This window comes from Mycobacterium sp. WUMAC-067 (genome assembly GCF_020217485.1).
Lineage (GTDB): Bacteria > Actinomycetota > Actinomycetes > Mycobacteriales > Mycobacteriaceae > Mycobacterium.
The window spans coordinates 1-96,770 of sequence record NZ_JAEKMI010000021.1 but is presented as its reverse complement, the minus strand read 5'-3'; the positions used below and the strand labels follow the sequence as shown (position 1 = coordinate 96,770).

Below are 96,770 nucleotides of genomic sequence, written 5' to 3'. Positions count from 1 at the left end.
GCCTCGCGAAACTCGTCGCTAACTGCACTCTCGCGGCAAGACAGATTCACTCGAAGATGTCGCGGCGCAGCGTCCCCGTGGGCAACGCCGGATCCACGAACCACTCGTGGCTGAACAGCGCGCCGAACACCTGCGGCGGCAACCGCATCAGGAGCCCGAACAGGCGCGCCGCCAGTCCCGAACTGCCGATCTGGGAGCGGTGGGCGGCAAAAGCGTCCCGCTTTTGGCGCGCGAACCGAAAGACGTTGACCCGGTGCGTGATCGTCGCGCGTGGGGCATACGCTCCCCGGACGATGTCGCGTTCGTAGGGCCCGGGAAGCCGCAGCAGGTGTGCGAGATCGCTGACGCGAAGCAGCATTTCGCGCGGCATCGTCACCTCGAGGACCCGGGGAATCGCGGCGAGCTCGGCGGCTCGCTTGCCGACGCGATGCACCTGCACATGATCGCGGTGGCCGTAGCCGCCGTTGGGCTGGTAGCTCAGCAGCAGATCGGCGTCCTCGTCGCGAAGGATGGTGGCCAGCCGCCCCGCGGCCTCGTCGAGATCCGCCCGTCCGAATCGGGTGCGCCCGGGCGGATCCGGGTAGAACAGCGGGCCGTAGCCGCTGTCGGCGTAGCCGAGACACTCCACCCGCTGCGCCCCGAGAATGCTTGCGCTCGACCGCAGTTCACCCAGCCGGTTGTCGTCCTCGTTGTGCACCCGCCCGTCGGTCGCCGTGACCACGACGACGCGATGTCCGGCCGCGGACGCGCGCGCAAGGGTGCCGCCGGTGAGCACCACCTCATCGTCGGGGTGCGCGTGGAACGCGACGACGGTGGCCATGCCAAACAGTATGCCCGCGCGTCACGACGTGGCCGCCCGGTAGAAATGAGCCATGGCCGAACTATGGGTGGAGCGCACCGGGACTCGCCGCTACACGGGATACAGCTCGCGGGGAGCGCAGGTACTCGTCGGCTCCGAGGACGTCGACGGCGTGTTCACGCCCGGCGAGCTGCTCAAGATCGCGCTCGCGGCCTGTAGCGGGATGTCCAGCGACCTGCCGCTGGCCCGTCGGCTGGGCGACGACTACAAGGCGGTCATCAGGGTTTCCGGCGCCGCCGACCGCGAGCAGGAGCGCTATCCGCTGCTCGAGGAGACGCTGGAGCTGGACCTGTCGGCCTTGTCCGAAGACGAGAAGGAGCGCCTGCTGGTCGTGGTCAACCGGGCCATCGACCAGGTGTGCACCGTCGGGCGCACCCTGAAGTCCGGCACCACCGTCGACGTCGAGGTCACCGATGTCGGATCCTGACGCCCGGCTGACCGCCTGGGTGCACGGGAACGTCCAGGGGGTCGGTTTCCGCTGGTGGACGCGCTGCCGGGCGCTGGAGCTGGGACTGACCGGGTACGCGGCCAACCAGGCCGACGGCCGCGTGCTGGTGGTCGCCCAGGGGCCGCGGGAGGCCGGCGAAAAGCTGCTGGAGCTGCTGCGCGGCGGCGCGACGTGGCCCGCCCAGCCCGGACGCGTCGACAACGTGGTCGCCGATTGGTCGGAGCCCCAGGAGCGCTTCGAGGGATTCGTCGAGCGGTGACGCGGGCGCGCGCCGTCGCGGGGCGTGGCAGCGTTCTCTCGTGGCTGATGTGACCACTGTGACCAGTGCGTCGCCCGGCGACACCGCCGGCATATTTCGGGCCGGCCGACACCCCTCGGTGAGCCTGCCCGGGGTGCTTTGAGCGGTAGTCTGGCTCGCCGTGTACCTCAAGAGTCTGACGCTGAAGGGCTTCAAGTCCTTTGCCTCGCCGACGACTCTGCGTTTCGAGCCGGGCATCACCGCGGTGGTCGGGCCCAACGGCTCGGGCAAATCCAACGTCGTCGACGCCCTGGCCTGGGTCATGGGGGAGCAGGGGGCCAAGACCCTGCGCGGCGGCAAGATGGAGGACGTCATCTTCGCCGGGACCTCGTCGCGCGCCCCGCTGGGCCGCGCCGAAGTCACCGTCACCATCGACAACTCCGACAACGCGCTGCCCATCGAGTACTCCGAGGTCTCGATCACCCGGCGGATGTTCCGCGACGGCGCCAGCGAATACGAAATCAACGGCAGCAGTTGCCGTTTGATGGATGTCCAGGAACTGCTGAGCGACTCCGGGATCGGCCGGGAGATGCACGTCATCGTCGGGCAGGGCAAGCTCGACGAGATTCTGCAATCGCGGCCCGAGGACCGTCGCGCGTTCATCGAAGAAGCCGCCGGCGTGCTCAAGCACCGCAAGCGCAAGGAAAAGGCCCTGCGCAAACTCGACGCGATGTCGGCGAACCTGGCCCGGCTCACCGACCTGACCACCGAGCTGCGCCGTCAGCTCAAACCGTTGGGCCGCCAGGCCGAGGTGGCCCGTCGCGCCCAGACGATCCAGGCCGACCTGCGCGACGCGCGGCTGCGGCTGGCCGCCGACGACCTGGTCAACCGCAAGGGCGAGCGCGAGGCCATCTTCGAGGCCGAGGCCGCCATGCGGCGCGAGCACGACGAGGCCTCCGCGCGACTGGCCGTGGCGTCCGAGGAGCTCACCGCGCACGAAACCGCGGTCGGGGAGCTCTCCAGCCGCGCCGAATCGGTGCAGCACATCTGGTTCGCGCTGTCCGCGCTGGCCGAGCGGGTGGCCGCGACCGTGCGGATCGCCAGCGAGCGGGCCCAGCACCTCGACGTGGAGCCGGTGGCGACCAGCGACACCGACCCCGACGCATTGGAAGCCGAGGCCGAGCAGGTCGCGGTCGCCGAGCAGCGGCTGCTGGCGGAATTGACCGCGGCGCGCGCCCGGCTCGATGGCGCCCGCGCCGAGTTGGCCGAGCGCGAGCGTGAGGCCGCCGAGGCCGACCGCGCCCACATGGCGGCGGTGCGCGCCGAGGCGGATCGGCGTGAAGGTCTGGCGCGCCTGGCCGGTCAGGTGGAGACGATGCGGGCGCGCGTCGAGTCGATCGACGACAGCGTCGCGCGGCTGTCCGAACGCATCGAAGCCGCCGCCGCCCGCGCCCAGCAGGCCAAGGCCGAATTCGAAACCGTGCAGGGGCGCGTCGGGGAACTCGATCAGGGCGAGATGGGCCTCGACGAGCACCACGAACGCACCGTGGCCGCGCTGCGGTTGGCCGACGCGCGGGTGGCCGAACTGCAGTCCGCCGAGCGGGACGCCGAACGCCAGGTCGCGTCGCTGCGGGCCCGCATCGACGCGCTCGCCGTCGGCCTCGAACGCAAGGACGGCGCCGCCTGGCTCACCCAAAACCATTCCGGCACAGGACTTTTGGGTCCGATGGCCAAGCTGGTGAAGGTTCGCTCCGGCTACGAGGCGGCGCTGGCCGCGGTGCTGGGATCGGCGGCCGACGCGCTGGCCGCCGAAAGCTTCGGCGCGGCCCGGTCCGCGGTCGCCGCGCTCAAACAGGCCGACGGCGGCCGGGCCGCGCTGGTGCTCGGGGACTGGCCCGCCGATCACCCCGCGCCGCAGGCCGCCCCGGCGGGGGCGCTGTGGGCGCTCGACTTGATCGACACTCCCGCGCGGCTGCGCGGGGCGATCACGGCGATGCTCTCGGGCGTGGCGGTGGTCGACGACCTGGACCGGGCGCTGGCCCTGGTGGCGGAGCATCCCCGGTTGCGCGCGGTCACCCTCGACGGCGACCTGGTGGGTGCCGGCTGGGTGAGCGGCGGCTCCGACCGCAAGCTGTCCACGCTCGAGGTGACGTCCGAGATCGACAAGGCCAGCGACGAACTGACCGCCGCGGAGGCCCGGGTTGCCCAGCTGAGCGCGGCGCTGTCCGGCGCGCTGACCGAGCAGGCCGCCCGTCAGGACTCCGCCGAGCAGGCGCTGGCCGCCCTCAACGAATCCGACAGCGCCATCTCGGGGATGTACGAACAGCTGGGCCGGCTCGGCCAGGAAGCCCGCATGTCCGAGGACGAGTGGAGCCGGTTGCTGCGGCAACGCGAGGAGCTCGAGGCGGGCCGGACCCAGACCGTCGCCGAAGTCACCGAACTGGAAACCCGGCTGCGCAACGCCCAGGAGACCCAGCACGCACCGGCGGAAGAACCCGTGAACCGGCAGCAGATCGCCGCCGCCACCGACAACGCGCGCAGCGTCGAAGTGGAGGCCCGGCTCGCGGTGCGCACCGCCGAAGAACGCGCGAACGCGGTGCGCGGGCGGGCGGATTCGCTGCGCCGCGCGGCCGCCGCCGAGCGCGAAGCCCGGGTGCGGGCCCAGCAAGCACGTGAGGCGCGGCTGCGCGCCGCCGCGGTGGCGGCCGCGGTGGCCGACTCCGGCCGGCTGCTGGCGCAGCGGCTGAACGGGGTCGTCGACTCGGCGTCCAAGATCCGCGATGCCCTGGCGGCCGAACGCCAGCAGCGCGCGACCGCGATGGCGGCGGTGCGCGACGAGGTGAACGCGCTGGGCGCCCGGGTGGCCGCCCTGACCGACTCGCTGCACCGCGACGAGGTGGCCAACGCCCAGGCGGCGATGCGGATCGAGCAGCTCGAGCAGATGGTGCTCGAGCAGTTCGGCATGGCGCCCGCCGATTTGATCGCCGAGTACGGCCCGCAAAACGAGCTGCCGCCGAGCGACCTGGAGATGGCCGAATACGAGCAGGCCAAGGAGCGCGGCGAGCAGGTGTTCGCGCCGGCCCCCATTCCCTACGACCGCGCCACCCAGGAGCGGCGGGCCAAGCGGGCCGAGCGCGAACTGGCCGAACTGGGCAGGGTCAACCCGCTGGCGCTGGAGGAGTTCGCCGCGCTCGAGGAGCGCTACAACTTCCTGTCCACCCAGCTCGAGGACGTCAAGGCCGCCCGCAAGGACCTGCTCGGTGTGGTCGACGAGGTCGACGCCCGCATCCTGCAGGTGTTCAGCGAGGCCTACACCGACGTGGAGCGCGAATTCACCGAGGTCTTCACCGTGCTGTTCCCCGGCGGCGAGGGCCGGCTGCGGCTGACCGATCCGGGCGACATGCTCACCACCGGCATCGAGGTGGAGGCCCGCCCGCCGGGCAAGAAGGTCACCCGGCTCTCCCTGCTGTCCGGCGGCGAGAAGGCGCTGACGGCGGTGGCGATGCTGGTGGCGATCTTCCGGGCCCGCCCGTCGCCGTTCTACATCATGGACGAGGTCGAGGCCGCCCTCGACGACACCAACCTGCGCCGCCTGATCTCGCTCTTCGAGCTGCTGCGGGCGCGCTCGCAGCTCATCATCATCACCCACCAGAAGCCGACGATGGAGGTCGCCGACGCGCTCTACGGCGTGACCATGCAGGGCGACGGCATCACCGCGGTGATCTCCCAGCGGATGCGCGGCCAGCAGGTGGAGCAGCTGGTCGCGACCTGATCAGCGGGTCGGCCGCCCCGGTGACCGACCGGCACCGGCCCGCTTGAAACAATGTCAGCGTGTCCCAAGGTCTTTGGATCGCGCTCGCGGTCCTGATAGTTCTCGTCGTCCTGGTCGCGCTGGTCCTCGGCCTGCTGCGGTACCGCCGGCGCCGGATCAGCTTCTCGACCCGGACCGAACCCGGGGCGATCGACCGCTCCGGCGGATACACCGCGTCCTCGGGCATCACCTTCAGCCAGACACCGACCGTGGCGCCGGGCGAGCGCCTCGACACCACCGGGCTGCCCGGGGTGGGCGACGACGCCACCATCCCGCGCGACGCGCCGCGGCGCACCATCTCCGACGTCGACCTCCCCGAACCCGAGACCGTCACACCGCCGGCGCCGGCGCCGGAGCCCGAGCCCGAACCCGAACCCGAACCCCCCGCGGCCCCGGCGGCCCCTGAAGCCCCGGCCGCCCCCGCGATCGAGGAGATCGCGCCGCCCGAGGGCCGCCTGGAGCGGCTGCGCGGCCGGCTGGCCCGCTCGCAGAGCGCCTTCGGCCGCAGCATGCTGGGCCTGATCGGCGGCGGCGACCTGGACGAGGACGCCTGGCAGGACGTCGAGGACACCCTGCTCGTCGCCGACCTGGGCCCCGTCGTCGCCGAATCGGTCATCACCCAGTTGCGCGCCCGGCTGGCCGGCAGCGACGTGCGCACCGAGGCCGACGCGAAGGCCGTGCTGCGCGACGTGCTGATCACCGAGCTGCAGCCCGGCATGGACCGCTCGATTCGGGCGCTGCCGCACGCCGACCATCCGTCGGTACTGCTGGTCGTCGGCGTGAACGGCACCGGGAAAACCACCACCGTCGGCAAGCTGGCCCGTGTCCTGGTCGCCGACGGGCGGCGCGTCGTCCTGGGCGCCGCCGACACCTTCCGGGCCGCGGCCGCCGATCAGCTGCAAACCTGGGCGTCGCGGGTGGGCGCGGAGGTGGTGCGCGGGGCCGAGGGCGCCGACCCGGCGTCGGTGGCGTTCGACGCCGTCGACAAGGGCATCGCCGCCGGCGTCGACGTGGTGCTCATCGACACCGCGGGCCGGCTGCACACGAAGGTCGGGCTGATGGACGAGCTCGACAAGGTCAAGCGGGTGGTGACCCGGCGCGCCGCGGTCGACGAGGTGCTGTTGGTGCTCGACGCCACCATCGGGCAGAACGGCCTGGCCCAGGCCCGGGTGTTCGCCGAGGTCGTCGAGATCACCGGCGCCGTCCTGACCAAGCTGGACGGAACGGCCAAGGGCGGCATCGTCTTTAGGGTCCAGCAGGAGCTCGGGGTGCCGGTCAAGCTGGTCGGGCTCGGCGAGGGCCCCGACGACCTCGCGCCGTTCGAACCGGCCGCCTTCGTCGACGCGCTGCTCGGCTGACACCGCCGCGGCGGCGCGCGGGACGTTAATCCCGCCGAAACACGACGGCACCATCGCCGAAACAACCATTGCGCAATCTTCTGGATCAGGTCACCAGACGCGTGTCTGACGTCCCATTGCGGCCCGACCGGAGGAGATTGCGAGTGACATACCCGATGCTGGGCCAGCCCAACACCGGCGATACCGCCTGGATGCTGGCCAGTTCCGCGCTGGTGCTGTTGATGACGCCGGGCCTGGCGTTCTTCTACGGCGGTATGGTGCGCGCCAGAAGCGTGCTGAACATGCTCATGATGAGCATCAGCGCGATGGGCGTGGTCACCGTGTTGTGGGTGCTCTACGGCTATTCGGTCGCCTTCGGCGACGACGTCGGCAACTTCATGGGCAAGCCGACGTCCTACTGGGGCCTGAAGGGCCTCATCGGTGTCAACGCGGTGGCCGCCGACCCGAGCAAAGGCACTGCGGCAACGGACATTCCGCTCGCCGGCACCCTGCCCGCCACGGTGTTCGTGGCGTTCCAGCTGATGTTCGCGATCATCACGGTCGCGCTGATCTCCGGCGCGGTGTCCGACCGCCTGAAGTTCGGCGCCTGGCTGGTGTTCGCCGGGCTGTGGGCGACGTTCGTCTACTTCCCGGTCGCCCATTGGGTTTTCGCGTTCGACGGCTTCGCCTCCGAGCACGGCGGCTGGATCGCCAACAAGCTGCACGCGATCGACTTCGCCGGCGGCACCGCGGTCCACATCAATTCCGGTGTGGCGGGCCTGATGCTGGCCATCGTGCTCGGCAAGCGGCGCGGCTGGCCCACCACGCTGTTCCGCCCGCACAACCTGCCGTTCGTGATGCTCGGCGCCGGATTGCTGTGGTTCGGGTGGTACGGGTTCAACGCCGGATCGGCCACCAGCTCCAACGGCGTCGCCGGGACGACCTTCATCACCACCACGGTCGCGACGGCCACCGCGATGCTCGGCTGGATGCTCACCGAACGCATCCGCGACGGCAAGGCGACGACGCTGGGGGCGGCGTCGGGCATCGTCGCGGGCCTGGTCGCCATCACGCCGTCCTGCTCGTCGGTCAACGTCCTGGGCGCGCTGGTCGTGGGCCTGGTCGCCGGGGTGGTGTGCGCGCTGGCCGTCGGCCTGAAATTCAAGTTCGGCTTCGATGACTCGCTCGACGTGGTCGGGGTGCACCTGGTCGGTGGCCTGGCCGGCACGCTGCTGGTGGGCCTGCTCGCCGCCCCGGAGAGCCCGGCGATCAACGGCGTGGTCGGGGTGTCGAAGGGATTGTTCTACGGCGGCGGCTGGGCCCAGCTCGAGCGGCAGGCGATCGGCGCGTTCAGCGTCCTCATCTACTCTGGGGTGATTACGCTGATCCTGGCTTTGATCCTGAAGTACACCATCGGGCTTCGCCTCAACCCAGAAGCGGAAGCCACGGGTATCGACGAGGCCGAGCACGCCGAGAGTGGTTACGATTTCGCGGTGGCTACCGGCTCGGTGCTCCCGCCCCGGGTCGCTGTCGCGGACACCCGCAACGGCGTGAAGGAGGACCGAGTGGGCGACAAAGTGGAGGCAGAGCAGTCATGAAGCTGATCACCGCGATCGTAAAGCCGTTCACGCTCGATGACGTGAAGACCAGCCTCGAGGACGCGGGCGTCCTGGGGATGACGGTCAGCGAAATCCAGGGCTACGGACGGCAGAAGGGTCACACCGAGGTCTACCGCGGTGCCGAATACTCCGTCGACTTCGTGCCCAAGGTGCGGATCGAGGTCGTCGTCGACGACTCCATCGTCGACAAGGTCGTGGACAGCATCGTGCGGGCGGCGCGCACCGGCAAGATCGGTGACGGCAAAGTGTGGGTCAGTCCCGTGGAAACCATTGTGCGCGTGCGCACCGGCGAGCGTGGAACCGATGCGCTATGACACTTTTCGTCAATTGCTGATTCGACCCGGGCGGGCCGCGCGGGCATGACCCCGAACTGCTCCGATCCGCCCGGGCACCTAGCGGTGACAGGAAGTGCCGGCGGGGCAGACGATTTGGCTGCCGCGCGGCGCCAACTGCTGTCCGAGGGCGGCGCGCTGCACGCCGCCGAACTGCGGCACGCCTGGCTGGATCTGCACGAATCGTGGCTGATGGCCAAGGCGGCCGAGATCGAGATCGACGACGAGAGCGGCTTCGCGATCGTCGGCATCGGCGGGCTGGGCCGCCACGAGCTGTTGCCGTATTCGGATCTGGATCTGATGTTGTTGCACGACAACAAGTCCGACGACGTGCTGGTGAAGATCGCCGACCAGCTGTGGTATCCGCTGTGGGACGCCAACGTTCGGCTCGACCACAGCGTGCGGACCGTCTCCGGGGCCCTGGGTGTGGCCAATGGCGACATGATCGCGGCCTTGGGCATGCTGGATGCGCGCCACATCGCGGGCGACGCGCGGCTGTCCGACGAATTGATCGCCGGCGCAAGGCGCCAGTGGCGCAGCGCGATTCGCTCCCGGATGAACGAGCTCGTCGAGATGACCAACGCCCGCTGGCAGCGTTGCGGCCGGATCGCGCAGCGGGCCGAACCGGACCTGAAGTCGGGCCGCGGCGGCCTTCGCGATGTGCAGTTGCTGGACGCGCTCGGCGTGGCCCAGCTCATCGACCGCCACGGCATGGCCCGCCCGGAATCGCCGGGCGGCTCGCTGGACGATGCCCACCTGACGCTGCTCGACGTGCGCACCGAGCTGCACCGGGTGTCGGGGCGCGGTCGCGATCAGCTGCTGGCCCAATACGGCGACGAACTCAGCGCCGCGTTACACATCGGCGACCGATTCGACTTGGCCCGCAAGCTGTCCGACGCCGGTCGCACCATCGCCTACCACGCCGAGACCGGTCTGCGCACCGCCGAGAACGCGCTGCCGCGCCGCGGCGTCTCGGCGTTGGTGCGCCGGCCCAAACGCCGCCCGCTCGACGAGGGTGTCGTCGAATACGCCGGAGAGATCGTGCTCGCCCGCGACGCGCGGCCCGACACCGACGTGGGCCTGGTGCTGCGGGTAGCCGCCGCGTCGGCCGACACCGGGCTGCCGATCGGCGCCGCCACGCTGAGCCGCCTCGCCTCCGGCGCGCCCGAGATGCCGGTGCCCTGGCCGCAGGAAGCGTTGGACGACTTACTGGTTGTGCTGTCCGCCGGCCCGACGACGGTGGCCACCGTCGAGGCGCTCGACCGCACCGGCCTGTGGGGCCGGCTGCTGCCCGAGTGGGACGCGATCCGCGACCTGCCGCCGCGCGACGTCGCCCACAAATGGACGGTGGACCGCCACGTCATCGAGACGGCCGTCAACGCCGCGCCGCTGGCGACCCGCGTGGCGCGGCCCGACCTGCTCGCGCTCGGCGCGCTACTGCACGACATCGGCAAGGGCCGCGGCGTCGACCACAGCGTGCTCGGCGCGGGGCTGGCCCTGGATATCGGGCCCCGGCTGGGGCTTTCGCCCGCCGACGCCGAGACGCTCGCGCAGCTGGTCCGCCACCACCTGCTGCTGCCGGTGGTGGCGACCCGCAGTGACCTGAACGACCCCAAAACCATTGAGCGCGTGTCGAAATCGCTGAGCGGCGATCCGCTGCTGCTCGAAGTGCTGCACGCGCTGACCGAAGCCGACTCCAAGGCCACCGGGCCGGGGGTGTGGAGCGAATGGAAGGCGTCCCTGGTCGAGGAGCTCGTTCGGCGCTGCCGGCTGGTGATGGCGGGGGAGCCACTTCCCGAGGCCGAACCGACTGCGCCCCAATACCTTTCGCTTGCCGCCGAACGCGCGGTCCACGTGGAGATCAAGCCCAGCGGCGGCGAGCGGCTGGACGTGGTGATGGCCGCCCCGGATCAGCGGGGGCTGGTCTCCAAGGCCGCCGCGGTGCTGGCGCTGAACTCGCTGCGCATCCATTCGGCATCGGCCAGCACCGACGCGGGCTTCGCGGTCGTCGAGTTCGTGGTGTCGCCGCTGTTCGGCGCGCCGCCGGAGGCGGGCCTGCTGCGCCAGCAGTTCACCGGCGCGCTCGCCGGTGATGTCGACGTGCTGGGCACACTGGAGAAGCGCGACAGCGACGCCGCCGGCGCGGCGGCCACGCGGGCCGGTGAGGTCCAGGTCGGGGTGCCCGTGACGCGCTCGACCGCCCCGCCCCGCATCCTGTGGGTCGATACGGCCACCGCCGGCCAGTTGATCGTCGAGGTGCGCGCCATGGACCGCCTTGGGCTGCTCGCCCTGCTGACCCGGGCGCTGGAGCGGGCGGGAACCGACATCGTCTGGGCGAAGGTCAACACGTTCGGGTCGACGGCGGCCGACGTCTTCTGCGTGACGGCCGCCTCGGGCGGGCAAGCCGCGCGAGACGCGGTCGAGCAGAGCCTGCTCGCCGCGCTCGGCAGCCCGGCGGTCGAGGTGCTCGAGGAACCCGTCGGCGATTAGTCCCGATTACGACGGCGCCCCCAAACGACGGCCCGGTGATCAGCGCAACTTCTGGGCGAACTCGATGATGTTGCCGTCCGGGTCGGCGATGTGCAGCGTCCTTTCCCGCCATGGCCGGTCCACCGGTCCGGTGAGGATCTCGACACCGAGGGCCCTCAACCGTTCGGCCTCCTTGTCCACGTCGTCGGTCAGGAACCCGATCTCGCCGCACGGCGGGGCGCCGCCCTCGCGGCCGATGAGCGACGGAAGCTTCGACCGTTCGAACAGCGAGAACTTGGTGTTCGCCATCTCGAACTCGACGTAGCCGTCGCCTTCGATGCGCACCTCGAGCCCGATCACGTCGCGGTAGAACGCCACCGAGCTGCTGAGCGATTCGACATACTGGATGACGTAGTCCACGCGACGCATGAAATACACCCACGCGCCGGCTCAGCGGTCGCCGTCGGCCCCGGCCGTATCGAGGCGAACGACCCGCATTTTGCCGTGCGCGAGGCAGGCGGCATAGCCGTGGTACTTGCTATACAGCTCCCACGCGGTGACGTTGTCGTTCGACGGCACGTCGATCCGGTGACCGTCGGAGAACTCGAGATGGAGATCTCCGGCGTCGTTCCAGACGGCACCGGTGCAGGTTGACCCGGAGAAATCGAAGAGCGGACGCAGTTGGTTCGCCGGGTCGTTCGGGTCGATCGCGATCACTTCGGCGGGCGAGGTTTCGATGGCCGGCAGGGTCAGACGCATCGGTGCCGTAATCACAAGTTCGTTGTAGTCCTCGAAATTCAGTACCAGACCGTCGCGGAACATGATCCGCTGCACCGCACAGCCTTCGAGCCACTGCTCGATCACTTTCTGTTCGGTCATAGATTCCACTCTGGCCCCAATTTGTCACATGCACAAGCGTGCCGGGCACGCCCCGGCTCAGGACTGCTCGGCGTTGAGCCGGCGCACGGCGTCGATGCGCGCCCGCAGCTGTTCGCGGCTCGCCGCCGCGATCGGGGGACCGCCGCAGCGGCGCCGCAATTCGTTGTGAATCCAGCCGTGCGGCTTGCCGGTGCGGTGATGGGCGATCGAGACCAGGGCGTTGAGCTCGCGGCGCAGCTCCCGAAGCTGGCCGTGCACCGTCACCGACGGGGGTTCGACGGACCCCGGCGATCCGGCCTCCTGGTGCAGTCGGGCCCGCTTCTGCAGCTGTTCGTCCTGGCGCTGGTGCAGCAGCGCGCGCATCTGCTCGGCGTCGAGCAGGCCGGGGATGCCGAGGTAGTCGGCCTCCTCGTCGCTGCCGGCCGGAGCGGCGGTGCCGAACGACGATCCGTCGAAGATGAGCTGATCGAGCTCCGCGTCGGCGCCCAGCGAGGTGAATCCCTTGTCGAGGTCGGTCTTCTCGTCCTGCGCCTTGGTGGCCGGATCGCCGTCGAGGGGGTCGCCCTCGGATTCCCGGTGCGGCTCGCCGAGCACGTGGTTGCGCTGGGTTTCCAGCTCGCTGGCCAGCTGCAGCAGGTTGGGCACCGACGGCACGAAGATGCTGGCGATCTCGCCCTGGCGCCGTGACCGCACGAAGCGGCCGATGGCCTGGGCGAAGAACAGTGGGGTCGAGGCGCTGGTGGCGTAGATGCCGACCGACAGCCGCGGCACGTCGACGCCCTCGGAGACCATGCGCACCGCGACCAGCCAGCGGCTGGTGCTGGCCGCGAATTCGCTGATGCGCGCGGAGGATCCGGGGTCGTCGGAGAGCACCAGCGTCGGCGCCTCGCCGGTCAGCTTCGTCAGCAGGGTGGCATAGGCGCGGGCCGCGGTCTGATCCGAGGCGATGATCATGCCGCCGGCGTCGGGCACATGCGTGCGCAGCTGGCGCAGCCGCAGATCCGCGGCGGTGATCACCGCGGGCATCCACTCGCCAGCGGGATCCAGCGCCGTGCGCCACGCCCGCGCGGTCTGCTCGGCGGACAGCGGCTCGCCCAGTCGGGCCGCGTGCTCCTCGCCGGCGCTGTCGCGCCATCGCGCCTCCCCGGAGTACGCGAGGAAGACCACGGGCCGGACCACGCCGTCGGCCAGGGCGTCGGTGTAGCCGTACGTGTGATCGGCCTGCGACCGCCGTATGCCGTCGGGACCGGCCTCGTAGGTCACGAACGGGATGGGGCTGTCGTCGCTGCGAAAGGGCGTGCCCGTCAGCGCGAGCCGGCGGGTGGCGTCGTCGAAGGCCTCGCGGATGGCGTCGCCCCAGGTCTTGGCGTCCCCGCCGTGATGGATCTCGTCGAAGATGACCAGCGTCTTGCGCTGCTCGGTGCGGACGCGGTGCAGCGTGGGGTGCGCGGCGACCTGAGCGTAGGTGACCATGACGCCGTGATACTCCGGCGCGATCCGCGGGTTGCTGTTGGAGAATCTCGGGTCCAGGGCGATGCCGTGCCGCGCCGCGGCCTGCGCCCACTGCACCTTGAGGTGTTCGGTGGGGACCACGACGGTGACCTGCTCGACGGCGCGCTGGGCGAGCAGTTCGGCCGCCACCCGCAGCGCGAACGTCGTCTTGCCGGATCCGGGGGTGGCCACCGCCAGGAAGTCGCGCGGCTGGCCGGCGAGGTATTTGACGAGCGCCCTGCGCTGCCAGCCGCGCAGCACGGTGGTGCCGCTGTGGTCGCTGTGGTCGGTGTCGGTCCGCGCTTGGATGCTGCTGGCCGGCATCGACACAGGCCCCCCAATCGTTGCTGTTCGACACGGCCAGCTCGGTTGAGTGGCGGCTGTGAAATCTAGCACGCCAACGCTTTTCGGTGTTGGAGCGACTCGACTCGCTATCGCGCGTGGGTCACCGCTTCGTGGGCTTGCAGCCAGTCGCGGATGCGTTCGGCGACGTCGGCCCAGCCCGGTTCGAGCATCATGTTGTGGCCCATGGGGAAGAATTCCGGCTCGGTTCCGTAGGCGCGCGCCGTGTTACGCACCTCGCGGACGCTAACGAAGCCGTCGTACTCGGCGCCCAGGACCAGGATCGGCGTCGTCACCCGCTTGGTTTTGACGCGGCGGATGATCGGATCGGTCATGGCGGCCCGAACGCTCTCGGCCCCGGCCTGTTGCCGGCAGGCCTCGACGACGTCCTCGGGCGTGTCGGGGCAGAACAGGTACTCGCGGGCCAGCGCCGGGGTGGCGAGGAATTTCAGCAGCGTGGGATCGCTCCACGATTCCATCGTCATCGACGGCCGGCGGCGCCAGACCCGCAACGCCAAGGTGAGCACGCCCTGCGGCGGCACGGAGCCCACCAGCACCGCGGCCGGGGCGCTGCGGTCTTCGAGGTAGCGCTGGATCACGAAGCCGCCCAGCGAGTGTCCGATCAGGATCGGCCCGCCGCCCAGGTCGTCGGCCACCGAACGGACGTCCTCGATGTAGTCGGCGATGGACACCTTGCGCAACGGCTTCGCCGTGGGGCTGGTGCCGTGCCCGCGCAGGCTCACCGCGACCGTGCGGTAGCCGGCGTCGGCGAAGAAGTCCTGGAAGTGTTCCCAGCACCATGCGCCGTGCCACCCGCCGTGGACGAAGAGCAGCGGCACTGGATGCGCTTCGGTGCAGGACCCTTTGTCGATCACCTCGAGCACTCGACCATTCAAACCCGCTCGCCGTCCCCGCGTGACTGAAATTACGAACATCGTTCGCGGCGTGTCGTGTGCGTGGTTGCAGTGTCGCGTCGAGGGGCGACGACGAGTCCGCCCCACCGGGCTCACTCGGCCCGATGAGTGGTGACCCGCTGCGCCCCGCGGCGCGGGGCTGGCGATCACCACTAGGCTGGCGGGGTGTTTGAATCGCTGTCCGACCGATTGACCGGCGCCCTTGCCGGGCTACGCGGCAAGGGTCGACTGACCGACGCCGATATCGAGGCCACCACCCGCGAAATCCGGTTGGCGCTGCTGGAAGCCGACGTGTCGTTGCCCGTGGTGCGCGCCTTCGTCACCCGGATCAAGGACCGCGCCAAAGGCGCCGAGGTCTCCGGTGCCCTCAACCCGGCGCAGCAGGTCGTCAAGATCGTCAACGAAGAACTCGTCGGCATCCTGGGCGGACAGACCCGGCAGCTGGCGTTCGCGAAGACGCCGCCGACCGTCGTGATGCTCGCCGGTCTGCAGGGTTCCGGTAAGACGTCGCTGGCCGGCAAGCTGGCCGCCTGGCTGCGGGGGCAGGGCCACACCCCGCTGCTGGTGGCCTGCGACCTGCAGCGCCCGGCCGCGGTGAACCAGCTGCAGGTCGTCGGTGAGCGCGCCGGCGTGCCGGTGTTCGCGCCGCACCCCGGTGAGTCTCCGGAATCCGGGCCGGGCGACCCGGTCGCGGTCGCCGCGGCGGGGATCGCCGAAGCCAACGCCAAGCATTTCGACGTCGTCATCGTCGACACCGCCGGCCGGCTGGGCATCGACGACGAGCTGATGGCCCAGGCCGCGGCCATCCGCGACGCCGTCGACCCCGACGAGGTCCTGTTCGTCCTGGACGCGATGATCGGCCAGGACGCCGTCACCACCGCGGAGGCCTTCCGCGAGGGCGTCGGCTTCACCGGTGTGGTGCTGACCAAGCTCGACGGCGACGCCCGCGGTGGGGCGGCGCTGTCGGTGCGCGAGGTCACCGGTGTGCCAATCCTTTTCGCCTCCACCGGCGAGAAGCTGGAGGACTTCGACGTCTTCCACCCGGACCGGATGTCCAGCCGCATCCTGGGCATGGGCGACGTGCTCAGCCTGATCGAGCAGGCCGAGCAGGTCTTCGACGCCGAGCAGGCCGAGGCCGCCGCGGTCAAGATCGGCAGCGGCGAGCTCACGCTCGAGGACTTCCTGGAACAGATGCTCGCCATCCGCAAGATGGGGCCGATCGGCAACCTGCTGGGCATGCTGCCCGGGGCCGGGCAGATGAAGGACGCGCTGGCCCAGGTCGACGACCGTCAACTCGACCGCCTACAGGCCATCATCCGCGGCATGACGCCCGCCGAGCGCGCCGATCCGAAGATCATCAACGCGTCGCGCCGGCTGCGCATCGCCAACGGTTCGGGCGTCACGGTGTCCGAGGTCAACCAGCTGGTCGACCGCTTCTTCGAGGCCCGCAAGATGATGTCGTCGATGCTCGGCGGCATGGGCATCCCCGGGATGGGCCGCAAGTCGGCGACGCGCAAAGCCAAATCGGGCAAGGGCAAGGCGGGCAAAAAAGCCAAGAAGGGCGGACGCGGCCCGACCCCGCCCAAGGTGCGCAACCCGCTGGGCGCCGGGATGCCGGGCATGCCGGCCGGGTTCCCCGACCTGTCGCAGATGCCCGAGGGTCTCAACGAGCTGCCGCCCGGGCTGGCCGACTTCGACCTGTCCAAGCTGAAGTTCCCGGGCAAGTCGTGACGATCGCGAGCGCGGCGGAGCCGGGCGAAGCGGGTCGTCACCATTGGACCGGAACGATCGCGAGCGCGGCGGCGGGGGCACCTCCCGCTTGCGGGGGACCGGGCGAAGCGGGTCGTCACCATTGGACCGGAAGCAGGTAGCCGCCGCCGTGCGCATGCACGTGCGGGGCGTGGCACTGCCCGACGAGACCGAGATCCAACTGTGGATCGTCGACGGGCGGATCAGCACCGAACCGGTCGCCGGCGCCGACACCGTCTTTGACGGCGGGTGGATCGTGCCCGGGCTGGTCGACGCCCACTGCCACGTCGGCCTCGGCCAGCACGGCGAGATCCCCCTCGGCGAGGCGGTCGCCCAGGCCGAGATCGAACGCGACGTCGGCGCGCTGCTGTTGCGGGACTGCGGTTCGCCCACCGACACGCGCAGCCTCGACGAGCGCGACGACATGCCCCGCATCATCCGCGCCGGCAGGCATCTGGCCAGACCCAAGCGTTACGCGGCGGGCTTCTCGCGCGAGCTGGAAGACGAGTGGCAACTGCCGGAGGCGGTGGCCGAGGAGGCGCGCCGCGGTGACGGCTGGATCAAGCTGGTCGGCGACTGGATCGATCGCGGCGTCGGCGACCTCGCGCCGCTGTGGTCCGACGACGTGCTCAAGGCCGCGATCGAAACCGCCCACGCCCACGGCGCCCGGGTCACCGCGCACGTCTTCAGCGAGGACGCGCTGCCCGGCCTGATCAACGCCGGCATCGACTGCATCGAGCACGGCACCGGGCTGACCGACGACACCATCGAGCTGATGGTCGAGCGCGGCACCGTGTTGGTGCCCACGCTGGTCAACGTCATCGAGAATTTCCCCGGGATCGCCGAGGCCGCCGCCAAGTATCCGGCCTACGCCGCCCACATGCGCGACCTGCATGCGCGCGGCCTGTCGCGGATCGCGGCGGCCCGGGAAGCGGGCGTGCCGATCTACGCCGGAAGTGACGCCGGCACCATGGTCGCCCCCGGTCGCATCGCCGACGAGGTCGAAGCGCTCAAGGGCATCGGGATGAGCCCGACGCAGGCGCTGGGCGCGGCGTGTTGGGACGCGCGGGGCTGGCTCGGACGCCCGGGGCTCGATCACGGCGCGTCGGCCGACCTGCTGTGCTTTGCCCGCGATCCCCGGTCGGGGCCCGCCGTGCTGAACAATCCCGATCTGATCATGTTGCGCGGCAAGATTTTCCGTTCACCGGCGTAGCCGGGCGCGTCGCCGTCGTCGCCGCGTCTCGGTGACGCAGACTTACCAGCAGGCGTGGACGCCGCCGCTGCCGTGCACCCAAAAAAGATTGCGAGTACTTGCTATCTATGTTAGCGTTCGGGCAACCGCGACTTGGAGGAAGCCAATGGCCTACGACGTGATCGTTCGCGACGGATTGTGGTTCGACGGCACCGGCAGCGCGCCGCTGACCCGCACGCTCGGCATCCGCGACGGCGTCGTGGCCGCGGTATCGGCCGAGCCGCTGGACGAGACCGGCTGCCCCGAGGTGATCGACGCGGCCGGCAAGTGGGTCGTGCCCGGCTTCCTCGACGTGCACACCCACTACGACGCCGAGGTGCTGCTGGACCCCGGCCTGCGCGAGTCGGTGCGCCACGGCGTCACCACCGTGCTGCTCGGCAACTGCTCGTTGTCGACGGTCTACGCCGATTCCGAGGACGCCGCCGATCTGTTCAGCCGGGTGGAAGCGGTGCCCCGCGAATACGTGTTCGGCGCGCTGAGTTCGGGCAGGACCTGGTCGACGGCGGCGGAATACGTCAAGGCGATCGATGCCCTGCCGCTCGGCCCGAATGTCGGTTCGCTGCTTGGTCATTCGGACCTGCGCACCTCGGTGCTCGGACTGGAACGGGCCACCGACCCCACGGTCCGGCCCACCGACGAGGAGCTGGAGAAGATGGCGGCGCTGCTCGACGAGGCGCTCGACGCCGGGGTGCTCGGCATGTCCGGGATGGACGCGGCCATCGACAAACTCGACGGCGAGCGCTTCCGGTCCCGCGCCCTGCCGTCCACGTTCGCGACCTGGCGGGAACGACGCAGACTGATCAAGGTCCTGCGCAGGCGCGGCCGGATTCTGCAGAGCGCGCCGAACCTGGAGAACCCGATCCTGTCGCTGATGTTCTTCTTGACCAGCAGCCGAATCTTCGGTCGCGGCAAGGGAGTCCGGATGAGCATGCTGGTCTCCGCGGACGCCAAGTCGATGCCGCTCGCCGTGCACACGTTCGGGTTCGGCACCCGGGTCCTCAACAAGCTGCTGCGGTCCAGCGTGCGATTCCAGCACCTGCCGGTGCCGTTCGAATTGTATTCCGACGGAATCGATCTGCCGGTATTCGAGGAGTTCGGCGCGGGCACCGCCGCGCTGCATCTGCGTGATCAGTTGCAGCGCAACGAACTCCTGGCCGACGAGGCCTATCGCCGTCGATTCCGCCGCGAGTTCGACCGCGTCAAGCTCGGGCCGTCGCTGTGGCACCGCGACTTCCACGACGCGGTGATCGTCGAATGCCCCGATAAGTCGTTGATCGGCAAGAGCTTTGGCGCGATCGCCGACGAGCGGGGCCTGCACCCGCTGGACGCGTTCCTCGATGTGCTCGTCGAGAACGGCGAGCGCAACGTCCGGTGGACCACCACCGTGGCCAACCACCGGCCCAAGCAGCTCGACAAGCTCGCCGCCGACCCCAGCATCCACATGGGCTTCTCCGACGCCGGCGCGCACCTGCGCAACATGGCCTTCTACAACTTCGGACTGCGCATGCTCAAGCGCACCAAGGACGCGCAGGCGGCCGGCGCGCCCTTCCTCTCGACCCAGCGCGCGGTGCACCGGCTCACCGGCGAACTGGCCGAGTGGTTCGGCATCGACGCCGGCACGCTGCGGCAAGGCGATCGTGCGGACTTCGTCGTGATCGACCCGGCCGGTCTCGACGAGTCCGTCGACGGCTACCACGAGGAAGCGGTGCCGTTCTACGGCGGCCTGCGCCGCATGGTCAACCGCAACGACCACGCCGTCGTCGCCACCGGCGTGGGTGGTGTCGTCGTGTTCGGCGGGGGCCAATTCCGCGACGGCTACGGGCAAACGGTCAAGTCGGGCCGTTACCTGCGGGCCGGCGAGCGCACCTGTCGGCCGCAGGGCGCCGCGAGGCGAAGCGCCTGACATGGCGAGGACTCAGCAACAGCGCCGGGAAGAAACGGTCGCGCGACTCCTCGACGCCTGCATCGCCACCATCATCGAGGTCGGCTACGCCCGGGCATCCGCCGCGGTGATCACCAAGCGGGCCGGCGTGTCGGTCGGCGCGCTGTTCCGGCACTTCGACACCATGGGCGATTTCATGGCGGCCACGGCCTCCGAGGTGCTGCGTCGCCAGGTGGAAGGGTTCACCAAGCGAGTCGCCGAAATACCCGCCGACCAGCCGTCACTCGAGGCGGCGCTGGTGATCCTGCGCGACATCACCAGCGGTGCCACCAATGCCGTCATCTACGAACTCCTGGTGGCCGCCCGCACCGACGAAAAGCTCAGGGAGACTTTGCAACACGAGCTGGGGCAGTATGCGGCGAAGATCCACGACGCCGCCCGGGCGCTGCCGGGAGCCGAGCACTTTCCGGACGACACCTTCCCGGTGTTCGTGGCGCTGATGACCAACGTGTTCGACGGCGCCGCCGTGGTGGAAGGGGTGCTGCCCCAACCGGAGATCGCGGCCCAGCGGATCCCGGTCTTGATGACGCTACTGACCGCGGCGCTGCCGAATTAAGTTGCGCGAGCGGCAATTACAGCGAGCCGATGCCGGCCTGCGGGCTTTGCTCGAATCCCCAGTCGAACAGCGTCGCCGCCTGATCCCAATACGACGGCCCGCCCTCTTTCACCAGCCCGTACATCATGGCGATCACCAGCCGGCGGCCACCGCGCGCGGCGGCGCCGACGAAGGTCTTGCGGGCGGCGTTGGTGAACCCCGTCTTGCCGCCGATCGCGCCGGGGTAGCGCTGCAGCAACTCGTCCTGGTTGGTGATGGGGTGGTCGCCGTTCTCGCCGGGGAACATCGCCGACGGCTCGGCGGTGATCTGCGCGACACCGGGTTGGCCATCGCGGCGCGGAAGATGACCGCCAGGTCGTGCGCCGTCGACGAACCGGACCCGCCGGGGCCGTCCAGACCGGACGGCGTCGCCGCATGGGTGTTGGTGGCGCCCAGGGAGGCCGCCTTGGCGTTCATCTTGGCGACCGTGACCTCCGGGCCGCCCAGCATGTGGGCCAACGTGTTGGCGGCGTCGTTGCCCGAGACCAGCAGCAGGCCGTCGAGGAGTTGGCGCGCGGTGTACGTGCGGCCCGGTTTGACGCCGACGCAGTTGCATTCGACCTGGGTGTCCGCGACGTCGGCGACCACCGTGGAATCCAGGCTCACCGAATCCAGGACCACCTGGGCCAACAGCGTCTTGATGGTGCTCGCCGGGGGGTGGGCCACGTTCTGGTCGCGGCCGGCCAGCACCTGACCGCTGTCCAGGTCGGCGATGATCCACGTCTGCGCCGGGCCGTCGGGGATGGGAATCGAGCCGACCGGTTGGCTGCTGTCGGCCCAGGACGTGGGCGCGATAGCACCGCACGCCCCGGCGACGACCAGCGCCGCGGCCATCCTGGACACCGAGGCCATGAGCTTGCGCATGGGCCGAAAGTCTAACTTCCGGCCCTTTTCGGCGCGGATTTTCGTCTACTGTCCGATGCATGTTGAGCCTGGCCGAGATATCCGACCGCCTGGAGATCCAGCAGCTTCTGGTGGATTACTCCACCGCGATCGACAACCGCCGCTTCGACGACCTGGACCGGGTGTTCACCCCTGACGCCTATATCGATTACACGGCCTTAGGGGGCATCGAGGGCCACTATCCCGAGGTCAAGAAGTGGCTGGCCGAGGTGCTGCCCAACTTCCCGGTGTATGCGCACATGCTCGGCAACTTCTCGGTGCGCATCGACGGGGACACGGCGTCGTCGCGGGTGATCTGCTTCAACCCGATGGTGCTCGGCGGCGAACAGGATCAGGTGCTGTTCTGCGGCCTTTGGTACGACGACGAGTTCGCGCGCACCCCCAAGGGCTGGCGGATGACGCGGCGGGTGGAGACCAAGGTCTTCCAGAAGGTGATGTGAGATTTCTGATCGCCGCCACTGGTCTGGCACAATAGGCGGCTGTCCGCCGAGCGATCACGCATCGCTTCGTGGTCAGACACGCGAGGCAAAACCGGATCCGGGCATTCCCGCCCCGATCGCTGAATTGCAGCGTGACACACACAGGAGAAGTCGCTTAACCATGGCTGTCAAGATCAAGCTCACCCGGCTTGGCAAGATCCGCAATCCCCAGTACCGCATCGCCGTCGCCGACGCACGGACCCGGCGCGACGGTCGCTCCATCGAGGTCATCGGCCGGTATCACCCGAAGGAAGACCCGAGCCTCATCGAGATCGACTCCGAGCGCGCCCAGTACTGGCTGTCCGTGGGCGCCCAGCCCACCGAGCCCGTCCTCAAGCTGCTGAAGATCACCGGCGACTGGCAGAAGTTCAAGGGCCTGCCCGGCGCCGAGGGCCGCTTGAAGGTCAAGCCCGCCAAGCCCAGCAAGCTCGAGCTGTTCAACGCCGCGCTGGCCGAGGCCGAAGGCGGACCGACCACCGAGGCCGCGAAGCCGAAGAAGAAGTCACCGGCCAAGAAGGCCGCCAAGGCCGCCGAGGGCGAGTCCGAGCCCGCCGCCGAGCCTGCCGCCGAGACCGCCGAGACCAAGCCGGCTGAGGCGCCCGCCGAGGGCGGCGAGCAGGCCGAGTCGACCACCGAAAGCTGACCGCGGCGATGAGCACGGTTGTCGTTGACGCAGTTGAGCACCTGGTTCGCGGGATTGTCGACAACCCCGACGACGTCCGGGTGGACATGGTGACCAGTCGCCGGGGGCGCACGGTCGAGGTCCACGTCCATCCCGACGACCTGGGCAAGGTGATCGGCCGCGGCGGTCGCACGGCGACCGCGTTGCGCACGCTGGTCGCCGGCATCGGCGGTCGCGGCATCCGCGTCGACGTGGTGGACACCGACCAGTAGGCCGGCGCTCTCATGGAACTCCCTTGGAGTTGACCGTCGGGCGCGTGGTGAAAGCGCACGGCATCAGCGGTGAGCTGGTGGTCGAAATCCGCACCGACGATCCCGCCGCCCGGTTCTCGCCGGGTAACACGTTGCGGGCCAAGCCCTCCCGTGGGGGTGCGGAACGCAGCTGCGTGATCGAGACCGCGCGCGAGCACGGCGGGCGGCTGCTGGTGCGGCTGGCCGGCGTCACGGACCGCGACGCCGCCGACGCGCTGCGCGGCACCCTGTTCGTCGTCGATTCCGAGGACCTGCCCGAGATCGACGAGCCGGACACCTATTACGACCATCAGCTCGAAGGCCTACACGTGCGGACGATCACGGGCGAGGACGTCGGTGTCGTCGCCGAGGTCCTGCATACCGCCGCGGGGGAGTTGTTGGCGGTCCGGCGCGAATCCGGCGAGGTGTTGGTGCCCTTCGTGACCGCGATCGTCACCTCGGTGTCGCTGCGCGACGGCACCATCGAGATCGATCCGCCCGAAGGCCTACTGGATCTATAGGCCCGCGAGATGAGAATCGACGTCATCACGATCTTTCCGGACTACCTGGACCCGCTGCGGCAATCGTTGCCCGGCAAGGCGATCCAGTCCGGGCTGGTCGATCTGGCCGTGCACGACCTGCGCCGGTGGACGCATGACGTGCACCGCTCGGTCGACGATGCGCCCTACGGCGGTGGCCCGGGGATGGTGATGAAGGCGCCGGTGTGGGGCGAGGCGCTCGATGAAATCTGCTCCGGCGAAACACTTTTGGTCGTCCCGACACCGGCCGGCACCCTGTTCACCCAGGCCACCGCCGCGCGCTGGAGCACCGAGAAGCACCTGGCGTTCGCGTGCGGTCGCTACGAGGGCATCGACCAGCGGGTCATCGAGGACGCCGGGCGGCGGATGCGGGTGGAAGAGGTCTCGATCGGCGATTACGTGTTGCCGGGCGGGGAGTCGGCGGCGGTGGTGATGATCGAGGCCGTGCTGCGGCTCCTCGACGGCGTCCTCGGCAATCCCGCGTCGCGCCTTGATGATTCGCACTCGCCCGCCCTGGACCGCCGCCTCGAGGGCCCCAGCTATACCCGGCCGCCGAGTTGGCGGGGGCTAGACGTCCCCGAGGTGCTGCTCTCCGGTGACCATGCGCGAATCGCCGCGTGGCGCCGGGAGATCTCCCTGCAGCGCACCCGCGAACGCCGCCCCGAGCTGCTCGAGCCGGGCCGTCGGCTTGAGCCCGGCGGCGAACCGCTCCGCTAAAGGCCGCGCGCCGGCACGTCGATGCGGCCCTCGGGAAATATCGCCTTGACCGCCCGGGTGATGGTGTCTCGCGCCGTGGCGTCGTCGGAGGGCTGCAAAGACTGCACCACCATGATGTAGCGGTGGTCGGCCCCGATCACGCCCGTCGACAGATGCATCCAGTCGCTGCCGATGCAGCACATCCAGCCCTGCTTGACCGCGACCGGCTCGGCGTACAGGCCGTCGGGGATGCCGAACCGCTGCGGGTAGCCGTCGAGGCCGTTGGGAGTGGACTGGGCGAGGTCGCTCACGATGATCTTGGCCCGGTCGGCGGGCAGGCCACCGGACCCGTCCAGCAGCATCTCGTAATAGCGGATCAAGTCGGTCACCGAGCTCATGGTGTTCCACCAGCGCCCGTCGCTGGGCGGGGTGGTGGACGCCAGGCCGTAACGGGCCGCCACCTCGGAGATGATGGCGGACCCGCCGCCCTGCCCCCAGAACCGCTCGGCCGCGCCGTCGTCGGAGGACTGCAGCATGATGTCGAGCGCCTGGCGGTCGTCGGTGCTCAGGGCGGCCTTGCCCTCGGCCTCGTGCAGCAACAGGTCGTCGGCGATGAACAGCTTCGCCACCGACGCGGTGCCCACGACCTGGCCGTTGCCGTTGGAAACCAGCTGGTGGGTGCGGCGATCGAGGATGGCGACCGACAGCGCGGCGCCGCTGGCGGCGGCCTCGTCGGTGGCCTGCTGGACGCGGGCCTGCAGCTGGGCGAACCCCGCGCCCGGCAGCGCCAGGGGCGGTGGCGGCTCCTGCGGCGGTGTGGCGGCCTCGAGCATCAGCGCCGCCGACTGCGGTGGTGGCGCCGGTGCCGGCCGCTGGGGGATGACCCGCACGGGCGCGTTGATCGGCAAGCTGTAGACCTTGGCCTGAACCAGCGCCTCGGACCCGGCGGCGACCAGCAACGTCACCGCCGCGGTGGCGGTGAGCAGCGTCAGCGGCCGTACCCGCATGCGACTCCTCCGGCGTGACTTCGACTTGACTTCGACTTGACGTGGACACGGTGCAACGGCGGGACCACTCGCGCCACCTGTCCCGGCCATCACGCAACGGTGCGGGCAGCGCGTTCTGACCCCAGTCATATGTACCATTCACCAGCGCGTTCGGCTCGCCGCGAACCGCCGACTTCGTGTGATTTTCGCGGCACGCGCACCGTCTGGCACAATTGACCAGTTGTCTCCAGCGGCTGCAGGCCGGTCGGGCCTTTTCCCGCCTGCTGCGAGATACGCCAGAAAGCCCATCGGCTCGGCGGCCGCCCCACACCCGCGTGTGGGTAGCTGCCGTCGGCCGCGACCTCAAGGAAGTGTCTCTCAGATGAACCGGCTGGACTTCGTCGATCAGGCGTCGCTGCGCGACGACATCCCGGTTTTCGGCCCGGGCGACACCATCAACGTGCACGTCAAGGTCATCGAGGGCGCCAAGGAGCGCATCCAGGTGTTCAAGGGCGTGGTGATCCGCCGCCAGGGCGGTGGCATCCGCGAGACCTTCACCGTCCGCAAGGAAAGCTATGGCGTCGGCGTCGAGCGGACCTTCCCGGTGCACTCGCCCAACATCGACCACATCCAGGTCGTCACCCGTGGCGATGTCCGCCGCGCCAAGCTGTACTACCTGCGCGAGCTGCGCGGCAAGAAGGCCAAGATCAAGGAGAAGCGCTGAGCCGGGACGCCTTGGCGGCGCTGGTGATTCGGTTTCCGACGCGGATCACTCGCCGGCTTGCCGGGCCACATCCCGCGCTGGCTACGCTGATCTCGTGACCGACACCGCGGATTCATCCAACCCCCAGTCCCGCGCTGGCGAAGCAGATCCGAAGGTCTCTACGCGCAATCCGGAGACGCGCCCCGACGACGCCGGTACGGCCGACGGGCCGGTCCCCGAACCAGGCCCCGCGGACCCGGCGCCCGAGCCGGGCGAGGCCGAAGCCTCCAAGCACTCCACGCTGCGCGAATTCGCCCTGCTGGCGGTGATCGCGATCGTGCTCTACTACGTCATGTTGACGTTCGTGGCGCGGCCCTACCTGATCCCGTCGGAATCCATGGAGCCCACGTTGCACGGCTGCACGGGCTGCGTCGGCGACCGGATCATGGTGGACAAGGTCAGCTATCGGTTCAGCGCGCCGAGCCCCGGCGACGTCATCGTCTTCAAGGGGCCGCCGCCATGGAACCTCGGCTACAAGTCGATCCGGTCGAACAACACGGTGCTGCGCTGGATGCAGAATGCGCTGTCCTTCATCGGCTTCGTGCCCCCCGACGAAAACGACCTGGTCAAGCGGGTTATCGCGGTCGGGGGACAGACGGTGGCGTGCCGCGCCGAGACCGGGCTGACGGTCGACGGCAAGCCGCTGAAGGAGCCGTACCTGGATCGCAACACCATGGCGGCCGACCCGTCGGTCTACCCGTGCCTGGGCAGTGAGTTCGGGCCGGTCGCCGTTCCGGCCGGGCGGCTGTGGGTGATGGGCGACAACCGGACGCACTCGGCGGATTCGCGCGCCCACTGCAACAGCGTGCCGGCCGAGGCGCTCAAGGGTGTGCTGTGCACGGGCGATCCCACCTCGGGGACCGTGCCGGTGTCCAACGTGATCGGCAAGGCCAGGTTCATCGTGTGGCCGCCGTCCCGATGGGGTGGCGTGGAGTCGGTGAACCCGCAGCAGACCCGGTAGTCATGGCCACGACGTGGCCGCCGCGGACGGTGATCCGGAAGTCGTCAGGGTTGCGCACCCTGGAGTCGGCGCTCTACCGCAGCGGGTTGGGCCCGGTGGCCGGCGTCGACGAGGTCGGGCGCGGCGCCTGCGCCGGCCCGCTGGTGGTCGCCGCCTGCGTGCTCGGTCCGGGGCGAATGGAAAGCCTTGCCGCGCTTGACGATTCCAAGAAGCTCACCGAGGCCGCTCGGGAGAAGTTGTTCCCCCTGATTCGCCGCTATGCGTTGGCCTACCACGTGGTGTTCATCCCGCCGGCCGAGGTGGACCGGCGCGGCGTGCACGTCGCCAACATCGAGGGGATGCGCCGCGCCGTCGCCGGGCTGTCCGTGCGGCCGGGGTATGTGCTGAGCGACGGTTTCCGCGTCCCCGGTTTGGCGGTCCCGTCGCTGCCGGTCATCGGCGGCGATGCCGTCGCGGCGTGCATCGCGGCGGCCAGCGTGCTGGCGAAGGTCAGCCGGGACCGGCTGATGGTGGCCATGGAGGCCGATCACCCCGGTTACGGCTTCGCCCTGCACAAGGGCTACGGCACGCCGGCGCACAGCGCGGCGCTCGCGCAGCTGGGCCCCTGCCCGGAGCATCGTTATTCGTTCATCAACGTGCGGCGCGTCGCGAACTCCTCGGGTGCCAAGCTGGTGGCGGACTGCGCCCCGGACCCACCGCTGCAGCGCGACGGATATCGGTGAGGAAAGATGGGACCAGGGTCCCGGGGACAGCATGTGGGAGAAGGACGTCTGAGCGGATGAGTGACAGATGAGCGCAGAAGATCTCGAAAAGTATGAAACCGAGATGGAGCTCTCGCTGTACCGCGAATACAAGGACATCGTCGGCCAGTTCAGCTACGTCGTGGAAACCGAGCGGCGCTTCTACCTGGCCAACAGCGTGGAGATGACGCCGCGCAACGCCGACGGCGAGGTCTACTTCGAATTGCGGTTGTCCGACGCCTGGGTGTGGGACATGTACCGGCCGGCGCGGTTCGTCAAGCAGGTGCGCGTCGTCACGTTCAAGGACGTCAACATCGAAGAGGTCGAGAAGCCCGAGCTGCGGCTCCCCGAATAGCCGCCGTCAGCCGTTCGGTGGGGGCTGCGTGTCGGCGAGGGCGGGCAGCTGACCGCGCTGCTCGATGACCGCACGCGCGACCTCGGCCAGCTTGATGTTCAGCGCCTGGGAGTGGCGGCGCAGCAGGTCGAAGGCGTCGTCCTCGCTCATGTCGTGCAGCAGCATCAGCATGCCGACCGCCTTGCCGATCTCCCGGTTGCTGAGCAGTCCCCGTCGCAGGCTCGCGGCGTCTTCCCCCTTGGCGACCGCGTTGATGGCGACGCTGGCGAACGCGGCCAGCACCGCCGCCCGCCCGGCGGACTCGGCGTCGAACATGTTCGGGGTGTCGCTGAACAGATTGAGCGCGGCCCCTTTGCGTTTGTCCACCAGGAGGCGAAATCCCATCGCGCCCCGTACCGGTGTCTCCGCGACCAGGACCGCCGCCAGCTTGGGCCACAGCGACGGCGTGGTCAGGTCGGGCTCGATCTGGGGCGTCTCCTCCTCGATCGCGTCGATGCACGGGCCGTCGCCGGCGCGCCGTTCCAGCTCGTCGACGTGCTGCGCCAGCCGGTCACTGGCGCCGACGGTGATGTATCGGTCGTTCTCGCGCACCATCAGGCTGGCGTGGTCGCAGCCGCGGATGGCCAGGGTGGCGGCGACGCAGATGGCGGCGTACATCTCGTTGGCGTCCGAGCCCCGATAGATGATTTCGGCCAGAGCTGCGAAAACGGTCGAGGGGTCGGCCTTCTCCCCACCCGTCGGGGGCGCGACCGCGCGGGCTTTCGCGTTGTCCGCCATGCTGTGCCTCGTTTCCTGCGATGTTGGCGCTGTGACCTTACGGTCGCCGTAGATTATCGGTCGCCGGCCCCACCCTTACACGCGGTTTGGTCCGGTCGCAGCGAATCGGTGAGCGTCCCGTCGGTCCCCTTTGACCGCGTCGGCGTTTCCGCGCAAAGTTTCGGCTGAGAACGGGAGGGAAGGACGTCTACATGGGTGTGACCGTCGCGGTGACCGGGCCCACCGGGGAGATCGGCATCTCCGCGGTGACGGCGCTGGAGCGCGAACCTGCCGTCGACGCCATCATCGGGATGGCGCGTCGCCCGTTTGACCCGTCGTCACGCGGCTGGCTCAAGACTACCTATCAGCGGGGCGACATCTTGGACCGCGAGGCCGTCGACGCCGTCGTCGCGCAGGCCGACGTGGTGATCCACCTGGCCTTCATCATCATGGGTTCGCGCGACGAGAGCGCCCGCGTCAACCTGCAAGGCACCCGCAACGTGTTCGAGGCGACGGTGGCCGCCGAGCGGCCGCGGCGCCTGGTGTACACCTCGTCGGTGGCGGCCTACGGCTACCACTCCGACAACCCCGTCCCGCTGACCGAGGATGCGCCGGTGCGGGGGTCCGACGAGCATTACTACTCCGCGCAGAAGGCCGCGTGCGAGGCGATGCTCGCCGACATCACCGAGGATTCGCCGCTGGAGGTCTTCGTCCTGCGGCCGTGCGTGGTCGCCGGGCCCAGCGCGACCGCCCTGGCCGACGCCATGCCCTGGAATCAGCTGCCCGGCCCGATCCGCGCCATCGTCAAGGCGCTCAAGGCCGTTCCCCTGCTGAAACCGGTGGTGCCGGATCCGGGTTTCCCGCTGCAGCTGGTTCATCACGACGACGTCGCGTCCGCGATCGCGCTGGCGGCGACCGCCCCGGCGCCGCCGGGCGCGTACAACATCGCCGGTGACGGTGTGGTGGCGGTCGCCGACGTGGCCAAGGCGCTGGGCGCGCGGTCGGTCCGGGTTCCCGCCGTCGCGGCCTCGGCGGCCTCGGCGGCGATTTCGCGCGTTCCGCTGATGCCGGCGATGCTGGAATGGCTGCACACCGCGCGCACGTCGATGGTCATGGACACCACCAAGGCCAAGACCCAGCTGGGCTGGCGGCCGGTCTACACCTCGGCGCAGGCGCTGGCGGCGTTGGCTGCAGCGGTCTGAAACCGGAGAGCGCGCGGCCCGCCCGCGAAGCGGTAATTTGATGCTGTGAGGTCCCACCGTTCGGCCGTGTCCGGCCCCGCCGCCGCCGACTACGACGAACACGCGGTCACGGTCACCCCCCGCAAGCGCGAGGCGGCGGGCGTTCGGGCGGTGATGGTCTCGCTGCAGCGTGGGTTCGAGCAGATGGGCGCGTTGCGCACCGCGGCGGCGCTGGCCCGGCTCAATCAGCGCAATGGCTTCGACTGTCCCGGGTGCGCGTGGCCCGAGGAGCACGGCCGGCGCAAGTTGGCCGAATTCTGCGAGAACGGCGCGAAGGCCGTCGCCGAAGAGGCCACGAAACGCACCGTCACACCGGAATTCTTCGCCCGGCATTCGGTCGCCGAGCTGTCGGCGAAGCCCGAGTACTGGCTGTCCCAGCAGGGCAGGCTGACCCACCCCATGGTGTTGCGTCCCGGTGACGACCACTACCGCCCGATCGGCTGGGACGCCGCCTACCGGATGATCGCCGACCAGCTGGGCGCCCTGGACAGCCCCGATGAGGCGGTGTTCTACACGTCGGGCCGCACCAGCAACGAGGCCGCGTTCTGCTACCAGCTGCTGGTCCGGTCTTTCGGCACCAACAACCTGCCGGACTGCTCCAACATGTGCCACGAGTCGTCGGGTTCGGCGCTCACCGAGTCGATCGGCATCGGAAAGGGTTCGGTCACCGTCGAGGACGTCGAGCTCGCCGACCTGATCGTGATCGCCGGACAAAACCCGGGCACCAACCACCCCCGGATGCTCTCGGTGTTGGAGAACGCAAAGGCCAACGGCGCCAACATCATTGCGGTGAACCCGCTGCCCGAGGCCGGGCTGATCCGGTTCAAGGACCCGCAGAAGGTGCACGGCGTCGTCGGCCACGGCATCCCGATCGCGGACGAATTCGTGCAGATCCGCCTGGGCGGTGACATGGCGCTGTTCGCCGGGCTGGGCAGACTGCTGCTGGAGGCCGAAGAGCGCGCCCCCGGCACCGTCGTCGACACCGCGTTCGTCGAGGCACACTGCTCCGGGTTCGACGAATACCGGCGCCGGACGCTCGACATCGACCTCGACGACGTGTTCGCCGCCACCGGCATCGAACGGCCGCAGCTCGACCGCGTCGCCGACATGCTGATGGCGTCGCGGCGGACGGTGGTGTGCTGGGCGATGGGCCTGACCCAGCACGCCCACGCGGTCGCCACCATCGGCGAGATCACCAACCTGCTGCTGCTGCGGGGCATGATCGGCAAGCCGGGCGCCGGGGTGTGCCCGGTGCGCGGACATTCGAACGTGCAGGGCGACCGCACAATGGGCATCTGGGAGCAGATGCCCGAGGAGTTTCTCGCCGCCCTGGACGGCCGGTTCGGTATCGCCAGTCCCCGCAAGCACGGGTATGACACCGTGGCCGCGATCCGGGCCATGCGCGACGGGCGGGCGAAGGTGTTCATGGGCATGGGCGGCAACTTCGCGTCGGCCACCCCCGACACCGTCGTCACCGAGGCCGCCCTGCGCAATTGCGCGCTCACCGTGCAGATCTCGACCAAACTCAACCGCAGCCATCTCGTGCACGGGAATACCGCGCTGATCCTGCCCACCCTCGGCCGCACCGACCGTGACATTCGCGGGGGACGGAAACAGGTTGTCTCGGTGGAGGATTCGATGTCGATGGTGCACCTGTCCCGCGGCAGCTTGCACCCGCCCAGCGACCAGGTGCGCAGCGAGGTGGAAATCGTCTGCCAGCTGGCCCGCACGCTTCTCGGTGCGGCGCACCCGGTCCCGTGGGAGAGCTTCGCCGCGGACTACGACACCATCCGCGACGCGATCGCCGCGGTGGTCCCCGGGTGCGCCGATTACAACCGCAAGGTGCGCCAGCCCGACGGATTCCAGCTTCCGCACCCGCCGCGTGACACACGCGAATTCCACACCAGCACAGGGCGGGCCAACTTCGCCGTCAACCCGCTGCAGTGGGTGCCGGTGCCCCCGGGCCGGCTGGTGCTGCAGACCATGCGCAGCCACGACCAGTACAACACCACGATCTACGGCCTCGATGACCGTTATCGCGGGGTGAAGGGCGGGCGCCGCGTGGTGTTCATCAACCCCGCCGACATCGACGCGCTCGGCCTGACCGCGGGCGGGCGCGTCGACCTGGTGTCGGAGTGGACGGACGCCGACGGCCGGCTTCAGGAACGGCGCGCGAAAGACTTTCTCGTGGTTGCGTATTCGACTCCGGTCGGCAACGCCGCGTCCTACTATCCCGAGACCAACTCGCTTGTCCCGCTGGATCACACGGCGGCGAAATCGAACACCCCGGTGTCGAAGGCCGTCGTCATCCGCGTGGAGCCCGCAGCCGGCGGTGAAGCCGCGTAGTGGGGCACGTAACGTCGCGCCGGCGGGTCACGCATCTGACCGCCGAGGAGGCGATCACCCGACCGGAAACCCTGGTCGTCGAGGAGCCGTTGGAGATCCGGGTCGACGGGGCGGCGGTCACCGTGACGATGCGCACGCCGGGATCGGATTTCGAACTCGCCCAAGGCTTTCTGCTCACCGAAGGGGTCATCGGCGGCCGCGACGATGTGCACAGCATCCGTTACTGCGCGGGCCGCGACGACGGCGGCGCCAACACGTACAACGTGCTGGACGTGACGCTGACCGCCGGCGTGGCCAAACCCGACCTCGATGTCACCCGCAACTTCTACACCACCTCGTCGTGCGGGGTCTGCGGCAAGGCGTCGCTGGACGCGGTGCGGCTGAGCAGCCGGTTCACCCCGGGTGCCGATCCCGCCACCCTCGCGGCGGCCACACTGAAGGCGATGCCCCACCAACTACGTTCCGCGCAAAAGGTTTTCGACAGCACCGGGGGCCTGCACGCGGCGGCGCTGTTCGGGGTCGACGGCACGATGCTGGTGGTGCGTGAGGACGTCGGCAGGCACAACGCCGTCGACAAGGTGATCGGCTGGGCGCTCGAGCACCGGCGGGTGCCGCTGGAAGCCTCGGTGTTGCTGGTCAGCGGGCGGGCCTCGTTCGAGCTGACCCAGAAGGCCGTGATGGCCGGGATTCCGGTGCTGGCGGCCGTGTCCGCGCCGTCGTCGCTGGCGGTTTCGCTGGCCGAGGAGGCCGGCCTGACGCTGGTGGCGTTCTTGCGGGAGGACTCGATGAACATCTACACCAGGGCCGACCGGATCACCTAGGGTTCTCCGCCGCCTGTGGATGGACGCCGCACTGGGGATAACCCGCGGGCGCGGGCGGCCGCAGCCCGCGACGGCGGCCCGACCCGTCGGCCCCGGCGGGCACCGTGGCCCGCATGACAACCGAAACGACGATGACCCGGATCCAACTGGGGGCGATGGGCGAGGCGCTCGCCGTGGATCACCTGAGGCGCACGGGATTGCGGATCCTGCACCGCAACTGGCGCTGCCGCTACGGCGAACTCGACATCATCGCCTGCGACCGCGCCGGCACGGTGGTGTTCGTCGAGGTCAAGACCCGCACCGGCGATGGTTACGGGGGACTGGCGCATGCGGTCACCCCGCGCAAGGTCCGGCGGCTGCGCAGGCTGGCCGGGCTGTGGCTGGCCGGCCAGGACCGGCGGTGGGCGGCGATCCGCATCGACGTGATCGGCGTGCGGGTCGGACGCCGGCGTACCCCGGAGATCACCCACCTGCAAGGCGTCGGCTGATGGCGCTGGGGCGCGCGTTCTCCGTCGCGGTGCGCGGTGTGGACGGCGAGATCGTCGAGATCGAAGCCGACATCACGTCCGGACTGCCGGGCGTGCACCTGGTGGGTCTGCCCGACGCCGCGCTGCAGGAGTCGCGTGACCGCGTCCGGGCCGCGGTCACCAACTGCGGCAACGACTGGCCGCAGGCGCGGCTCACGCTGGCGTTGTCGCCGGCGACGCTCCCGAAAATGGGCAGCGTGTACGACATCGCCCTGGCCGCGGCGGTGCTCACGGCGCAGCGAAGGAACCCATGGGACCGGCTGGAGAAAACCGTGTTGCTGGGCGAGCTGTCGCTGGACGGAAGGGTGCGGCCGGTGCGCGGGGTGCTGCCCGCCGTGCTCGCCGCCAAACGCGACGGGTGGCCGGCCGCGGTGGTCCCGGCGGACAACCTGGCCGAGGCCAGCCTGGTGGACGGCATCGACGTGTGGGGCGTGCGGACCCTGGGGCAGCTGAAGAAGTGGCTCGGCGGCAGCGGCGCCCTGGACCACAGGATCGATCCGGACCGCACACCCGAGGAGCCGGTGGTCGACCTGGTCGACGTGGTCGGGCAGACGCAGGCGCGGTTCGCGGTGGAGGTGGCCGCCGCCGGGGCGCACCACCTCATGCTCACCGGCCCGCCGGGAGTGGGCAAAACGATGCTCGCCCAACGTCTTCCGGGCCTACTGCCGCCGCTTTCGGAGAGCGAGTCGCTGGAGGTCACCGCGATCCACTCGGTGGCCGGGTTGCTGTCTGGGGACACGCCGTTGATCACCCGGGCGCCGTTCGTGGCGCCCCATCACAGTTCCAGCGTCGCGGCGCTGGTCGGCGGGGGCTCCGGGATGGCGCGCCCGGGCGCCGTCAGCCGGGCCCATCGCGGGGTGCTGTTCCTCGACGAGTGTGCCGAGATCCGGGTCAGCGCCCTGGAGGCCTTGCGAACACCGTTGGAGGACGGCGAGATTCGTCTTGCCCGCCGCGACGGCGTGGCGTGTTATCCGGCCCGGTTCCAGCTGGTGCTCGCCGCCAACCTGTGCCCGTGCGCGCCGGCCAATCCGCAGGACTGCATGTGCCCGGCGGCGACCAAACGCCGCTACCTGGGCAAGTTGTCCGGGCCGCTGCTGGACCGCGTGGACCTGCGGGTGCAGATGGATCCCGTGCGGGCAACGGCGTTCTCGGCTCGCGACGGCGAATCCACCGCACAGGTGCGTGAGCGGGTGGCGGCCGCGCGTGCGGCCGCCGCGCAGCGCTGGCTGCCGCACGGCTTTCGCACCAATGCCGAAGTCAGCGGGACCCTGCTGCGCCGAAAATTCCGTCCCAGCAGCGCGGCGATGGAGCCGCTGCAACGAGCGCTGGACCGTGGACTGCTCAGCATCCGCGGCCTCGATCGCACGTTGCGGGTCGCGTGGAGCTTGGCCGACCTGGCCGGCCACACCTCGCCCGGGCTCGACGAGGTCGCCACCGCACTGAGCTTCCGGCAGGCGGGGGCGCAGCGGTGAGCGCCGCGACCGCCCGGCCGCCCCGGTCACCGGCGCACCATCGTCAGCCAATCCGTGTGCCCGCCGCGCAACGCGATCGCGACGCTCACCAGGATCGCGAACGCGCGGGCGAATTGCGCCATGGCGCGCCCGCTTTCGCCCCGCTGTTCCATCTCCCGCAACGCGATGCAGGCGAGACCGATGCTGATGACGGGGGTGGGAAAGCCGATCCAGCTGACCAGGCTCAGCACGAACGCCGCGACCGCCCAGGGGTTTATGGGGCGCTCGGATGCCGGGTGCGCCATCGGCAGGATCATGGTGCGCTCCGTTCGGTGCGGGTGAGTGTGCGGCGCCCGGTGGCTGACGACATCACGTTCGCGCGCGCGGCTGGTCGGATTCTTGGCGGATCCTTGGCGCCGGGAACCCGGCGATGACCGCGGTCGACGGTGCCGCGCAGGGGGCGTGGGCCTATCTGTCCCGGGTGGCCGAACCGCCCTGCGCCGCGCTCGCCGCCCTGGTGCGCCGGGTCGGCCCCGTCGAGGCGGCCGAGCGAGTCCGGCGCGGAGCGGTCGACGACGATGTGGCCCGGCACACCGAGGCCAGGCGTGACATCGACACGTCGGCAACCGATCTCGAGACGATCGCCCGGCGGGGCGGGCGGTTGATCACCCCCGACGACGACGAGTGGCCGCTGCTGGCGTTCGCCGCATTCCGCGGCGCCGAACCACGACGGCGCGGCGGCCCGCCGATGGTTGCGCCGATGGTGTTGTGGGCGCAGGGCCCCGCCCGGCTCGACGAGGTCGCGCACCGGGCGGCCGCCGTGGTGGGGACGCGGGCCGCGACGGCGTATGGCGAGCAGATGGCCGGAGAACTGGCGGGCGACCTCGCGCAACGCGACGTCGCCGTCGTCTCGGGCGGCGCCTACGGCATCGACGGCGCCGCCCACCGGGCCGTGCTCGACGGCGACGGGATCACCGTGGCGGTCCTCGCGGGCGGGCTCGACGTCCCCTACCCGAGCGGTCACACCGCGCTGCTGCACCGCGTCGGCCAGCACGGGCTGTTGTTCACCGAATACGCCCCCGGTGTCCGCCCGGCCCGTCACCGGTTCCTGACCCGCAACCGCCTGGTGGCCGCCGTCGCCGGGGCGGCGGTGGTGGTCGAAGCGGGTCTGCGCAGCGGGGCGGCGAACACCGCCGCCTGGGCGCGGGCGCTGGGGCGGGTGGTGGCCGCGGTGCCCGGACCCGTGACGTCGTCGGCGTCGGCGGGTTGCCATGCGCTGCTGCGCGACGGCGCCGAGCTGGTCACCCGCGCCGAGCACATCGTCGAGCTCATCGGCCACATCGGCGAGTTGGCCTCCGACGAGCCGCGCCCGGTCACGCCGTTGGACGGCCTGAGCGACGCCGAGCGCCTGGTCTACGAGGCGTTGCCGGGCCGCGGCGCCGCCTCGGTCGACGAGATCGCGGTCGCGTCGGGGTTGATGCCCGAGCAGGTGCTGGGGCCCCTGGCGATGCTCGAGCTGGCCGGGTTGGTGCAGCGCCAGGACGGGCGCTGGCGAATCGTCCGGGCCGCCGCAGGCCACGCTGCATCAACGCCGCGACTCGTATAGTCGAGGCGAGTCGGGCATCGGACAGGAGGACACGTGGCAGGTCGACCACTGCAATGCTTCGAGGTTGTCGGTACCGAGCAACTCACCCCGCACATGGTGCGGGTGGTGCTGCGGGGCAAGAATTTTGACGCCTTCGTGCCCAGCAAGTTCACCGACTCCTACGTCAAGCTGGCGTTCGTCGCCGACGACGTGGACGTGGCCGGTTTGCCCGAGCCGCTGACCCTCGACAGCTTCGCCGGCCTGCCCCCGGAGAAACGGCCGTCCGTGCGCACCCTCACCGTCCGGCACGTCGACGTCGAGGCCCGCCAAATCGCCCTGGACATCGTCGTGCACGGCGAGCACGGGACGGCCGGCCAGTGGGCGTCGACGGCCCAACCCGGCCAGCCGATCTACCTGATGGGCCCCGGCGGCGCGTACACGCCCGACCCAGCCGCCGACTGGCACCTGCTGGCCGGCGACGAATCGGCGCTGCCGGCCATCGCCGCGGCTCTGGAAGCGTTGCCGCCCAGCGCGGTCGGGAAGGCGTTCATCGAGGTGGCGGGACAGGAGGACGAGATCCCGCTGACCGCCCCGGAAGGCGTCGAGGTGCATTGGGTGTACCGCGGCGGGCGCGCCGACCTGGTGCCCGAGGATCGCGCCGGCGATCACGCGCCGCTGATCGAGGCCGTCACCAGCTCCCCCTGGCTGCCCGGGCAGGTGCACGTCTTCATCCACGGTGAGGCGCAGGCCGTCATGCACAATCTGCGGCCCTACATCCGCAAGGAGCGGGGCGTGGACGCGAAATGGGCGTCGTCCATCTCGGGTTACTGGCGCCGCGGCCGCACCGAAGAGACGTTCCGCCAGTGGAAGAAGGAACTGGCCCAGTCAGAGTCCGAGGCGGAGTCGGCGAACTCGTCCGCCTGACGGCTCGACTGGCATTCTCTTTCCATGGCATTCGCGGACTACCAGAACGAGATCTACTTCAAGGGCCTCGGCGGGGTGGCGCCCGCGCTGCCGATGGCCTTCGCGGAGTTGGAGGCCCGCGCCGAGCGGGCCATGTCGCCGTCGGTGTGGTCGTACGTCGCCGGCGGCGCCGGCGACGAACGCACGCAGCGGGCCAACCGGGAGGCGTTCGACCGCTGGGGCCTGATCCCGCGCATGTTCGTCGGCGCCGCCGACCGCGACCTGTCGGTGGAGATGTTCGGCCTGACCTTGCCGTCTCCGGTGTTCATGGCGCCGATCGGCGTCATCGGCATCTGCGCCCAAGACGGCCACGGCGACCTGGCCACCGCCCGCGCGGCCGCGGCCACAGGTGTCCCGATGGTCGTTTCCACCCTGACCGCCGACCCGATGGAAGACGTCGCCGCACAGTTCGGCGCAACCCCCGGCTTCTTCCAGCTCTACACGCCGAAGGATCGCGACCTGGCCGCCAGCCTCGTGCAGCGGGCCGAGGCCGCCGGTTTTGCGGCCATCGTCGTCACCCTCGACACCTGGATTCCCGGGTGGCGCCCGCGCGATTTGTCCACCGCCAACTTCCCCCAGCTGCGGGGTCTCTGCCTGAGCAACTACACCAGCGATCCGGTCTTCCGCGCCGGCCTGCAGCGCCCGCCCGAGGAGGACCCGCAAGCCGCCGTGCTGCAGTGGATCACAACGTTCGGGAACCCGTTGACCTGGGACGACCTCGAATGGCTGCGGTCGCTGACCGACCTGCCGCTGATCATCAAGGGCATCTGCCACCCCGACGACGCCCGGCGGGCCAAGGACGGCGGCGTCGACGGCATCTACTGCTCCACGCACGGTGGGCGCCAGGCCAACGGCGGCCTGCCCGCGCTCGAGTGCCTGCCGGGCGTCGTCGAGGCGGCCGACGGGCTGCCCGTGCTGTTCGACTCCGGTGTGCGCAGCGGGGCCGACGTCATCAAGGCGCTCGCGCTGGGCGCGACGGCAGTCGGAATCGGCCGGCCGTACGCCTACGGCCTGGCGCTCGGCGGCGACGACGGCATCGTGCACGTGCTGCGCTCGATCCTCGCCGAGGCGGACCTCATCATGGCGGTGGACGGCTATCCGACGCTCAAAGATCTCACCCCGGACACGCTTCGGCGCGTCGGCTGAGGCAGGCCGGCCGGTTTCTGCGAGCGTGGGGGAGTGCGGGAGATCCTCGACGAGTTCGACGAGTACCTGGATTTGCAGTGCGGGCGTTCGGCGCACACCCGGCGCGCCTACCTCGGCGACCTGCGCTCGCTGCTCGCGTTCGCGGGCGAGCGCGAGGCCGGCCTGGACGGATTGAGCCTGCCGCTGCTGCGCGCGTGGTTGTCCGCCGCGGCCGCCGCCGGCGTCGCCCGCACGACCCTGGCCCGACGCACCTCGGCGGTCAAGGCGTTCACCGCCTGGGCCAGCCGGCGCGGCCTGCTGGCCGGGGATCCGGCCGCGCGCCTCCAGGTCCCCAAGGCGCATCGCAACCTGCCCGCGGTGCTGCGCCAGGATCAGGCCCGCGACGCCATGGCCGCCGCCAAATCCGGTGCGCAACAAGGTGATCCGATGGCGCTGCGGGACCGGCTGATCGTCGAGATGCTCTATGCCACCGGGATCCGCGTCAGCGAGCTGTGTGGCCTGGACATCGACGACGTGGACACCCGGCATCGCCTGGTGCGCGTCCTCGGCAAGGGCAACAAGCAGCGCAGCGTGCCGTTCGGGGCGCCGGCCGCCGAAGCGCTCGACGCGTGGCTGGCCGACGGGCGCCCCGCCCTGGCGACCGCCGAATCGGGCCCGGCGCTGCTGCTGGGCGCGCGGGGGCGCCGCATCGACGTCCGCCAGGCCCGCACGGTGGTGCACCAGACCGTCGCCGCGGTGGACGGCGCACCGGACATGGGCCCGCACGGCCTGCGGCACAGCGCGGCCACGCACCTCCTCGAAGGCGGGGCTGACCTGCGCGTGGTCCAGGAATTGCTCGGCCATTCCAGCCTGGCGACCACGCAGCTCTACACGCACGTCGCCGTGTCCCGGCTGCGCGCGGTGCACGATCAGGCCCATCCCCGGGCCTGAAGCGCCGCCCGGCGGCTGTAGCGGTTTGAGTCGGATCGGGGTCGACTTCAGCAGGCCCAGCGGATCGACATAGCGCGCCCCCGACGCCGGACCCCACATCGCGCCCCAGTGCAAACACGCCGCGGCCCGACACCCCGGATGGCCGGGCACCAACGCGCCGATCACGGTCCCGGCCGTTACCGACTGCCCGGCCCGCACGGCCGCCCGGACCGGCTCGTAGCTGGTGCGCAAACCCCCGGGATGAGCCAGCGACACCACCGGCCGTCCGGCCAGCAACCCGGCGAACACCACGGTGGCCCCGCCCGCGGCGTACACCGGCTGGCCGGCGGCGCCGGCCAGGTCCACACCGCGGTGGCCGGGATGCCAATCCTGCACCGGGGCGTCGAAGGAACGGGTGACGGCCGGCGGCGGGCGCAGCGGCCAGTCCAGGCGATCGTCGTCGGCGGCCGCCGGCACCGCGCTGACCAGGGCCGCACTCAACGCCAGCGCGATCCACCGCATCCAGGCAGTTCACCGCGGCGCGCCGGGCGCGGCCACCCGGCCCGGCCGTCTCTGTGGACGACGCCCCCGCTTGGGGAAGCGTGGCAAAAGCACCCGCCGAACCGGTGTAAACTGCTGGTCGCAGCTCGTCCGCGGGCTGACTTCGCGCGTCCGCATCGCGTCTCCGGTTCCACGAGGAGAACGCAATCGCATGCCGGGCGGTCTCGGCCGGGTTTCCCGGCCGGGTCCGGCATCGCAGCAGGCGCCAGGGCCCGGCTTCACCCGATGCCAGGCGACAACCGACACACGTAAGGCACAACCATGGCCGTCGTAACCATGAAGCAGCTGCTTGACAGCGGCACCCACTTCGGGCACCAGACCCGTCGCTGGAATCCCAAGATGAAGCGGTTCATCTTCACCGACCGCAACGGCATCTACATCATCGACCTGCAGCAGACGCTGACCTTCATCGACCAGGCATACGAATTCGTCAAGGAAACCGTCGCCCACGGCGGCAGCGTGCTGTTCGTCGGCACCAAGAAGCAGGCTCAGGAGTCCGTCGCCGCCGAGGCGACCCGCGTCGGCATGCCGTACGTGAACCAGCGCTGGCTGGGCGGCATGCTGACAAACTTCTCCACCGTGCACAAGCGGCTGCAGCGCCTCAAGGAGCTCGAGGCGATGGAGCAGACCGGTGGCTTCGAGGGCCGCACCAAGAAGGAAATCTTGATGCTGACCCGCGAGAAGAACAAGCTGGACCGCAGCCTCGGCGGTATCCGCGACATGGCCAAGGTGCCGTCGGCGATCTGGGTCGTCGACACCAACAAGGAGCACATCGCGGTCGGTGAGGCCCGCAAGCTCGGCATCCCGGTCATCGCGATCCTGGACACCAACTGCGACCCCGACGAGGTCGACTACCCGATTCCGGGCAACGACGACGCGATCCGTTCGGCCGCGTTGCTGACCAAGGTCATCGCCTCGGCGGTCGCCGAGGGCCTGCAAGCGCGCGCCGGGGTCGGCCGCGGCGACGGCAAGCCCGAGGCAGAGGCCGCCGAGCCGCTGCCCGAATGGGAGCAGGAACTGCTGGCCTCGGCCGCTGCGACCGCTCCATCGGCTGCCCCCACCGAAGCCGCTGCGGGCACCTCCGAACCAACTACTGAATCCTCCTAGGAAGGCTGAACATTGGCGAACTTCACCGCTGCCGACGTCAAGCGGCTTCGGGAACTCACCGGTGCCGGCATGCTCGACTGCAAGAACGCGCTTGCCGAAAGCGACGGCGACTTCGACAAGGCGGTCGAGGCGCTCCGGATCAAGGGCGCCAAGGACGTCGGCAAGCGTGCCGAGCGGGCCACGGCCGAGGGCCTGGTCGCAACCCAGGGCGGCGCGCTCATCGAGCTGAACAGCGAGACCGACTTCGTCGCCAAGAACGCGGAGTTCCAGGCGCTGGCCGACCAGATCGTGGCCGCGGCCGTGTCGTCGAAGGCCAAGGACCTCGACGAACTCAAGGCCGCCGCGATCGGTGACAAGACCGTCGAGCAGGCGATCGCCGAGCTGTCGGCCAAGATCGGTGAGAAGTTGGAGTTGCGCCGCGTGGCGAACTTCGACGGCACCGTCGAGGCGTACCTGCACCGGCGGGCCGCGGATCTGCCGCCGGCGGTGGGCGTGCTGGTCGAGTACCAAGGATCGGACAAAGAGGCCGCCCACGCCGTCGCCCTGCAGATCGCCGCGCTCAAGGCCCGCTACCTGTCTCGCGACGACGTGCCCGAGGACGTGGTGACCAGCGAGCGCCGCATCGCCGAGGAAACCGCCAAGGCGGAGGGCAAGCCGGAGCAGGCCCTGCCCAAGATCGTCGAGGGACGGTTGAACGGCTTCTTCAAGGACGCCGTGCTGCTCGAGCAGCCGTCGGTGTCCGACAGCAAGAAGACGGTCAAGGCCCTGCTCGACGACGCGGGTGTGACGGTGACGCGGTTCGTGCGCTTCGAGGTGGGTCAGGCCTAACGGCCACCCGCCGCCGAACAAGCCGGGAAACCTCCCGGCGGTCGCGTGGGCGCGTTAGCGTCACTGCTATGCGACACGTGCACGCCTTCGGCGACGACGCGCTCGGCGATCTCGACGCGGTCGGCCTCGCCGAGGCCATCCGCTCCGGGCGGGTCGGCCGGGCCGAGGCGGTGGAGGCGGCGATCGCCCGCACCGAAGCCGTCGACCCGGCCCTAAACGGGTTGGCGTACGCGGGATTTCAGCAAGCGCGGGCCGCCGTGTCGGACGCTGCGAGCGGCTACTTCTGCGGCGTCCCGACGTTCATCAAGGACAACGTCGACGTCGCGGGCCAGCCCACGATGCACGGCACCGATGCGTGGACGCGCCGGGACGCCGTCACCGACAGCGTGTTCACCCAGCTGTACCTGGCCACCGGGTTGACCTCGCTGGGCAAGACACAGTTGTCGGAATTCGGTTTCAGCGCGTCGGCCGAACACCCGCGGCTGGGCCCGGTCCGCAACCCGTGGGACACCGAATACAGTGCCGGCGCATCATCATCGGGGTCGGGGGCGTTCGTCGCCGCCGGTGTGGTGCCCATCGCGCACGCCAACGACGGCGGCGGCTCCATCCGCATCCCGGCTTCCTGCAACGGGCTGGTCGGGCTCAAACCGTCGCGCGGCCGACTACCGCTGGACGCGACGCTGCGCCGGATGCCGGTCGGCGTCGTCGTCAACGGCGTGGTGACGCGTTCGGTGCGCGACACCGCCGCGTTCTACCGGGAGGCCGAGCGGATCTGGCGCAACCCCAAGCTGGCCCCGGTCGGGGACGTCACCGGCCCCGGCCGGCAGCGGTTGCGGATCGCGGTGGTGACCCGCTCGATACAGCGCGAGTGCAGTCCCGCGCTGCGGGAGCTGACGCTGAAGTCGGCCGGCCTGCTCGAGGAGCAGGGCCACCGGGTCGAACACGTCGACCAACCGCCGGTGGCGGCCAGCTTCGTCGACGATTTCGTGCTGTATTGGGGCTTTTTGGCGCTGGCCCAGGTGCGCAGCGGACGACATATGTTCGGCGCGACGTTCGACCGCGCCAAGCTGGATTGCCTGACGCTGGGCCTTGCCCGACACACCAGCCGCCACCTGCACCGGCTCCCGTCGGCGATCATGCGCCTGCGGGGGGCGCGGCGGCGCACCGCGCGGTTCTTCGGCACCTACGACGCGGTGCTCACGCCGACCCTTGCCGACGAGACACCCCGCATCGGGGTCCTGGCGCCGACCGATTATCAGCAGGTCATCACCCGGCTGATCGAGTGGGTGTCGTTCACCCCGCTGCACAACGTCACCGGTGAACCTGCGATCTCGCTGCCGTTGGCCCAGTCCGCGCACGGCATGCCGGTGGGCATGATGCTGTCGACCGGTATGGGGCAGGAGTCGCTGCTGCTCGAACTGGCCTACGAGCTCGAGGAGGCGCGGCCCTGGGCGCCCATCCAGGACGCCGGGTGATGGGGCCCGCTAATCGGTCCCGAGTTTTTCGAGCATCCTTTTGAATTCGCGCTGCTGCGTGTCGGTGAGCTTGCTCAGGATCCGCGCGTCGGCGCCGCGGACCGCCGCCTCGGCGCGCTTGAGCAGGGCGCGGCCCTGGCCGGTCAGGTTGGCCGGTAGCGCGCGCCCGGACGACACCGACGAGGGCCGCGCCACCGCGCCGACGTCTTCCAGTTTGCGCAGCACCGTGTTCATCGCCTGCGGGGTGACGCCCGCGTGGCGGGACAACTCGGCGCTCGACATTCCCGGGTACATCGAAAGGATGCGCAGGCAAACGAATTCGGGCAGGGCCAGGCCCAGCGGACTCAACACGGCGGCAACCTCTGGCCGCAGCACCGTCGCCACCCGGTAGAGCAAATAACCCAGCGGGGCGTCGTCCTGATTCATGTCAACCATGTTGACATATTTCCGCCGGCCGACGCGCACATTTCCCGGACGGCGATTGCCCGGCCCGCAACGGGGTAACCGACTGCGGTAACACGTTTCCTGCACCGCTTGTGGCGCACGAGGAGGTTCGATGCCGAAGACGACGAAAGGCGGAGCGCCCAAAAAGAGTGAATTGCCCAGCACTTTGCGGCGTTCCAACGCCAAAGCCCAACGCACGTTCGCGAAATCCCACGATGCGGCCGCAGATCAGTACGGCAGCGAGGAGCGGGCCCACCGAGTGGCTTACGCCGCCGTCAAGCACAGTTTCGAAAAGGTCGGGGACCACTGGGAACCCAAGGAGCAGAAGGGCCCGTCCGACGAGCGCGCCGAGCGTGGTGGGCTACGACCGTCCGGCGAGTCGGCCGAGGGCGTCGACGCCAACGCGAGCAAAAAGCATCTGCTCGACGTGGCCCGCCGGCTCGACGTTCCGGGCCGGTCGACGATGAACAAGTCGGAGCTGGTCGACGCGATCAAGAAGCACAATCGCCGGGTCCGCGGCCGCTGAGCGGGAATCGTCCGGCGACGCAGGCCTTGAGTTCGCTCGTAAGCCGACCGCGGGGCCGGAACACCAAATTGCCGGCGCGCCTTGTTGTTTGGCGGCGAGCAGCGATACGGGTGGAGTAGGTGAAGCCGACGCATCAGATCCACCCGAGCGCCGTGCCCACCCCGCTAGGCGCCGAACCAAACACTCAATGTTCGGCGCCGCGAACCGGGCGCGAACCGCCGCGACTCGCAGCCCGTTTGCCGCCCGGGAGCGGGGGTACGCGGCCGACGTGGCTCCGAAGCGCTCGGTGCGCGTCGAGCCCTATGGCCACGACAAAGGAGCAGTGATATGAGCGAGCCGGACACCGTCATCAAGGCGCTTCGCGACGTCCTCGACAAGGAACAGGGCCTGGCCGATCGGCTCGAGCGGTCGCTGCAGACCGCGCGCGAGCGGGCCGGGTCCGAACTGAACCCGGACCTGTATGCGGCGCTCGAGTGGCCGCGCGACGTCGGCGAGTACGAGGCCTACCTGAAGCGCTTCATCCGATGGGTGCCGCAGGAGTCGGACGCCGACGCCTGGAAGAACGAAAACCGGCAGGCGCAAGAGGTCAGCGATCGCATGGCGCACTTCTACTTCCTCGTCGACCAGGGCGACGAGCCCGCGCAGGGGTCCGGTGACTTCCGGGAATGGCTGACCGAGTTCGCCCGGCAGTGGGGGAGTTTTTTGGACACGCCGGAGTCGTTCAGCCCCGAAGCCCTGCAGTCGTTCATCGACAATGCGCCGGAGTACCGCATCCATGAGTCACTGGTCGACGGTGCGCCGAACGCGCCCAGCGGATGGCTGACCGCCAACCAGTTCATCGCGCGGGAGATCAACGGGGGGCTGCGCCCGATCGTCGAGCCGACCACCAATCTGGTGGTGACCTCACCGGCCGACTGCAAATACCAGCACGCCTACGACATCGACGCCGACTCGAGCATCCCGGCCACCACCGTCAAGAACGAAAAGTACGGCAATATCAAGCAACTCATCGAAGGCAGCCAATACAGCGAGAGCTTCGCGCGCGGCACCTTCGTCCATTACATGCTGCCGGTGCACGCCTATCACCGCTACCACCTGCCGGTCGCGGGACTGGTCAGGGAGTCCTTCCGAATCAACGGGAAAGTCTTCATGCGGGTCGGCCTAAAAGATCACGAGTTCGCCTCCAGCGACAGCGCCAGCAGCGGCTACGAGTTCTCCCAGACCCGCGGCGTGGTCACCATCGACACCTCGCAGTCGGACTGCGGCGATATCGGCATCGTGGCGGTCATTCCGGTCGGCATGGCCCACGTGTCGTCGGTGGTCCTCACCGCGGTGCCCGGCAAACACATGGCAAAAGGGGAGGAGTTCGGCTACTTCCAGTTCGGTGGCTCGGACATCATCATCCTCTTCCAGGAGGGGGTCGATCCCCAGCTCGACAAGAGCGAGGAATTCCGGCTGGTCGGTTCGCCGGTCGCGCGCTGCGCCGCGGCACGAAAAGCGCAGTGAGGGTGATTATCACGCCACCGATCGGGTAAGGCCCCGCCCGCGGGGGCAGTGGGCTTCGCCCGCGCCGCGCAGTGAGCCGGTCGCGGTCGCGTTGTCGCCGTTTGTGCGCCGATCAGGCGGGGTAGTCAGCCGCAATGGCCGGTCTTTTGGGGCGACTGGGGCTCAAAGCGTGGCACAAGGTGCTGTCCTCGCCCCTGCTCACGCTCAACGGCTACGTCGCCTTCGATTTGCCGCGCGCGGTAACCGGGTTGGGCGCATCGCTGCTCATCGGCCTGGTGGCGGTGCATGCCTACGTGGCGGCGACCCGGCCGGGTTTGCCGCTCTATTTCTGGGTGTATGTGGCCGTGCTGATCGCCGCCTGCCTGGGCGCGGTCGCCGCGATGGTGTTTGCCGTCAAACCCCTTGTGCCGCAAGCGGGTTGGTTCGCCGGCAGCCTGGTGTGCGCGGCGTTTCTGGTGATCTATCTGGTCAGCCGGTTTGTCAGCCTGCCGGGCCTGGTGGCGGTGACCGGCCGCTGGGACCTCGCGCCGGGGACGTTTGCCATGGCGTTCGCCGGGGGCTTCATCGCCGTACACACCACGGTGCTGTCCGGCATCAACGTGGCATACCCGCAACGACAGAACTGGCACGACTGAACGGTGACGACATGACAGTGCTCGACTATCCGGCGTGGCTGCGCATCGACCACTGGCTCAATGTCCTGTTTTTGACGCTGGTGATCCGCAGCGGCATCGAGATCTTGTCCACGCACCCGAAGTTGTACTGGCACGACGACAGCAAGCCGGGCACCGAGTGGGCGCGCTTCACGGTCAAGGAAATGCCGATCAACAAGCTCTACGACACCCTCGACGAGGAGGAGGACTACAACTCGCTGTTTTCGTTGCCCGGCCACAAGAAACTGGGCATGGGTCGGCACTGGCACTTCTTCTCGGTGATCGGCTGGGTCCTCGTCGGGCTGTCGTATTACATCCTGTTGTTCGCCACCGGCCAGTGGCACCGGTACTGGCCGGCGTCGTGGTCGATCTTCGGTGAGGCGTGGAACGACATCGTCACCTACATGAGTTTCAATTTGCCGCCGCTGCTGCCGGGCGAACCGCTGGATGCCATCCAGAAGCTGACCTACGCCGGGGTCATCTTCGTGCTGGCGCCGTTCCAGATCCTGACCGGCGCCGCCCAGTCACCGGCCATCGAGGCCGCATTTCCCTGGTATGTGCGCATGTGGGGCGGCCGGCAATGGGCGCGGAGCCTGCATTTCCTCGGCCTGATCGCCTTTGTGGTTTTCATCGTCATCCACCTGTCGATGATCTTCTTCTGGAGTTGGGGCCAGCTCACGGCGTCGATGATCTTCGGTTCCGTGCGCAACATCGGTTGGGCCACAGCGCTTTCGCTGGTGATCATCGCGGCCATCGTCGCCGTCCACGTCGCGGCGACGGTGTGGAGTCTGCGGCGGCCCGTTCAGGTCCGCCGCGTGCTCGGCGCCGTCGTCACCCGCGTCCGCAAAATCCTGTTGCGGCCGCTGAATTCGAAGCAGAACTACCCCGAGCGGATGACCTCCAAGGAACACCGGGTCAACGGCAAGCCGCCGACGAGCGCCGAGTACAAGGTGATGGCCGTGCACAACTTCGTCGACTGGCGCGTGCGGGTGGGCGGCCTGGTGGAAAACCCGGTGACGCTGGACCTGGACGCGTTGCGCGGCCTGGCCGACCAGCAATCGCAACGCGTGATGCACAACTGCGTGCAGGGTTGGACCAGCATCGGCCAGTGGAGCGGAGTTCCGCTGGCCCAACTCGCCGACCATGTTCGTCCCCTCCCGCAGGCGAAATACATCTGCTTTCTGACCATGCAGGACACGGGCCGCGACGAGCCCAGCGCGGAAGGGGAGGGCCAGTTCTACGAGGTGATCGATCTCGAACTCGCCTACAAGCCACAGACATTGCTCGCCTACGAGATGAACGGAATGCCACTGCCCATCAAGCACGGCGCGCCGCTGCGGTTGCGGGTGGAGACCCAGGTCGGCTTCAAGATGGCGAAGTGGATCAACCAGATCGAATTCATCGACGATTATTCCGGCATCGGCCACGGTCTGGGCGGGTGGCGCGAGGACAACGTCCACTACGACAAGGACGTGGAGATCTGATATGACCGACATGACCCGCACCGACGGCGTGCGGCCCGAGCTGATCGACCTGCAAAGTGTTGAGCGCGAACGGGTTTCAGAGCTGGTGGCCGTCAAGGGTGGGCACTGTGCCGGGTGCGGCGCGAAGGATTTCGCCGTCGGGCGCGCGCTGTACCTTGGGTTTCTGTTCCTCGACGAGGATGACGACTCCTTCATGGTGGCGTTGACCTGCCGCAACGCCGAATGTCCCGCGCCGCGCACCGGAATCGTGTTGCCGGCCAACGAGTTTCTCTCCGACTACCGAGAGATCTCCGATATCGAGGACATCGCGAGCCGCGCCAGGGCGAGACAAGCTAGCGCAACCTGGGGTGGCTCGGGGTATCGGTGAAGCGGGGCCGGGCGAGATCGAATCTCTCGATCGAATCCGACACCGAACGCAGGTCGTCGCACAGGGATTGGAACCGTCGTTCGTCGGCGTCGTCGAGCACGCCCAGGCAGCTGTAGTGCACCAACCGCCGGAACCTCCCGGCGAGCGCTGCCCCCCAACGGATTCCGAAGTCGTAGGCCTGCCCTTCGGGAACGTCGTCGAGCCGCGCGAGCTCTCTGAGCGCCGCGACTTGCTCGGTGAGCAGCTCGAGATCGTCATCGACACCCACCGGCTCGGGTTTGTGCGCTGTGGTGCTCATCGGCCCTCCCCTCACAGGCGTGGCTTCGCCACGCTGATCACGTAGGGCTGGCCGCGCAGGGTCAGATACACCCGCTTGGGACCGATCGCCATCCCGGACAGCGGCGCCGAGGCGATCGGGCCCGACGGCAGCCCCGCCCGGTAGTCGATCGTGCGGATCACCCGGATGGTCCCGTTCGGAAAGCCGGTGAAGCTCGCCGTTTCCAGCACCGCCACGTCGCGGTCGGTGGCCGCGTAGATGCGGGTGTCGTCGGTGCCCACATAGCGAATCGGCGACGAGAGCTCGGTTCGGGCAAGGACTTCGAGCCCGTCTCCGCCGCGACGCGAGTCGACCGCGTACAGCACCTTGTCGTCGCGGCCGGCCACATAGCTGCGCGTGACCTGAGTGCCGTCGCCGGCCCACACGGCGACGGCCATCGGCAGCGAGCCGCGCTTTTCGGGTGGCGACGTGGGCCCCTTGTAATAGCGGATCCCCGAAGCTCCGTAGAGGTGGTACTCGATTTCCCGCCCGCGGTTGGACCCGTCGATGGTGTCGGCGGCCTCGCCGGTGTAGGTCGCCGTCGGGAGCTTGCGGAAGCCGTACTGGTCCACCGGCGTCACCGACGAGCCGTCCGCGGCCAGCGCCAGCAGCACCCGCATGCCGGCGTCTTCGGCGAGGTAGGACGGTGCGGGGCCGGCGTCGAATTCGGCGACCGGTTGCAGGGTCGCGATGTCGACGACGGCGACCTTGCCGCGCTCCGGCTGCGGCACGAAGACGTGGCGGTCGTCCTTCTGGCTGATCTGCAGGTTGCGCCCAGACCCCATCGGGGCCGACAGCCGGGTGTGGGCGGTGCCCGGGCCGGCGTAGGTGACCGCGGCCAGGCGGTGATCATCGGTCAGGCCCAGCAGGTCGTTGTCGTGATACGACCACACCGGGTCATGCATGGCGGCGCCGACGGCCGCCATACTGACCGCCGGCGCGCTTTCCAGCGACGATCCGGGCGCCGAACATCCTGCCACCGCCATGATTCCGGCGGCCGCGGCGACCGACCACCGCCGTCGCAGCTTTCGCCGCTGACCGTTTCCGATGGCCACGATCGGTGCCATCCTTTCCCGTTCGCCCGTCCGGGCTGTACCCCGGTGAGCGCCCCGTTACACCTGCCCGATGACGCGCGAGGATCGCCGCCTACAAAATCGGTCGACCGCCCGTGACGGCCACCCGCGCCCCCGAGATGTAGCTCGCGTCATCGGAGGCCAGCAGCACGTAGATCGGCGCGAGTTCGGCGGGCTGGCCGGCTCGCCCGAGGGGCACGTTGTCGCCGAAGGACTCCACGCTGTCCGGTGGCATGGTGGCCGGGATCAGCGGTGTCCAGATCGGGCCGGGAGCCACGCTGTTGACGCGAATTCCCTTCTCGCCCAACAACTGCGCCAGGCTGGCGGAGAAATTGGCGATCGCCGCCTTGGTCGCCGCGTAGGGCGCCAGGGTCGGATTGGGGCTATCGGAGTTGACCGATGAGCTGCCGATGATCGACGAGCCGGCGTTCATGTACGGCAGGGCCGCCTTGGCGAGGTAGAAATACGCGCCCACGTTGAGCCGGAAGGTGTAATCCCACTCCTCGTCGCTGATCTCGTCGAGGCTTTTGCGCATCATCTGATACGCGGCGTTGTTGACCAGGATGTCGACGCCGCCCAATTCCTGCACCGCCCGGTCCACGACGGCGCGGCAGTGGGCGGCATCGGAGAGGTCACCGGGCACCAGCACGCATTTGCGTCCGGCGTTGGTGACGTAGCGGGCCACGTCGCGCGCGTCGTCGTCCTCGTTGAGGTACGCGATCAGCACGTCGGCGCCCTCCCGCGCGAAGGCGATGGCGACGGCGCGCCCGATGCCGCTGTCGCCGCCGGTGATGATCGCCTTTTTGCCGAGGAGTTTTCCCGAGCCCTGGTAAGTGTTTTCACCACAATCGGGAATTGGATCCATCTGGGACTGCACGCCCGGGACGGATTGTTGTTGCGGGGTAAAACCCATGTGATTTCCTTTGCCTCGCTCGAAAGTTCGCCTTGCCATTCAGAAGCCGGCGGGCAAACGCGCGCCCGCGCCGTGACGGATTCCGCTTTTACGATTCGCGGCGGGTCGGGCCGGCGGTCGGGACGTCCGGATCGTCGTCGGCCGGCGGCTCCGGGTCCCGCCACTCCTCGCTGCGGCTGGAACGATTGCCGCGAACCGTGCCTTCCAATTCGTGCTTGAGTTCGTCGTCTTCCCGTGAGCTGTGCTTGGAGTTACCACGTTGCACCTCATCGCCCCCTTCGCGGATATCTCGGCCAGCGTTGCCCGCTGCGCCGGGAACGCCTTAGCGCATCGACTACCCGGCGGCGCAAGGCCTAATCGGCGGGCAGCGCTGTTAGGGATGATGCAGGTGTTATGCCTGTTGCCAAAGGTGTTGTCCGCGAAAACAACCTATTTCGGCAGCTAACTGACCGGGTATTGGCATGCGGCGGAATACACATGTTTAAAGCCGTAGCCGGATGGCTATTTCGCTGCGTATATCTGCATGCCCTTGACGGGGGGCGATTGTGTGCGACGAAAGGAATGAAGAATGAAGGTCACCAAGACGGCCATTAAGACACTTGCCGCCGCCGGGATTGCGGCCGCGGGCGTTTTCGCCGCGGCGCCGGCTCTGGCTTCGCCGCCGCCCAATATTCAGGGATTCGGCACCAGCGAACAGCTCGTGGACGGCGCCCTGATCACCAATTACACCGTGAGCAACCTGCAGCCGAGCAATGTCACCATCCCGGGCTACGCGCCCAAAGGCACGCTCTACCAGGCGGACATCAGTGCCCGGTCGGAGGCCGGCCTGGTGACCCCGATGGTCAACGACTTCATCGCCCGCGGACCCAATGGGCAGAACTACCGGGTGATCGACAAGGTCGGGACGCCGAACGGGCTCAGCCCCGCGCCGATCCCGCAGGGCAGTGAGTCCACCGGCACGCTGTATTTCGACGTGACCGGCGCACCCCCCAACGGCGTCGTCTACAACGACGGAATGCAAGACGTTCTGATCTGGACGTCGAACATGGAGGGCGGCTCGGCGTCCGGGACGATCAACAGCCCGGCGCCCGGCGCGCCGAACAGCCCGGCACCCGGTGCGCCGCCGGCCCCGGCGCCGGCGCCCAGCGCCTGATCGCCTGATCCGGCCGTAAAAACTCCCCGCGCCCGAAACGGTGCGGGAAGTTTTTCGGCTGGGGGAATCGCGCGCGCCCGAACCGGGTATCCGGCATCCATGAGTAACCCGGACCACAGACCGGCGAGCGTGCGCAAACAAGCGCAACGCAACGCCGAGCAAACGCGCGCGGCGATGGAAGAGCGGCGCAGCGAACACAACGGGGGGCTCAGCGGCTGGGTTGCCGAGCGCGCCGGCCGCTGGGATCTCTCCGGCCAGGACGAGGCCACCCTGCAGCGACAGAAATATCTGTGGAATGTGCTGGTGGACTACTGGTTTCGGATGGAGATCGACGGGTGGGAGAACATTCCGGAATCACCGCCGGCGCTGCTGGTCGGGATCCACTCCGGGGCCCCGTTCGTGTGGGACGCCTGGACGGTCGGTCTGCAATGGTGGCGACGGTTCGGCCAGGACCGCACACTGCATGGCACCGCCCATGACGCGTTGATGGCAATCCCGTTGTTCGGGCGCTACTTCCGATCGATGGGGGTCCTCCCAGCCGCGCCGGACGCCATCGCCACCGCCTTGGCCGAAGGGCGTGACGTCGCGCTGTGGCCCGGTGGGGAAGTGGATTCGCTGCGCCCGTGGACCGAGCGCGATCGCGCCAACCTCGCGGGCCGGACGGGCTTCGTCAAGATGGCGATCCGGGCCGGGGTGCCGATCGTGCCCATCGCGACCGTCGGCGGGGCCGATGCGATGCCCGTGCTGATCCGCGGCGACCGGCTGTCAAAAGCCTTGCAACTGGACCGTTTACTGCGGCTCAAGGTATTCCCCCTCGCGATCTCGTTGCCGTGGGGGATCGCGCCGGCGGCGCTTCCCCAGCTGCCGCTACCGGCCAAGATCAGGACGCGCTTCATGCCCGCGGTGGAACTCGACCACGATCCCGCGCGGGTGGACGACGAGGAATACATCGACCGCAAATACCACGAGGTGCAGGATTCCATCCAGGAAGGCATGGATGCGCTCGCGCGCAAGCGCGCCTTCCCGTTCTTCGGGTGACGTACCGCGAAAGCTGTTGCGGCCGCGGGTATCAGCGCGGGGGCGTCAGCGCTGGATCGCCGACGATCCACTCCGGTTGCGGGGGCGTCGCCGCTCGGTAACCGACCCCGCGGACGGTGTCGACCATGGATTCGTGCCGGGCTCCGAGTTTGGCGCGCAGTCGCCGAATGTGGACGTCGACGGTACGGGCCCGGCTGCTGCTGTCATAACCCAACGCCTCCTGCATCAGCCGGGTGCGGGTGAATGCCTGACCGGCATGCAGCACAAGGAAATTCAGCAATTTGAACTCGGTCAGTGTCAGGGCGAGGTCGTGGCCGTCCAGCGACGCGGTGAAGCTGGCCGGATGCAGGCGAAGATCGCCGAATTTCAGCGTGCCGTCGGCGGTGCCGCGACGGCGGCCGACCGCCAGCCGCAACCGCGCCCGTAGCTCGTCCGCGCCGGTGCCGGGCAGCATCACGTCGTCGAAATTGCCGTCGCCGTCGACCGCGGCGCAATCCGCCGGCGCGACCAGGGCCACCACCGCGGTTGCGGGATTGTGGGCCGCCAGTCGACGGCTAACCGCCTGAGCCGCAGCCACGTCGCTGCGCGCGTCGATGATCGCCACGTCGGCGGTGGCGCAATGACGGTCGGTGTGGGCGGTCAACGCCGCGCGCGCCGGAAGCGCAACCGTTGCCAGATCCGGTAAGGCCGATTCGAAATCGGCCTCGTCGGTGAGCACCACAATGTCCATCGACATGTCCAACGACATCTCCAAACCTCGTGAGGTCCCTGCGTTCCCCCCGGTCCGTAGGCGCCTCGCGCGAGATGTCTGGCAGCGCTAGGCGTGTGTACCCGCTCCGCCGAAAATTATGCAAAGCTATGCAAACTCAGGCCGTTGGTGCCAAGAAAGTCGATGGGCCCGGCCCGTTTTCACGGACCGGACCCATCTTTCCCAGCAGGTTTACTGGTTGGACTTCTGGCGTTGCTCGGCCGCCTCGGCGCCGCCGCGTGCGGCTTCGGCCTCGGCTTCCTTCTTCGCCGCGTCGCGCTGCGCTTCGGCTTTGTCTTGCTGCGCCTGGCCCTCACGGGTGAGGTCATCGCGACCGGCCACCGCGCCTACGGCCTCCTTGGCCTTACCTTTGACGTCCTCGACGACGCCCTTCACCGCTTCCGCGGGTCCTGACTTGTTCTCTTCCGCCATGGATCCGTTCCTCCTCGTTGGCGTACTGTGAGCGATCCACGCTCAACGACGATCGCGAGCGATCGACCCGGTCATACGGTGAAGCCGGCCCTTTTTGCTCAAGACCGCATGTGTCACCGCGTTGTAGCGGGTTCCCCTGCCGTCCATGGCTCAAACGCCGCGCGGGACGCCAGCCAATCCGGTACCGGCAGACTCGAAAATCGCTCCGGCACGCCAACTGTGCGCATAATGCACCCCGCCGATGCCGCATTGTGCTGCGATGAGGCAGGATGTGAAATGCCGTTCCGGATGAGATCGCCCGGGATGGCACTCTCATGCGAGGAGTCTGATGACGGAGTCCAGGGAGCCCCACGTCGCCGGCCCGGCGCCTGGAAGGCAGGAGCCGACGAACGGATTGGCTTCCGGCCAGCCGCTGACCCGGGCCAGGTATTCGCGAGTGCTGCTCAAGCTTGGCGGCGAAATGTTCGGCGGCGGCCAGGTGGGTTTGGATCCCGACGTCGTGGCGCAGGTGGCGCAGCAGATCGCCGGGGTGGTCCGTGGCGGTGTCCAAGTCGCCGTCGTGATCGGCGGCGGCAACTTCTTCCGGGGCGCGCAACTGCAGCAGCGCGGCATGGAACGCACCCGTTCGGACTACATGGGCATGCTGGGCACCGTCATGAACAGCCTCGCGCTGCAAGACTTTTTGGAGCAGGAAGGCATCGTCACCCGCGTCCAGACCGCGATCACCATGGGCCAGGTCGCCGAGCCCTACCTGCCCTTGCGCGCGGTACGCCATCTGGAAAAGGGACGGGTGGTGATCTTCGGCGCCGGCATGGGCCTGCCGTACTTCTCCACCGACACCACCGCCGCGCAGCGGGCGTTGGAGATCGGCGCCGAGGTGGTGTTGATGGCCAAGGCCGTCGACGGCGTCTTCTCCGCGGACCCGCGGCAGTATCCCGAGGCCGAATTGATCACCGCGATCAGTCATCGCGAGGTCATCGACCGCGGGCTACGAGTGGCCGATGCAACCGCCTTCAGCCTGTGCATGGACAATGGCATGCCGATCCTGGTGTTCAACCTGCTGACCAATGGCAATATCGCCCGGGCGGTCGCTGGTGAGAAGATCGGGACTCTGGTCACCACCTGAGGAGGAGTGGCGCTAATGATTGACGAGGCTCTCTTCGACGCCGAAGAGAAAATGGAGAAGGCCGTCGCGGTTGCCCGTGACGACTTGTCGACCATCCGCACCGGGCGCGCCAACCCGGGCATGTTCTCGCGGATTGTGATCGACTACTACGGCTCCGCCACCCCCATCACGCAACTGGCCAGCATCAACGTCCCCGAGGCGCGGCTGGTGGTGATCAAGCCCTACGAGGCCAGCCAGGTGGGCGCGATCGAGACGGCGATCCGCAACTCCGACCTGGGCGTGAACCCCACCAACGACGGCACCCTGATCCGGGTCGCGGTCCCGCAGCTCACCGAGGAACGCCGCCGGGAGCTGGTCAAACAGGCCAAGAGCAAGGGGGAGGACGCCAAGGTCTCGGTGCGCAACATCCGCCGCAAAGCGATGGAGGAGCTGCACCGCATCCGCAAGGACGGCGAGGCCGGCGAGGACGAGGTCGGCCGGGCCGAAAAGGACCTGGACAAGACCACGCACCAGTACACCACCCAGATCGAAGAGTTGGTCAAGCACAAAGAAGGCGAGCTGCTGGAGGTCTAGCGACCGCTCGGCAGCTAAGTTGATTCAGGCCCGTGGCTACCCCAGAACCCGGCGCAGGCACACCGCCCGACCAGCCGGCGGCCGCGGCCAAGAAGACGACCGGGCACCCCGCCAAAAAGACCTCGCGGGCCGGACGCGACCTGCGCGCCGCGATCGCGGTGGGCGCCGGCATCGGCGGCGTCCTGGTCGTCACGCTGGTGTTCGCTCCCCGCTTCTGGGTGGCCATCGTCGCGCTCGCCATCGTGGTGGCCACGCACGAGGTGGTTCGCCGGCTGCGCGAAGCGGGATATGTCATTCCGGTCATTCCGCTGCTGGCCGGGGGCCAGCTCACGGTCTGGCTGACCTGGCCGTTCCACGCCGCGGGCGCGCTTGCCGGGTTCGGCGTCACCGTGGTGGTCTGCAACGTGTGGCGGCTGTTCATGCAGGACAACCGCAAGCGGCCCGAGCCGTTCGACGGCTCGGCGTCGGCGAACTACCTGCGCGACGCGTCCGCCACCGTTTTCCTGGCCGCCTGGGTGCCGTTGTTCGCGTCGTTCGGGGTGCTGCTCGTCTACCCGCACGACGGGGCGGGGCGGGTGTTCTGCCTGATGATCACGGTGGTCGCGTCGGACGTCGGCGGCTACGCCGTCGGCGTGCTGTTCGGCAAGCACCCGATGGTCCCGGCGATCAGCCCGAAGAAGTCCTGGGAAGGGTTCGCCGGTTCGCTCGTCCTGGGCGTCACCGCGGCCACGCTGACCGCGACCTTCCTGGCCGACAAACCACCGTGGATCGGCGCGCTGCTGGGCGTGATCCTGGTCCTGACCTGCACGCTCGGCGATCTGGTGGAGTCACAGGTCAAGCGTGATCTCGGCATCAAGGACATGGGCCGGCTGCTGCCCGGCCACGGCGGACTGATGGACCGGCTCGACGGCGTCCTGCCGTCGGCGGTCGCGGCCTGGACGGTGTTGACACTCGTTCCGTAGGCCGGCCGCGGCGTGCCGGATACTGGACAGGTCATGGTTCAACAGTTGGTGTTCTCCGAGCCGCGTCCCGGCAAGCCGCCGCGGCACCTGGCCGATCTCGACGCGGACGGCCGCGCGTCGGCCGTCGCCGAGCTGGGCCTGCCCGCGTTTCGCGCCAAGCAGTTGGCGCATCAGTACTACGGCCGGCTGATCGCCGACCCGCGGCAGATGACCGACCTTCCGGCGGGCCTGCGCGACGCGATCGCCGACACGATGTTCCCGATCCTGCTGACGGCGGCCTCCGAGGTCGCCTGTGATGCCGGCCAGACGCGAAAGACGTTGTGGCGGGCCCTCGATGGGGTCACGGTGGAGTCGGTGCTGATGCGCTATCCGCAACGCAACACGGTGTGCATCTCGTCGCAGGCCGGCTGCGGCATGGCGTGTCCGTTCTGCGCGACGGGTCAGGGCGGGTTGAGCCGCAACCTGTCGACGGCCGAGATCCTCGAGCAGGTGCGCGCCGGCGCCGCCGCGCTTCGCGACGACTTCGGTGATCGGCTGTCCAACGTCGTCTTCATGGGCATGGGGGAGCCGTTGGCCAACTACGCCCGGGTGGTGGCCGCCGTGCGGCGCATCATCGCCGCGCCACCCCACGGCTTCGGGATTTCGGCCCGGTCGGTGACGGTGTCGACGGTCGGCCTGGCGCCCGCGATCCGCAAACTCGCCGACGAAGCCCTCGCGGTGACGCTGGCGCTGTCGCTGCACGCGCCCGACGACGACCTGCGCGACACGCTGGTGCCGGTCAACAATCGGTGGAAGATCGCCGAGGCGCTTGACGCCGCACGCTATTACGCCGACGTCACCGGCCGACGGGTGTCGGTGGAGTACGCGTTGATCCGCGACGTCAACGACCAGCCGTGGCGGGCGGATCTGCTGGGGCAGCGGCTGCACCGCGCGCTGGGGCCGTTGGTGCACGTGAACCTGATCCCCCTCAACCCGACGCCGGGCAGCGAGTGGGATGCGAGCCCGAAGGCGGTCGAGCGCGAATTCGTGCGGCGCGTACGCGCCAAGGGCGTCTCCTGCACTGTGCGCGACACGCGCGGCCGCGAGATCAGCGCCGCGTGCGGGCAGCTGGCCGCCGAAAACAGGTAGCGCGCTGGGAGCGGCGGCGGCCCGCTCTCAGCGCCCAACGTGGACTCGTTGTGGCACAACACCGCGATTTTGCTGCACGAGTCGACGTTCGACGGGTTAGCGGGCTCGACCTTCGACGGGTTAGCGGGCTCGACCTTCGACGGGTTAGCGGATCCAGCCGCGCCGGCGGCCCCACAGGTCGCGGATCAGGGCGACCAGAACCAGGGTCGCGAAGCCGATCAGGAACCAGTCCTCGATGTGGCCGACGTGGTTGCCGCGCAGCATCGCCAGCAACAGCCCGAAGATGCACAGGCCGACGATGTGCCAGGTCCGGTGATTGATCCGGCTCCAACCCCACGCCGCCGACGGCACCTCGACGGAGTCGACGCCGGTGAAGTGTTCGACCTCGGTACTGGCCACGGCGAATCCCTTTCGGATCGGATCGGCTTGCTGAACCCAGATTCTGGCACAACCGCCGGCCGGGCGGACGGGCGCATCGTGGCCCGCGTCGGTGCCGGGCGGCACAATGAATGGGTGACCAACCCGACGACCGACGGGCAAACCCCGGGCCGCCTGCGCGTGCTGGTGCTGGGCAGCACCGGCTCGATCGGCACGCAGGCGCTGGACGTCATCGCGGCCAATCCGGACCGCTTCGAAGTGGTCGGCCTGGCCGCGGGCGGCGCGAACCTGGACACGCTGTTGCGCCAGCGCGCCGCCACCGGTGTGACCAACGTCGCGGTCGCGGACGAACGCGCGGCGCAGCGGGCCGGCGACATCCCGTTTTCCGGGCCCGACGCGGTGACCCGGTTGGTTCAGGAGACCGAAGCCGACGTCGTCCTCAACGCGCTGGTGGGGGCGCTGGGCCTGCGGCCCACGCTGGCCGCGCTGGAGTCGGGCGCCCGGCTGGCGCTGGCCAACAAGGAATCGCTGATCGCCGGCGGCCCGCTGGTGCTCAAGGCCGCCGGGCCCGGACAGATCGTGCCGGTCGACTCCGAACACTCCGCGCTGGCCCAATGCCTGCGCGGCGGAGCCCCCGATGAGGTCGCCAAGCTGGTGCTGACCGCCTCCGGCGGCCCCTTCCGCGGCTGGACCGCCGCCCAGCTCGAGGACGTCACCCCCGAGCAGGCCGGCGCCCACCCGACGTGGTCGATGGGCCCGATGAACACGCTGAACTCGGCCTCGCTGGTCAACAAGGGGCTGGAGCTCATCGAAACCCACCTGCTGTTCGGCGTTCCCTACGACCGCATCGACGTGGTGGTGCACCCCCAGTCGATCGTTCATTCGATGGTCACCTTCGTCGACGGCTCGACCATCGCCCAGGCCAGCCCGCCAGACATGAAGCTGCCGATTTCGCTGGCCCTGGGCTGGCCGCACCGGGTGCCGGGGGCGGCCGCCTGCTGCGACTTCAGCACGGCGTCTAGCTGGGAATTCGAGCCGCTGGACAGCGATGTCTTCCCCGCCGTCGAGTTGGCCCGCCACGCCGGGCAGACCGGCGGCTGCATGACCGCCGTCTACAACGCCGCCAACGAGGAGGCGGCCGAGGCGTTCCTGGCGGGCCGCATCGGGTTCGGTGCCATCGTCAAAACCATCGCCGACGTGCTGCACGCCGCCGACCAATGGGCCGTATCACCGGCTAACGTGGATGAGGTACTCGACGCGCAGCGCTGGGCACGGGAGCGGGCGCAGCGTGCCGTCGCACAAGCGCAGCCCGCCAAATTGTCGGTCAAAGCCTCCGGAGCGGTGTGAGAAAGGTCCTCGCAGCCTAATGATGTTCGTCATCGGCATTGTGCTGTTCGCACTGGCCATCCTGATCTCGGTGGCCCTGCACGAGTGCGGCCATATGTGGGTTGCGCGCGCCACCGGCATGAAGGTGCGCCGCTATTTCGTCGGTTTCGGCCCCACGCTGTGGTCGACCCGGCGCGGTGAAACCGAATACGGCCTCAAGGCCGTGCCGCTGGGCGGCTTCTGCGACATCGCCGGCATGACCTCGGTGGAGGAGCTGGCGCCCGACGAGACCGACCGCGCCATGTACAGGCAGGCGGTCTGGAAGCGGGTCGCGGTGCTCTTCGCCGGGCCCGCCGCGAACTTCGTCATCTGCCTGGTGCTGCTCTACGGCATCGCGCTGGTCTGGGGTCTGCCGGACCTGCACCCCCCGACCAAGGCGGTGGTCGGTGAAACCGCTTGTGTGGCACCGGAAGTGGCTCCCGGCAAGATCGCGGACTGCACCGGGCCCGGGCCGGCGGCACTCGCCGGAATCCGCCCCGGCGACGTCATCGTCAAGGTGGGCGACACCCCGGTGTCCACCTTCGAGGAGATGGCCGCGGCCATCCGCAAGGTGCACGGCAACACCCCGATCGTCGCCGAGCGGGACGGCACCGCCATCACCACCTATGTCAACGTCACGCCCACGCAGCGCTACCTCACCAACGGGCCCGACGGGCAGGGCGCTCAACCGCAAGCCTCGACCGTCGGCGCCATCGGCGTCGGCGCCGTCCGGACCGGCCCGACGCACTACGGGGTGCTGTCCGCGATCCCGGGCAGTCTCGCCTTCGCCGGTGACCTGACCGTCGAGGTGGGCAAGGCGCTCGTCACGATTCCCACCAAAGTGGGGGCGCTGGTGCACGCCATCGGCGGCGGCCAGCGCGACCCGCAGACGCCGATGAGCGTGGTGGGAGCCAGCATCATCGGCGGCGACACCGTCGACCACGGACTGTGGGTGGCGTTCTGGTTCTTCCTGGCCCAGCTGAACCTCATCCTGGGCGCGATCAACCTGGTGCCGCTGCTGCCCTTCGACGGCGGGCACATCGCCATCGCCATGTTCGAAAAGGTCCGCAACCTGATCCGGTCGGCCCGAGGCATGGTCGCGGCCGCGCCGGTGAACTACCTCAAACTCATGCCCGCGACGTACGTCGTGCTGGTGTTCGTGGTCGGCTACATGCTGCTGACCGTGACCGCCGACCTGGTCAACCCGATCAGGCTCTTCCAGTGACACGCGCGGGTCCGATAACCAAACCGAAGGAATCAACAGTGAGCCGCGCTGGCGACGATGCAGAGCGAAGCGATGAGGAGGAGCGGCGCAAATGACCATTGGCCTGGGCATGCCGGACGCTCCGGCGCCCACGCTTGCACCCCGGCGTCGCACGCGCCAACTGATGGTCCGCGACGTCGGGGTCGGCAGCGACCACCCGATTTCGGTGCAGTCGATGTGCACCACCAAGACGCATGACGTCAACACCACGCTGCAGCAGATCGCCGAGCTGACCGCCGCCGGCTGTGACATCGTCCGCGTGGCCTGCCCGCGTCAGGAGGACGCCGACGCGCTGGCCGAGATCGCCCGGCACAGCCAGATCCCGGTGATCGCCGACATCCACTTCCAGCCGAAGTACATCTTCGCCGCCATCGACGCCGGATGCGCCGCGGTGCGGGTGAACCCGGGCAACATCAAGGAATTCGACGGCCGCGTCGGCGAGGTCGCCAAGGCAGCCGGGGCGGCCGGCATCCCGATCCGCATCGGCGTCAACGCGGGCTCGCTGGACAAGCGGTTCCTGGAGAAGTACGGCAAGGCCACCCCCGAGGCGCTGGTCGAGTCCGCGCTGTGGGAGGCCTCGCTGTTCGAGGAACACGGCTTCGGCGACATCAAGATCAGCGTCAAGCACAACGACCCCGTGGTGATGGTCGCCGCCTACGAGCAACTGGCCGAGCGGTGCGACTATCCGTTGCACCTCGGCGTCACCGAGGCCGGCCCCGCCTTCCAGGGCACCATCAAGTCGGCCGTCGCCTTCGGCGCCCTGCTGTCGCGCGGGATCGGCGACACCATCCGGGTGTCGCTGTCGGCGCCGCCGGTCGAAGAGGTCAAGGTCGGCATCCAGATCCTCGAGTCGCTGAACCTGCGCCCGCGCGGGCTCGAGATCGTGTCCTGCCCGTCGTGCGGTCGCGCGCAGGTCGACGTCTACACCCTGGCCAACGCCGTCTCGGCGGGCCTCGACGGCCTCGACGTCCCGCTGCGCGTCGCCGTGATGGGCTGCGTCGTCAACGGCCCGGGGGAGGCCCGCGAGGCCGACCTCGGTGTCGCATCGGGAAATGGCAAGGGGCAGATCTTCGTTCGCGGCGAGGTGATCAAGACCGTGCCCGAAGCGCAGATCGTCGAGACGTTGATCGAGGAGGCGATGCGCATCGCCGCCGAAATGGGCGGCGGTCACGGACCGGACACAACATCGAGCGGTTCGCCGGTTGTGACCGTAAGCTGATAAAGGCCAGCGCCCCAGCCCTGAGTTCGCACCACAGAGAGTTCGCCACATGTCGGCTCCGCCCCTCTTCCGCCTAGTTGGCGAGCGACGGGTGTCCGTGGTGCGTGATGCGGCCGCGGTGTGGCGGGTGCTCGAGGACGATCCCGTCGCGTCGTGCATGGTCGCGGCCCGCGTGGCGGACCACGGCATCGACCCCAATTCCATTGGTGGGGAACTGTGGACGCTGCGGGGCGCCGACGAATCGCTGTGCTTCGCCGGCGCCAACCTGATCCCGCTGCGCGGCACGCCGGCCGACCTGAGCGCATTCGCCGACGAGGCCATGCGCGGGACGCGGCGCTGCTCCTCGCTGGTCGGCAGGGCCGGCCTGGTGATGCCGATGTGGGAGCGCCTCGAGGCGGCGTGGGGACCGGCCCGCGACGTGCGCGACCGCCAGCCGCTGCTGGCGTTGTCCACCCACCCGAGCTGCGAGATCGACACCGCGGTGCGCCAGGTCCGGCCCGAGGAGCTGGACGCCTACCTGGTGGCGGCCGTCGACATGTTCATCGGCGAGGTGGGCGTCGACCCGCGGATCGGGGATGGCGGTCGCGGCTACCGGCGACGCGTGGCCAGCCTCATCACGGCCGGCCGCGCCTGGGCGCGGTTCGAGCACGGCCAGGTCGTCTTCAAGGCCGAGGTGGGCTCGCAGTCGCCGGGGGTGGGGCAAATCCAGGGGGTGTGGGTGCACCCGGAGTGGCGCGGCCTGGGATTGGGCACCGCCGGCACCGCCACGGTCGCCGCGGTGATCGTCGGCAGCGGGCGGACCGCCAGCCTCTACGTCAACGACTTCAACGCGGTGGCGCGCGCGGCCTACGCCCGGGTGGGCTTCGCCGAGATCGGCACCTTCGCGACGGTGCTCCTCGACTAGATGCGCTCCCGGCTGGAGGGCGCGGGCCGGCGAACGCCCGGCTGCCCGGGCCCCGCGGCGTCGGGGCGAGCTACCGCGACCACGCATAACGGTTCGGTCTCGGTGTGGCGGCGCCGCGGTTCAGGCCGCAGCTCATAACATCAGCACCGATGGTAACTAGAACAACAGCGGCCTCATCCGTTTCAGGTCTGCTGCTCGTCGCGGTCGTCGCGCTGTCCGGGTGCACGCCGCGGCCCGACGGCCCCGGCCCGGTCGCGGAGCAGTTCTTCCGCGCCCTGGCCGTCGGCGACACCGCGACGGCCGCACAGCTCAGCGACAGCCCCAACGACGCCCGCGAAGCGCTCAACGCGGCCTGGTCCGGCCTGCAGGCGACCCACCTCGACGCGCAGGTCCTCAACGCCAAGTACGCCGAGGACACCGGCACGGTCGGCTATCGCTTCGCCTGGCACCTGCCCAAAAACCGCGTCTGGAGCTACGACGGGCAGCTGAGGATGGCACGCGACGAGGGTCGCTGGCGGGTGCGCTGGACCACCACCGCGCTGCACGCCAAATTGGGTGAGCACCAGACGTTCGCGCTGCGCGCGGATCGGCCGCGCCGCGCCTCGGTCAACGAACTCGGCGGCAGCGACGTGTTGGTGCCGGGCTACCTGTACCACTACACGCTGGACGCCACCCAGGCCGGGCCCGCGCTGTTCGGCGCGGCGCGCGCGGTGGTCGACGTGCTGCACCCCTTCAACGATGCGCTCAATGACCCGCAGCTGCTCGCCGAGCAGGCCAGCTCGACGCCCCACCCGGTCGACCTGGGCGTCACGCTGCACCCCGACGACAACGACAAGGTGTTCCCGGCGATCGGCCGGCTGCCCGGCATCGTGGTCACGCCCCAGCCCGAAATGTTGCCCACCGACCCGCATTTCGCGCCCGCGGTCGTCTCCGCGGTGAAGAAGGCCGTCGAGGACCAGCTCGACGGCGAGGCCGGCTGGCGGGTGGTGAGCGTCAACCAGAACGGCGTCGAGGTCGAAGTGCTGCACGAGGTCGAGGGGTCACCGGCCCCGTCGGTGTCGCTCACCATGGACCGGGCCGTGCAAAACGCCGCCCAGCATGCCGTGGACACCCGCGGCGGCAAGGCGATGATCGTGGTGATCAAGCCGTCGACCGGAGAGATCCTCGCGATCGCCCAGAACGCGGGCGCCGACGCCGACGGCCTACCGGCCACCACCGGGCTGTTCCCGCCCGGGTCGACGTTCAAGATGGTCACCGCCGGCGCGGCGGTCGAACGCGACATGGCCACCCCCAACACCATGCTGGGCTGCCCGGGCCATCTCGACATCGGGCACCGCACCGTCCCCAACTACGGGGGCTTCGACCTCGGGGTGGTGCCGATGTCGCGGGCGTTCGCCAGCTCGTGCAACACCACCTTCGCCGAGCTCAGCAGCAAGATGCCCCCGCGCGGCCTGACCCAGGCGGCCTCCCGCTACGGGATCGGGCTGGACTATCAGATCGACGGCATCACCACGGTGACCGGCTCGGTGCCGCCGACGGTGGACCTCGCCGAGCGCACCGAGGACGGCTTCGGCCAGGGCAAGGTGCTGGCCAGTCCGTTCGGCATGGCCCTGGTGGCGGCGACGGTCGCCGCCGGCAAGACGCCCGTGCCGCAACTGATCGCGGGCCGCCAGACGGCCGTCCAGGGCGACACCACGCCGATCAGCCCGAAGATGGTGGACGCGTTGCGGCCCATGATGCGGCTGGTGGTGACCAACGGGACCGCCAAGGAGATCGCCGGCTGCGGCGAGGTGTACGGGAAGACCGGTGAGGCCGAGTTCCCCGGCGGGTCGCATTCCTGGTTCGCCGGCTACCGCGGCGATCTCGCGTTCGCCGCGCTGATCGTCGGGGGTGGCAGCTCGGAGTACGCCGTCCGGATGACCAAGGTGATGCTCGAGTCGCTGCCGCCGGACTTTCTGGCCTAGCGCCCAGACCGCTCGGGCCGCATCGACGGTAAATTGCGAGCATGACCGATACCGGCGGCGACATGGTGGCGTTGCGCGTCTCCGACGCCGACCGCAACGGCACGATGCGGCGGCTGCACAACGCGGTCGCGCTCGGGCTGATCGACATCGACGAGTTCGAGCAGCGCTCGTCGCAGGTGTCCTACGCGCGCACGCGCGGCGAGCTGGACGGTCTGGTCGGTGATCTGCCGGGGCCGGGGGCCATCGTCACCTCGGCGGCCGACCGGGTGGAACTGCGCGGCTGGGCGGGCTCGCTCAAGCGGCACGGCGAATGGACGGTGCCCACCCGCCTGGCGCTGGTGCGCCGGCTGGGGTCGGTGGAACTCGACCTCACCAAGGCCCGGTTCGCCGGGCCGGTGGTGGTCATCGAACTGGACATGCGGTTCGGCTCGGTGGAGATCCGATTGCCCGATGGCGCCAGCGCGTCGATCGACGACGTCGAGGTCTACGTCGGCAGCGCCAGCGATCGCCGCAAAGACCCGCCCGGCGAGGGCAGGCCGCACGTCGTGCTGACCGGGCGGGTGGTGTGCGGCTCGGTGATCATCCGGGGCCCGCGCCGCTCGCTGCTGCGCCGCCAGCGACTCTGATCGGCCCGGGGGCCCGGTTAAGCTGGTCGCATGCCCGCTCGCACCGCGCTTTCCCCCGGAGAGTTGTCCCCGACTCTGCCGGTGCCCGGCAGCATCCCGCGCCCCGAGTACGCCTGGAAGCCGACGGTCCAGGAGGGCAGCGAGCCGTGGGTGCAGACGCCCGAGGTGATCGAGAAGATGCGGGTCGCCGGCCGCATCGCGGCGCGCGCGCTGGTGGAGGCGGGCAAGGCGGTCGCGCCGGGCGTGACCACCGACGAGCTGGACCGGATCGCCCACGAATACATGGTCGATCACGGCGCCTACCCGTCGACGCTGGGCTACAAGGGCTTTCCGAAGTCGTGCTGCACGTCGCTCAACGAGGTCATCTGCCACGGCATCCCCGACTCGACGGTGATCGCCGACGGCGACATCGTCAACATCGACGTCACCGCCTACATCGACGGGGTGCACGGCGACACCAACGCCACGTTCCTGGCCGGCGACGTCTCGGAAGAGCACCGGCTGCTGGTGGAGCGAACCCGGGAGGCGACGATGCGCGCCATCAACGCCGTCAAGCCCGGGCGTGCCCTGTCGGTCGTCGGCCGCGTCATCGAGTCGTACGCGAATCGGTTCGGCTACAACGTGGTTCGCGATTTCACCGGTCACGGTATCGGCACCACGTTTCACAACGGCCTGGTCGTCCTGCACTACGACCAGCCGTCCGTGTCGACGATCATGCAGCCGGGCATGACGTTCACCATCGAGCCGATGATCAACCTCGGCGGCCTGGACTACGAGATCTGGGACGACGGCTGGACGGTGGTCACCAAGGACCGCAAGTGGACCGCGCAGTTCGAGCACACCCTGCTGGTCACCGACACCGGCGCCGAAATCCTCACGCTGCCGTGAGGCTCTCACTGCTCGCCACAACGAGGTGAGCGGGGCGCTGCTGGTCGCCGGCACCAGCTCCGACGCCGGCAAATCGGTGGTGGTCGCCGCCCTGTGCCGGCTACTGGCCCGCCGCGGAATTCGGGTCGCCCCGTTCAAGGCGCAGAACATGTCCAACAATTCCGTGGTCACCGTCGAAGGCGGCGAAATCGGCCGCGCCCAGGCGATTCAGGCCCGCGCGGCCGGTCTGGAACCCAGCGTGCGGTTCAACCCGATCCTGCTCAAACCGGGCAGCGACCGCACCTCGCAGCTCGTGATCAAGGGCCGGGTCGCCGACTCGGTCAGCGCGAAAAGCTATGTGCGGCACCGCGATCGGCTCGCCGCCGTCGTGCTCGACGAATTGACGTGCCTGCGCGACGAATTCGACGCGGTGATCTGCGAGGGTGCGGGCTCTCCGGCCGAAATCAACCTGCGCGCCACGGATTTGGCCAACATGGGATTGGCGAGGGCGGCCAACCTGCCGGTGGTCCTGGTCGGTGACATCGACCGCGGCGGCCTGCTCGCGCACCTGTTCGGGACGGTCGCGGTGCTCGAGCCCGACGACCAGGCGCTGATCTCCGGTTACATCGTCAACAAATTCCGGGGCGATCCCGCGCTGCTGGAGCCGGGATTGCGCCAGCTGCAGGCCATGACGGGCCGGCCCACCTTCGGGGTGCTGCCGTACGCCGACGAGCTGTGGCTGGACGCCGAGGACTCGCTGTCGGTGGTCGCGCACCGCGTCATCGGCGCGCCCGTCCCGCCGCGCGGTGACGAGTGGTTGCGGGTGGCGGCGGTCCGGCTGCCCCGGATTTCCAACTCCACCGACGTCGAGGCGCTGGCGTGCGAACCGGGGGTGTTGGTGCGCTGGGTCGCCGACCCCGCCGACGCGGCCGACGCCGACCTGGTCGTCATCCCCGGCAGCAAGGCCACCGTCGCCGACCTGTCCTGGCTGTGCGAGCGCGGCCTGGCCGAGGCGATCGTGGCGCACGCGCGGGCCGGCAAGCCGGTGCTGGGGATCTGCGGGGGATTTCAGATGCTGTGCCGTCGCATCGACGACCCGGTGGAGTCCGGGGCGGGCGACGTGCCGGGGCTGGGCCTGCTGGACGCCGACATCGCCTTCGATCCGGCCAAGACCTTGCGCCGCTGGCAACGTGGGATCGACGGTCCCTTGAGCGGATACGAGATCCACCACGGGCGGATCGCCCGCTGCGCCGAGCAAACGTGGTTCGACGCGGGCGCCGAGCCGCGACCGCAAGGTGTGGTGCGCGGCGCGGTCTTTGGGACGCATTGGCACGGCCTGCTCGACAACGACGACTTCCGGCGCGCCTGGCTCACCCGGGTCGCCGACGCCGCCGGCCGGCGCGGCTTCGTCGTCGACGACGGCACCAACGTCGCGGCGCGACGCGACGCCCAACTCGATCTCGCCGCCGACCTGCTGGCCGCCCACCTCGACGTCGACGCCGTCCTCGGGCTGCTGCACGGGCCGCCACCGACGCGGCCCTGTCTCGTAAGTCGGTTGCGCCCGTAGGACTTTCGTCGACGTCGCGAAGTGAACATCGCTGTTGACGCCGTGGCCGTAACGCCGTCATACGATGCCGGTGGAAACTGTGTCCCTGTATCACATGCCCCAGAATCGTCGCGCACCCATGCCGTTTGGCTGTAGCGTGCTTGGGTGTCCTCGATGATGACCACCCTGGAGGGGTTCCCGGTCCCGGTCGTTGTGGCCGGACCGGAGACGGGCGTCGTCGTCGTCATATTGGGCGACGAGGAGCGCGCCCCCGCCGCGTATGACGCGGTCTGCGAGCGCCTGCACACCGCATCGCTGCGGACGGTCGTTGTCGGCTTCGACCCGCGGCTGACCCCCAAGTCGGTGATCGGCATTCTCGACGCGCTGGGAATCGGCTGGGCCGTCGTCATGGGCGACCGCGCCGGCGGCGACCTCGCCTGGGAACTGACGGCGACCCGGCTGGGCCGGTTCGTGGGACTGGTGGTGATCGATCGCGGGCATCCGCGCGCCGGCGACCGCGACGGCGCCATCCGCGACGGACATTGCCCGCCGGTCGAGATCGGCACCACCGTCTTGGTCAGCTCGCCGGCCGCCCGGTCGGTGGCCCAGGCCAGCCAGCAATACGTCTACGCCGACTACCGGGTGGTGCACCTGGGACGGCGCACCGTGCAGGAGTCGACGGCGCAATTGGCCGCCGAGATCATTTTGCGCACCAGCACCTGGTAGCGCCTGGTTGACTAGCGGTCATGGCCTCCGAAGATGACGCCGTGACCGACCCGAACGCCGCGATGCTCTCGCTGACCGCCCTGCAGCAACTGGTGGCCGGCGGCGCGGTGGACACGGTCATCGTGGCGTTCGCCGACATGCAGGGACGCCTGGTCGGCAAGCGGGTGGACGCGCACCTGTTCGTCGACGAGGTGGCCGCCCACGGCGCCGAGTGCTGCGGCTATCTGCTGGCGGTCGACGTCGACATGAACACCGTCGGTGGCTACGCGATGTCGAGCTGGGACACCGGATACGGCGACACGGTGCTGACGCCTGACCTGTCCACCCTGCGGCGCATTCCCTGGCTGCCCGGGACCGCGTTGGTGATCGCCGACGTGGGCTGGGCCGACGGCAGCCCGGTCGCCGTGTCGCCGCGGGCCATCCTGCGCCGCCAGCTCGACCGGCTGGCCCGGCGCGGCCTGATCGCCGACGCCGCGACCGAGCTGGAATTCATGGTGTTCGACGAGCCGTATCGCCAGGCGTGGGCCAGCGGATACCGCGGGCTGACCCCGGCCAGCGACTACAACATCGACTATGCGATCGCGGCGTCGTCGCGCATGGAGCCGCTGCTGCGTGACATCCGGCGCGGGATGGCCGGCGCGGGACTGCAATTCGAGGCCGTCAAAGGCGAATGCAACAGGGGGCAGCAGGAGATCGGATTCCGCTACGACGAGGCGCTGGTCACCTGCGACAACCACGTCATCTACAAGAACGGGGCCAAGGAGATCGCCGATCAGCACGGCAAAAGCCTGACATTCATGGCGAAATACGATGAGCGAGAAGGCAACAGCTGCCACGTACACCTCTCGCTGCGCGACCCGCAGGGTGGCGCGGTGTTCGCCGACCCCGGGCACCCGCACGGCATGTCGTCGACATTCGGCAGCTTCCTGGCCGGCCTGCTGGTCACCCTGCGCGACTTCACCCTGTTCTATGCGCCGAACATCAACTCCTACAAGCGATTCGCCGACGGCAGCTTCGCGCCCACCGCGCTGGCCTGGGGGCTGGACAACCGCACCTGCGCGCTGCGGGTGGTCGGCCACGGGCCCAACACCCGGGTCGAGTGCCGGGTGCCCGGCGGCGACGTCAACCCGTATCTGGCGGTGGCGGCGATCGTCGCCGGCGGGCTGTACGGTATCGAACGGGGCCTCGAGCCACCGGAGCCCTACGCGGGGAACGCCTATCACGCCCCCGGCGTCGAGCGGCTGCCCGCCACCCTGGCCGAGGCGGCCTCGGCCTTCGAGCGCTCGACCCTCGCGCGGGAGGTGTTCGGCGACGACGTGGTCGCCCACTACCTGAACAACGCCCGCGTGGAGCTGGCGGCCTTCAATGCGGCGGTCACCGACTGGGAAAGGACGCGTGGTTTTGAACGGCTCTGAGCTGGATGGTGGCGACCCGCTGCGCCCGGCTGCGCCGCGCTTGCGATCGCCACGGGCACCAAGCCGCCCGGTGGTGGGCCTGACCACGTACCTGGAGCGGGTGCAGACCGGAATCTGGGACATCCCGGCCGGATACCTGCCGACCGACTACTTCGAGGGCGTCATCCAGGCCGGCGGGATCGCCGTGCTGCTGCCCCCGCAACCCGTGGACGCCGAGATCGTCGGCGCGGTGCTCGACGGCCTGCACGCGCTGGTGATCACCGGCGGCTATGACCTCGACCCCGCCAGCTACGGCCAGCAACCGCATCCGGCGACCGACGAACCCCGCACCGACCGCGACGCCTGGGAGTTCGCGCTGCTGCGCGGCGCGCTGGACCGGGGGCTGCCGGTGCTCGGGATCTGCCGCGGCGCACAGGTGCTCAACGTCGCGCTCGGCGGCACGCTGCACCAGCACCTGCCCGACGTGCTTGGCCACTGCGGGCACCGCGCCGGCGACGGGGTGTTCACCCGGTTGCCGGTGCGCACCGTGGCGGGCACCCGGCTGGCCGCGCTGGTGGGGGAGACCGCCGACGCCCCGTGCTATCACCACCAGGCCATCGACCGGGTCGGGGACGGACTGGTGGTCAGCGCGACCGATGCCGACGGCGTCGTCGAGGCCCTGGAGCTCCCCGGGGACCGGTTTGTGCTTGCCGTGCAATGGCATCCGGAACAGTCCCTGGAGGATCTGCGGTTGTTCGCCGCGATCGTGGACGCGGCCCGGTCGTATGCGGGGCGCTGACATGAGCGCCACCCAACTGATCAACCCGGCGACCGAGGAAGTGCTGCGCTCGGTCGAGCACGTCGACGCCGCGGCCGTCGACGACGCGGTGGCCCGGGCCCGGGCGGCGCAGCGGCGGTGGGCGCGGCGGTCACCGGCCGAACGGGCGGCCGGCCTAAGGGCTTTCGCCGCCGCCGTCGACACCCATGTCGACGAGCTGGCGGCCCTCGAGGTCGCCAACGCGGGGCATCCCGTCGCCTCGGCCGAGTGGGAGGCAGGCCACGTCCGCGACGTGCTGACCTACTACGCCGCCAGCCCGGAACGATTGTCCGGCAAGCAAATTCCGGTGGCCGGCGGCCTCGACGTCACCTTCAACGAGCCGCTGGGTGTGGTCGGGGTGATCACCCCGTGGAACTTCCCGATGCCCATCGCCTCCTGGGGCTTCGCGCCGGCCCTGGCCGCCGGCAACGCCGTGCTGATCAAGCCCGCCGAGGCGACGCCGCTGACCACGATCCGGCTCGGCGAGCTGGCGGCGGAGGCCGGCCTGGACGAAGGCCTGCTCCAGGTGTTGCCCGGGCCGGGCGCGGTGGTCGGGGAGCGGTTCGTCACGCATCCCGATGTTGCCAAGATCGTGTTCACCGGCTCGACCGAAGTCGGCAAAAGGGTGCTGGCCGGCGCGGCCGCCCGGGTGAAGCGGGTGACCCTGGAGCTGGGCGGCAAGAGCGCCAACATCGTGTTTGCCGACTGCGATCTGGAGCGGGCCGCCGCCACCGCGCCGGCCGGCGTCTTCGACAATGCCGGGCAGGACTGCTGCGCCCGCAGCCGGATCCTGGTGCAGCGCAGCGTGTATGACCGCTTCATGGAGCTGCTCGAACCCGCGGTCAAGGGCGTCGTCGTCGGCGATCCCGCGTCCCGGGACACCGAGATGGGCCCGCTGGTGTCGGCCGCGCACCGCGCCAAGGTGGCCTCCTACGTGCCCGACGGCGCGCCGGTCGCGTTTCGCGGCACCGCGCCGAGCGGGCGCGGATTCTGGTTCCCGCCAACGGTTCTGACCCCGCAGCGCACCGACCGCAGCGTCACCGAGGAGATCTTCGGCCCGGTGGTCACCGTGCTGGCCTTCGACGACGAGCAGGACGCCGTCGCGCTGGCCAACGACACCGCCTACGGCCTGTCCGGATCGATCTGGACGAACGATCTGTCGCGTGCCCTGCGCGTGTCTCGCGCGGTCGAATCCGGCAATCTGTCGGTGAATTCGCACTCTTCGGTCCGGTACAACACCCCGTTCGGCGGGTTCAAGCAGTCGGGCCTGGGCCGCGAGCTGGGCCCGGACGCGCCGTTGGGATTCACCGAGACCAAGAACGTCTTCATCGCGATCGGAGAGGATTAGGTGGTGGCGGTCGATCTCACCCAACGGTTGGCGGGCCGGGTCGCCGTCGTCACCGGCGCCGGCGGCGGCATCGGGTTGGCGTCGGCGCGGCGCATGCGCGCCGAAGGCGCCACCATCGTGGTCGCCGACGTCGACGGCGACGCGGGCGCCGCCGCGGCCGACGAGCTGTCCGGCCTGTTCGTGCCCACCGACGTCGCCGACGAGGACGCGGTCAACGCGCTGTTCGATACCGCGGCCCAGGCCTACGGCCGCGTCGACATCGCGTTCAACAACGCCGGCATCTCGCCGCCCGACGACGACCTCATCGAGAACACCGAACTGCCCGCCTGGCAACGCGTCCAGGACGTCAACCTGAAGTCGGTGTACCTCTGCTGCCGGGCGGCGTTGCGGCACATGGTTCCCGCGCGGCGGGGCTCGATCATCAACACTGCGTCGTTCGTCGCCGTCCTGGGGTCGGCGACGTCGCAAATCTCCTACACCGCCTCCAAGGGCGGCGTGCTGGCCATGTCGCGGGAACTGGGGGTGCAGTTCGCCCGGCAGGGCATCCGGGTGAACGCCCTGTGCCCGGGGCCGGTCAACACCCCACTGCTGCAAGAGCTTTTCGCCACGGACCCCGAACGGGCCGCCCGCCGGCTGGTGCACGTGCCGGTGGGCCGCTTCGCCGACCCCGGCGAAATCGCTGCCGCGGTCGCGTTTTTGGCGAGCGACGACGCGTCGTTCATCACGGCGTCGACGTTCCTGGTCGACGGCGGCATCAGCTCGGCCTACGTGACCCCGCTCTAGCCGCCGTATTCACCGGCCGGATGCCGCACCGGCCGTGACCACGCGCGCGTGTTCGCCCGGTCCCCGCGCAACGCCTGGGCGTCGGGTGCGGCCGTGGCCCAGGTGCGCGGCACCGACAGCGCGCCGAGCGATATCGCGCGGCCGAGGCGCGCGCTGACCCCGTTGGCGGCGGCCGGTTTGGGGAAAAGTGTTCGCAGCGCCGCCGCCTTGTTCATCGAATTCAGGTGGCCGATCGCGAAATCCGACGGCGCGGTCAGCGAATTGAGCTTCGACAGCGACGGTGTCACCGAGGCAAGGGACGCCTCGAACGTGGTCTGCGTTGCCGACGACAGGTGCTTGAGGGCACCCGGAATGGCCGACATCACTTGGCGGGCGGCCGATACGACCTCGGGCGCCGCCTTCAACGGCCAGGTGTCTGCGGGTGCACCGGCATCGGCGGGCGGCGGGGCGAACGGGGTCATCGTCACCGCGTTGGCGGCGGCGCAGGCGTAGGCGTACATGGCACCGGCATTGCGCGCCCACATGGCGTCGTATTCGGTGTCGACGTCCGCGATCGCCGCGCTGTGCTGGCCCAGACAGTTCGCCGACACCAGCGCCGTGCGGCGCGTGCGGTTGCCGGCGATCGCCGGTGGGGGCACCGTCGCCGCGAACGCCGCCTCGTGCGCCCCGGCCGCCGCACCGAGCTGGACGGCCGCCTCCTGGCTTCGTGCGGCGTTGGCGTCCAGCCAGTCGGTGTAGAGCGCGGCGGCGTCGCGCAGCGCCGAGGGCGTGCCCTCCCATTGCGCCACCAGCTTCGCGGTCACCGCCCGGTAGTCGGCCGCCGCGGTGCACAGCCACGCGGCGAGTTTGTCCCACGCCGCGGCGGCCGCGACCATGGATCCCGCGCCGGGACCCGAATACATCAGCCCGGAGTTGATCTCCGGTGGGAGCGTCGCGAAATCCATCACAGCCTCCGCCGGGGGAGGGCGGTGTGGTTGGTGCTCGAAAACATGGGGGCGTCCTTCACGAGATAGGCACGGGGGTGACAAGCCCTTTCGCGCGAATGCGCGGCGTGCGGCGATCAGACGCGGGCGATGCAGAGCCGGGTCAAGGTATCTCGGTCGGCGGGAATGGTTGCGGGAGAACGGGATTGGGTGTCGTCGGGCGGGACCCGCGCCGGGCCGAACATCGTCGGCGCCGGCGACAGGGCCGAGTGGGCTGACCAACGGTTCCAGGACTGGGGCCGTTCCTTCGTCATCCACATGCTGTGGAACGGCTTCTTGGTGGTGTTGTTGGCCGGCGCCGGCGACTGCGCCGCGGCCAGCGCCGGGCGGGCGACGGCCGCGTCGCGGCCCCGCGGGAGCGCGTGCGCGCCGGCCCCCGGGGTGGCGCCGGACCAGGCGGCCGGCTCCGGCAGGGTCGCCGCGGCGAACTGGGGCCGCAGCGACGAACCCGCGATCAGGGCGACGAACACACCCAGCGCTGCGACGATCGCGGTGGCGAGCTGCCACCGCCGAGTTTCACCGCCGCCCCGGAACAACACAGTGGGCCGAATGTACAACGTCAATCGTGGTAAACCGGTCGGAACGAGCTGTGAAGTCGGTCCGAATCCACGGTCGGTGCAGCTAGGGGCGGAAAACGATGAGCGGGATCGCCATCTCGGCCGGGCTGGCTCCGCCGTGGAAACCGATCAGGCGGGACGCTTCTGGGGGCTCGTGCGCGCTGGCCAGCACCGCCGTGTCGCCCGAGCAGACGACCACCACGTCGCCGAGCCGCTCCAGGTGCGCCGCGGCGACCGGCCCGAACATCCCGGTGTTCACCGCCTGCTCGCGGCTGTACACGGTGGCCCGGGCGCCCAGGACCTCGGCCCATGCGGCCTGCACATCGGGCCCGGCGCCCGGTTCGGTATGCAGGTAGCGGACCCGAGGCTCGCCGGCGACCACCCGGACGCCCTGAACCAACCGCGGATCGGCGTCCAGGTCGATACGGGCCTCCGGCGGGACGTTGAGGCCCCCGTGGTCGGCGGTCACCAGCAGCGCCGCGTTCGGCGGCAGCGCCTCGAGCAGGCGCGAGAGGAGCGCGTCGACGCTGGCCGCCGCCGCATGCCACTGCTCGGAGCTGACGCCGAAGACGTGCGCCGCGGTGTCGAGCTCGGCGGTGTAGCCGTAGACCAGCCCGGGCGCCGAAAGCAGGTCGTCGATCACCAGCCGCGCGTAGTCGTCGGCGGGGCCGGCGGGGCGAAATTCCGCACCGCGGTAGGCGGCCTCGGTCAGCCCGCTGCCGAGGAACGGCGCCGGCAGCACCGCGCGGGCGCTGACGCCGGCCTCTTTGAGCCGCTGGAACCAGGTCGGCACCGGCTGCCAGACGGTCGGGGACGGGTCGTCGCGCCACCGGACGTGGTTGAGCACCGTCTCGGTGCCCGGCACCCGCAGGGTGAAGCCCAGCACGCCGTGCTCGCCGGGCGCCGCGCCGGTGCCCAGGGACACCAGGCTGGTCGGCGTGGTCGACGGGAAGGTGCACTCCAGCTGGGTCAGCCGGCCGGTGGCGCCGGCCAGCACGGAGGCCAGCAGCGGCGCGCCGCCGGCCAGCCGCGGAAGCAGGTGCCAGCCCAACCCGTCCACCAGCACGACGAGCACCCGGTCGATCCGATCGGAGCCGGCCCGGTCGGTCACCGCCAGCGTGTCGACCGCGCCCGGAACGCCGAGCAGGGCGGCCGCGGCGGGCAGCACGTCGCGCAGGGAACCGGACACCGGGCCAGTCTGACGTCGAAGCTAGACGCGCGCCAGTCGATGGTCGGTCACCGGCAATTGCCGGTTCGTGCTGTCAGCCAGCGCGCACAGCTGGCGGCGGTGGTCGTCATCGCGTCGCCTCCTCCCGCGCCGTCAGCACCGAGACCGCGGCCCGGCCCAGCGCGGGTCCGCCCTCGTTCGGCGGCACACTGTGATGGGCGAGAACCTCAAAACCATTGCGCTGCAATACATCACGGCAGGCACACGTCGGCAGAACATTCTGGAACACCCCGCCGGTGAGGCCCACCAACCGGGTCGTGCCGGCCACCCGCGCGACCACGTCGGCGACCGCGTCCGCGACGGCGTGGTGGAAGGCCGCGGCCAGCACCGCGCGCGGCGTCCCGGCATACAGCGCCGCGACCATCGTCTGCACCATCGGCACCGGATCGATCACCCCGTCAGAGCGCACCGCCAGCGGCAACGACGGACGTGGCCGCCCGGGATCGTGGTCGGCCGACTCCGCCAGCGCCTCGAGCTCGATGGCGGCTTGCCCCTCGTAGTCGATACGGTGCCGCACCCCGAGCAGGGAGGCGACCGCGTCGAACAGCCGTCCCATGCTCGAGCAGGGCACACAGCCCGTCCCGGTCTCCAGTTGCGAACGAACCAGGCGCAGTTCGTCATCGGTCGCGGCGGCGACGGGCGCCAGATCCGGAGTCCAGTCGATGTCGGCCGCCCAGAGCTGGGACAGCGCCATCCGCCACGGATTGCGCACCGCTGCATCGCCGCCCGGCAGCGGCACCGGCAACAGGTGGCCGGCCCGGACGAAACGGTGGCTCCGGGCGTCCAGCGTCAAAATCTCACCGCCCCAGATCATTTCGTCGCAGCCGTAACCGGTGCCGTCGAAAAAGACCCCGACGATGGGTTCGCCGATGCGCCCGTGTTCGGCCAGCAGCGACACCACGTGGGCGTCGTGGTGCTGAACCAGATCCGGCGGTATGCCCAGACACATGATTCAGCACCTGTCTTCGGCCGCGAACAATGGCGATCCGTGCAACGCCGCGACGATCTCTTCGACCGCCCGCGCCGCCCGGGGGACGGCCTTGGCGACGGGTTCGGTCAGCCCGATGCCCTCGTCGACGCTGCCCGCCTCGCACCCGACGACCACGGTGTAGGGCGGACGGCCGCCCAGCGCCCGCAGGCTGGCGAAGACCGCGGCCGGATCCATGCTGTGACCATCCAGACCGACTGTCCGCGAAGGTGATTCGTGATCGGCCTGAAAGACGTGCAACGTGCCGGGATGGCCGCGGCTGGGTACGGCGTCGACGAGGACCAGCGTGTCCCACTCCTCGAGCAGGTCATAGGCCAGGTGCATCCCTCTGATTCCGTAGTCGATGACCTGGACTGTCGGATCATCCTGCGGCAGTTCGGCATTGCGGACCACTTCCGAGCCGAACCCGTCGTCCCCCAGGAAGATGTTGCCGATCCCGGCTACCAGGATGCGCGCTGTCATGCCGGCACCCGGGTCGGCCGGCCGGGATCGTCCACCTCGCGCCACTGCGCTTGTCTTGCTGAAGTTTCCGTCGGCTGCACCGGGCGATCCGCCATGGCGTCACCCCCGACGGGTGACTGTGTCGGCGCTTGCGGTCTGTCCAGGGACTTGCCTTCCATTCCAGTCTCTTCGGGTCGCGCTGACGGGCATTCGTCGGTGCGTGCGAAAGGGAGCGCGCCGACCCGGTAGCTGACCTACCGGGCGCGGCGCGTTCGGATGGTGAGTTGGTTGCCGTGATGGCGCCACGGCGGTTGTGTGTCGACGGTGCGTTCCGTGATACCCCTCAAACTTCGAATCACGGTTCCGTGCAGACGCGACGCGGCGCCCGAGGCCTTGCCGCGCAGAGCATGGGTCAACGGTTGTGCTGTCTTGACTGCTGCTTCCGTTGGCATGCTGCAGCTTTCCGGAGCCGGGCCGGGGCTCCTGCGCCGCCGGAGTCGACCGTCGGCCCACTTGCGCGGCGCTGTTTTTTGGGTCTACTCCCGCTGCCGGGCGTTGTCAACGCTTCGCGCCGCGCACGCCCGTGCCCGGTGACCCGCTAGGTCGCGGACTCGGCCCCCAGATCGGCGGGGCCCCACTTCTCTTCGATGCGGCCGTAGCGCCAGACGAGCAGGGCCACCGCCCAGGTGACGACGAACATGCCGACGACGATGTAGCCCACCGTGTTGAGGTCGAGCCCGCCGATCCAGTTCCAGAACGCGCCCCGCCAACCGAATTGGTCGGCGAACAGGACGAGCAGTTCGACGCTCCCGATCAGCAGGGCGACCGCCACCGACAGCGCGGTGATGGTGATGTTGTAGTAGATCTTGCGCACCGGATTGGAAAAGGCCCACCCGTAGGCGAAATTCATGAACGAGCCGTCGATGGTGTCCAGCAGGCACATGCCCGCGGTGAACAGCACCGGCAGGCACACGATGGCGTACCACGGCAGCCCGGCCGCGGCGCTGGTGCCGGCCAGCACCAGCAGCGCGATCTCGGTGGCGGTGTCGAAACCCAGCCCGAACAGCAACCCGATCGGATAGCAGTGCCACGACTTGGTGATCGACTTGGTGAACCGGCCGAGGAGCCGGTTCATCAGTCCGCGGCTCTGCAATTGCCGCTCGAGTTCGGCCCCGTCGGTGTCGGGATCGTATTCGCCGCGGCGCAACCGCGCGAAGACGCGCAGGATGCCGACCAGGACGATGACGTTGAGAAGGGCGATGGCGTACAGGAACACGCCGGAGACGCTGGTGCCGATCAACCCGGTGTAGTGGTGCAGCGTCGAGGAGTCGTCCTCGACCGGCCCGACGACCGTCTTCACCCCGCACGCCAGCAACAGCGCCAGCCCGAACACCACCGTGGAGTGGCCCAGCGAAAAGAAGAAGCCGACGCCCAGCGGACGCTGCCCATCGTTCATCAGCTTGCGGGTGGTGTTGTCGATGGCGGCGATGTGGTCGGCGTCGAAGGCGTGCCGCATGCCCAGGGTATAGGCCGTCAATCCGATGCCGACGCCAAAAGCTTTGCCGCCCAAGCTGTATTGGGCCGGAGCCACCAAGAGCACCAGGGTGAGCCAGCCGAGCAGGTGCAGCGCGAGGATGACCGCCAGCATCGAGGCCAGGCGCCACCACTCCGCGCGGGTCAGCGAGCCGAGCAGCCTGGTGGTCCGTGACGGCCGCCAGTCGATCTCCGTGCTGGCCACTGGGGTCCTTCCGGCGCATCCGTGCGGTGTCGGGCAGAGAACAACCGGCACGACTGTAAGTACCGCGCCGCGCCAGTTGCAAGTGAATCGCAGAATCGTGGCCCTCGATCGCGTCGAAGGCTGGCGATCCCGGCGCCGCGGCGTGACACTGAACCGGTGACGCCCAAGCCGCCATTACTCGATGCCTCGGTCACCGAGCGGATCGGCGATCTGCTGCGCGCCCGCGGGCTGCGGCGGATGGCGTCGCGGATCCAGGTGCTGGCGGTGCTCGAACCGGTCAACGGACACCTGTCGGTGGCCGAGATCGACCGGCGCATGCGTGAATGTCTGCCCCCGGGAGCCCAGGCGCCCGACGTGGCCACCGTCTACCGCACGGTGACCACCCTGGTCGATCAGGGGGTGCTGCACGCGCTGACCGTCGACGGGGGTGTCACGACCTACGGGCTGGCCACCGCGCCGCACCACCACGCGGTATGTACGAAGTGCGGCACGATCATCGAGGTGCCCGCCCGCCGGCTGAGCCTGGCGCTCGAGCATGCGATCGCGGGCAGTTCCTTCGCGCTGTCGGAGGCGGCGGGACTGACGCTGCACGGCGTGTGTCCCCAGTGCCAGAACGACGAACCCCCCGCCCGGGCGCGCCGCCGCTGAGGTCAGTGCAGACCCAGGAGCGCGTTCTCCACCACCTCGGGCAGCGCCGGGTGGATCCAGTACTGCCCGCGGGCCATCTGCGGCGCGGTCAACCCGAAGCTCATCGCCTGGATCAACGGCTGGATGATCGACGAGGCCTGATGGCCCATGATGTGCGCGCCCAGCAGGCGCCCGGTGCCGCGCTCGGCGACGAGCTTGACGATCCCGGTGGTGTCCTCCGACGCCCAGCCGTAGGCGACGTCGCCGTAGTCCTGGATCTTCACCGAGACCTTGAAACCTTTTGCGAGGGCCTCGTTTTCGGTCAGCCCCACCGAGGCGACCTGCGGATCGGTGAACACCGCCGCGGGCACGTAGCGATGGTCGGTGACGGCCATCGCTACGGTATCGTCCCAGTCGCAGAACAGGTTGTGCTGCACGACGCGCGCCTCGTGGTTGGCCACGTGCTTGAGCTCATAAGGCGACGAGACGTCGCCGAGCGCGAAAACCCCACGCGCCGTGGTCCGCTGGTACTGATCCACGGCCACCAGGCCGTCCTCGACGGCTACGCCGGCCTGCTCGAGGTCAAGCTGATCGGCGTTGGACACCCGGCCGGTCGCCACCAGCAGCGCGTCGGCGCGCACGGTGCGACCGTCGTCGAGTTGCACCGCGACGCCCGAACCGTGGTTTTCGGCGCCCACGACGTTGCGGTGGGTGTGCAGCTCCCATTTGCTCGCAGCGATGCGGGTGAAGCGCTCGCCGATGACGTCGTCGAGATGCCGCAGCAATGTGGAGCCCCGGACCACCAGGGTGACGCGCGAGCCCAGCGAGGAAAAGATGTGGGCGAATTCGGCCGCGACGAAACCGCCCCCCACGATCAACAGATGCTCCGGCAGTGCGGGGATTCGCATGATCGTGTCGCTGGTGTGGTACGTCGCGCCGCACTCGAGGATCGCCGGCGGCACCACGGCCCGCGCGCCGGCCGCGATCACCACCTGGTCGGCCGTGAACTCGTCGCCGGCGTCGGTGCGCAACAGGTAGCGCCCGTCGGCCTGGACCGGGCCGAACCGGGTGTGCTGTTTGTACACGTCGATATTGGGCGCGGAATTCCGATAATCCTCACCGCTGACCCCGATCGGATCGATGCGCCCGAAGACGCGCGAGACGATGTCGTCCCAGCGCACCCGCTCGATGCGCGCGTCGATGCCGAAGCGCGCCGCCTCCCGAATCGTCTGGGCGATTTCGGCGGCGTAGACGAACATCTTGGTCGGGATGCACCCGACGTTCAGGCAGGTGCCGCCGAAGGTGCCCTGCTCGCAGATCGCCACCCGTTTGTCGGCGAAGCGGTCATCGAGAATGCTGTTGCCCGAACCGGTTCCGATGATCGCGATGTCGTAGGTCTCCACCGTCACCCCCTTCCGAACGACACCGGGGCGTCGTTGTTGCTGGTGGGCAGGAACTCGTCCAGCCAGAGATCCAGTTCCCGGTAGGCGACGTCGCGCGGTCCCTCCAGCGACAAGAACACGTCGTGTTTGGCATCGACCACCGGAACGATGGTGCTGCGGTTCCCGATACAGCCTGCCCACCTGGCGATCTGGGTCACGTCGAGAACGGCGTCGCCGCACCGCATGGACGCCGGGTCCGCGGTTTCCGGCACGCTGTGGTCCGAGCGCAGAATCAGGTTCGGCACGCCGACGTCGAGGCCGCGGTGCAGCCGCGCCTGACCGCGGCGGACGGCGTTGAGCCAACCGAACGTGATCGGGAAGCCGCCCACGGGTTTCCACTGCAGGTTGTAGTCGAATTGCCCGCCGTAGTCGCGGTGCAACGTGGTGCCGTAGCCGCCCTCGCCCGGTGGCCGGGCCACCGCCTTGGACCGCACCCGCGACAGACCCGCGATCAGGGCGAGGGTCGCCGAACGCCGCAGAATGGCCGGGCCGGGCAACTCCAAGAACGGGCTGTTGAGCACCAGTCCGCCAATGTTGGCGTGCGCGGCCGGGTTGTGGCGGCGCAACCGGTCCAGCCACAAGGACACGATGAGCCCGCCCGCGGAATGCCCGTACACCAACACTTCGCGGGCCTGCGCGCTCACGGCTCCCAGGGCGTGCTCGAGTTCGGCGTCATAGTTGGCGAGGTCGGTGACGAAGTGCGGTGTCTGGCCGTCGCGCCGCGACCGGCCGCACTTGTGAAGGTCCAGCGCGTAGAAGGCGAAGCCGCGGGCGGCGAAGTGGTCGGCCAGCTCGGTGTGGAAGAAGTAATCGGTGTAGCCGTGCACCGCCAGCACCGCGCGCATCGCCGGGCCCGTCTGGCCGTCCGCCTGTGCCGGCCCGCGCCGGATCAGGGTCGCGACGATGTCGCCCTCACCGGCGGGATCGCAGCCGAGCGCGATGGTGCGCTGCCAATATCCGGGTAGGACATCGGGCACCCAGCCAGTCACGAGGCAAGCTTAGCTTTTGCTGGGCACGGGGAGCCGCACGTCGTCCGCGGCCACTTTGCCTCGGGATAACCTGGGGATCGGCCCAATCGAGGGAAGGACCAGCAAGCCGGTGTCATCGCTAGCCACAACCGCGCGGACGGACGTCGTGCTGGTGGGCGCGGGCATCATGAGCGCGACGCTGGGCGCGTTGCTGCGCCGGCTGCAACCGGAGTGGTCGCTGACCTTCGTCGAGCGTCTCGACGCCGTCGCGGCCGAAAGCAGCAGCCCCTGGAACAACGCCGGCACCGGGCATTCGGCGCTGTGCGAGCTGAACTACACCCCGCAGCGCCCCGACGGCTCGATCGACATCGGCAAAGCGGTGCGCATCAACGAGCAGTTCCAGGTGACCCGCCAGTTCTGGGCTTACGCCGTCGAGAACGGCATCCTGACCGATCGGCGCTTCCTGACCCGGATCCCGCACGCGAGTTTCGTGCGTGGGGCGCAGGGCGTCGACTATCTGCGGCGACGCCGGGACGCTCTGGCCGCCAACCCGCTGTTCGCCGGCATCGAATTGATCGAGGACACCGGTGAGTTCGCCCGCCGGCTGCCGTTCATGGCCGCCAAACGCGACTTCTCCACGCCGACCGGGCTGAACTGGGCCGCTCACGGCACCGATGTCGATTTCGGTGCGCTGTCGCGCCAGCTGGTCGGGTTCTGTGTCCGGGGCGGCGCGACGGCCCTGTTCGGCCACGAGGTCCGCAACCTGACCCGCGCGTCCGACGGCGGCTGGACGCTGTCCATCCGCAATCGTCGCACCGGCGAAAAGCGCCGCCAACACGCCAAATTCGTCTTCGTCGGGGCCGGCGGTGACGCACTGCCGCTGCTGCAGAAGTCCGGCATCGGCGAGGTCAAGGGCTTCGCGGGATTCCCGATCGGCGGCCAATTCCTGCGCGCCGACAACCCGGCGCTCACCACCGCGCACCGGGCCAAGGTGTACGGGGCGCCCGCACCCGGGGCCCCGCCCCTGGGGGCGCTGCATCTGGACCTGCGCTACGTCAACGGCAAGCCGTGGCTGGTGTTCGGCCCGTACGCCGGCTGGTCACCGAAGTTCTTGAAACACGGGCACTTCACCGACCTGCCCCGCTCGGTGAAGCCCCACAACCTGGCCTCATTGCTCGGTGTCGGCGCCAGCCAGCTGACGCTCGTTCGGTACCTGCTCGGCCAACTGCGACTCTCCGAACCGGACCGGCTGCGCATGCTGCGCGAATTCGCGCCCACCGCAGCGGATTCCGACTGGGAGCTGACGGTGGCCGGTCAGCGCGTGCAGGTGATCCGGCGCGACAAGCGCAAGGGCGGCGTGCTCGACTTCGACACCACGGTGGTCGGTGCCGCCGACGGCACCATCGCGGGTCTGCTCGGCGGCTCGCCCGGGGCGTCGACCGCGGTGCCGATCATGCTCGACGTGTTGCAGCGGTGCTTTGCCAACCGCTTTCAGTCGTGGCTGCCCGCGCTCAAGGAGATGGTTCCGTCGCTGGGCGCGTCGCTGTCGGATGAGCCGGCGCTCTACGACGAGGTTTTTTCGTGGGGGACAAAGGTATTGGGGTTGGATGTCAATGACTGAAGCGTTGCGGCGGATCTGGGCCAAAGACCTTGATGCCCAGACACTTTACGAGCTACTCAAGTTGAGGGTGGAGGTGTTCGTCGTCGAGCAGGCGATCCCGTATCCGGAATTGGACGGCCGTGACCTCCTCGCCGAAACCCGCCACTTCTGGCTGGAGAGGGCCGACGGCGAGGTGATCTGTACGCTGCGCCTGATGGAGGAGCACGCCGGAGGCGAGAAGGCGTTCCGCATCGGGCGGCTGTGCACCAAGCGCAGCGCCCGCGGGCAGGGCCACACCACCCGGCTGTTGCGCGCGGCCCTGGCCGAGGTGGGTGACTACCCATGCCGGATCAACGCCCAGACCTATTTGGCCGACATGTACGCCCAGCACGGATTTGTGCGCGACGGCGACGATTTCCTCGACGACGGCGTCCCCCACGTGCCCATGCTGCGGCCCGCCTCCGGTCCGGCGGCCAAGCCGTGAGGCCCTACCCGTTCAGCGCCATCGTCGGGCACGACCAGCTGCGGCTTGCCCTGCTGTTGTGCGCCGTGCGCCCCGAGATCGGCGGCGCGCTCATCCGCGGCGAAAAGGGCACCGCCAAGTCGACGGCCGTGCGCGGCCTGGCGGCGTTGCTGTCCGCGGCGACCGGCAGCGATTCCGGCCTGGTCGAAATGCCGCTCGGGGCAACCGAAGACAGGGTGATCGGCTCGCTGGATCTGCAGCGCGTGCTGCGCGACGGCGAGCACGCGTTTTCGCCGGGCCTGCTGGCCCGCGCGCACGGCGGCGTGCTCTACGTCGACGAGGTCAACCTGCTGCACGATCATCTGGTCGATGTGCTGCTCGACGCCGCGGCGATGGGGCGGGTACACATCGAACGCGACGGCATCTCGCATTCGCATGAGGCGCGATTCGTGTTGATCGGCACCATGAATCCCGAAGAGGGCGAACTGCGTCCGCAACTGTTGGACCGGTTCGGGCTCACCGTCGACGTGCACGCCTCCCGCGACGTCGACGTCCGCGTGCAGGTCATCCGGCAGCGAATGGCTTACGAGGCCGACCCGGACGGTTTCGCCGAGCGCTACGCCGCCGCCGATGCCGAGCTGGCCCGGCGCATCGCCGAGGCCCGCGCGCTCGTCGACGATGTGGTGTTGCCCAACAACGAGTTACGGCGTATCGCGGCGCTGTGCGCGGCGTTCGACGTCGACGGCATGCGCGCTGACCTGGTGGTGGCCCGCACCGCCGTCGCGCACGCCGCCTGGCGCGGGGCGCCCACCGTCGAGGAACAGGACATCCGGGTCGCCGCCGAGCTGGCGCTGCCGCATCGGCGCCGCCGCGATCCCTTCGACGATCCGGGTATCGACCGCGACCAGCTGGACGAAGCCCTGGCGCAGGCCGGCACCGACCCGGACCCCGAGCCCGACCCGCCCGGCGGGGGTCAATCGGCGGACGCCGAACCCGATGGGCCACTACGGGACTCGGGGGAGAGCCCTGCGGCGGCGCCGCCGAAGACCAAGCCCAGCGCGCCGCCGTCGAAAACCTTCCGCACCCGCGCGCTGCGCGTTCCGGGTGTCGGAGAGGGCGCGCCCGGGCGGCGATCACGCGCGCGCAACGCCAGCGGCAGCGTCGTCGCCGCCACCGACGGGGACGACACCAGTTGCGGCGGGCACGGCCTGCACCTGTTCGCCACGCTGCTCTCGGCCGCCGAGCGCGCCGGAGCGGGCCCGCTGCGGCCACAGCCCGACGACGTGCGGCGCGCCGTGCGCGAGGGACGCGAAGGCAACCTGGTGATCTTCGTCGTGGACGCCTCGGGCTCGATGGCCGCACGCGACCGCATGGCGGCGGTCAGCGGCGCCACGCTGTCGCTGCTGCGCGACGCCTATCAGCGCCGCGACAAGGTCGCCGTGATCACCTTCCGGCACCAGGAGGCGCGGTTGCTGTTGCCGCCCACCACCTCGGCGCACATCGCCGGCCGCCGCCTGGCCCGGTTCGACACCGGCGGCAAGACCCCGCTGGCCGAAGGCCTGCTGGCCGCGCGCGAACTGATCGTGCGGGAGAAGGCCCGTGACCGGGCCCGCCGCGCGCTGGTGGTGGTGCTCACCGACGGCCGGGCCACCGCCGGGCCCGATCCGTTGGGCCGCACCCGATCCGCGGCGGCCCGGCTCGTCGCCGAAGGCGCCGCGGCGGTGGTCGTCGATTGCGAAACGTCGTTCGTGCGGCTCGGCTTGGCCGAGCAGCTGGCCCGCCAGCTCGGCGCCCCGGCCGTCCGGCTGGAGCAGTTGCACGCGGACTCGTTGACGCGTGCGGTGCGCGACGTGGCATGAGAAAGGTAACCCGTTATGCCGCAAGGAGTTCCGCTCCAAGTCCCCGATGACGGCCTGACCACCCGGTCGCGACGACACACGCCGGTGCTGGCGGTGCACACCGGCGCCGGCAAGGGAAAGTCGACGGCGGCGTTCGGTATGGCGTTGCGGGCCTGGAACGCCGGGCTTTCCGTCGCGGTGTTCCAGTTCGTCAAGAGCGCCAAGTGGAAGGTGGGCGAAGAGGCGGCTTTCGCCGCACTCGGCGACGTGCACGAGCAACACCAGGCCGGCGCACCCGTCGAGTGGCACAAGATGGGTGCGGGCTGGTCCTGGACGCGCAAGGCGGGCAGCGACATCGACCACGCGGCGGTCGCGGCCGACGGCTGGGCCGAGGTCGCGCGCCGGCTGGCCGCCCAGCGTCACGACTTCTACGTGCTGGACGAGTTCACCTACCCGCTGAAGTGGGGCTGGGTGGACGTCGACGAGGTGGTCGAGGTGCTGTCGGCCCGGCCCGGCCATCAGCATGTCGTGATCACCGGACGCGATGCCCCACAGCGGTTGATCGACGCGGCCGACCTGGTCACCGAGATGACCAAGGTCAAGCATCCGATGGACGCCGGGCGCAAGGGGCAGAAGGGCATCGAGTGGTGAGAGTTCCCGCCGTGGTCATCGCCGCTCCCGCCTCCGGCAGCGGAAAGACCACCGTGGCAACGGGTTTGATCGGCGCCCTGCGACAGGCGGGTCACACCGTCGCGCCGTTCAAGGTGGGCCCGGACTTCATCGACCCCGGCTATCACGGCCTCGCCGCCGGCCGGCCGGGCCGCAACCTCGACCCGGTGCTGGTCGGGGAGGACCTCGTCGGCCCGCTGTACGCGCATGGCGCCGCCGGCGCGGACATCGCCGTGATCGAGGGCGTGATGGGGCTGTTCGACGGGCGGATCGGGCCGTCCGCCGCCACCCCCGCCGCGGGATCCACCGCCCACGTCGCCGGCCTGCTGGGCGCGCCCGTCGTCCTGGTCATCGACGCGCGCGGTCAAAGCCAGAGCATCGCCGCACTGCTGCATGGCTTTTCGACGTTCGACACCGCCACCCGGGTCGCCGGCGTGATCCTGAACCGGGTCGGCTCGGCCCGGCACGAGCAGGTGCTGCGGCAGGCATGCGAGCAGGCCGGTGTCCCAGTGCTGGGCGCCATCGGGCGCGCTGCCGAATTGGAGCTGCCCACCAGGTATTTGGGGTTGGTCACCGCCGTGGAGTACGGGCGCCGGGCCCGCCACGCGGTCGACGCGATGACCGCCCTGGTCGCCCGCCACGTCGACCTGGCGGCCGTGATCGCGGTCGCGCGAGCCCCGACAGCGCAGCGACCGTGGGATCCGGCGGCCGCGGTGGGGGAGGCGGCGCGGCGGGGCGGCGAGCGTGCCACCGTCGCCGTGGCGGCCGGGAAGGCCTTCAGCTTCGGCTACGCCGAGCACGCGGAGCTGCTGGCGGCCGCCGGCGCGGACGTCGTCGACTTCGATCCGCTCGGTGACGCGTTGCCCGACGGCAGCGATGCGGTGTTGTTGCCCGGCGGTTTTCCCGAACAGTTCACCGCCGAACTCTCGGCCAACGAGGTCGTGCGCCGGCAGATCAAGGAGCTGGCCGCCGCCGGGGCACCCGTCCACGCCGAGTGCGCCGGGCTGATCTACCTGGCCGCCGAGCTCGACGGCCACCCGATGTGCGGCGTGCTCGCCGGGCAGGCCCGCTTCACTCCGCACCTGACGCTGGCCTACCGCGATGCCGTCGCCGTGGCGGACTCCCCGCTGTACACCGCGGGCCAGCGGGCCGTCGGGCACGAATTCCACCGCACCACAGTCACATTCAGCGACAGCTATCAGCCGGCATGGATGTACCGGTCCCATGACGCCGACCCTGCGGGCGGGGCCGTGCGCGACGGCGTCGTGCACGCCGGCGTGCACGCGTCGTACCTGCACACCCATCCGGCCGCCGCGCCGGGGGCGGTGGCGCGCTTCGTCGCACACGCCGCCGCCCGGCGGGCCGGTTCGCGGGCGTAACCCCACGGCGAAAAAGTGCGGCAAAAATCGCCGCCCGGTTACGCGCGCGGTGCCAAGGCCGCCAACCACTAGGCTTGCCGCGTGACTGAGAGCGCCTACCTCGTTGGGCTGCGGCTGGCCGGCAAGAAGGTCGTCGTCGTCGGCGGCGGCACCGTCGCCCAGCGCCGGCTGCCGTTGCTCATCGCCAGCGGCGCCGACGTCCACGTCATCTCCCGCAGCGCCACCCGGTCGGTCGAGGCGATGACCGGAATCACCCTGGCGTTGCGCGAATACCGCAACGGCGACCTCGAGGGAGCCTGGTACGCGATCGCGGCCACCGACGACCCGCGCGTGAACGAGGCCGTGGTCGCCGAGGCCGACAGCCGCCAGATCTTCTGCGTGCGGGCGGACGTCGCCGTCGAGGGGACCGCGGTCACCCCAGCGACATTCAGCTATGCGGGGTTGTCCGTCGGCGTCCTGGCCGGCGGCGAGCACCGACGCTCGGCGGCGATCCGCTCGGCCATCCGGGAGGCCCTGCAGACCGGCGTCATCACCCCCGAGGGCCCGGTGAGCTCCGACGCCGTCACGGGCACCGTGGCGCTGATCGGCGGCGGTCCCGGCGACCCCGAACTGATCACCGTGCGCGGCCGCCGGCTGCTCGCCCAGGCCGACGTCGTGGTCGCCGATCGCCTCGCCCCGCCAGAACTGCTCGCCGAGCTGCCTCCCCACGTGGAAGTCATCGACGCCGCCAAGATCCCGTACGGGCGGGCGATGGCGCAGGAAGCCATCAACGACGTGATGATCGAACGCGCCCGGGCCGGAAGCTTCGTGGTGCGCCTCAAAGGTGGGGACCCGTTCGTGTTCGCCCGCGGCTACGAGGAGGTGCTCGCGTGCGCCGACGCCGGGATCCCGGTCACCGTCGTGCCGGGTGTGACCAGCGCCATAGGAGTGCCCGCATTGGCGGGTGTCCCCGTCACTCATCGGGCGATCAATCACGAATTCGTGGTGGTCAGCGGCCATCTCCCACCCGGGCATCCCGAATCGTTAGTGAATTGGGATGCGCTGGCCGCACTCTCGGGCACGATTGTTTTGCTGATGGCCGTCGAGCGCATCGAACTTTTCGCCGAAGCGCTCTTGAAGGGCGGGCGACCTGCGGATACACCCGTGCTAGTCGTTCAGCATGGAACGACGGCCGCTCAACACACTTTGCGGGCGACGCTGGCCGACACGCCCGAAAAGATTCGCGCCGAGGGTATTCGACCTCCCGCGATCATCGTGATCGGCGCCGTGGCGGCGTTCGGGCTTTAAACGGTTCTTAAGATTACTGTAAGGTAACCCTTTATGACGGCTCTCAACGACTCAGAGCGCGCTGTCCAAAACTGGACGTCTGCACGCCCCGATCGTCCGGCCCCGGTGCAACCGGCGGAGACCGCCTCAAAGCCCCCGGCGGAGACCGCCTCCACTCGCATCAGCAAGTACTACCCGGCGTGGCTGCCGTCGCGGCGCTTCATCGCGGCCGTCGTCGCCATCGGCGGTATGCAGCTGCTCGCGACGATGGACAGCACCGTCGCGATCGTCGCGCTCCCCAAGATCCAAAACGAGCTCAGCCTGTCCGACGCCGGGCGCAGCTGGGTGATCACGGCCTATGTGCTGACCTTCGGCGGGCTGATGCTGCTCGGCGGCCGACTCGGCGACACCATCGGGCGCAAGCGCACCTTCATCGTCGGCGTCGCCCTGTTCACCATCTCCTCCGTGCTGTGCGCGGTCGCCTGGGACGAGGCGACCATGGTCATCGCCCGGCTGTCGCAGGGTGTCGGGTCGGCCATCGCCTCGCCGACGGGCCTGGCGCTGGTGGCGACCACCTTCCCCAAGGGGCCGGCGCGCAACTTCGCGACCGCGGTCTTCGCCGCGATGACGGCTGTCGGCTCGGTGATGGGCCTCGTGGTCGGGGGAGCGCTGACCGAGGTGTCGTGGCGGCTGGCGTTCCTGGTGAACGTGCCGATCGGCCTGGTGATGATCTACCTGGCGCGCACCGCGCTGCGCGAGACCAACCGCGAGCGGATGAAGCTGGACGCCACCGGCGCCATGCTGGCCACGCTGACGTGCACCGCCGCGGTGTTCGCCTTCTCGATGGGGCCGGAAAAGGGGTGGGTGTCGATCACCACCATCGGTTCGGGTGTGGTGGCGATGCTCGCGGCGCTGGCCTTCATCATCGTGGAGCGCACCGCGGAGAACCCCGTCGTGCCGTTCGATCTGTTCCGTGACCGCAACCGGCTGGTCACCTTCACCGCAATCTTCTTGGCCGGCGGGCTGATGTTCAGCCTGACCGTGTGCATCGGCCTGTACGTGCAGGACATCCTCGGCTACAGCGCGCTGCACGCCGGCGTCGGTTTCATCCCGTTCGTCATCGCGATGGGAATCGGCCTCGGGGTTTCCTCGCAGCTGGTGTCACGGTTCTCGCCACGGGTCTTGACCATCGGCGGCGGCATCCTGCTCTTCTGGGCGATGCTGTACGGCTGGGCGTTCATGCACCGCGGCGTCGCCTACTTCCCGAACCTGGTGCTGCCGATCGTCGTCGGCGGGATCGGCATCGGCATGGCCGTCGTGCCGCTGACGCTGTCGGCCATCGCCGGCGTGGGCTTCGATCAGATCGGTCCCGTCTCCGCGGTCACGCTGATGCTGCAGAGCCTGGGTGGCCCGCTCGTGTTGGCCGTCATCCAGGCCGTGATCACTTCGCGGACACTGTATTTGGGCGGCACCACCGGCCCGGTGAAGAATATGACCGACGCGCAGCTGCAGGCGCTCGACCACGGCTATACCTACGGCCTGCTGTGGGTGGCCGGGGTGGCCGTCATCGTCGGCGGTGCGGCGCTGCTCATCGGCTACACGCCCGACCAGGTCGCGCACGCGCAAGAGGTCAAGGAAGCGATCGACGCCGGGGAGCTGTAGCTCCCTCACCCGCCGCGAGGCTGTCCTACCCCGGGAAACGCGTCGCTGGTTGCAGTCTCGGCCTGCCGGATGCCGGGCCCTGCGTCACCGCTAGGCTGGCCCGCTGTGATCACCCGGATGTCCCAGCTGTTTTTGCGCACGTTGCGCGACGATCCCGCCGACGCCGAAGTCGCCAGCCACAAGCTGCTGATCCGCGCCGGCTACATCCGGCCCATCGCGCCCGGGCTGTACAGCTGGCTGCCGCTGGGATTGCGGGTGCTGCGCCGCATCGAGCGCATCGTCCGCGAGGAGATGAATGCCATTGGGGGGCAAGAAATCCTGTTTCCCGCCCTGCTGCCCCGCGCGCCCTACGAGGCGACGAACCGGTGGACCGAATACGGCGACTCGGTGTTCCGGCTGGCCGACCGCCGCGGCAACGACTACCTGCTGGGTCCCACCCACGAAGAGCTGTTCACCCTGACCGTCAAGGGCGAATACAGCTCCTACAAAGACTTTCCGGTCCTGCTGTACCAGATCCAGAACAAATACCGCGACGAGGCGCGGCCGCGGGCCGGCATTCTGCGCGTGCGCGAGTTCTTGATGAAGGACTCCTACTCGTTCGACATCGACGACGCCGGACTCAAGGCCGCCTACCACGCCCACCGCGAGGCCTATCAGCGCATCTTCGCCCGACTGCAGGTGCGCTACGTCATCGTCTCCGCGGTCTCCGGCGCCATGGGCGGCAGCGCCTCCGAGGAGTTCCTGGCCGAAAGCCCCGTCGGCGAGGACACCTTCGTGCGGTGCCTGGAGTCCGGCTACGCGGCCAACGTCGAGGCCGTCGTCACCGCGCGCCCGGAGGCGCAGCCGATCGACGGGCTGCCCGAGGCGGTGGTCCACGACACCGGCGACACCCCGACCATCGCCACCCTGGTGGACTGGGCCAATACCGCCGGCCTGGGCCGAGCCGTCACCGCGGCCGACACGTTGAAGAACGTGCTGCTCAAGGTGCGCCAGCCCGGAGGGGACTGGGAGCTGCTGGCCATCGGGCTGCCCGGCGACCGCGAGGTCGACGACAAGCGGCTGGGCGCGGCGCTCGAACCCGCCGAATACGCGATGCTCGACGACGCCGACTTCGCCAAGCACCCCTTCCTGGTGAAGGGATACATCGGTCCAAAAGCGTTGCAAGACAACGGCGTTCGCTACCTGGTCGATCCGCGGGTGGTCGACGGCACCAGCTGGATCACCGGGGCCGACGAGCCCGGCCGCCACGTTGTCGGGCTGGTCGCCGGCCGGGACTTCACCGCCGACGGCACCATCGAGGCCGCCGAGGTGCGAGACGGCGACCCCTCGCCGGACGGCGCCGGCCCGCTGGTGTCGGCACGCGGCATCGAGGTTGCGCACATCTTCCAGCTCGGCCGCAAATACACCGACGCCTTCACCGCCGACGTGCTCGGCGAGGACGGCAAGCCGGTGCGCCTGACCATGGGCTCCTATGGGCTGGGGGTGTCGCGGATGGTGGCCGTGATCGCCGAGCAGCACCACGACGAGTTGGGGCTGCGCTGGCCGTCGGCCGTCGCCCCGTTCGACGTCCACCTGGTGATCGCCAACAAAGACGACCAGGCCCGCACCGGGGCCACCGAGCTCGCCGGCGAGCTGGACCGGCTGGGTGTCGACGTGCTGCTGGATGACCGGCAGGCCTCGCCCGGCGTGAAGTTCAAGGATGCCGAGCTGCTGGGCGTGCCCTGGATCGTGGTGGTGGGACGCGGCTGGGCGGACGGCGTGGTGGAGCTGCGCGACCGCTTCGGCGGGCAAACCCGCGAACTCGCGACCGGCCCGTCGCTGGCCACCGACATCGCGGCCGCGCTGCGATAGCCCGATGGTGGCGACCCGCTGCGCCCGGCCACGGCCGCGCTTGCGATCGCCACGGGTTAGTCGTTGCCGCCCGGGAAGCTCGTCGTGATCGGCCAGGCGCCCAGCACCCGGTTCCACCGGGCGGCCATGACCGCGCTCTGAACCAGCGCCGTCGAGGCGAACGCCCGATCCTCGGCGGTCTCGGCGTGTTCGGCGACGACGCGCCACGCGCCCGCGCCGTCGTTCTCCATCCGCGCGGCCAGCCGCGCCGCGTCCGCCGGGCTGCCGACCACCAGGGGCAGCTGGTAGCCGGCCGCGGCGACCGGAGCGGTGACCTTGCGGGCGGTCAGCATCGCGATGACGTCGTCGCGGCGTCGGCGGTGCTGCTCGAGGGCCTCCACCACCATGTCGTTCACGCTCGGGGGGGACATCGCCGAGACGATGCCGTAGCCGTAGATCGTCGAGTGTTCGATGGCCAGCGCGTCCGACAGCGCCGCGTTGTCGGCGTCCTTCCCCGAAGTCATATCGACGGCCCCCCCGGCACCAGAGCCACGGTGTAGGACGCCGTGCAGGACGCGGCGATCGAGGCGAGCAGCCCCGCCCGGTAACCGGATTCGGTGCCCACCAGGCGAGCCGCACTGTCGGCCGAGGCGTGCAGCGCGTTGATCACGTCGGCCACCGGCGGCGGGGGAGGCGGGGGGCCGGCCGGTTCGGCCTGACTCGGGCTGGTCGTTTCGCTCGATGACGGCGCGGCGAGCTTGCCGGCGGCCCGCGAGATCTCGGTGGACAGCGCGCGGGCGTGCGCGGCGCGTTGGCTCGCCACCACCGTCAGCGCGGCGGCGACCTGCGGAGGGTTGCCGACGGCCGAGGCGGCGGCACTCGCCAGCGCGCTGTCGTGGCGCGCCTGGTCCAACGGGCCCAGCAGTTGTTCGACGGGCGGGGGCTTGGGCGCGGACTTGCCGCACGCGGCCACCACCGTCAGCGCGGCCAACGCGACGCCGCCGGAGAGGACGTCTCGCCTGTTGACGAACGGAACTGCGCTAGGCACAAGGACATCCTGCCACCGGTGCCGCAGCGGGCACGAAGCCAGCACGCGATCGCGCCGCCATCCGCGATTCCTGGCGTATCGTGGATAGCTGGTTCTCGCAGAGGGCGGCCAGCATGTTCCTCCGCCGGGACACCGGAAGCCGGACGCGAAGCCATCGCGGCGGCGACATCCGCCAGATGACCGGACAACTCAAGATGAGGAGCTCGCCGTGACCACCGGGCTACCGTCGCAGACGCAGGTGATCGAGCTACTCGATGCAGAGTTTGCGCGCGCCGGATACGAGATCGAAGACGTGGTCATCGACGCCCGCACCCACCCGCCGCGCATCACGGTGATCGCCGACGGCGACGACGGCCTCGACCTGGACACGGCGGCCACGCTGTCGCACTCGGCGTCGGAGCTGCTCGACCGTCTGGACACCATCGGGGACCACTACGTGCTCGAGGTCTCCTCGCCCGGCGTGGACCGCCCCCTGACCTGCGCGAAACACTTCCGCCGCGCCCGCGGCCGCAAGGTCGACGTCACCCTCTCCGACGGATCGACGCTGACCGGCCGCGTCGGCGAGACGAACGAGGACGCGGTCGCGCTGGTGGTGCGCGCGGGGCGGGACTGGGCGATACGCGAAATCTCGCTCGCCGACGTCGTCAAAGCTGTTGTCCAGGTGGAGTTTTCGCCCCCTGCCCCAGCGGAACTGGAACTCGCGAAGCGTGGCGACGATGCAGAGCGTAGCGATGAGGAGGAGCGGCGCAGATGAACCGCGCTGGCGACGATGCAGAGCGTAGCGATGAGGAGGAGCGGCGCAGATGAACATCGACATGGCCGCACTGCACGCGATCGAGGTGGATCGGGGCATCTCGGTCAACGAGCTGCTCGAGACCATCAAGTCCGCGCTGCTGACCGCCTATCGGCACACCGAGGGCCATCAGAACGACGCGCGGATCGAGATCGACCGCAAGACCGGCGTCGTCCGGGTGATCGCCCGGGAGACCGACGAAGACGACAACGTCATCAGCGAATGGGACGACACCCCCGAGGGCTTCGGGCGCATCGCCGCCACCACCGCGCGCCAGGTGATGCTGCAGCGATTCCGCGATGCCGAAAACGAGCGCACCTACGGCGAGTTCTCCACCCGGGAGGGCGAGATCGTCGCGGGCGTGATCCAGCGTGACAGCCGGGCAAACGCGCGCGGCCTCGTGGTGGTGCGGATGGGCACCGAGACGAAGGCGTCCGAGGGCGTGATCCCGGCGGCCGAACAGGTTCCCGGGGAAAGCTACGAACACGGCAACCGGGTGCGGTGCTACGTGATCGGGGTGACCCGCGGGGCCCGAGAGCCGCTGATCACGCTGTCGCGCACCCACCCCAACCTGGTTCGCAGGCTGTTCTCCCTGGAGGTGCCCGAGATCGCCGACGAATCGGTCGAAATCGTGGCCGTGGCGCGGGAGGCCGGCCACCGCTCCAAGATCGCCGTGAAGTCGAACGTTCCCGGTCTGAACGCCAAGGGCGCCTGCATCGGCCCGATGGGCCAGCGGGTCCGCAACGTGATGAGCGAGCTCTCCGGTGAGAAGATCGACATCATCGACTACGACGAGGACCCGGCCCGCTTCGTCGCCAACGCGTTGTCGCCGGCCAAGGTGGTCTCGGTGTCGATCATCGACCAGTCCGCCCGCGCCGCCCGGGTCGTCGTCCCCGACTTCCAGTTGTCACTGGCCATCGGCAAGGAGGGCCAGAACGCGCGGCTGGCCGCCCGGCTCACCGGCTGGCGCATCGACATTCGCGGGGACTCGCCGGCCGGCGCCGGCGGGCATCCGGAGAGCGAGCCCGAACGCGGCGCCAGCCACGGAATGGCCCACGACCGCTAGCGGCATGCCGGGCACGGCCGCACATCCTCGGGCGGTTCTGCGCGTCGATCCGGTGACGCTAGACTGAGCCGTGATCCAGCACGAACTTTCGGCTCCCGAGGCCAATAGGGCGCACCGACACGCGGGTGGACCCGTGCGGACGTGCATCGGGTGCCGAAAGCGAGAGTTGGCCGTCGAACTGCTTCGCGTGGTGGCTGTGCCGACCGGGAACGGCGAATTCGCCGTGATCGTTGACACAGGCAGTGGCCTGCCGGGGCGGGGTGCATGGCTGCATCCCGTGTCGCAGTGCGCGCAACAGGCGATCCGGCGGCGGGCTTTCACCAGAGCGCTGCGCATCACCGGTTCACCGGACACCTCCGCGGTGGTCGAGCACATAGAGTTTGTCAGTGCGCCCGATCGCCCGGCAACAGAACAGGTAGCAAAGAACATGAGCACACCGTGAAGTCCCGATGACTCGCATCCCCATGCGTTACAGCTAATTCCCGAGGCGCGGCCCCACGACTGTCGCCTCATAGACAGGAGATGTAGTGGCAGGTAAGGCCCGCGTACACGAGTTGGCTAAGGAACTCGGTGTTACCAGCAAGGAAGTCCTCGCCCGGCTGAATGATCAGGGCGAATTCGTCAAATCCGCATCGTCGACGGTAGAAGCGCCGGTCGCTCGCCGGCTGCGCGAGTCCTTCGGCGGCGGCAAGGCCGCGGCCGAGAAGGCCCCCGCGAAGGCCGCAAAAGGCGAGGCCAAGCCCGCCGCCAAGGCTCCCGACAAGTCGCTCGACACGGCCCTCGACAACGCGATCAACAAGGCCGGCGGCAACGGCGAGGCGACAGCGACGCCCGCCCAGCCCGGTGGCGCGGCGCCGTCCGCCGCCGCCGCCCAGGCCTCCGGCGCCGCCCCGACCGACGCCCCGGCACGACCGGGGCCGGCCCCCGCGCGCCCGTCGGCGCCGGCGCCCGGGCAGCCCAAACCGCCCGCGCCCGGCCAGGCGCCGCAACCCGGCATGACGCCGGGCCCGCGCCCCGGCCCCATCCCCAAGCCCCGCGCCCCGCGCGTCGGCAACAACCCGTTCTCGTCGGCGCAACCCGTCGACCGGCCCATTCCACGCCCGGCGGCGCCCCGTCCCGGAGCGCCCCGTCCGGGCGCCCCGCGGCCCGGCGCTTCCCCGGGCAACATGCCACCCCGGCCCGGCGGCGCCGCTGGTCAGGGCCGCCCGGCGCGG

Annotated in this window: 92 protein-coding genes and 5 pseudogenes; 69 read left to right on the top strand and 28 right to left on the bottom strand. The window is 69.7% G+C overall.

Features of this window, described 5'->3' with window-relative positions; all coding sequences use genetic code 11:
* Nucleotides 1–46: 46 nt before the first annotated feature.
* Nucleotides 47–820: a PIG-L deacetylase family protein gene (locus tag JF781_RS16475; protein WP_225330622.1), complete on the bottom strand. Its 774-nt coding sequence runs from the start codon at nt 818–820 to the stop codon at nt 47–49.
* Between the two features lie 52 nt (nt 821–872).
* Between JF781_RS16475 and JF781_RS16470 the strand changes: the two genes are divergently transcribed.
* From JF781_RS16470 to JF781_RS16440, 7 genes are all read left to right on the top strand, one after another.
* Complete coding sequence (locus JF781_RS16470; protein WP_225330623.1) at nt 873–1,286, top strand: OsmC family protein; 414 nt, start codon at nt 873–875, stop codon at nt 1,284–1,286.
* Nucleotides 1,273–1,566 carry an acylphosphatase gene (locus JF781_RS16465; protein ID WP_225330624.1) on the top strand — a complete coding sequence of 98 codons (294 nt, stop codon included), beginning with the start codon at nt 1,273–1,275 and terminating at the stop codon, nt 1,564–1,566. The genes JF781_RS16470 and JF781_RS16465 overlap by 14 nt, the downstream gene beginning before the upstream one ends.
* A gap of 160 nt (nt 1,567–1,726) precedes the next feature.
* Nucleotides 1,727–5,317, top strand: a complete 3,591-nt coding sequence (smc, locus tag JF781_RS16460; RefSeq protein ID WP_225341283.1) for a chromosome segregation protein SMC — start codon at nt 1,727–1,729, stop codon at nt 5,315–5,317.
* 59 nt (nt 5,318–5,376) lie between these two features.
* Nucleotides 5,377–6,714 carry a signal recognition particle-docking protein FtsY gene (gene ftsY, locus JF781_RS16455; RefSeq protein ID WP_225328595.1) on the top strand — a complete coding sequence of 446 codons (1,338 nt, stop codon included), beginning with the start codon at nt 5,377–5,379 and terminating at the stop codon, nt 6,712–6,714.
* Between the two features lie 155 nt (nt 6,715–6,869).
* Complete coding sequence (locus JF781_RS16450; RefSeq protein ID WP_225328601.1) at nt 6,870–8,291, top strand: ammonium transporter; 1,422 nt, start codon at nt 6,870–6,872, stop codon at nt 8,289–8,291.
* The gene (gene glnB, locus JF781_RS16445; protein ID WP_003878721.1) at nt 8,288–8,626 is read left to right on the top strand and encodes a nitrogen regulatory protein P-II; all 339 of its coding nucleotides are present in this window, start codon (nt 8,288–8,290) and stop codon (nt 8,624–8,626) included. The genes JF781_RS16450 and glnB overlap by 4 nt, the downstream gene beginning before the upstream one ends.
* A 45-nt stretch (nt 8,627–8,671) precedes the next feature.
* Nucleotides 8,672–11,134, top strand: coding sequence for a [protein-PII] uridylyltransferase (locus JF781_RS16440; protein WP_225328594.1), 2,463 nt, complete (start codon nt 8,672–8,674; stop codon nt 11,132–11,134).
* A 39-nt stretch (nt 11,135–11,173) separates the two neighbouring features.
* Here JF781_RS16440 and JF781_RS16435 read toward each other — a convergent pair whose 3' ends face one another.
* From JF781_RS16435 to JF781_RS16420, 4 genes are all read right to left on the bottom strand, one after another.
* The gene (locus tag JF781_RS16435) at nt 11,174–11,542 is read right to left on the bottom strand and encodes a VOC family protein (protein ID WP_225328593.1); all 369 of its coding nucleotides are present in this window, start codon (nt 11,540–11,542) and stop codon (nt 11,174–11,176) included.
* 21 nt (nt 11,543–11,563) lie between these two features.
* On the bottom strand, nt 11,564–11,992 hold the full coding sequence (locus JF781_RS16430; protein ID WP_225328592.1) for a DUF6188 family protein: 429 nt from the start codon (nt 11,990–11,992) through the stop codon (nt 11,564–11,566).
* Nucleotides 11,993–12,049: 57 nt separating this feature from the next.
* Entirely contained in the window at nt 12,050–13,813 is a 1,764-nt protein-coding gene (locus JF781_RS16425) for a DEAD/DEAH box helicase (protein WP_225328591.1), read from the bottom strand.
* Between the two features lie 101 nt (nt 13,814–13,914).
* On the bottom strand, nt 13,915–14,709 hold the full coding sequence (locus tag JF781_RS16420; protein ID WP_225328590.1) for an alpha/beta hydrolase: 795 nt from the start codon (nt 14,707–14,709) through the stop codon (nt 13,915–13,917).
* Nucleotides 14,710–14,904: 195 nt separating this feature from the next.
* On the opposite strand from JF781_RS16420, the gene ffh reads away from it, so the two are divergent.
* The 4 genes and pseudogenes from ffh to JF781_RS16400 all read left to right on the top strand — a co-directional run bounded on the left by ffh (nt 14,905) and on the right by JF781_RS16400 (nt 20,238).
* On the top strand, nt 14,905–16,470 hold the full coding sequence (gene ffh, locus JF781_RS16415; RefSeq protein WP_225328589.1) for a signal recognition particle protein: 1,566 nt from the start codon (nt 14,905–14,907) through the stop codon (nt 16,468–16,470).
* Between the two features lie 42 nt (nt 16,471–16,512).
* Nucleotides 16,513–17,701 (top strand): annotated as a pseudogene (locus JF781_RS16410) (amidohydrolase family protein).
* 145 nt (nt 17,702–17,846) lie between these two features.
* Nucleotides 17,847–19,643 carry an amidohydrolase family protein gene (locus JF781_RS16405; RefSeq protein ID WP_225328588.1) on the top strand — a complete coding sequence of 599 codons (1,797 nt, stop codon included), beginning with the start codon at nt 17,847–17,849 and terminating at the stop codon, nt 19,641–19,643.
* A 1-nt stretch (nt 19,644) separates the two neighbouring features.
* Complete coding sequence (locus JF781_RS16400; RefSeq protein ID WP_225328587.1) at nt 19,645–20,238, top strand: TetR/AcrR family transcriptional regulator; 594 nt, start codon at nt 19,645–19,647, stop codon at nt 20,236–20,238.
* A gap of 16 nt (nt 20,239–20,254) precedes the next feature.
* On the opposite strand, the pseudogene JF781_RS16395 reads toward JF781_RS16400, so the two are convergent.
* A pseudogene (locus JF781_RS16395) lies at nt 20,255–21,141 on the bottom strand (D-alanyl-D-alanine carboxypeptidase family protein).
* A gap of 59 nt (nt 21,142–21,200) precedes the next feature.
* Here JF781_RS16395 and JF781_RS16390 point away from each other — a divergent pair.
* The 5 genes from JF781_RS16390 (at nt 21,201) to trmD (ending at nt 23,827) form a co-directional block, all read left to right on the top strand.
* Complete coding sequence (locus tag JF781_RS16390) at nt 21,201–21,620, top strand: nuclear transport factor 2 family protein (protein ID WP_225328586.1); 420 nt, start codon at nt 21,201–21,203, stop codon at nt 21,618–21,620.
* Nucleotides 21,621–21,780: 160 nt separating this feature from the next.
* Nucleotides 21,781–22,302 carry a 30S ribosomal protein S16 gene (gene rpsP / locus JF781_RS16385; RefSeq protein WP_225328585.1) on the top strand — a complete coding sequence of 174 codons (522 nt, stop codon included), beginning with the start codon at nt 21,781–21,783 and terminating at the stop codon, nt 22,300–22,302.
* Nucleotides 22,303–22,310: 8 nt separating this feature from the next.
* Complete coding sequence (locus JF781_RS16380) at nt 22,311–22,553, top strand: RNA-binding protein (protein ID WP_003878715.1); 243 nt, start codon at nt 22,311–22,313, stop codon at nt 22,551–22,553.
* Nucleotides 22,554–22,576: 23 nt separating this feature from the next.
* Nucleotides 22,577–23,092 carry a ribosome maturation factor RimM gene (gene rimM, locus JF781_RS16375; RefSeq protein WP_225328584.1) on the top strand — a complete coding sequence of 172 codons (516 nt, stop codon included), beginning with the start codon at nt 22,577–22,579 and terminating at the stop codon, nt 23,090–23,092.
* A gap of 9 nt (nt 23,093–23,101) precedes the next feature.
* Nucleotides 23,102–23,827, top strand: coding sequence for a tRNA (guanosine(37)-N1)-methyltransferase TrmD (gene trmD, locus JF781_RS16370; RefSeq protein ID WP_225328583.1), 726 nt, complete (start codon nt 23,102–23,104; stop codon nt 23,825–23,827).
* Here the strand turns inward: trmD and JF781_RS16365 are convergent.
* Nucleotides 23,824–24,813 carry a hypothetical protein gene (locus JF781_RS16365; RefSeq protein WP_225328582.1) on the bottom strand — a complete coding sequence of 330 codons (990 nt, stop codon included), beginning with the start codon at nt 24,811–24,813 and terminating at the stop codon, nt 23,824–23,826. The two genes, trmD and JF781_RS16365, sit on opposite strands and share 4 nt — an antisense overlap.
* Before the next feature lie 361 nt (nt 24,814–25,174).
* Here JF781_RS16365 and rplS point away from each other — a divergent pair, with 361 nt between their 5' ends.
* The 4 genes and pseudogenes from rplS (at nt 25,175) to JF781_RS16345 (ending at nt 27,611) form a co-directional block, all read left to right on the top strand.
* Nucleotides 25,175–25,516 carry a 50S ribosomal protein L19 gene (rplS, locus tag JF781_RS16360; RefSeq protein WP_064877853.1) on the top strand — a complete coding sequence of 114 codons (342 nt, stop codon included), beginning with the start codon at nt 25,175–25,177 and terminating at the stop codon, nt 25,514–25,516.
* A 94-nt stretch (nt 25,517–25,610) separates the two neighbouring features.
* Entirely contained in the window at nt 25,611–26,516 is a 906-nt protein-coding gene (lepB, locus tag JF781_RS16355; RefSeq protein WP_225328581.1) for a signal peptidase I, read from the top strand.
* 2 nt (nt 26,517–26,518) lie between these two features.
* Nucleotides 26,519–27,290, top strand: a pseudogene (locus JF781_RS16350) (ribonuclease HII).
* Nucleotides 27,291–27,305: 15 nt separating this feature from the next.
* Nucleotides 27,306–27,611 (top strand): DUF2469 domain-containing protein, encoded by a 306-nt coding sequence (locus JF781_RS16345; protein ID WP_003875077.1) that lies wholly within the window; start codon nt 27,306–27,308, stop codon nt 27,609–27,611.
* 6 nt (nt 27,612–27,617) lie between these two features.
* Here JF781_RS16345 and JF781_RS16340 read toward each other — a convergent pair whose 3' ends face one another.
* Nucleotides 27,618–28,388 (bottom strand): GAF and ANTAR domain-containing protein, encoded by a 771-nt coding sequence (locus JF781_RS16340; protein WP_225328579.1) that lies wholly within the window; start codon nt 28,386–28,388, stop codon nt 27,618–27,620.
* 191 nt (nt 28,389–28,579) lie between these two features.
* Between JF781_RS16340 and JF781_RS16335 the strand changes: the two genes are divergently transcribed.
* From JF781_RS16335 to JF781_RS16315, 5 genes are all read left to right on the top strand, one after another.
* Entirely contained in the window at nt 28,580–29,569 is a 990-nt protein-coding gene (locus JF781_RS16335) for an NAD-dependent epimerase/dehydratase family protein (protein WP_225328578.1), read from the top strand.
* A gap of 45 nt (nt 29,570–29,614) precedes the next feature.
* Nucleotides 29,615–31,954: an FdhF/YdeP family oxidoreductase gene (locus JF781_RS16330; RefSeq protein ID WP_225328577.1), complete on the top strand. Its 2,340-nt coding sequence runs from the start codon at nt 29,615–29,617 to the stop codon at nt 31,952–31,954.
* Entirely contained in the window at nt 31,954–32,775 is an 822-nt protein-coding gene (gene fdhD / locus JF781_RS16325) for a formate dehydrogenase accessory sulfurtransferase FdhD (RefSeq protein ID WP_225328576.1), read from the top strand. Before JF781_RS16330 ends, fdhD begins: the two co-directional genes overlap by 1 nt.
* Before the next feature lie 113 nt (nt 32,776–32,888).
* Nucleotides 32,889–33,263 (top strand): YraN family protein, encoded by a 375-nt coding sequence (locus tag JF781_RS16320; protein WP_225328575.1) that lies wholly within the window; start codon nt 32,889–32,891, stop codon nt 33,261–33,263.
* The gene (locus JF781_RS16315) at nt 33,263–34,774 is read left to right on the top strand and encodes a YifB family Mg chelatase-like AAA ATPase (protein WP_225328574.1); all 1,512 of its coding nucleotides are present in this window, start codon (nt 33,263–33,265) and stop codon (nt 34,772–34,774) included. The genes JF781_RS16320 and JF781_RS16315 overlap by 1 nt, the downstream gene beginning before the upstream one ends.
* Before the next feature lie 26 nt (nt 34,775–34,800).
* On the opposite strand, the gene JF781_RS16310 is transcribed toward JF781_RS16315, so the two are convergent.
* Nucleotides 34,801–35,070 (bottom strand): DUF4190 domain-containing protein, encoded by a 270-nt coding sequence (locus JF781_RS16310; protein WP_225328573.1) that lies wholly within the window; start codon nt 35,068–35,070, stop codon nt 34,801–34,803.
* Nucleotides 35,071–35,183: 113 nt separating this feature from the next.
* Between JF781_RS16310 and dprA the strand changes: the two genes are divergently transcribed.
* The 4 genes from dprA to JF781_RS16290 are packed head-to-tail and all read left to right on the top strand — an operon-like array spanning nt 35,184 to nt 39,377.
* Nucleotides 35,184–36,359, top strand: a complete 1,176-nt coding sequence (gene dprA, locus JF781_RS16305; RefSeq protein ID WP_225328572.1) for a DNA-processing protein DprA — start codon at nt 35,184–35,186, stop codon at nt 36,357–36,359.
* 33 nt (nt 36,360–36,392) lie between these two features.
* Nucleotides 36,393–37,262 carry a siderophore-interacting protein gene (locus tag JF781_RS16300; protein WP_225328571.1) on the top strand — a complete coding sequence of 290 codons (870 nt, stop codon included), beginning with the start codon at nt 36,393–36,395 and terminating at the stop codon, nt 37,260–37,262.
* A gap of 24 nt (nt 37,263–37,286) precedes the next feature.
* On the top strand, nt 37,287–38,447 hold the full coding sequence (locus JF781_RS16295) for a lactate 2-monooxygenase (RefSeq protein WP_225328570.1): 1,161 nt from the start codon (nt 37,287–37,289) through the stop codon (nt 38,445–38,447).
* A 33-nt stretch (nt 38,448–38,480) separates the two neighbouring features.
* Nucleotides 38,481–39,377 (top strand): tyrosine recombinase XerC, encoded by an 897-nt coding sequence (locus tag JF781_RS16290; RefSeq protein ID WP_225328569.1) that lies wholly within the window; start codon nt 38,481–38,483, stop codon nt 39,375–39,377.
* Nucleotides 39,378–39,383: 6 nt separating this feature from the next.
* On the opposite strand, the pseudogene JF781_RS16285 reads toward JF781_RS16290, so the two are convergent.
* A pseudogene (locus tag JF781_RS16285) lies at nt 39,384–39,839 on the bottom strand (M23 family metallopeptidase); the annotation flags it as partial.
* A gap of 339 nt (nt 39,840–40,178) precedes the next feature.
* On the opposite strand from JF781_RS16285, the gene rpsB reads away from it, so the two are divergent.
* From rpsB to JF781_RS16270, 3 genes are all read left to right on the top strand, one after another.
* Nucleotides 40,179–41,024 carry a 30S ribosomal protein S2 gene (gene rpsB, locus JF781_RS16280; RefSeq protein ID WP_225328568.1) on the top strand — a complete coding sequence of 282 codons (846 nt, stop codon included), beginning with the start codon at nt 40,179–40,181 and terminating at the stop codon, nt 41,022–41,024.
* 12 nt (nt 41,025–41,036) lie between these two features.
* Nucleotides 41,037–41,852 (top strand): translation elongation factor Ts, encoded by an 816-nt coding sequence (gene tsf, locus JF781_RS16275; RefSeq protein ID WP_225328567.1) that lies wholly within the window; start codon nt 41,037–41,039, stop codon nt 41,850–41,852.
* Between the two features lie 68 nt (nt 41,853–41,920).
* Nucleotides 41,921–43,327, top strand: a complete 1,407-nt coding sequence (locus JF781_RS16270) for an amidase (protein ID WP_225328566.1) — start codon at nt 41,921–41,923, stop codon at nt 43,325–43,327.
* Between the two features lie 9 nt (nt 43,328–43,336).
* On the opposite strand, the gene JF781_RS16265 is transcribed toward JF781_RS16270, so the two are convergent.
* Nucleotides 43,337–43,753: a MarR family winged helix-turn-helix transcriptional regulator gene (locus JF781_RS16265; protein WP_225328565.1), complete on the bottom strand. Its 417-nt coding sequence runs from the start codon at nt 43,751–43,753 to the stop codon at nt 43,337–43,339.
* Between the two features lie 130 nt (nt 43,754–43,883).
* On the opposite strand from JF781_RS16265, the gene JF781_RS16260 reads away from it, so the two are divergent.
* The 5 genes from JF781_RS16260 (at nt 43,884) to JF781_RS16240 (ending at nt 48,307) form a co-directional block, all read left to right on the top strand.
* Complete coding sequence (locus JF781_RS16260; RefSeq protein WP_225328564.1) at nt 43,884–44,297, top strand: ChaB family protein; 414 nt, start codon at nt 43,884–43,886, stop codon at nt 44,295–44,297.
* Between the two features lie 327 nt (nt 44,298–44,624).
* Nucleotides 44,625–45,803: a phosphatidylserine decarboxylase gene (locus tag JF781_RS16255; protein ID WP_225328563.1), complete on the top strand. Its 1,179-nt coding sequence runs from the start codon at nt 44,625–44,627 to the stop codon at nt 45,801–45,803.
* Nucleotides 45,804–45,937: 134 nt separating this feature from the next.
* Nucleotides 45,938–46,438 carry an oxidoreductase gene (locus JF781_RS16250; protein WP_225328562.1) on the top strand — a complete coding sequence of 167 codons (501 nt, stop codon included), beginning with the start codon at nt 45,938–45,940 and terminating at the stop codon, nt 46,436–46,438.
* Nucleotides 46,439–46,449: 11 nt separating this feature from the next.
* Nucleotides 46,450–47,940, top strand: coding sequence for a molybdopterin-dependent oxidoreductase (locus JF781_RS16245; RefSeq protein ID WP_225328561.1), 1,491 nt, complete (start codon nt 46,450–46,452; stop codon nt 47,938–47,940).
* Between the two features lies 1 nt (nt 47,941).
* Complete coding sequence (locus JF781_RS16240; protein WP_225328560.1) at nt 47,942–48,307, top strand: hypothetical protein; 366 nt, start codon at nt 47,942–47,944, stop codon at nt 48,305–48,307.
* On the opposite strand, the gene JF781_RS16235 is transcribed toward JF781_RS16240, so the two are convergent.
* The 4 genes from JF781_RS16235 to JF781_RS16220 form a co-directional block, all read right to left on the bottom strand.
* The gene (locus JF781_RS16235) at nt 48,273–48,605 is read right to left on the bottom strand and encodes a hypothetical protein (protein ID WP_225328559.1); all 333 of its coding nucleotides are present in this window, start codon (nt 48,603–48,605) and stop codon (nt 48,273–48,275) included. The genes JF781_RS16240 and JF781_RS16235 overlap by 35 nt on opposite strands.
* A gap of 11 nt (nt 48,606–48,616) precedes the next feature.
* The gene (locus tag JF781_RS16230; protein WP_225328558.1) at nt 48,617–49,690 is read right to left on the bottom strand and encodes a hypothetical protein; all 1,074 of its coding nucleotides are present in this window, start codon (nt 49,688–49,690) and stop codon (nt 48,617–48,619) included.
* 79 nt (nt 49,691–49,769) lie between these two features.
* Nucleotides 49,770–50,609, bottom strand: coding sequence for an SDR family oxidoreductase (locus tag JF781_RS16225; protein ID WP_225328557.1), 840 nt, complete (start codon nt 50,607–50,609; stop codon nt 49,770–49,772).
* Nucleotides 50,610–50,697: 88 nt separating this feature from the next.
* A complete protein-coding gene (locus JF781_RS16220) occupies nt 50,698–50,874 on the bottom strand; it encodes a hypothetical protein (RefSeq protein ID WP_020188525.1) in 177 nt (58 codons plus the stop codon).
* Nucleotides 50,875–51,177: 303 nt separating this feature from the next.
* Here JF781_RS16220 and JF781_RS16215 point away from each other — a divergent pair, with 303 nt between their 5' ends.
* Nucleotides 51,178–51,762 carry an MPT63 family protein gene (locus tag JF781_RS16215; RefSeq protein ID WP_225328556.1) on the top strand — a complete coding sequence of 195 codons (585 nt, stop codon included), beginning with the start codon at nt 51,178–51,180 and terminating at the stop codon, nt 51,760–51,762.
* 99 nt (nt 51,763–51,861) lie between these two features.
* Nucleotides 51,862–52,800 (top strand): lysophospholipid acyltransferase family protein, encoded by a 939-nt coding sequence (locus JF781_RS16210; RefSeq protein WP_225328555.1) that lies wholly within the window; start codon nt 51,862–51,864, stop codon nt 52,798–52,800.
* Nucleotides 52,801–52,831: 31 nt separating this feature from the next.
* On the opposite strand, the gene JF781_RS16205 is transcribed toward JF781_RS16210, so the two are convergent.
* Both JF781_RS16205 and JF781_RS16200 read right to left on the bottom strand, forming a co-directional pair.
* Complete coding sequence (locus JF781_RS16205) at nt 52,832–53,536, bottom strand: response regulator transcription factor (RefSeq protein ID WP_225328599.1); 705 nt, start codon at nt 53,534–53,536, stop codon at nt 52,832–52,834.
* Nucleotides 53,537–53,740: 204 nt separating this feature from the next.
* Entirely contained in the window at nt 53,741–53,980 is a 240-nt protein-coding gene (locus JF781_RS16200; protein ID WP_225328554.1) for a CsbD family protein, read from the bottom strand.
* A 328-nt stretch (nt 53,981–54,308) separates the two neighbouring features.
* On the opposite strand from JF781_RS16200, the gene pyrH reads away from it, so the two are divergent.
* Genes pyrH through rlmN form a run of 4 tightly spaced genes read left to right on the top strand, consistent with a single transcriptional unit; the run spans nt 54,309 to nt 57,769 of the window.
* Nucleotides 54,309–55,106: a UMP kinase gene (pyrH, locus tag JF781_RS16195; RefSeq protein WP_225328553.1), complete on the top strand. Its 798-nt coding sequence runs from the start codon at nt 54,309–54,311 to the stop codon at nt 55,104–55,106.
* 15 nt (nt 55,107–55,121) lie between these two features.
* Nucleotides 55,122–55,679, top strand: a complete 558-nt coding sequence (frr, locus tag JF781_RS16190) for a ribosome recycling factor (RefSeq protein ID WP_225325563.1) — start codon at nt 55,122–55,124, stop codon at nt 55,677–55,679.
* A 32-nt stretch (nt 55,680–55,711) separates the two neighbouring features.
* A complete protein-coding gene (locus JF781_RS16185; protein ID WP_225328552.1) occupies nt 55,712–56,641 on the top strand; it encodes a phosphatidate cytidylyltransferase in 930 nt (309 codons plus the stop codon).
* Between the two features lie 33 nt (nt 56,642–56,674).
* Nucleotides 56,675–57,769 carry a 23S rRNA (adenine(2503)-C(2))-methyltransferase RlmN gene (rlmN, locus tag JF781_RS16180; RefSeq protein WP_225328551.1) on the top strand — a complete coding sequence of 365 codons (1,095 nt, stop codon included), beginning with the start codon at nt 56,675–56,677 and terminating at the stop codon, nt 57,767–57,769.
* A gap of 144 nt (nt 57,770–57,913) precedes the next feature.
* Here the strand turns inward: rlmN and JF781_RS16175 are convergent, their stop codons facing one another.
* Nucleotides 57,914–58,168, bottom strand: a complete 255-nt coding sequence (locus JF781_RS16175; protein WP_225328550.1) for a DUF2631 domain-containing protein — start codon at nt 58,166–58,168, stop codon at nt 57,914–57,916.
* A gap of 114 nt (nt 58,169–58,282) precedes the next feature.
* Between JF781_RS16175 and dxr the strand changes: the two genes are divergently transcribed.
* The 13 genes from dxr to JF781_RS16110 all read left to right on the top strand — a co-directional run bounded on the left by dxr (nt 58,283) and on the right by JF781_RS16110 (nt 72,970).
* A complete protein-coding gene (gene dxr / locus JF781_RS16170; RefSeq protein WP_225328549.1) occupies nt 58,283–59,494 on the top strand; it encodes a 1-deoxy-D-xylulose-5-phosphate reductoisomerase in 1,212 nt (403 codons plus the stop codon).
* 19 nt (nt 59,495–59,513) lie between these two features.
* Complete coding sequence (locus tag JF781_RS16165) at nt 59,514–60,737, top strand: RIP metalloprotease (RefSeq protein WP_225328548.1); 1,224 nt, start codon at nt 59,514–59,516, stop codon at nt 60,735–60,737.
* 91 nt (nt 60,738–60,828) lie between these two features.
* Nucleotides 60,829–61,995: a flavodoxin-dependent (E)-4-hydroxy-3-methylbut-2-enyl-diphosphate synthase gene (gene ispG, locus JF781_RS16160; protein WP_225328547.1), complete on the top strand. Its 1,167-nt coding sequence runs from the start codon at nt 60,829–60,831 to the stop codon at nt 61,993–61,995.
* Between the two features lie 49 nt (nt 61,996–62,044).
* Nucleotides 62,045–62,899 (top strand): GNAT family N-acetyltransferase, encoded by an 855-nt coding sequence (locus JF781_RS16155; protein ID WP_225328546.1) that lies wholly within the window; start codon nt 62,045–62,047, stop codon nt 62,897–62,899.
* A 149-nt stretch (nt 62,900–63,048) separates the two neighbouring features.
* The gene (locus JF781_RS16150; protein WP_225328545.1) at nt 63,049–64,863 is read left to right on the top strand and encodes a penicillin-binding transpeptidase domain-containing protein; all 1,815 of its coding nucleotides are present in this window, start codon (nt 63,049–63,051) and stop codon (nt 64,861–64,863) included.
* Nucleotides 64,864–64,904: 41 nt separating this feature from the next.
* A complete protein-coding gene (locus JF781_RS16145; RefSeq protein WP_225328544.1) occupies nt 64,905–65,489 on the top strand; it encodes a DUF1707 domain-containing protein in 585 nt (194 codons plus the stop codon).
* Between the two features lie 30 nt (nt 65,490–65,519).
* On the top strand, nt 65,520–66,377 hold the full coding sequence (map, locus tag JF781_RS16140) for a type I methionyl aminopeptidase (RefSeq protein WP_225328543.1): 858 nt from the start codon (nt 65,520–65,522) through the stop codon (nt 66,375–66,377).
* 25 nt (nt 66,378–66,402) lie between these two features.
* The gene (locus JF781_RS16135; protein ID WP_225328542.1) at nt 66,403–67,923 is read left to right on the top strand and encodes a cobyric acid synthase; all 1,521 of its coding nucleotides are present in this window, start codon (nt 66,403–66,405) and stop codon (nt 67,921–67,923) included.
* A gap of 153 nt (nt 67,924–68,076) precedes the next feature.
* A complete protein-coding gene (locus JF781_RS16130; protein WP_225328598.1) occupies nt 68,077–68,628 on the top strand; it encodes an alpha/beta hydrolase in 552 nt (183 codons plus the stop codon).
* Between the two features lie 20 nt (nt 68,629–68,648).
* A complete protein-coding gene (locus tag JF781_RS16125) occupies nt 68,649–70,043 on the top strand; it encodes a glutamine synthetase family protein (RefSeq protein WP_255641945.1) in 1,395 nt (464 codons plus the stop codon).
* A complete protein-coding gene (locus JF781_RS16120) occupies nt 69,994–70,821 on the top strand; it encodes a gamma-glutamyl-gamma-aminobutyrate hydrolase family protein (protein ID WP_225328541.1) in 828 nt (275 codons plus the stop codon). The genes JF781_RS16125 and JF781_RS16120 overlap by 50 nt, the downstream gene beginning before the upstream one ends.
* 1 nt (nt 70,822) lies before the next feature.
* Nucleotides 70,823–72,187 carry an aldehyde dehydrogenase gene (locus JF781_RS16115; protein ID WP_225328540.1) on the top strand — a complete coding sequence of 455 codons (1,365 nt, stop codon included), beginning with the start codon at nt 70,823–70,825 and terminating at the stop codon, nt 72,185–72,187.
* Between the two features lie 3 nt (nt 72,188–72,190).
* Entirely contained in the window at nt 72,191–72,970 is a 780-nt protein-coding gene (locus tag JF781_RS16110; RefSeq protein WP_225328539.1) for a 3-oxoacyl-ACP reductase, read from the top strand.
* On the opposite strand, the gene JF781_RS16105 is transcribed toward JF781_RS16110, so the two are convergent.
* The 6 genes and pseudogenes from JF781_RS16105 to JF781_RS16080 all read right to left on the bottom strand — a co-directional run bounded on the left by JF781_RS16105 (nt 72,967) and on the right by JF781_RS16080 (nt 78,905).
* Nucleotides 72,967–73,914: a PPE family protein gene (locus JF781_RS16105; RefSeq protein ID WP_225328538.1), complete on the bottom strand. Its 948-nt coding sequence runs from the start codon at nt 73,912–73,914 to the stop codon at nt 72,967–72,969. The two genes, JF781_RS16110 and JF781_RS16105, sit on opposite strands and share 4 nt — an antisense overlap.
* A 116-nt stretch (nt 73,915–74,030) precedes the next feature.
* On the bottom strand, nt 74,031–74,492 hold the full coding sequence (locus tag JF781_RS16100; RefSeq protein ID WP_225341282.1) for a hypothetical protein: 462 nt from the start codon (nt 74,490–74,492) through the stop codon (nt 74,031–74,033).
* 82 nt (nt 74,493–74,574) lie between these two features.
* Complete coding sequence (locus JF781_RS16095) at nt 74,575–75,699, bottom strand: alkaline phosphatase family protein (RefSeq protein WP_225330143.1); 1,125 nt, start codon at nt 75,697–75,699, stop codon at nt 74,575–74,577.
* 106 nt (nt 75,700–75,805) lie between these two features.
* Nucleotides 75,806–76,672, bottom strand: a pseudogene (locus JF781_RS16090) (hypothetical protein); the annotation flags it as partial.
* 18 nt (nt 76,673–76,690) lie between these two features.
* The gene (locus JF781_RS16085) at nt 76,691–77,188 is read right to left on the bottom strand and encodes a hydrogenase maturation protease (RefSeq protein WP_225330145.1); all 498 of its coding nucleotides are present in this window, start codon (nt 77,186–77,188) and stop codon (nt 76,691–76,693) included.
* A 577-nt stretch (nt 77,189–77,765) separates the two neighbouring features.
* Nucleotides 77,766–78,905, bottom strand: a complete 1,140-nt coding sequence (locus JF781_RS16080; protein ID WP_225330146.1) for a HoxN/HupN/NixA family nickel/cobalt transporter — start codon at nt 78,903–78,905, stop codon at nt 77,766–77,768.
* Nucleotides 78,906–79,061: 156 nt separating this feature from the next.
* On the opposite strand from JF781_RS16080, the gene JF781_RS16075 reads away from it, so the two are divergent.
* On the top strand, nt 79,062–79,553 hold the full coding sequence (locus tag JF781_RS16075) for a Fur family transcriptional regulator (protein ID WP_225330147.1): 492 nt from the start codon (nt 79,062–79,064) through the stop codon (nt 79,551–79,553).
* A gap of 2 nt (nt 79,554–79,555) precedes the next feature.
* Here JF781_RS16075 and mtr read toward each other — a convergent pair whose 3' ends face one another.
* Together mtr and JF781_RS16065 are read right to left on the bottom strand one after the other, a co-directional pair.
* On the bottom strand, nt 79,556–80,935 hold the full coding sequence (mtr, locus tag JF781_RS16070) for a mycothione reductase (protein WP_225330148.1): 1,380 nt from the start codon (nt 80,933–80,935) through the stop codon (nt 79,556–79,558).
* A 2-nt stretch (nt 80,936–80,937) separates the two neighbouring features.
* Nucleotides 80,938–81,963 carry an alpha/beta hydrolase gene (locus JF781_RS16065; RefSeq protein ID WP_225330149.1) on the bottom strand — a complete coding sequence of 342 codons (1,026 nt, stop codon included), beginning with the start codon at nt 81,961–81,963 and terminating at the stop codon, nt 80,938–80,940.
* A 166-nt stretch (nt 81,964–82,129) separates the two neighbouring features.
* Between JF781_RS16065 and mqo the strand changes: the two genes are divergently transcribed.
* The 8 genes from mqo (at nt 82,130) to JF781_RS16025 (ending at nt 92,670) form a co-directional block, all read left to right on the top strand.
* Complete coding sequence (mqo, locus tag JF781_RS16060) at nt 82,130–83,563, top strand: malate dehydrogenase (quinone) (protein ID WP_255641950.1); 1,434 nt, start codon at nt 82,130–82,132, stop codon at nt 83,561–83,563.
* Nucleotides 83,556–84,026, top strand: a complete 471-nt coding sequence (locus JF781_RS16055) for a GNAT family N-acetyltransferase (protein WP_225330151.1) — start codon at nt 83,556–83,558, stop codon at nt 84,024–84,026. Before mqo ends, JF781_RS16055 begins: the two co-directional genes overlap by 8 nt.
* Entirely contained in the window at nt 84,023–85,864 is a 1,842-nt protein-coding gene (locus tag JF781_RS16050; RefSeq protein WP_225330152.1) for a magnesium chelatase subunit D family protein, read from the top strand. The genes JF781_RS16055 and JF781_RS16050 overlap by 4 nt, the downstream gene beginning before the upstream one ends.
* Before the next feature lie 15 nt (nt 85,865–85,879).
* The gene (cobO, locus tag JF781_RS16045; protein ID WP_225330153.1) at nt 85,880–86,494 is read left to right on the top strand and encodes a cob(I)yrinic acid a,c-diamide adenosyltransferase; all 615 of its coding nucleotides are present in this window, start codon (nt 85,880–85,882) and stop codon (nt 86,492–86,494) included.
* A complete protein-coding gene (locus tag JF781_RS16040) occupies nt 86,491–87,891 on the top strand; it encodes a cobyrinate a,c-diamide synthase (protein WP_225330154.1) in 1,401 nt (466 codons plus the stop codon). Before cobO ends, JF781_RS16040 begins: the two co-directional genes overlap by 4 nt.
* Before the next feature lie 81 nt (nt 87,892–87,972).
* Nucleotides 87,973–89,178 (top strand): uroporphyrinogen-III C-methyltransferase, encoded by a 1,206-nt coding sequence (gene cobA, locus JF781_RS16035; RefSeq protein ID WP_374109711.1) that lies wholly within the window; start codon nt 87,973–87,975, stop codon nt 89,176–89,178.
* A 33-nt stretch (nt 89,179–89,211) separates the two neighbouring features.
* The gene (locus JF781_RS16030; RefSeq protein ID WP_225330155.1) at nt 89,212–90,819 is read left to right on the top strand and encodes an MFS transporter; all 1,608 of its coding nucleotides are present in this window, start codon (nt 89,212–89,214) and stop codon (nt 90,817–90,819) included.
* Between the two features lie 105 nt (nt 90,820–90,924).
* A complete protein-coding gene (locus JF781_RS16025; RefSeq protein WP_225330156.1) occupies nt 90,925–92,670 on the top strand; it encodes a proline--tRNA ligase in 1,746 nt (581 codons plus the stop codon).
* Nucleotides 92,671–92,726: 56 nt separating this feature from the next.
* On the opposite strand, the gene JF781_RS16020 is transcribed toward JF781_RS16025, so the two are convergent.
* Together JF781_RS16020 and JF781_RS16015 are read right to left on the bottom strand one after the other, a co-directional pair.
* The gene (locus JF781_RS16020) at nt 92,727–93,173 is read right to left on the bottom strand and encodes a ferritin-like domain-containing protein (RefSeq protein WP_225330157.1); all 447 of its coding nucleotides are present in this window, start codon (nt 93,171–93,173) and stop codon (nt 92,727–92,729) included.
* On the bottom strand, nt 93,170–93,697 hold the full coding sequence (locus JF781_RS16015; RefSeq protein ID WP_225330158.1) for a hypothetical protein: 528 nt from the start codon (nt 93,695–93,697) through the stop codon (nt 93,170–93,172). Before JF781_RS16015 ends, JF781_RS16020 begins: the two co-directional genes overlap by 4 nt.
* Before the next feature lie 208 nt (nt 93,698–93,905).
* Here JF781_RS16015 and rimP point away from each other — a divergent pair, with 208 nt between their 5' ends.
* The 4 genes from rimP to JF781_RS15995 form a co-directional block, all read left to right on the top strand.
* Nucleotides 93,906–94,451 carry a ribosome maturation factor RimP gene (gene rimP / locus JF781_RS16010; RefSeq protein ID WP_225330159.1) on the top strand — a complete coding sequence of 182 codons (546 nt, stop codon included), beginning with the start codon at nt 93,906–93,908 and terminating at the stop codon, nt 94,449–94,451.
* A gap of 49 nt (nt 94,452–94,500) precedes the next feature.
* On the top strand, nt 94,501–95,556 hold the full coding sequence (gene nusA, locus JF781_RS16005; protein ID WP_225330160.1) for a transcription termination factor NusA: 1,056 nt from the start codon (nt 94,501–94,503) through the stop codon (nt 95,554–95,556).
* A gap of 166 nt (nt 95,557–95,722) precedes the next feature.
* The gene (locus tag JF781_RS16000; protein WP_255641943.1) at nt 95,723–95,998 is read left to right on the top strand and encodes a YlxR family protein; all 276 of its coding nucleotides are present in this window, start codon (nt 95,723–95,725) and stop codon (nt 95,996–95,998) included.
* Between the two features lie 85 nt (nt 95,999–96,083).
* Nucleotides 96,084–96,770, top strand: a 687-nt coding sequence (locus JF781_RS15995; protein WP_225341281.1) for a translation initiation factor IF-2 N-terminal domain-containing protein, incomplete at its 3' end; no start/stop codon positions are given.

What these genes read in the sequence shown, in the direction of transcription:
- JF781_RS16475 (WP_225330622.1), bottom strand. Translation starts at nt 820, where the DNA reads ATGGCCACCGTCGTCGCGTTCCACGCGCACCCCGACGATGAGGTGGTG.
- JF781_RS16470 (WP_225330623.1), top strand. Translation starts at nt 873, where the DNA reads ATGGCCGAACTATGGGTGGAGCGCACCGGGACTCGCCGCTACACGGGA.
- JF781_RS16465 (WP_225330624.1), top strand. Translation starts at nt 1,273, where the DNA reads ATGTCGGATCCTGACGCCCGGCTGACCGCCTGGGTGCACGGGAACGTC.
- JF781_RS16450 (WP_225328601.1), top strand. Translation starts at nt 6,870, where the DNA reads ATGCTGGGCCAGCCCAACACCGGCGATACCGCCTGGATGCTGGCCAGT.
- glnB (WP_003878721.1), top strand. Translation starts at nt 8,288, where the DNA reads ATGAAGCTGATCACCGCGATCGTAAAGCCGTTCACGCTCGATGACGTG.
- JF781_RS16440 (WP_225328594.1), top strand. Translation starts at nt 8,672, where the DNA reads ATGACCCCGAACTGCTCCGATCCGCCCGGGCACCTAGCGGTGACAGGA.
- JF781_RS16435 (WP_225328593.1), bottom strand. Translation starts at nt 11,542, where the DNA reads ATGCGTCGCGTGGACTACGTCATCCAGTATGTCGAATCGCTCAGCAGC.
- JF781_RS16430 (WP_225328592.1), bottom strand. Translation starts at nt 11,992, where the DNA reads ATGACCGAACAGAAAGTGATCGAGCAGTGGCTCGAAGGCTGTGCGGTG.
- JF781_RS16405 (WP_225328588.1), top strand. Translation starts at nt 17,847, where the DNA reads ATGGCCTACGACGTGATCGTTCGCGACGGATTGTGGTTCGACGGCACC.
- JF781_RS16400 (WP_225328587.1), top strand. Translation starts at nt 19,645, where the DNA reads ATGGCGAGGACTCAGCAACAGCGCCGGGAAGAAACGGTCGCGCGACTC.
- JF781_RS16390 (WP_225328586.1), top strand. Translation starts at nt 21,201, where the DNA reads ATGTTGAGCCTGGCCGAGATATCCGACCGCCTGGAGATCCAGCAGCTT.
- rpsP (WP_225328585.1), top strand. Translation starts at nt 21,781, where the DNA reads ATGGCTGTCAAGATCAAGCTCACCCGGCTTGGCAAGATCCGCAATCCC.
- JF781_RS16380 (WP_003878715.1), top strand. Translation starts at nt 22,311, where the DNA reads ATGAGCACGGTTGTCGTTGACGCAGTTGAGCACCTGGTTCGCGGGATT.
- trmD (WP_225328583.1), top strand. Translation starts at nt 23,102, where the DNA reads ATGAGAATCGACGTCATCACGATCTTTCCGGACTACCTGGACCCGCTG.
- JF781_RS16365 (WP_225328582.1), bottom strand. Translation starts at nt 24,813, where the DNA reads ATGCGGGTACGGCCGCTGACGCTGCTCACCGCCACCGCGGCGGTGACG.
- rplS (WP_064877853.1), top strand. Translation starts at nt 25,175, where the DNA reads ATGAACCGGCTGGACTTCGTCGATCAGGCGTCGCTGCGCGACGACATC.
- JF781_RS16345 (WP_003875077.1), top strand. Translation starts at nt 27,306, where the DNA reads ATGAGCGCAGAAGATCTCGAAAAGTATGAAACCGAGATGGAGCTCTCG.
- JF781_RS16340 (WP_225328579.1), bottom strand. Translation starts at nt 28,388, where the DNA reads ATGGCGGACAACGCGAAAGCCCGCGCGGTCGCGCCCCCGACGGGTGGG.
- JF781_RS16335 (WP_225328578.1), top strand. Translation starts at nt 28,580, where the DNA reads ATGGGTGTGACCGTCGCGGTGACCGGGCCCACCGGGGAGATCGGCATC.
- JF781_RS16320 (WP_225328575.1), top strand. Translation starts at nt 32,889, where the DNA reads ATGACAACCGAAACGACGATGACCCGGATCCAACTGGGGGCGATGGGC.
- JF781_RS16315 (WP_225328574.1), top strand. Translation starts at nt 33,263, where the DNA reads ATGGCGCTGGGGCGCGCGTTCTCCGTCGCGGTGCGCGGTGTGGACGGC.
- JF781_RS16310 (WP_225328573.1), bottom strand. Translation starts at nt 35,070, where the DNA reads ATGATCCTGCCGATGGCGCACCCGGCATCCGAGCGCCCCATAAACCCC.
- dprA (WP_225328572.1), top strand. Translation starts at nt 35,184, where the DNA reads ATGACCGCGGTCGACGGTGCCGCGCAGGGGGCGTGGGCCTATCTGTCC.
- JF781_RS16295 (WP_225328570.1), top strand. Translation starts at nt 37,287, where the DNA reads ATGGCATTCGCGGACTACCAGAACGAGATCTACTTCAAGGGCCTCGGC.
- rpsB (WP_225328568.1), top strand. Translation starts at nt 40,179, where the DNA reads ATGGCCGTCGTAACCATGAAGCAGCTGCTTGACAGCGGCACCCACTTC.
- JF781_RS16270 (WP_225328566.1), top strand. Translation starts at nt 41,921, where the DNA reads ATGCGACACGTGCACGCCTTCGGCGACGACGCGCTCGGCGATCTCGAC.
- JF781_RS16265 (WP_225328565.1), bottom strand. Translation starts at nt 43,753, where the DNA reads ATGAATCAGGACGACGCCCCGCTGGGTTATTTGCTCTACCGGGTGGCG.
- JF781_RS16260 (WP_225328564.1), top strand. Translation starts at nt 43,884, where the DNA reads ATGCCGAAGACGACGAAAGGCGGAGCGCCCAAAAAGAGTGAATTGCCC.
- JF781_RS16255 (WP_225328563.1), top strand. Translation starts at nt 44,625, where the DNA reads ATGAGCGAGCCGGACACCGTCATCAAGGCGCTTCGCGACGTCCTCGAC.
- JF781_RS16250 (WP_225328562.1), top strand. Translation starts at nt 45,938, where the DNA reads ATGGCCGGTCTTTTGGGGCGACTGGGGCTCAAAGCGTGGCACAAGGTG.
- JF781_RS16245 (WP_225328561.1), top strand. Translation starts at nt 46,450, where the DNA reads ATGACAGTGCTCGACTATCCGGCGTGGCTGCGCATCGACCACTGGCTC.
- JF781_RS16240 (WP_225328560.1), top strand. Translation starts at nt 47,942, where the DNA reads ATGACCGACATGACCCGCACCGACGGCGTGCGGCCCGAGCTGATCGAC.
- JF781_RS16235 (WP_225328559.1), bottom strand. Translation starts at nt 48,605, where the DNA reads ATGAGCACCACAGCGCACAAACCCGAGCCGGTGGGTGTCGATGACGAT.
- JF781_RS16230 (WP_225328558.1), bottom strand. Translation starts at nt 49,690, where the DNA reads ATGGCACCGATCGTGGCCATCGGAAACGGTCAGCGGCGAAAGCTGCGA.
- JF781_RS16225 (WP_225328557.1), bottom strand. Translation starts at nt 50,609, where the DNA reads ATGGGTTTTACCCCGCAACAACAATCCGTCCCGGGCGTGCAGTCCCAG.
- JF781_RS16215 (WP_225328556.1), top strand. Translation starts at nt 51,178, where the DNA reads ATGAAGGTCACCAAGACGGCCATTAAGACACTTGCCGCCGCCGGGATT.
- JF781_RS16210 (WP_225328555.1), top strand. Translation starts at nt 51,862, where the DNA reads ATGAGTAACCCGGACCACAGACCGGCGAGCGTGCGCAAACAAGCGCAA.
- JF781_RS16205 (WP_225328599.1), bottom strand. Translation starts at nt 53,536, where the DNA reads ATGTCGATGGACATTGTGGTGCTCACCGACGAGGCCGATTTCGAATCG.
- JF781_RS16200 (WP_225328554.1), bottom strand. Translation starts at nt 53,980, where the DNA reads ATGGCGGAAGAGAACAAGTCAGGACCCGCGGAAGCGGTGAAGGGCGTC.
- pyrH (WP_225328553.1), top strand. Translation starts at nt 54,309, where the DNA reads ATGACGGAGTCCAGGGAGCCCCACGTCGCCGGCCCGGCGCCTGGAAGG.
- frr (WP_225325563.1), top strand. Translation starts at nt 55,122, where the DNA reads ATGATTGACGAGGCTCTCTTCGACGCCGAAGAGAAAATGGAGAAGGCC.
- rlmN (WP_225328551.1), top strand. Translation starts at nt 56,675, where the DNA reads ATGGTTCAACAGTTGGTGTTCTCCGAGCCGCGTCCCGGCAAGCCGCCG.
- JF781_RS16165 (WP_225328548.1), top strand. Translation starts at nt 59,514, where the DNA reads ATGATGTTCGTCATCGGCATTGTGCTGTTCGCACTGGCCATCCTGATC.
- ispG (WP_225328547.1), top strand. Translation starts at nt 60,829, where the DNA reads ATGACCATTGGCCTGGGCATGCCGGACGCTCCGGCGCCCACGCTTGCA.
- JF781_RS16155 (WP_225328546.1), top strand. Translation starts at nt 62,045, where the DNA reads ATGTCGGCTCCGCCCCTCTTCCGCCTAGTTGGCGAGCGACGGGTGTCC.
- JF781_RS16150 (WP_225328545.1), top strand. Translation starts at nt 63,049, where the DNA reads ATGGTAACTAGAACAACAGCGGCCTCATCCGTTTCAGGTCTGCTGCTC.
- JF781_RS16145 (WP_225328544.1), top strand. Translation starts at nt 64,905, where the DNA reads ATGACCGATACCGGCGGCGACATGGTGGCGTTGCGCGTCTCCGACGCC.
- map (WP_225328543.1), top strand. Translation starts at nt 65,520, where the DNA reads ATGCCCGCTCGCACCGCGCTTTCCCCCGGAGAGTTGTCCCCGACTCTG.
- JF781_RS16130 (WP_225328598.1), top strand. Translation starts at nt 68,077, where the DNA reads ATGATGACCACCCTGGAGGGGTTCCCGGTCCCGGTCGTTGTGGCCGGA.
- JF781_RS16125 (WP_255641945.1), top strand. Translation starts at nt 68,649, where the DNA reads ATGGCCTCCGAAGATGACGCCGTGACCGACCCGAACGCCGCGATGCTC.
- JF781_RS16120 (WP_225328541.1), top strand. Translation starts at nt 69,994, where the DNA reads ATGCGGCGGTCACCGACTGGGAAAGGACGCGTGGTTTTGAACGGCTCT.
- JF781_RS16115 (WP_225328540.1), top strand. Translation starts at nt 70,823, where the DNA reads ATGAGCGCCACCCAACTGATCAACCCGGCGACCGAGGAAGTGCTGCGC.
- JF781_RS16105 (WP_225328538.1), bottom strand. Translation starts at nt 73,914, where the DNA reads ATGGATTTCGCGACGCTCCCACCGGAGATCAACTCCGGGCTGATGTAT.
- JF781_RS16085 (WP_225330145.1), bottom strand. Translation starts at nt 77,188, where the DNA reads ATGACAGCGCGCATCCTGGTAGCCGGGATCGGCAACATCTTCCTGGGG.
- mqo (WP_255641950.1), top strand. Translation starts at nt 82,130, where the DNA reads ATGAGCGCGACGCTGGGCGCGTTGCTGCGCCGGCTGCAACCGGAGTGG.
- JF781_RS16055 (WP_225330151.1), top strand. Translation starts at nt 83,556, where the DNA reads ATGACTGAAGCGTTGCGGCGGATCTGGGCCAAAGACCTTGATGCCCAG.
- cobO (WP_225330153.1), top strand. Translation starts at nt 85,880, where the DNA reads ATGCCGCAAGGAGTTCCGCTCCAAGTCCCCGATGACGGCCTGACCACC.
- JF781_RS16030 (WP_225330155.1), top strand. Translation starts at nt 89,212, where the DNA reads ATGACGGCTCTCAACGACTCAGAGCGCGCTGTCCAAAACTGGACGTCT.
- JF781_RS16020 (WP_225330157.1), bottom strand. Translation starts at nt 93,173, where the DNA reads ATGACTTCGGGGAAGGACGCCGACAACGCGGCGCTGTCGGACGCGCTG.
- nusA (WP_225330160.1), top strand. Translation starts at nt 94,501, where the DNA reads ATGAACATCGACATGGCCGCACTGCACGCGATCGAGGTGGATCGGGGC.